Origin of the sequence: Faecalibacterium sp. I3-3-33 (assembly GCF_023347295.1) — a bacterium.
In the GTDB taxonomy this organism is placed as follows: domain Bacteria; phylum Bacillota; class Clostridia; order Oscillospirales; family Ruminococcaceae; genus Faecalibacterium.
The window spans coordinates 1,020,638-1,134,055 of record NZ_CP094469.1 but is presented as its reverse complement, the minus strand read 5'-3'; the positions used below and the strand labels follow the sequence as shown (position 1 = coordinate 1,134,055).

General features: G+C 52.0%; 114 protein-coding genes, 1 tRNA gene and 4 pseudogenes (2 of these 119 only partly in view). 24 read left to right on the top strand and 95 right to left on the bottom strand.

Annotation, left to right across the window (positions count from 1 at the left end):
• On the top strand, positions 1-70 hold the 3' end of the coding sequence (locus MTP39_RS05510) for a sugar phosphate isomerase/epimerase family protein (protein WP_249241757.1). Its footprint begins 779 nt before the window's first position; the window shows 70 of its 849 coding nt (coding positions 780-849); its start codon lies off the left edge, out of view; the stop codon is at positions 68-70.
• Positions 71-362: 292 nt separating this feature from the next.
• On the opposite strand, the gene MTP39_RS05505 is transcribed toward MTP39_RS05510, so the two are convergent.
• From MTP39_RS05505 to MTP39_RS05485, 5 genes are all read right to left on the bottom strand, one after another.
• Positions 363-3,806, bottom strand: coding sequence for a leucine-rich repeat domain-containing protein (locus tag MTP39_RS05505; RefSeq protein ID WP_249241756.1), 3,444 nt, complete (start codon positions 3,804-3,806; stop codon positions 363-365).
• A gap of 45 nt (positions 3,807-3,851) precedes the next feature.
• The gene (locus MTP39_RS05500) at positions 3,852-4,784 is read right to left on the bottom strand and encodes an InlB B-repeat-containing protein (protein ID WP_249241755.1); all 933 of its coding nucleotides are present in this window, start codon (positions 4,782-4,784) and stop codon (positions 3,852-3,854) included.
• A 128-nt stretch (positions 4,785-4,912) separates the two neighbouring features.
• On the bottom strand, positions 4,913-5,158 hold the full coding sequence (locus MTP39_RS05495; RefSeq protein WP_249241754.1) for a hypothetical protein: 246 nt from the start codon (positions 5,156-5,158) through the stop codon (positions 4,913-4,915).
• Between the two features lie 28 nt (positions 5,159-5,186).
• The gene (locus MTP39_RS05490; RefSeq protein ID WP_249241753.1) at positions 5,187-5,642 is read right to left on the bottom strand and encodes an InlB B-repeat-containing protein; all 456 of its coding nucleotides are present in this window, start codon (positions 5,640-5,642) and stop codon (positions 5,187-5,189) included.
• A 139-nt stretch (positions 5,643-5,781) separates the two neighbouring features.
• The gene (locus tag MTP39_RS05485) at positions 5,782-6,306 is read right to left on the bottom strand and encodes a GNAT family N-acetyltransferase (protein ID WP_249241752.1); all 525 of its coding nucleotides are present in this window, start codon (positions 6,304-6,306) and stop codon (positions 5,782-5,784) included.
• Between the two features lie 129 nt (positions 6,307-6,435).
• Between MTP39_RS05485 and recG the strand changes: the two genes are divergently transcribed.
• On the top strand, positions 6,436-8,496 hold the full coding sequence (recG, locus tag MTP39_RS05480; protein ID WP_249241751.1) for an ATP-dependent DNA helicase RecG: 2,061 nt from the start codon (positions 6,436-6,438) through the stop codon (positions 8,494-8,496).
• Between the two features lie 43 nt (positions 8,497-8,539).
• Here recG and MTP39_RS05475 read toward each other — a convergent pair whose 3' ends face one another.
• Genes MTP39_RS05475 through MTP39_RS05465 form a run of 3 tightly spaced genes read right to left on the bottom strand, consistent with a single transcriptional unit; the run spans position 8,540 to position 11,390 of the window.
• Positions 8,540-9,652 carry an acyltransferase gene (locus tag MTP39_RS05475; protein WP_249241750.1) on the bottom strand — a complete coding sequence of 371 codons (1,113 nt, stop codon included), beginning with the start codon at positions 9,650-9,652 and terminating at the stop codon, positions 8,540-8,542.
• 11 nt (positions 9,653-9,663) lie between these two features.
• Entirely contained in the window at positions 9,664-10,689 is a 1,026-nt protein-coding gene (locus tag MTP39_RS05470) for a glycosyltransferase (RefSeq protein ID WP_249241748.1), read from the bottom strand.
• A gap of 8 nt (positions 10,690-10,697) precedes the next feature.
• Positions 10,698-11,390, bottom strand: a complete 693-nt coding sequence (locus MTP39_RS05465; protein ID WP_249241747.1) for a metallophosphoesterase — start codon at positions 11,388-11,390, stop codon at positions 10,698-10,700.
• Between the two features lie 180 nt (positions 11,391-11,570).
• Here MTP39_RS05465 and MTP39_RS05460 point away from each other — a divergent pair, with 180 nt between their 5' ends.
• A complete protein-coding gene (locus MTP39_RS05460) occupies positions 11,571-12,914 on the top strand; it encodes a D-alanyl-D-alanine carboxypeptidase family protein (RefSeq protein ID WP_249241746.1) in 1,344 nt (447 codons plus the stop codon).
• Positions 12,915-12,967: 53 nt separating this feature from the next.
• Here the strand turns inward: MTP39_RS05460 and MTP39_RS05455 are convergent, their stop codons facing one another.
• Entirely contained in the window at positions 12,968-14,005 is a 1,038-nt protein-coding gene (locus tag MTP39_RS05455) for a DmpA family aminopeptidase (RefSeq protein WP_249241745.1), read from the bottom strand.
• A 112-nt stretch (positions 14,006-14,117) separates the two neighbouring features.
• Entirely contained in the window at positions 14,118-15,461 is a 1,344-nt protein-coding gene (locus MTP39_RS05450) for an MATE family efflux transporter (protein ID WP_249241744.1), read from the bottom strand.
• Between the two features lie 241 nt (positions 15,462-15,702).
• On the opposite strand from MTP39_RS05450, the gene MTP39_RS05445 reads away from it, so the two are divergent.
• From MTP39_RS05445 to MTP39_RS05435, 3 genes are all read left to right on the top strand, one after another.
• Entirely contained in the window at positions 15,703-16,824 is a 1,122-nt protein-coding gene (locus MTP39_RS05445; protein WP_249241743.1) for an AI-2E family transporter, read from the top strand.
• 312 nt (positions 16,825-17,136) lie between these two features.
• Positions 17,137-18,921, top strand: a complete 1,785-nt coding sequence (locus MTP39_RS05440) for an extracellular solute-binding protein (protein ID WP_249241742.1) — start codon at positions 17,137-17,139, stop codon at positions 18,919-18,921.
• Positions 18,922-18,946: 25 nt separating this feature from the next.
• On the top strand, positions 18,947-21,214 hold the full coding sequence (locus tag MTP39_RS05435; protein WP_249241741.1) for a hybrid sensor histidine kinase/response regulator: 2,268 nt from the start codon (positions 18,947-18,949) through the stop codon (positions 21,212-21,214).
• 128 nt (positions 21,215-21,342) lie between these two features.
• Here the strand turns inward: MTP39_RS05435 and MTP39_RS05430 are convergent, their stop codons facing one another.
• From MTP39_RS05430 to MTP39_RS05365, 14 genes are all read right to left on the bottom strand, one after another.
• Positions 21,343-21,816, bottom strand: coding sequence for a hypothetical protein (locus MTP39_RS05430; protein WP_249241740.1), 474 nt, complete (start codon positions 21,814-21,816; stop codon positions 21,343-21,345).
• Between the two features lie 180 nt (positions 21,817-21,996).
• Positions 21,997-23,313 carry a M18 family aminopeptidase gene (locus MTP39_RS05425; RefSeq protein ID WP_249241739.1) on the bottom strand — a complete coding sequence of 439 codons (1,317 nt, stop codon included), beginning with the start codon at positions 23,311-23,313 and terminating at the stop codon, positions 21,997-21,999.
• Positions 23,314-23,386: 73 nt separating this feature from the next.
• The gene (locus MTP39_RS05420; protein WP_249241738.1) at positions 23,387-24,829 is read right to left on the bottom strand and encodes an APC family permease; all 1,443 of its coding nucleotides are present in this window, start codon (positions 24,827-24,829) and stop codon (positions 23,387-23,389) included.
• A 204-nt stretch (positions 24,830-25,033) separates the two neighbouring features.
• On the bottom strand, positions 25,034-25,711 hold the full coding sequence (locus MTP39_RS05415) for a GntR family transcriptional regulator (protein WP_249241737.1): 678 nt from the start codon (positions 25,709-25,711) through the stop codon (positions 25,034-25,036).
• Between the two features lie 263 nt (positions 25,712-25,974).
• Positions 25,975-26,439 (bottom strand): Hsp20/alpha crystallin family protein, encoded by a 465-nt coding sequence (locus tag MTP39_RS05410; protein WP_117948382.1) that lies wholly within the window; start codon positions 26,437-26,439, stop codon positions 25,975-25,977.
• 237 nt (positions 26,440-26,676) lie between these two features.
• Positions 26,677-26,967 (bottom strand): hypothetical protein, encoded by a 291-nt coding sequence (locus MTP39_RS05405; protein WP_249241736.1) that lies wholly within the window; start codon positions 26,965-26,967, stop codon positions 26,677-26,679.
• Positions 26,968-26,972: 5 nt separating this feature from the next.
• Entirely contained in the window at positions 26,973-27,338 is a 366-nt protein-coding gene (locus tag MTP39_RS05400; RefSeq protein ID WP_249241735.1) for a DUF2500 domain-containing protein, read from the bottom strand.
• Position 27,339: 1 nt separating this feature from the next.
• Complete coding sequence (locus MTP39_RS05395; RefSeq protein WP_249241734.1) at positions 27,340-27,687, bottom strand: DUF6054 family protein; 348 nt, start codon at positions 27,685-27,687, stop codon at positions 27,340-27,342.
• Positions 27,688-27,895: 208 nt separating this feature from the next.
• A complete protein-coding gene (locus MTP39_RS05390; RefSeq protein WP_249241733.1) occupies positions 27,896-28,315 on the bottom strand; it encodes an MmcQ/YjbR family DNA-binding protein in 420 nt (139 codons plus the stop codon).
• The gene (locus MTP39_RS05385) at positions 28,281-29,060 is read right to left on the bottom strand and encodes an HAD hydrolase family protein (protein ID WP_249241732.1); all 780 of its coding nucleotides are present in this window, start codon (positions 29,058-29,060) and stop codon (positions 28,281-28,283) included. The genes MTP39_RS05390 and MTP39_RS05385 overlap by 35 nt, the downstream gene beginning before the upstream one ends.
• Positions 29,061-29,155: 95 nt before the next feature.
• Entirely contained in the window at positions 29,156-30,013 is an 858-nt protein-coding gene (locus MTP39_RS05380) for a YitT family protein (RefSeq protein ID WP_249241731.1), read from the bottom strand.
• A 125-nt stretch (positions 30,014-30,138) separates the two neighbouring features.
• Entirely contained in the window at positions 30,139-30,957 is an 819-nt protein-coding gene (locus MTP39_RS05375) for a sensor histidine kinase (protein ID WP_249241730.1), read from the bottom strand.
• 98 nt (positions 30,958-31,055) lie between these two features.
• Positions 31,056-31,784, bottom strand: coding sequence for a sporulation initiation factor Spo0A C-terminal domain-containing protein (locus tag MTP39_RS05370; protein ID WP_249241729.1), 729 nt, complete (start codon positions 31,782-31,784; stop codon positions 31,056-31,058).
• Positions 31,774-32,079, bottom strand: a complete 306-nt coding sequence (locus MTP39_RS05365) for a hypothetical protein (protein WP_015537747.1) — start codon at positions 32,077-32,079, stop codon at positions 31,774-31,776. Before MTP39_RS05365 ends, MTP39_RS05370 begins: the two co-directional genes overlap by 11 nt.
• A gap of 406 nt (positions 32,080-32,485) precedes the next feature.
• Here MTP39_RS05365 and MTP39_RS05360 point away from each other — a divergent pair, with 406 nt between their 5' ends.
• The 5 genes from MTP39_RS05360 to MTP39_RS05340 all read left to right on the top strand — a co-directional run bounded on the left by MTP39_RS05360 (position 32,486) and on the right by MTP39_RS05340 (position 39,955).
• Positions 32,486-35,689, top strand: coding sequence for an ATP-binding cassette domain-containing protein (locus MTP39_RS05360; protein ID WP_249241728.1), 3,204 nt, complete (start codon positions 32,486-32,488; stop codon positions 35,687-35,689).
• Positions 35,690-35,798: 109 nt separating this feature from the next.
• Positions 35,799-36,626 (top strand): TrmH family RNA methyltransferase, encoded by an 828-nt coding sequence (locus MTP39_RS05355; protein WP_249241727.1) that lies wholly within the window; start codon positions 35,799-35,801, stop codon positions 36,624-36,626.
• Positions 36,627-36,908: 282 nt separating this feature from the next.
• A tRNA-Ala gene (locus MTP39_RS05350) sits at positions 36,909-36,984 on the top strand.
• Between the two features lie 428 nt (positions 36,985-37,412).
• Positions 37,413-37,757 carry a hypothetical protein gene (locus MTP39_RS05345; protein ID WP_242852757.1) on the top strand — a complete coding sequence of 115 codons (345 nt, stop codon included), beginning with the start codon at positions 37,413-37,415 and terminating at the stop codon, positions 37,755-37,757.
• 488 nt (positions 37,758-38,245) lie between these two features.
• A complete protein-coding gene (locus MTP39_RS05340) occupies positions 38,246-39,955 on the top strand; it encodes a recombinase family protein (RefSeq protein WP_249241726.1) in 1,710 nt (569 codons plus the stop codon).
• Here the strand turns inward: MTP39_RS05340 and MTP39_RS05335 are convergent.
• The 9 genes from MTP39_RS05335 to MTP39_RS05290 form a co-directional block, all read right to left on the bottom strand.
• Positions 39,902-40,873 (bottom strand): recombinase zinc beta ribbon domain-containing protein, encoded by a 972-nt coding sequence (locus MTP39_RS05335; protein ID WP_249241725.1) that lies wholly within the window; start codon positions 40,871-40,873, stop codon positions 39,902-39,904. The two genes, MTP39_RS05340 and MTP39_RS05335, sit on opposite strands and share 54 nt — an antisense overlap.
• Entirely contained in the window at positions 40,800-41,309 is a 510-nt protein-coding gene (locus MTP39_RS14020) for a recombinase family protein (RefSeq protein WP_256468834.1), read from the bottom strand. The genes MTP39_RS05335 and MTP39_RS14020 overlap by 74 nt, the downstream gene beginning before the upstream one ends.
• A 323-nt stretch (positions 41,310-41,632) precedes the next feature.
• Positions 41,633-41,794, bottom strand: coding sequence for a hypothetical protein (locus MTP39_RS05320; RefSeq protein ID WP_158577575.1), 162 nt, complete (start codon positions 41,792-41,794; stop codon positions 41,633-41,635).
• The gene (locus MTP39_RS05315) at positions 41,766-42,176 is read right to left on the bottom strand and encodes a type II toxin-antitoxin system PemK/MazF family toxin (protein WP_097793465.1); all 411 of its coding nucleotides are present in this window, start codon (positions 42,174-42,176) and stop codon (positions 41,766-41,768) included. The genes MTP39_RS05320 and MTP39_RS05315 overlap by 29 nt, the downstream gene beginning before the upstream one ends.
• A gap of 5 nt (positions 42,177-42,181) precedes the next feature.
• Complete coding sequence (locus MTP39_RS05310; RefSeq protein ID WP_097781979.1) at positions 42,182-42,979, bottom strand: DUF6551 family protein; 798 nt, start codon at positions 42,977-42,979, stop codon at positions 42,182-42,184.
• Complete coding sequence (locus tag MTP39_RS05305; RefSeq protein ID WP_249241724.1) at positions 42,976-43,965, bottom strand: hypothetical protein; 990 nt, start codon at positions 43,963-43,965, stop codon at positions 42,976-42,978. Before MTP39_RS05305 ends, MTP39_RS05310 begins: the two co-directional genes overlap by 4 nt.
• Complete coding sequence (locus MTP39_RS05300; RefSeq protein WP_097783479.1) at positions 43,943-44,188, bottom strand: hypothetical protein; 246 nt, start codon at positions 44,186-44,188, stop codon at positions 43,943-43,945. Before MTP39_RS05300 ends, MTP39_RS05305 begins: the two co-directional genes overlap by 23 nt.
• A gap of 415 nt (positions 44,189-44,603) precedes the next feature.
• Entirely contained in the window at positions 44,604-44,930 is a 327-nt protein-coding gene (locus MTP39_RS05295; protein WP_165852872.1) for a helix-turn-helix domain-containing protein, read from the bottom strand.
• Positions 44,920-45,144, bottom strand: a complete 225-nt coding sequence (locus MTP39_RS05290; RefSeq protein ID WP_249241723.1) for a hypothetical protein — start codon at positions 45,142-45,144, stop codon at positions 44,920-44,922. Before MTP39_RS05290 ends, MTP39_RS05295 begins: the two co-directional genes overlap by 11 nt.
• Before the next feature lie 423 nt (positions 45,145-45,567).
• Here MTP39_RS05290 and MTP39_RS05285 point away from each other — a divergent pair, with 423 nt between their 5' ends.
• Positions 45,568-45,927 (top strand): helix-turn-helix domain-containing protein, encoded by a 360-nt coding sequence (locus tag MTP39_RS05285; protein ID WP_394803416.1) that lies wholly within the window; start codon positions 45,568-45,570, stop codon positions 45,925-45,927.
• Positions 45,928-46,014: 87 nt separating this feature from the next.
• Here MTP39_RS05285 and MTP39_RS05280 read toward each other — a convergent pair whose 3' ends face one another.
• From MTP39_RS05280 to MTP39_RS05125, 32 genes and pseudogenes are all read right to left on the bottom strand, one after another.
• Positions 46,015-46,233 carry a hypothetical protein gene (locus tag MTP39_RS05280; protein ID WP_117948370.1) on the bottom strand — a complete coding sequence of 73 codons (219 nt, stop codon included), beginning with the start codon at positions 46,231-46,233 and terminating at the stop codon, positions 46,015-46,017.
• A 138-nt stretch (positions 46,234-46,371) separates the two neighbouring features.
• Positions 46,372-46,803 (bottom strand): winged helix-turn-helix domain-containing protein, encoded by a 432-nt coding sequence (locus tag MTP39_RS05275; protein WP_117948369.1) that lies wholly within the window; start codon positions 46,801-46,803, stop codon positions 46,372-46,374.
• A 104-nt stretch (positions 46,804-46,907) separates the two neighbouring features.
• Positions 46,908-47,081 (bottom strand): hypothetical protein, encoded by a 174-nt coding sequence (locus tag MTP39_RS05270; RefSeq protein ID WP_242699649.1) that lies wholly within the window; start codon positions 47,079-47,081, stop codon positions 46,908-46,910.
• Between the two features lie 88 nt (positions 47,082-47,169).
• Entirely contained in the window at positions 47,170-49,584 is a 2,415-nt protein-coding gene (locus MTP39_RS05265) for an ABC transporter permease (protein ID WP_249241722.1), read from the bottom strand.
• Between the two features lie 14 nt (positions 49,585-49,598).
• Positions 49,599-50,264, bottom strand: a complete 666-nt coding sequence (locus tag MTP39_RS05260) for an ABC transporter ATP-binding protein (protein WP_249241721.1) — start codon at positions 50,262-50,264, stop codon at positions 49,599-49,601.
• A gap of 197 nt (positions 50,265-50,461) precedes the next feature.
• Entirely contained in the window at positions 50,462-51,784 is a 1,323-nt protein-coding gene (locus tag MTP39_RS14085; RefSeq protein WP_442899418.1) for an ABC transporter permease, read from the bottom strand.
• A 3-nt stretch (positions 51,785-51,787) separates the two neighbouring features.
• Positions 51,788-52,840 carry an ABC transporter permease gene (locus MTP39_RS14080; protein WP_442899417.1) on the bottom strand — a complete coding sequence of 351 codons (1,053 nt, stop codon included), beginning with the start codon at positions 52,838-52,840 and terminating at the stop codon, positions 51,788-51,790.
• A gap of 14 nt (positions 52,841-52,854) precedes the next feature.
• On the bottom strand, positions 52,855-53,520 hold the full coding sequence (locus MTP39_RS05250; protein WP_249241720.1) for an ABC transporter ATP-binding protein: 666 nt from the start codon (positions 53,518-53,520) through the stop codon (positions 52,855-52,857).
• Between the two features lie 5 nt (positions 53,521-53,525).
• Positions 53,526-53,786 carry a hypothetical protein gene (locus MTP39_RS05245; RefSeq protein WP_249241719.1) on the bottom strand — a complete coding sequence of 87 codons (261 nt, stop codon included), beginning with the start codon at positions 53,784-53,786 and terminating at the stop codon, positions 53,526-53,528.
• Positions 53,787-53,954: 168 nt separating this feature from the next.
• The gene (locus MTP39_RS05240) at positions 53,955-54,986 is read right to left on the bottom strand and encodes a sensor histidine kinase (protein WP_249241718.1); all 1,032 of its coding nucleotides are present in this window, start codon (positions 54,984-54,986) and stop codon (positions 53,955-53,957) included.
• The gene (locus MTP39_RS05235; RefSeq protein WP_249241716.1) at positions 54,983-55,675 is read right to left on the bottom strand and encodes a response regulator transcription factor; all 693 of its coding nucleotides are present in this window, start codon (positions 55,673-55,675) and stop codon (positions 54,983-54,985) included. The genes MTP39_RS05240 and MTP39_RS05235 overlap by 4 nt, the downstream gene beginning before the upstream one ends.
• Before the next feature lie 208 nt (positions 55,676-55,883).
• Positions 55,884-56,009: a helix-turn-helix transcriptional regulator gene (locus MTP39_RS05230; protein WP_249241715.1), complete on the bottom strand. Its 126-nt coding sequence runs from the start codon at positions 56,007-56,009 to the stop codon at positions 55,884-55,886.
• On the bottom strand, positions 55,996-57,087 hold the full coding sequence (locus MTP39_RS05225) for an acyltransferase family protein (protein ID WP_249241713.1): 1,092 nt from the start codon (positions 57,085-57,087) through the stop codon (positions 55,996-55,998). Before MTP39_RS05225 ends, MTP39_RS05230 begins: the two co-directional genes overlap by 14 nt.
• A 352-nt stretch (positions 57,088-57,439) precedes the next feature.
• The gene (locus MTP39_RS05220; RefSeq protein ID WP_249242036.1) at positions 57,440-58,825 is read right to left on the bottom strand and encodes a relaxase/mobilization nuclease domain-containing protein; all 1,386 of its coding nucleotides are present in this window, start codon (positions 58,823-58,825) and stop codon (positions 57,440-57,442) included.
• Positions 58,826-59,256: 431 nt separating this feature from the next.
• Positions 59,257-59,589: a plasmid mobilization protein gene (locus MTP39_RS05210; RefSeq protein WP_249241711.1), complete on the bottom strand. Its 333-nt coding sequence runs from the start codon at positions 59,587-59,589 to the stop codon at positions 59,257-59,259.
• A complete protein-coding gene (locus MTP39_RS05205; protein ID WP_249241710.1) occupies positions 59,586-61,199 on the bottom strand; it encodes a helicase C-terminal domain-containing protein in 1,614 nt (537 codons plus the stop codon). Before MTP39_RS05205 ends, MTP39_RS05210 begins: the two co-directional genes overlap by 4 nt.
• 79 nt (positions 61,200-61,278) lie before the next feature.
• Positions 61,279-61,467: a transposon-encoded TnpW family protein gene (locus MTP39_RS05200; protein ID WP_249241569.1), complete on the bottom strand. Its 189-nt coding sequence runs from the start codon at positions 61,465-61,467 to the stop codon at positions 61,279-61,281.
• A 106-nt stretch (positions 61,468-61,573) separates the two neighbouring features.
• The gene (locus MTP39_RS05195; RefSeq protein ID WP_249241709.1) at positions 61,574-63,439 is read right to left on the bottom strand and encodes an AAA family ATPase; all 1,866 of its coding nucleotides are present in this window, start codon (positions 63,437-63,439) and stop codon (positions 61,574-61,576) included.
• Positions 63,440-63,451: 12 nt separating this feature from the next.
• A complete protein-coding gene (gene mobQ, locus MTP39_RS05190; RefSeq protein ID WP_442899422.1) occupies positions 63,452-65,023 on the bottom strand; it encodes a MobQ family relaxase in 1,572 nt (523 codons plus the stop codon).
• Positions 65,024-65,293: 270 nt separating this feature from the next.
• Positions 65,294-65,611 carry a DUF3847 domain-containing protein gene (locus MTP39_RS05185; RefSeq protein WP_249241706.1) on the bottom strand — a complete coding sequence of 106 codons (318 nt, stop codon included), beginning with the start codon at positions 65,609-65,611 and terminating at the stop codon, positions 65,294-65,296.
• Positions 65,612-65,706: 95 nt separating this feature from the next.
• Positions 65,707-66,171: a DUF4411 family protein gene (locus MTP39_RS05180; RefSeq protein WP_249241705.1), complete on the bottom strand. Its 465-nt coding sequence runs from the start codon at positions 66,169-66,171 to the stop codon at positions 65,707-65,709.
• Positions 66,171-67,343, bottom strand: a complete 1,173-nt coding sequence (locus tag MTP39_RS05175; RefSeq protein ID WP_249241704.1) for an XRE family transcriptional regulator — start codon at positions 67,341-67,343, stop codon at positions 66,171-66,173. The genes MTP39_RS05180 and MTP39_RS05175 overlap by 1 nt, the downstream gene beginning before the upstream one ends.
• 50 nt (positions 67,344-67,393) lie before the next feature.
• A complete protein-coding gene (gene dcm / locus MTP39_RS05170) occupies positions 67,394-68,674 on the bottom strand; it encodes a DNA (cytosine-5-)-methyltransferase (protein WP_249241703.1) in 1,281 nt (426 codons plus the stop codon).
• Positions 68,671-69,723 carry a hypothetical protein gene (locus MTP39_RS05165; protein ID WP_249241702.1) on the bottom strand — a complete coding sequence of 351 codons (1,053 nt, stop codon included), beginning with the start codon at positions 69,721-69,723 and terminating at the stop codon, positions 68,671-68,673. The genes dcm and MTP39_RS05165 overlap by 4 nt, the downstream gene beginning before the upstream one ends.
• Entirely contained in the window at positions 69,716-69,958 is a 243-nt protein-coding gene (locus MTP39_RS05160) for a helix-turn-helix domain-containing protein (RefSeq protein WP_158394915.1), read from the bottom strand. The genes MTP39_RS05165 and MTP39_RS05160 overlap by 8 nt, the downstream gene beginning before the upstream one ends.
• A gap of 187 nt (positions 69,959-70,145) precedes the next feature.
• Positions 70,146-70,355 carry a hypothetical protein gene (locus tag MTP39_RS05155; RefSeq protein WP_249241701.1) on the bottom strand — a complete coding sequence of 70 codons (210 nt, stop codon included), beginning with the start codon at positions 70,353-70,355 and terminating at the stop codon, positions 70,146-70,148.
• Positions 70,330-70,653, bottom strand: coding sequence for a hypothetical protein (locus tag MTP39_RS05150; protein ID WP_249241700.1), 324 nt, complete (start codon positions 70,651-70,653; stop codon positions 70,330-70,332). The genes MTP39_RS05155 and MTP39_RS05150 overlap by 26 nt, the downstream gene beginning before the upstream one ends.
• Before the next feature lie 92 nt (positions 70,654-70,745).
• The gene (locus tag MTP39_RS05145; RefSeq protein WP_249241699.1) at positions 70,746-71,045 is read right to left on the bottom strand and encodes a hypothetical protein; all 300 of its coding nucleotides are present in this window, start codon (positions 71,043-71,045) and stop codon (positions 70,746-70,748) included.
• 13 nt (positions 71,046-71,058) lie between these two features.
• Positions 71,059-71,448, bottom strand: a complete 390-nt coding sequence (locus tag MTP39_RS05140; protein WP_249241698.1) for a TnpV protein — start codon at positions 71,446-71,448, stop codon at positions 71,059-71,061.
• Positions 71,445-73,541: a recombinase family protein gene (locus tag MTP39_RS05135; protein ID WP_249241697.1), complete on the bottom strand. Its 2,097-nt coding sequence runs from the start codon at positions 73,539-73,541 to the stop codon at positions 71,445-71,447. Before MTP39_RS05135 ends, MTP39_RS05140 begins: the two co-directional genes overlap by 4 nt.
• Positions 73,542-73,611: 70 nt before the next feature.
• Positions 73,612-77,634: pseudogene (locus tag MTP39_RS05130) on the bottom strand (DEAD/DEAH box helicase family protein); the annotation flags it as partial.
• A 776-nt stretch (positions 77,635-78,410) separates the two neighbouring features.
• A complete protein-coding gene (locus MTP39_RS05125; protein ID WP_249241696.1) occupies positions 78,411-78,764 on the bottom strand; it encodes a TnpV protein in 354 nt (117 codons plus the stop codon).
• Between the two features lie 370 nt (positions 78,765-79,134).
• Here MTP39_RS05125 and MTP39_RS05120 point away from each other — a divergent pair, with 370 nt between their 5' ends.
• Positions 79,135-79,608 (top strand): hypothetical protein, encoded by a 474-nt coding sequence (locus MTP39_RS05120; RefSeq protein WP_181967346.1) that lies wholly within the window; start codon positions 79,135-79,137, stop codon positions 79,606-79,608.
• Between the two features lie 340 nt (positions 79,609-79,948).
• Here the strand turns inward: MTP39_RS05120 and MTP39_RS05115 are convergent, their stop codons facing one another.
• The 16 genes and pseudogenes from MTP39_RS05115 to MTP39_RS05040 all read right to left on the bottom strand — a co-directional run bounded on the left by MTP39_RS05115 (position 79,949) and on the right by MTP39_RS05040 (position 92,716).
• A complete protein-coding gene (locus tag MTP39_RS05115; RefSeq protein WP_249241695.1) occupies positions 79,949-80,884 on the bottom strand; it encodes a hypothetical protein in 936 nt (311 codons plus the stop codon).
• A gap of 21 nt (positions 80,885-80,905) precedes the next feature.
• Entirely contained in the window at positions 80,906-81,628 is a 723-nt protein-coding gene (locus tag MTP39_RS05110; RefSeq protein ID WP_117527450.1) for an AAA family ATPase, read from the bottom strand.
• 34 nt (positions 81,629-81,662) lie between these two features.
• A complete protein-coding gene (locus MTP39_RS05105) occupies positions 81,663-82,022 on the bottom strand; it encodes a DUF2500 domain-containing protein (protein ID WP_207699190.1) in 360 nt (119 codons plus the stop codon).
• 1 nt (position 82,023) lies between these two features.
• Positions 82,024-82,371 carry a DUF6054 family protein gene (locus MTP39_RS05100; protein WP_120121504.1) on the bottom strand — a complete coding sequence of 116 codons (348 nt, stop codon included), beginning with the start codon at positions 82,369-82,371 and terminating at the stop codon, positions 82,024-82,026.
• Between the two features lie 86 nt (positions 82,372-82,457).
• Positions 82,458-83,207 (bottom strand): SDR family NAD(P)-dependent oxidoreductase, encoded by a 750-nt coding sequence (locus MTP39_RS05095; protein WP_249241694.1) that lies wholly within the window; start codon positions 83,205-83,207, stop codon positions 82,458-82,460.
• A 110-nt stretch (positions 83,208-83,317) separates the two neighbouring features.
• On the bottom strand, positions 83,318-83,521 hold the full coding sequence (locus MTP39_RS05090; RefSeq protein ID WP_249241692.1) for a transposon-transfer assisting family protein: 204 nt from the start codon (positions 83,519-83,521) through the stop codon (positions 83,318-83,320).
• On the bottom strand, positions 83,511-84,026 hold the full coding sequence (locus MTP39_RS05085) for a YodL domain-containing protein (RefSeq protein ID WP_249241691.1): 516 nt from the start codon (positions 84,024-84,026) through the stop codon (positions 83,511-83,513). The genes MTP39_RS05090 and MTP39_RS05085 overlap by 11 nt, the downstream gene beginning before the upstream one ends.
• Positions 84,027-84,034: 8 nt before the next feature.
• On the bottom strand, positions 84,035-84,922 hold the full coding sequence (locus MTP39_RS05080; RefSeq protein ID WP_249241690.1) for an LPD16 domain-containing protein: 888 nt from the start codon (positions 84,920-84,922) through the stop codon (positions 84,035-84,037).
• Positions 84,922-85,578: pseudogene (locus MTP39_RS05075) on the bottom strand (DNA topoisomerase); the annotation flags it as partial. The gene MTP39_RS05080 and the pseudogene MTP39_RS05075, both read right to left, overlap by 1 nt.
• A 40-nt stretch (positions 85,579-85,618) precedes the next feature.
• The gene (locus tag MTP39_RS05070) at positions 85,619-85,795 is read right to left on the bottom strand and encodes a transposon-encoded TnpW family protein (protein WP_117505380.1); all 177 of its coding nucleotides are present in this window, start codon (positions 85,793-85,795) and stop codon (positions 85,619-85,621) included.
• A gap of 106 nt (positions 85,796-85,901) precedes the next feature.
• The gene (locus MTP39_RS05065) at positions 85,902-87,767 is read right to left on the bottom strand and encodes an AAA family ATPase (RefSeq protein WP_249241688.1); all 1,866 of its coding nucleotides are present in this window, start codon (positions 87,765-87,767) and stop codon (positions 85,902-85,904) included.
• Between the two features lie 135 nt (positions 87,768-87,902).
• Entirely contained in the window at positions 87,903-89,357 is a 1,455-nt protein-coding gene (gene mobQ / locus MTP39_RS05060; protein WP_249241687.1) for a MobQ family relaxase, read from the bottom strand.
• A gap of 262 nt (positions 89,358-89,619) precedes the next feature.
• Complete coding sequence (locus MTP39_RS05055) at positions 89,620-89,937, bottom strand: DUF3847 domain-containing protein (RefSeq protein ID WP_249241686.1); 318 nt, start codon at positions 89,935-89,937, stop codon at positions 89,620-89,622.
• A 99-nt stretch (positions 89,938-90,036) separates the two neighbouring features.
• Positions 90,037-90,522 carry a hypothetical protein gene (locus tag MTP39_RS05050; protein WP_147322128.1) on the bottom strand — a complete coding sequence of 162 codons (486 nt, stop codon included), beginning with the start codon at positions 90,520-90,522 and terminating at the stop codon, positions 90,037-90,039.
• 119 nt (positions 90,523-90,641) lie between these two features.
• Positions 90,642-91,964, bottom strand: a complete 1,323-nt coding sequence (locus MTP39_RS05045; RefSeq protein ID WP_249241685.1) for a sensor histidine kinase — start codon at positions 91,962-91,964, stop codon at positions 90,642-90,644.
• Complete coding sequence (locus tag MTP39_RS05040; protein ID WP_249241684.1) at positions 91,952-92,716, bottom strand: LytR/AlgR family response regulator transcription factor; 765 nt, start codon at positions 92,714-92,716, stop codon at positions 91,952-91,954. The genes MTP39_RS05045 and MTP39_RS05040 overlap by 13 nt, the downstream gene beginning before the upstream one ends.
• Before the next feature lie 520 nt (positions 92,717-93,236).
• Here MTP39_RS05040 and MTP39_RS05035 point away from each other — a divergent pair.
• Complete coding sequence (locus tag MTP39_RS05035; RefSeq protein ID WP_249241682.1) at positions 93,237-93,968, top strand: hypothetical protein; 732 nt, start codon at positions 93,237-93,239, stop codon at positions 93,966-93,968.
• 186 nt (positions 93,969-94,154) lie between these two features.
• On the opposite strand, the pseudogene MTP39_RS05030 reads toward MTP39_RS05035, so the two are convergent.
• Positions 94,155-94,331 (bottom strand): annotated as a pseudogene (locus MTP39_RS05030) (DUF6061 family protein); the annotation flags it as partial.
• 141 nt (positions 94,332-94,472) lie between these two features.
• Here MTP39_RS05030 and MTP39_RS05025 point away from each other — a divergent pair.
• From MTP39_RS05025 to MTP39_RS04995, 7 genes are all read left to right on the top strand, one after another.
• On the top strand, positions 94,473-96,968 hold the full coding sequence (locus tag MTP39_RS05025; protein ID WP_249241680.1) for an FtsX-like permease family protein: 2,496 nt from the start codon (positions 94,473-94,475) through the stop codon (positions 96,966-96,968).
• The gene (locus MTP39_RS05020) at positions 96,965-97,642 is read left to right on the top strand and encodes an ABC transporter ATP-binding protein (RefSeq protein ID WP_249241679.1); all 678 of its coding nucleotides are present in this window, start codon (positions 96,965-96,967) and stop codon (positions 97,640-97,642) included. Before MTP39_RS05025 ends, MTP39_RS05020 begins: the two co-directional genes overlap by 4 nt.
• Positions 97,643-97,797: 155 nt before the next feature.
• Positions 97,798-98,910, top strand: coding sequence for an ABC transporter permease (locus MTP39_RS05015; protein ID WP_249241678.1), 1,113 nt, complete (start codon positions 97,798-97,800; stop codon positions 98,908-98,910).
• Entirely contained in the window at positions 98,907-100,082 is a 1,176-nt protein-coding gene (locus MTP39_RS05010) for an ABC transporter permease (protein WP_015537024.1), read from the top strand. Before MTP39_RS05015 ends, MTP39_RS05010 begins: the two co-directional genes overlap by 4 nt.
• A 17-nt stretch (positions 100,083-100,099) precedes the next feature.
• Positions 100,100-100,810, top strand: coding sequence for an ABC transporter ATP-binding protein (locus tag MTP39_RS05005; protein ID WP_015537023.1), 711 nt, complete (start codon positions 100,100-100,102; stop codon positions 100,808-100,810).
• Positions 100,811-100,859: 49 nt separating this feature from the next.
• On the top strand, positions 100,860-101,276 hold the full coding sequence (locus MTP39_RS05000; RefSeq protein WP_015537022.1) for an IS630 transposase-related protein: 417 nt from the start codon (positions 100,860-100,862) through the stop codon (positions 101,274-101,276).
• On the top strand, positions 101,224-101,787 hold the full coding sequence (locus MTP39_RS04995; RefSeq protein ID WP_177714407.1) for an IS630 family transposase: 564 nt from the start codon (positions 101,224-101,226) through the stop codon (positions 101,785-101,787). The genes MTP39_RS05000 and MTP39_RS04995 overlap by 53 nt, the downstream gene beginning before the upstream one ends.
• A 1-nt stretch (position 101,788) precedes the next feature.
• Here MTP39_RS04995 and MTP39_RS04990 read toward each other — a convergent pair whose 3' ends face one another.
• From MTP39_RS04990 to MTP39_RS04930, 13 genes and pseudogenes are all read right to left on the bottom strand, one after another.
• Positions 101,789-102,094, bottom strand: a complete 306-nt coding sequence (locus tag MTP39_RS04990) for a DUF6061 family protein (RefSeq protein WP_015537021.1) — start codon at positions 102,092-102,094, stop codon at positions 101,789-101,791.
• A 122-nt stretch (positions 102,095-102,216) separates the two neighbouring features.
• The gene (locus MTP39_RS04985) at positions 102,217-102,534 is read right to left on the bottom strand and encodes a hypothetical protein (protein WP_249241677.1); all 318 of its coding nucleotides are present in this window, start codon (positions 102,532-102,534) and stop codon (positions 102,217-102,219) included.
• Positions 102,535-102,626: 92 nt separating this feature from the next.
• The gene (locus MTP39_RS04980) at positions 102,627-102,926 is read right to left on the bottom strand and encodes a hypothetical protein (RefSeq protein ID WP_249241675.1); all 300 of its coding nucleotides are present in this window, start codon (positions 102,924-102,926) and stop codon (positions 102,627-102,629) included.
• Positions 102,927-102,939: 13 nt separating this feature from the next.
• Positions 102,940-103,326: a TnpV protein gene (locus MTP39_RS04975; protein ID WP_249241674.1), complete on the bottom strand. Its 387-nt coding sequence runs from the start codon at positions 103,324-103,326 to the stop codon at positions 102,940-102,942.
• Positions 103,323-105,845 carry a recombinase family protein gene (locus MTP39_RS04970; protein ID WP_249241673.1) on the bottom strand — a complete coding sequence of 841 codons (2,523 nt, stop codon included), beginning with the start codon at positions 105,843-105,845 and terminating at the stop codon, positions 103,323-103,325. The genes MTP39_RS04975 and MTP39_RS04970 overlap by 4 nt, the downstream gene beginning before the upstream one ends.
• Before the next feature lie 90 nt (positions 105,846-105,935).
• Positions 105,936-106,463 (bottom strand): annotated as a pseudogene (locus MTP39_RS04965) (type IV secretory system conjugative DNA transfer family protein); the annotation flags it as partial.
• Entirely contained in the window at positions 106,460-106,924 is a 465-nt protein-coding gene (locus MTP39_RS04960; RefSeq protein WP_249241671.1) for a PcfB family protein, read from the bottom strand. The gene MTP39_RS04960 and the pseudogene MTP39_RS04965, both read right to left, overlap by 4 nt.
• Before the next feature lie 24 nt (positions 106,925-106,948).
• Complete coding sequence (locus MTP39_RS04955) at positions 106,949-107,386, bottom strand: DUF3846 domain-containing protein (RefSeq protein ID WP_249241670.1); 438 nt, start codon at positions 107,384-107,386, stop codon at positions 106,949-106,951.
• Positions 107,387-107,393: 7 nt separating this feature from the next.
• Positions 107,394-107,843, bottom strand: coding sequence for a hypothetical protein (locus MTP39_RS04950; RefSeq protein ID WP_249241669.1), 450 nt, complete (start codon positions 107,841-107,843; stop codon positions 107,394-107,396).
• Positions 107,844-107,902: 59 nt separating this feature from the next.
• Positions 107,903-108,835, bottom strand: a complete 933-nt coding sequence (locus MTP39_RS04945; RefSeq protein WP_249241668.1) for a ParB/RepB/Spo0J family partition protein — start codon at positions 108,833-108,835, stop codon at positions 107,903-107,905.
• Positions 108,792-109,619 (bottom strand): ParA family protein, encoded by an 828-nt coding sequence (locus MTP39_RS04940; protein WP_249242034.1) that lies wholly within the window; start codon positions 109,617-109,619, stop codon positions 108,792-108,794. Before MTP39_RS04940 ends, MTP39_RS04945 begins: the two co-directional genes overlap by 44 nt.
• A 4-nt stretch (positions 109,620-109,623) precedes the next feature.
• A complete protein-coding gene (locus MTP39_RS04935) occupies positions 109,624-110,490 on the bottom strand; it encodes a DUF6017 domain-containing protein (RefSeq protein WP_249241667.1) in 867 nt (288 codons plus the stop codon).
• Between the two features lie 4 nt (positions 110,491-110,494).
• Positions 110,495-110,749: a hypothetical protein gene (locus MTP39_RS04930; protein ID WP_097793444.1), complete on the bottom strand. Its 255-nt coding sequence runs from the start codon at positions 110,747-110,749 to the stop codon at positions 110,495-110,497.
• A gap of 133 nt (positions 110,750-110,882) precedes the next feature.
• Between MTP39_RS04930 and MTP39_RS04925 the strand changes: the two genes are divergently transcribed.
• The 3 genes in view from MTP39_RS04925 to MTP39_RS04915 are tightly spaced (at most 49 nt apart) and all read left to right on the top strand, a layout consistent with a single transcriptional unit that may run on beyond the window.
• Positions 110,883-111,083 carry a helix-turn-helix transcriptional regulator gene (locus MTP39_RS04925; RefSeq protein ID WP_223383572.1) on the top strand — a complete coding sequence of 67 codons (201 nt, stop codon included), beginning with the start codon at positions 110,883-110,885 and terminating at the stop codon, positions 111,081-111,083.
• Between the two features lie 49 nt (positions 111,084-111,132).
• The gene (locus MTP39_RS04920) at positions 111,133-112,158 is read left to right on the top strand and encodes an AAA family ATPase (protein ID WP_223383571.1); all 1,026 of its coding nucleotides are present in this window, start codon (positions 111,133-111,135) and stop codon (positions 112,156-112,158) included.
• Positions 112,140-113,418, top strand: partial view of a S8 family peptidase gene (locus MTP39_RS04915; RefSeq protein ID WP_249241666.1) — the 5' portion only. Its footprint extends 1,271 nt past the window's final position; the window shows 1,279 of its 2,550 coding nt (coding positions 1-1,279); it begins with the start codon at positions 112,140-112,142; its stop codon lies off the right edge, out of view. Before MTP39_RS04920 ends, MTP39_RS04915 begins: the two co-directional genes overlap by 19 nt.

The following is a 113,418-nucleotide window of genomic DNA, read 5'->3' as shown; positions in this document are numbered from 1 at the left end:
GGAGAACACTACCCCGGAAAACGCCGTCCAGTGCCTACAATACCTGCAAAAGCAGTACGATGAGTGCTGACAACAAACTGAACCGCAGGCTGCTGGCCGCAGCCGTCTGTGGTTTTATGGTATGAAAAAAGTCTGAACCGGTGGCTGATGCCTCAGTTCAGACTTTTTTGTTATTCTATGCTTTTATCTGCCAGCGGCAAAGGCTCATGCCTTTACATTTCCATTATTTTGGCTATTTATTAAAAAAAAGTTTTTGTTGCAGTTTCAGCTCATGACAAAAAAAGAGATAGACCGCCCTTTCCGGGAAGTCTATCTCTTTTTGTTGGGGCTGTTTTCTGCTTTCCCTTATCGCTGAGAAATGTTTATGCTGCGGTGCGCTCCACGCCGTTGATGATTGTTTTGCCGTAGTCGGTGTTGCCACTGCCTACTGTACGCACACAACTTTCCATGCCCTTGCCGTTGGCCGTAATGGTACCATAGTTGGTGCAGTCGCTCACATCTGCCTGGAAACCATGCAATGCACCGACTTCGCATTCGTAAGTGCCTTCTCCGCGTGTATAGGTGATATCCGCCTTATTCGTGCAGTTCTGCACATAGGTGCGGCAATTCTGCTGGCCTCGACCTGAAATGCCGCCGATCCATGTGCGGAAGCCGCCTTGTACGTTGATTCTGCCGCTGACAGAGCAATTCTGGATATAGATATCGTTACTAGAGGCATTGTTCAAGCCAACGATTGCACCAACATTGAGCACTGTCTCACTTTCATCAGTGCCGGTAATATCAATGTTCACATCTTTCAGGTTCAGGTTACTCACCCGGCTCTGGAACGTACCGGCATAATAGTTGTCATAGTACGAATACAATGCGCCGAACATGCCAATGTTGGCTTCGCCGCTCACATCCGTTTTGATGATAGTCAGATTGGAAACCGTGTGTCCCTGTCCATCAAAATTGATGTAACCGCTATACGGCACCCACTCAATGCCGGAAAGGTCGATATCATTGACCAGCACATAGTATGTAGCGGTCGGCCAGTCATGGATGGCATCTAATTGCTCTGCCGTGGCAATCTGGTACGGGTCATTTTTCGTACCGCTGCCGCCTGCCATCGGAAGGTTGGTATCGCCATCTGTGCAGTGCTTGACAGCGTTTTTGAATGCAGCATTTGTATAAGATCCTTTTGAACTGTCGACCACAACACCTACTGTGCGCCACTGCTTCCGGGTGCCTGCATAATAGATTTCGGTTGGAGTTTCATTGTAAGCGTTGAAATAGCCAAACCCACGATCTCCAATGGTTTTCAAGCTTTCCGGCAGATATACTTCTGTAAGGGCGTCAGCATACATAAATGCATGATTGCCAATCTTTGTCACACCTTCGCGGATGATCAGCTTTTTGATTTTGCTGTTGTCCCACGGCCAAGGGATGCCATGGTTTGCGGTATCAAAACTGGGCATAGCACCTTCGCCGCTGATGATGAGCGTGCCGGTCTTTTCGTTGAAGGTGTAGGTGATATGGCCGGTATCGCTGGAGCCGTCATCCACACGGCCGCTGTTGAGCAGGTCGTCCAGACTGATCTCTGGGTGCTTTGTCAGGGTGACTTCCAGCGCCTTATCCAGCGTGAACTCCTCGTCCGTGGCAAACACCACGCCGTCCACCACCGAGTACAGGCGGTAAGCTTCGCCGTGTTCCAGATAGAACTTGGTCGGGTTGACGTAGGTGCACTCACCGATGAGTTCCGGGGTGTTGCCGTCCTTTTGCAGGTACAGCGGCAGGGCGGTGGTGTTGTTTACCCCTTCCAGCGTTGCCGTGACACGGTACTCCGTGTGGGGGCACTTGGTAAAGGCAAACTCCTTGCGGAAGGGCGACCAGTAGGCATCGCCATCAAAGAGTTCTGCGTTCTTCCACAGGGTAAAGGGATCGAACATAATTCCGTCTTTTCCAGGGACAAGCTGCATTCCGATCTGCAAGTTGCCGGAACAGGTAATGTGCAGATTGAACGCAAAGCACACTGGGGCGCAGCCATCGCGGGATTCCGGCACATCCTCCGAGTCCGCTCCCCGGAAAATAGCATGGGCTGTAAGGGTATTTTCAAAGCTCAGGTTGAAGTACAGCTGCACCAGATTGTAGGCTGCACCTATATACGGACTCAGGTGCAGGGTCGCCTTTACCACCACATTGGCATCTGCCGTCATCTGGTAATAGGGGTTGCTGCTCAGGTTGCGGAAGCCATAGCCCAGCTGGTAGGAAGCGCCAATGGTTGCGGTGGTCAGCAGCGTAACATTTGCCGAAGCGTTCAGTTCCACATCAATGCTTGCCGCAACACCAAAGGAGATGCCCGTCATGACATCGGTGGCATCGTACTTGCCCAGATCTACGGTCGCTTTTAAATCGGCTTCCACGCCGTAAACGCCCTTTATGCTCAGTGCGGCCGAGCCTGCCACATACACACGGTCCCATGCGATATAGTAGGCAAAGTTTGCGTTCACTGCAACACTGGAATCAATATGCAGCTTGACGGAGTATTCCAGATCATCCGTATACTTCTTCTTGTACTCCTTGTCCATCAGGACCTTCAAAGTCTTTTCCTTTGATTGGTTGTCCTTTTTGGGCTCAAATATGTTGCCGATATCTTCCGTCAGATCATCCACAAAGCCGTTGTCCGCCTCTGCATCGTCCGCAGCCGCATGGATGGCGTCGGCGCCCTCGCCGGTATACTCCAGCGCCTCAGGCGAGAAATCCACTATCGCAGACTCCTGCACGGTCACGTTGCTGGTCACACTGCCATCCGCGCCGCTCTCTGCACTGCCCTCCACATAGTGGAATTCGCTGCTGTCCTGATCGCTGTCGATCTTCAGCAGGTCGAACACATCCCGGATGTCCAGTTCCTCGTCACCAGTAATGACAAGTTTGCCGCCTTCCTCCCGAATGTCCTGCACACGGGCCACCAGCAGTCCCTCCGGGCTGTGGTAAACAAAGGTATCGCCTTCCTGCAGGTTCCGGAACTCTTCGGTGGGGTTTTCAACGGTATACACATAGCTGTCGGCGTCCTGCGTGATGACGTTTTCGTCGGGTGCCACCGCGTCATTGTCCAGCAGTGCAACATCGGCTTTCACCACACCAAAGTTCGTGTCGTCCCGCTCGTCCAGATTGACCACCAATTCCGGGTCAAAGTCGCTGGCCTTGGCCTCCTTCAGGTCGGACATTTCCTCGGTGAACAAGGTGCTGACATAAGTATCGCTCAGGGCGCTGTGCTCTTCCGTGTCCAGCAGAAATACCTTGAGCACAAAATACTGGGGCAGCGTGCCGGTGAGCGGGATCTCCGCCATGGTCTCCTCCGTCTGCTCCACCTGTATGGTGCCGCTGGCCAGCAGCTGCTTGCTGTCGGTGCTGTAAATGCCCACCACAAGGTCTGCCGTACCGGCGGCAAAATAGCGCACTGTGGCGGTCTGCCCCGTTACGCCTGCATCGATCACCCGGTAGTTCTGGGCATCGCTGCCGCCGTTTTCTGCGTCCGGGTCTGCGTCCGGCATTCCCGCCAGCAGCAGGGCGCTCAGACTGTCGGTGGCGGTCATGCTCAGCTGGTCGCTGGTCGTGGACTGAGAAAGCTTGCCGGTCTGCTGCTGCGCCATTGCAGCAGCGTAGGGGCGGGTATCCAGTCCGACAGGCGGAAGCGCTGTGGTTTGCAGCTGCTGTACCGCCGGGCCGGTCTGGGGCAGCTGCTCCGGGGCTGCTGCCAGCGCTGTGAATGAAAAGGTGCTCAAAAGCATAACGACCGCAAGGATCGCCGCAACAAATCGCTTCATAGGGCAGGATTCCTTTCTATCTTACTGTAAAGCTGTGAGACGGCCTTAAAGGGTCACGGTCAATCCCTTGACCGGGGCCTTGATCTGGATCGTCTTATGCACAAGCTGACCGTTTGCATCCGTATAAACAGCAGTCAGTTCGTAATTTCCGCGCTTGACCTTCAGTTCAAAGCTGCCCTCGGCGTTGGCAGTCGTCTGCGCCACCACCTTGCCGTCTTGCAGCAGCGAGATGCGTGCGTTGGCCGGTACGGTATGATCTGCCAGCTCTACCCTGCCCCGCACAGCCACCGGTGCCACAGTAGTCACTACACCGACTGCCACCGCCACAGCGGCCGCACCTGCGGCCAACGCAATGATCGCACCGCCGCCGTCTCCATCGCCGCCGGGGGCGGGGGTGGGGGAGTCCTTCGTGTCGTAGCACGCCGTCACCTCAACATCCAGACTGCCCATTACAAAGGTGGTCTGGCGGGCGGTCTCCTCGGCCAGCGTGATGTCACCGGCTTCCACCTTCCAGCGGGCAAAGGGCTTTCCGTCCTGCTCTGCCGGTGCAGTAATGGTGACCACTGCGCCCGCAGCAGCCTGTTCAAGGTCGGCCGTGCCGCCGTTTACCCGGACGGTGCGGCTTTCCGGTATTTTGCCGGGTCGGCAGGCCACGGCGTACCGGATATCTTCTGCCGCCGCACGGAAAGGCACGGTGAGCGTGCCGGTGTCCGTAGAAGCAGTCTCGGTCAGGTAGACCAGATTCTCTGCCGCCAGCGGCTGCTCTGCCGAGCGGCTGACGATGACGATGTAATCCGCCTCTGTCTCCAGATCATTGAAGCTGACATACCACTGGGTACCTTCCTTTGTGTACGCACCCTCCGCAATGGTGTTGGTGGTCTCCGGTGCTGCGGGAGCCGCAAACGCCCCCATTGGCAGCAGGCTGACCGCCATGGCCGCAGCCGTGATCCACGCGGAAAGTCTGAACGCTTTTTTCATCTTGTTTTCCTCCTCAGGATCGCAAACCTGTTCTATGGCAGCCGGTTCTGGCTGCCGGGCAAAAGATATATTTTCAGCACACCCGTGTTGGTAGCAACACCGGTGCCGTACTTCGCAAGTGCAGCCTGTCAGAAATTTTTCTGGATATAACTATTCAGATCCTGCAGGGTGTTATAGGCTGTGATAAAATTGTTGAGCATGGCGCTGGTGGAAGAGAAAAAGCGCGCCATATAGTTGAATACTTTACTGATCTTGCTGATATTGTTCAGCACATCGGCAAAACCCGCGCCGCCCGCCACGGCAGCCTGTTCCTCGGGTGCCAGCAGAGCATACTGTGCCGGAAGCCGGATCGTCTGGGCAGAATACTTCATCATAAGATACCTCTTTTCTGAACGAAACGTCTCAGCGCAGATACAGCACGGCCATGGTCAGCAGGATCGTACCTGCCACCAGCATCGTGCCAACATGCGCCTTCCACGCAAAGCCGTCTGTCGATGCAGTGCCCGGCTTTGTGACCGCCGGGGTCTTGTCGGAGGCATTGGGCACCCAATGCGCATAGATCGTGGTGTCCGCGCCGAACTCTGTGTTCACAGTGATCTTGTCCCCTTCCAACTGATCGGTATACCAGCCTTCGAAGGTATAGCCGGACATGGTGGGGGTGGGCAGAGAGTTCAGCCTGCCCGTAGAGGTAGTGCTGGCGATCACCGGGATCCCCACACCGCCGCCGGTCTCAAAATAGATGGTGTAGATGCCGTTTTGCTGCACGGTAGTCTCGGGAGCCGCTGCCGCTGCCGGCAGAGCCAACAACATCCACAGCAGCAACATCACCAAGGGCACAAGTCTTGTGGACTGTTTCATACAGATGCCTCCTATTGTTTTGTCTCCCTTTTATTATACCCCCTGCTTTGCCCCTGTCAACAAAATTCGACGCTGCAACAGGCTCTTCCGCGCCGCAAAAAATAATGAAAAACGCACGCTCCGGCACAAGCGCTCTCCCTCACACCATGCGGCAAAACTCCGTGGGCAGGGTGTTCCCGTATGAGATGCGCAGCCGCATCTGGTACCACACCACCCCGCCGTGGGTGGAAGCGGAAACGCCCTCGTTCACAAAGCCGAATTTTGCGTAATAGTGCAAAAGCTTCTCCTTGCAGGTCAGCACCAGTCCCTTGCGCCCCTGCGCGCGGGCATCTGCAATGGCTCTTTGCAGCAGCAGCCCGGCATAGCCCCGGCGGCGGCAGCGCGGGAGGGTGTTCACCCCAAAGATCATCTGCCATGCGCCGTTTTCATCATGCAGGGCGGCGTCCGCGTACATCGCATCGGTCAGGTCGGGCGTGTCGGTGCAAAAGCCGTCCACAAAGGCTACCAGTTCCCCCTGCTCAAACAGCAGCCAGAAATGATCGGCATAGTGTGCCAGCCGCCCGGCAAATTCTTCTGCCGTGGCAGCCTCCGCTGCCGGAAAACAGGCCGCCTCCACGGCGGCAATGGCGTGTAGATCGTCCATGGTCGCATTGCGTATTTCCATACGATTCTCTCCTCTCTTTTTTCTGTGCTGCCAGTGTACCACAGCTTCCGCACAAAGGCAAAGTGTTTGCATCTGTTCCCCGTCCGTGTTACAATGGCTATACTACGCTTAGAAGGGAGCTGAAACGCCATGCCCACCGAAAACCGCACTACCCTGACCCCGGACACCCCGGTGCGCTACCTGAAAGGGGTGGGGCCCAAGACCGCAGAGCGGTTCGAGAAGCTGGGCATCGTGACGCTGGCAGACCTGCTGTGCCACTACCCCCGGCGGTACATCGACTTTTCCAAGCCCTACTCCATCGCGGAAGCCCCCGCCGACACCGAATGCGTGGTAAAGGCCGAAGTGTTTGCAAAGCCCGGCGGGCGCATTCTGCCGGGCGGGCGGCGGATGGAGCGCATCACTGCCGGAGACGATGTAGCCAGTCTGGAGATCACATGGTTCAATAACCCCTACGCCACCCAGAAATTGCAGCTGGGACAGGAATACTATTTTCAGGGCATCGTCACCGGCGGGATGCTGCGCCGCCAGATGGTCAACCCGCAGGTGCGCACCGCTGAACAGATACAAGCCGCACCCTTTGAGGCCGTTTACCCCCAGACCGAAGGACTGTCCAGCAGCGTCATCTCCCGCTGCATCCGGCAGCTTTTGCCCCATGCGGAGCTGCTGCCCGACCCGCTGCCCCCGGAGATGCTGCAAAAATACCGTCTGCTCCCCAAGGCCGAAGCGGTGCGCGCCATCCACTGCCCTGCCACCGAGGAACAGGCCGCAGCGGCGCGGCGGCGGCTCATCTATGAGGAACTGCTGGTGCTGCAATTGGGCATTGGGCGGATGCGCAGCCGGGGCGCTGCGGCCACCGGGGCCCCCATGCGCCGCGCCGACCCTGCTCCTTTCTGGCAGAGCCTGCCCTTTGCCCCCACCGGGGCGCAACGCCGCGCGGTGGAGGAGATTTTAAACGATATGGCGGGCGATACCGCCATGAACCGCCTGTTGCAGGGCGATGTGGGCAGCGGTAAAACGCTGGTAGCTGCTGCCGCCATCTGGGCGTGCATCCGGGCGGGGTATCAGGCCGCGCTGCTGGCTCCTACCGAGATTCTTGCCGCGCAGCACGCCGAGGGGCTCAATCGGCTGCTTGCCCCTTTCGGGATGCGGGTGGCCCTGCTGACCGGCGGCATGAAGGCCGCCGCCCGTCGCACCACGCTGGCAGCCATCCGCAATGATGAAGCCGACCTTGTGGTGGGCACCCACGCCCTGATGAGCGAAGGGGTGGAGTTTGCCCGGCTGGGTCTTGCTGTCATTGACGAGCAGCACCGCTTCGGGGTGCGCCAGCGCGGCGCACTGGCGGAAAAGGCCGCGAACCCGCACCTGCTGGTCATGAGCGCCACCCCTATCCCCCGCACGCTGGGGCTTTTGATCTACGGCGACTTGGATATCTCCATTCTGGACGAGCTGCCCCCCGGGCGCACCCCGGTCAAGACCCGGTGCATCACCGGCAAGCGGCGGCGGGACCTGTACCGCTTTCTGGACAGCGAGATCGACAAAGGGCGGCAGGTGTATCTGGTCTGCCCCGCCATCGAGGATGTGCCGGACGGCGGGCTGAACGCCGTCAAGACCTACTACGAGGACATCGCCAAGGCGCTGCTGCCCGACCGCCGGGTGGGGCTGATGCACGGCAAGCTGAAGCCCAAGGAAAAAGCCGCCGTCATGGAGGATTTCAAGGCCGGGCGGCTGGACGCACTGGTGTCCACCACCGTCATTGAGGTGGGCGTGGACGTGCCCAACGCCAGCGTGATGGTGATTGAAAACGCCGAGCGCTACGGCCTGAGCGCCCTGCACCAGCTGCGCGGGCGTGTGGGACGCGGCGCTACCGAGAGTTGGTGCTTCCTTGTCAGCGACAACACCAGCGAAGCCGTGCAGAAGCGGCTGAAATTTCTCTGCTCCACCACCGACGGCTTTGCCGTGGCGCAGTACGACTTGGAGACCCGCGGCCCCGGCGACTTTTTCGGCAGCCGCCAGCACGGCCTGCCCACCTTGCAGATCGCCGATTTGATGAACGACACCCGCACCCTGCACGCCGCCCAGAGCGAGGCCGCCGCATTGCTTGCCGCCGACCCGCTGCTGGAAAGCCCTGCCCACGCTTTGCTGGCCGCGCAGGTGCAGCAGATGTTCGACAAGGCCGGGCCGATGAACTAAAAAAGCGCTGTCGCACAAAAAACTCGTGCGATAGCGCTTTTCTTTACACTTCTTTGCTCCCGACAACGCTTTGCAGGATGCGGGCGGTCAGGGCGTCCAGTTTTGTTTCCAGCGCGGGCAGGCGCAGCAGACGGTAGAGCCGCTGATACACGGCAGCCACTGCGTAGCCCGCCACGGTGATCAGCAGCACCACACCGGTCAGGTAAGCCAGCGAGGGCAGCAACGCCCCGCCGAACCGGGGCAGATCTACCCACTGCCACAGCAGTGCCCGGGTAAAACCGCTGTCGTGCAGCAGGTACACCCCGAAGGACAGCGGTGCCAGCAAAAAGACCCAGCGCCGCCAGTAGTCCGAGCGGATGCGGATATTCTGGAACAGCAAAAACAGCGCTGCCGAAGCAATGACCGTAGCCAGTGCCTGATAGCCGCCGACGGTATCCACAAAGCCGTTCAGGTGCAGAGCGTTTTCCACCCGCAGTGCCAGCATCCGGTTGAAAAGCCCCGCCGCCGAAGCCGCCAGATACGCCACTAGGCACAGCCCGCTGGGCACGGTCACCCGGTATTTGCGGAAATAGGCTGCCATAAAATACAGGATATAGAACCAGATAAAGCTGTATCCGTTATTCACAAAGGTCGCATCCGTTGCCCAGTAGAACAGCGTGCCCCACACGCTTTGCAGCAGCAGTGCCACCAGCAGCAGCGTTTTGTACTGCCGCCGGTCAAGGCTTTGCACCACCACGTTCAGCACCGGCACTGAGAGGTACATCAGAAAATAAGCCGAGGCAAACCAGTAGCCGTTGGAGGTAAGGGGTAAAAGTGCCCGGAGCAGTGCAACAGCCGAAAGCGGGACCGCCCCCGCTTTCACCGCAACGCAGAAAGTTAGCATGGAATAAAACCACACCTGTACCCCGATGCGGAACAGCCGCCCGGCATGAACAGGCCCCTTGCGCTCCGACAGATAATAGCCGGAAAGCATTACAAAGCAGTTTGTGGATACACGCGCCAGAATAAACAGCAGCCAGTAGATCCAGAATGCCGCCGACCCCTGTGGTGCCGCCCTGCCCAGCCCGCCGTGCCCGATGCCGTGCATCAGCACGATCATCACCATACTGAGGATGCGCATCGTCTCAAAGCCGCTATGCCGTTTTTGTTCTTCCATACCCCGCTCCCTTATCTCTCCAGCTGCCGCAAAGCCTGCCGCACCTGCTGCTCCGGCCGCAGCCATGCCTGATAATACGCCGCATTGTGCTGTGCCATAGCCAGTATCGCCGCCGGGTCTGCCAGCAGCTGCCGCAGCTTCTCCTCGCACTCTGCCGGGGAGGTATACGTTTTATAGTTTTTGCCTTCTTCAAAGCCGCCCGGCAGGGTATACCGCAGCGGCTCGGTAACGATGGCGCGCCCCGCTGCCACATACTCGCCCAGCTTCCAACCGGTAGAGCCGTGCAGTCCGGTAGACGCCACACAAACTTCCGTGTGCTGCATCCGGTGCAGATACGCCCGCTTTCCGGTCAGCTTGTCCGGCAAAATCAGCTCCGGGCACAGCCGCCGGGCGCAGGCGTTGTCCGACACACCGCCGGTGAACTGCTGCGGGAAGGCGCTTTGCAGCCGGTGCAGCAGCTCGATGCGGTCCGCGTTCACCTGCCGCCACTCTGCCTGCAAGGCCGGGTATTGCTGCACCGCCGGTTCCTCCGGGTCCCACAGACGGGTCAGAAAGAGGATGCGCGGCTTTTTGCGCACCCGGGTCAGCCGGGCTTCAAAGTCCTGCGGGTAGCAGCGGGTGGAAAGCGCCCACTGCTTCAGGCGACTCTTTGCGCTGTGCTCCGCATCCAGCGGCGAGCCCGGGCAGGTAACGTAGTAGTTCAGCCCCAATGGCCGCAGCTTTGCGGGGATATCGCCCGGGAACTGCCGGTTTTTCTCCGCCGAAAAAGAGCGCTTGAACACCACATCTGCCCGGTGGAACAGTGCCTGCACCGCTGCGGGGTCATTATAGAAGTAGCCATCCATCAAATCGAACACCACCGTGCGGCCGTCGATTTCCGTTTCCAGCAGCGCCTCCCGGGCAATGGGGCTGCCCTGCCGCTCGTCCTGCACCCGCAAAGTCAGTTCCCCGCGCTTTGCCAGCAGGATAAAGCCCGCCAGAATGCCGCTGATGTGCGCCGCACCTTCCCGGGTGGCAAGTTTTATTGTAACCTGCATATTCCCTCCTATCGGTGGAACAGCCCGGTGCGCCGCTCACCCATAGGGATGACATCGCAGAACACACACCGGCTCTTGGTGGAAAGCTGCACATCCTTGTGATAGCAGCCAAAAAACCATTTTTCGTAGGTCAGTTTGAGCAGTATTTCGTCCAGAAACAGGTGCAGACGGTTGCTCTCGCCAAGGGCAAGGGCGGTAAAATCCAAAAATCTGCTTGGTGCATCGTGGGTCAGCACATAATCTACCTTGTAGTCTGCTGCCTCTAAGTTGCGGCGGCAGGTGTCGTACTCCTCGTCACTGGGCATCTCCTGTTTCCACCAGTTCACACCCGGCTCCCGGTCGTCCTTATCCTGACTTTCCGCGCCGCCGAAGCAGAGATAGCTTTTGCCCTCCAGCTCCAGCACGCTGCCCCGGCACACATGGTACACATTGCCGCCAAGGCTCTGCACCCTGCCGCCGAACAGCTCCGTCTCCGGGTACTGTGCCAGCAGGTCGTAGTTTTCGTGGCTGCCGTCCAGAAACAGCACCGTGTAGGGGCGCTTGCGCAGCCAGTCCAGCCGCTTGCGCTCTGCGGCGCTGCCGTCCCACACAAAACCAAAATCCCCCAGCACCACCACGGTGTCCTTTTTGCCCAGCCAGCGCAGTTTGCCCTGCTTGAAGCGCTGGATATCGCCGTGGGTGTCCCCTGTTAGATATACCATTCCTGCCCTCCCTGCCGGAGCGAAAGAACGGTGTAAAACACCGCAAGGCTCTTGTAACACCCCGGCAAACCTGTTATTATTATAGAACACAGCACACTTGCTGCAAAATTGATCTTCCGGCGCGCCGCACTGCGCAGCCGTATCTCGTATATTTTATCGCTTTTTAAAGGAATTGTCCACATGAAACGTATTTTTGCACTGGTTCTCTCGCTTGTATTCCTGCTCAGCTGCCTTGTGCTGCCCGCCGGGGCCATGTTCGACCCCAGCCCGGTGTATCAGGTGCAGGCTGCAAGCGCCTATATCGTGAACACGGATACCAACATCATCGTCTATGATAAGGACAGCACAAAGCAGGTATCTGCCGGCGGTCTGACCAAATATATGACCCTTGCCGTGCTGCTGACCAACTACGCCGACCAGCTGGACAGCACCTTCCAGATGCCCTTTGCCATCTCGGACTATGTTTTCAAGACTGACAACGCGGATATGCGCTCCAACGAGACTTTCACCTACCGCGAGGCCATGTACGCCATGCTTACCCGCAACGCAAACGAAGCGGCCATGGGTGTGGCGTACACCCTTTCCGGCGGCGATCTGGACGGCTGGGTGGCGCAGATGAACACCCTGTCCCAGCGCATCGGCACCACCGCCAGCAGCTGGACGGACGCCTGCGGCATCGACAGCGGCAACACCACCTGCGCCGTGGATATGTACCTGATCTTGCGTTACCTGATGAGCTTTGACGCCTTTGTGGAAGTATCCGGTGCGCCCAGCTTTACCATGCCCGCCAAGGAGAAGCACCGCTCCTCCTCGGTGCTGGTCAGCCAGAACGCCGCGCTGAGCAAGGGCAGCGGCGGCGGCTATTACCGCAGCGCCATGCAGGGCGGTATGTGCAGCGTGACCGCCTTTAAAAACGATACCGGCACCCAGAGCTATGTTTCGTGGGGCAACAAGGACGGTGCCACCTATATCTTCTGCGTGATGGAAAGCCCCGACAGCTGCGATACCCTTGGCTACGCCAACCGTCGCCCTGCCCTGTTCGAGACGGTCGAGCTGATGGACTGGGTGTTCGACAGCTTTTCCATTCAGGCTGCGCTGGACACCGACCTGACCATTGCAGAGATCCCGGTAAAGTATTCCTCCGACACCGACACCTTGCAGCTGTACCCCAACGACAGCATGATGACCCTGCTGCCCTCCACCAGCGACGGCACTGTCACCCAGAAATACTTCCACCTGCCGGACTACGTCTGCGCCCCCATCCAGCAGGGCGATGTAGTGGGCACGGTGGAACTGAAGCTGGCGGGCGAGACCATCGGCGTGGTCGATCTGATCGCCGGGCAGGACGTAGCCCGCAACCCGCTGCTGTTCGGGGTGGACAAGGTGAAGGAGTTCTTCACCAGCCTGTACCTGAAGGTGGTGCTGGTGCTCAGCCTGATCGCCGCCCTGATCTACGGGCTGTGGCTGCTGTGCGCCAACTGGAACCGCCGCAAGCCCACCAAAAAGATCCACCGCCGCTATTGAGCAAAGCAAAAGCCCCGCACCGGATGCGGGGCTTTTTTCTGTATTGCAGGGTCTCAGCCTTTTTGTTTCAGGAGCTCCGTCAGGCTGCGGAAAGTACGTCCGTGGTTGCCGGTAACCGTCTCGGCGTGGAGCAGGCTGCTGAGCACGCTCTCCTCCACGCACTCTGCCACCGCCCGGAACAGGGGGTTGATGGCGTCATCGTGGAGCATGGTCATGGGCAGCAGGGCTTTTTCCGAATAATGCGGCATTCGGTTAGCGGTAGTGAAGGCGATGACGATCTCGCCGCTGCCGTTGCCGCAGTAGGACCCGGTGCGGGAAAGCCCCACCAGCGCCCGGCGGCACAGCCGCCGCAGCTGCCGCTCGCTCAGGGGGATATCCGTGGCCAGCACCGTGATGATAGACCCCTTATCCTCGTGGGGCGGGATGCTGTCGCTCAGCAGGGTATGGATAGGCGTGCCCGCCACGATGAGGTCATCGAACAGCGCGTGGTTGGAAAGCACCAGTGCACCCATGGTGTACGGCTTGCCGTCCAGCTCCACCACCCGGGAGGCAGAGCCGATGCCGCCTTTCAACCCATGGCAGCGCATTCCCCGCCCGGCACCTACGGCACCCTCGGCAAAGTCTGCCTTGCAGTCTGCCAGCGCGGCAAAGACGTGCTCTTCGGTCACATGGAGCCCCCGGATGTCGTTCAGGCCGCAGTCGTTGCACTCGCAGACCACCGGGTTCACGCTGCCGGTGGTCTCGCAGATGTCGGGGTTTTTCTCCAGCATATACTTCACCAGCGCGGTCTGTGCCGTGCCCACGCTGAGGGTGTTGGTAAACAGGATGGGCGTTTCCAGCGTGCCCAGCTCGTCGATCTGCACAAGACCGGTGGTCTTGCCAAAGCCGTTGATGACATAGCTGGCCGCCAGCACCTTTTCGTGGAAAACATCCCCTTGGTGCGGCAGCAGCGCCGTTACACCCGTCTGCACCACGCCGTCCGCCAGCGTGCAGTGCCCCACCGTCACCCCCGGCACATCGCTGATCTTATCCCGCGCACCTTTGGGCAGCGTGCCCACCTGAAAACCCCATTCGTTCCCTGCAATGCCCATTGTAGCTCCTCCTTGCCTTTTTTATGGATATCATAGCATTTCCGCTGCCAAAAGTAAACCGCTGTAACAAGCCCGGGCGGGCGTAGAAAAAAGGCTGCCGCGCTGCACAAAATCATTGAGGTGCCGCTGCATTTTCCGTCGGCCACGATCTTCTGAGCGCCGCATAGGAGACCAAAAAGTTTGCAAGCCAGCCTGCCGGGACGGCAAGCCAGACAAAGGCAATGCCATAGCGCGGTGCGCAGAGCAGGGCAACGGACAGGCGAATGGCAAGGTTTACCATATTTGCAATGAGGAACGGGCGCATGATGCCAAGCCCGCGCAGGACGCCATCAGTCGCCATCTTGATGCCCATGAAGATGAAGAAATAACCGAGCCACCGCATATAATCACCGGACACCTGATAGGCCAGCGCCGTTCCGTCCTTGCCCAAAAACAGCGAGGAGATCTGGGTGTGCAGGGTTTCAATGACCGCAAAGGCAATGACCGCAAAGCAGAGATCCAGCACCAGCGCAGCGTGGTAGCCTTTTTTGAGGCGGTCGATCTTCTTTGCGCCAAGATTCTGGGAGATATAGGGCGAGACCGCATTGCCGATGGATACAAAGATTAGCGAGAAAACATTTTCTACCCGCATCGTTGCCGCATACCCCGCAAGCGCCTGTGTGCCGAAGGGGTTTACCACCGCCTGCACGATCATCATGCCGATGGACACGGTGGACTGCTGCAAGACCGAAGGCACCGCAATGCGGAGCATGGAAACCAGCTCCTGCCGGTCAAACTTTTTAAAGGGGCTTTTATATTGCCGCATCCGGTACAGGAAGATCAAAAACGAAAAGACGGCAGAAATGCCCTGTGCGATCAACGTGGCAAGGGCTGCGCCAAATACGCCCAAGCCAAGCCCCGCCACCATCCAGAGATCCATAAAAATATTCAGGACGGAGGAAAAGATCAACAGACCCAGCGGAATTCTGGATTCCCCAATGGAGGTAAACATGGTGGAAAGAATGTTGTACATGAACAAAAACGGGAAGCCTACAAAATAAACGCGCAGATACAGCACCGCATCCTCCAGAATATCGGCAGGGGTCTGCAAGCCGCTCATCATAAAGTGGGAAGAGCAGAAGCCAAAAACGCCAAGGACAACGCTCAAAACCAGAAAGCTGATCAGAGACGTTGACACGATGGTTTTCATTTTGCCATAGTTTTTGGCACCAAAATAGCGGCTTACCAGCACACCGGCACCCACACCGGCACCCAGCGCCACACAGATAAAAACATTGGTCAGCGCAGCACAGGCACCAACAGCCGCCAGTGCCGAGGAGCCGACAAACTGGCCGACTATGATGGAGTCTGCCATATTATAGACCTGCTGAAAAAAGCTGCCAAGGATCATTGGCATTGCAAAAACCGTCAGCGCTTTCAGCGGCGCGTCTGTGATCAGGTATTCATCTTTCGACATGATCTCTTTCCTTCCGAACTGTGTTTCTCTCAATTTTTTAATTTGCTCTGCACAAGTATACCACGCTTTTCCCCTGCTGAAAAGCTTCCGCTAACATTACCGCAAACTGCTTTTATAAAGTTCCGTTTCCCTTTTCCCTCGTCTTGACAAGCCCTTTTCTTCCGATTACAATACCAAAAAGAGCCCGCAGGCGGTCTTTTTGCTGCTTGCGGGCATAACCCTCCGGGAAAGGAACTTTTTCATGGAACCAAAAACAAAACAATCTCTGCTCGTTACCGTTGTAGGGGTAACGCTTTTTGTAGCGCTGCTGCGGCTTTCTGACGTTCTGGCCTTTGCCGCAAAGCTGATAGATCTGGTTTTGCCCATTCTGGCGGGCGGCATTCTGGCGCTTTTTATCAACGTGCCCATGACCGGGCTGGAAAAGCGGCTGAACCGCCTGTTCGGCAAGGCCAAAAAGCAGCCCTCGGCGAAAGCCATCCGCCTTCTCAGCTTTTTCATCACCCTGCTGGGTGTTGTGCTGGTGCTGGTGCTGGCGCTCACCCTGCTGATCCCGGAACTGGTGCAGTCCTTCCACAGCCTGTATGTGCAGATCGAGGCCAATATCCCACGCTGGACCGCCTATCTCAGCGCACAGAACACCGATATGAGCTGGCTGATGAACTGGCTGGAGGGCATCAACTGGGAGCAGCTGCTGCACAAGGTCACCGCAAGCATCGACACGGTGCTGGTCAATGCGGTAGGGGCTGTCTCTGCCACGGTGAATATCGTAGTCACCGCCTCGTTTGCGCTGATCATCTCCGTCTATATGTCCCTTGGGACGGAGAGCCTTGGCCACCAAGCCCGCACACTGGTGTGCGCCTACCTGAAGCCCAGCCACGCCGCCGGGGTGCTGAAATTCTGCCGGCTGTTCCGGCAGTCCTTCGCAAACTTTTTAACGGGACAATGCAGCGAGGCGGTGATCCTTGGCGTTCTCATGGCTCTTGCATTTTCTGTTTTCAAGATCCCCTACGGCAGTCTGGTCGGCGTACTTACCGCCATCTGCGCCATCATCCCCTATGTGGGTGCGCTGATCTCCTGCGTGGTCAGCGTGTTCCTTGTGCTGTTGGTAGACCCTGTGCTGGCGGTGCGCTGCCTGATCGTCTACCTTGCCGTGCAGTTTATTGAAAATCAGTTCATTTACCCCCGGGTGGTGGGCAAGTCCGTGGGGCTTTCGCCGCTGTACACCCTTGTTGCTGCCATGATCGGCGGAGAGCTTTTCGGCATCATCGGCATCATCTTCTTTATCCCCCTGACGGCGGTGGTCATCGAGCTTGTAAAAGAGGATGCCTGTCGGCGTCTGCGCGCAAAAGAGCCGTTGCAATAAAGCAGCGTGCCAGAATACTATCTCCCCTGATCCCGGGCTCTCCGGCATCAGGGGTATTTTTATGCCGCATGCCTGCAAAGCACGCGGTTTTTCGCCCTTTTCCATACAAAATCCTTCAAAAAACAACTTGAAACACTTTTGTTACAATGATACAATAAGAATGTCATTTTATGGGAAAATCGGCGTATGCCCAGTGCGGACAGGCCGCGAGCGTAGGGGTTCCTGTGGGGTGTGTAAAATAGCTATGGCAGCACTGCACCCCATTGGTTCTGTGCAGCACTGCCCTCCGAAATGTGAGGAAGGTATATTTATATGATGAAAAAAATCTCCCGCCGCTCGTTTTTGCAGGTTTGCGGCATTACTGCGGCAACGGCAGCGCTGACCGCCTGCGGCGGCGGTAAGGCTGAAAGCAAAACAGCAGATGCGCACGAAGCCGTCACCTTTATGGCACCTTATAAGGAGATAGAAGCCTTTATTGAGCAGGTACACAGCGTTTACCCGGAAGTGAACATCGAGGTCGTGCCATACAGCGGCGATAACACCACCACCTGTTTGCAGAATATGTTTGCGGCGGGCGACCTGCCGGACGTCTGCACCTTGACCTACTACGATCCCCAGATTGATCTGGTCTCCGACAAACTGCTGGACCTTTCCGGCTACGATTTTACGGATAACTATGTGGAGTCCCGTCTGCAGGACGTGTTCGACAACGGTGCCATCTATCTGCTGCCCTCGGTTTACAACTGCTACGGCATCACCTACAACAAGACCCTGCTGCGGGAACACGGCTGGGAACTGCCCAATTCTTTTGCTGAGCTGGAAGAACTGGCTGCAAAGGCCAAGGAAGCCGGGGTCGATCTCTGCCTGCCGCAGATCCAGTATCCGGGCTACGGTTTCCAGTATCTGTTCAACATTGCAGATGCCGATTTCCTTGGCACACTGGACGGCAAACTGTGGCAGAAGGATTATCTTTCCGGCAAGGCGAACGTCAGCAACACCCCCGGCATGATGCAGGCAATGGCGTATGTCAAAAAGTGGAAGGACATCGGGATGCTGAACGGCTCCGGTGATGCTCTTGACGACAACGTGACCCGGCAGAGGATGGCTGAGGGCAACACCCTGTTTTTGATTGGAAACACCAACGGCATTGTGGAGGCAGACGGCAACGCCGATAAATTCGGGCTGATGCCGTTTCTTTCCGAGGACGGCACCCAGAACGTTTTTGTGCTGAATGTGAACCGCTTCTACGGTCTGAATAAAAAGCTGAAACAGAACCCCCAGAAGTTGGAAGATGCGCTCAAGGTGATGCGCGTCCTTTCCACCGTTGCAGGCACCAGTGCCCTGCAGCCCGCAACGGCGCTGAAAAGCAGCCTGTTGCCCTTCAAGGGTGCAAAGGCAGACGGCACCTACTACGCCGATGTTGCCGATGCCCTGAATGCAGGCAATACCGCGCCTTTTATCTACTCCGGCTGGGAAAACACCATCGTGACCACCGGCCTTAAAATGCTGGACTTCATGGAGGGCAACGCCACCATGGAGGATGTGATCCGTCAGCTGGACGAGGATCAGGACAGTGTGGTGAACAACACCCCGGACGTCATCACTACCGTTACGGAGGAGCTTTCGCAGCAGGACTGCGCCATGCTGGTAGGCCGCTGCTTTGCACAGGCTACCGGCAGCGACCTTGCGCTGGTCTCGCTGAGCACATGGATCCCCGGCAACCCCACCAATCAGAACCACCACGGCGTAGCCGCCAAGCTGTACGCCAAGGGCATTACGGATTACGACCTTTCGGTCATCCTGCCCACCGGCTGGAACCGCACCATCCAGACCGTTGCCCTGACCGGGCAGCAGATCAACGACCTGCTTGCTTCTGGCTACGATGCCTACGGCAACGGCAAGGGCTACCCCTATGTGCTGGTAAGCCCGATGCAGCCGGAAGCGGGCAAGACCTATCAGGTTGCCATCTGCGGTGTGAGCGACAAGTTGGCGGCCGAAGCAACGGTGGCAGACAGCGGTGTGGTGGGCATGGACGCCGCAAAGGCTTTCTTTGGCGCATACACCACCATCAGCCGGGCAGACACCGCATGGAGTTGAATAAAACGGACAGGAGATACTGGATGTGAACAACAAAATCTATAAAAAGCTGTTTGTAGGCTTCGGCTTTGTCATCATCGTGTTGATCCTGACCCTTTTTGTCATGAGCCAGACCTACATCCAGAACCTTGTCTACCACGAGCGGCTGAGCCAGATGGAAGAGGTCACCCACCAGATGTTCCACAGTCTGGAGGATGTCATCGACACCCATTGGAGCGAGGTGAATGTACAATGCAATTATTTGTACTACACTCCGTTAAAGACTGATACTGAATTCTACCGCTATCTGAAAAAGCTGTCGGAGCTTTCCAATTATCAGGAAAGCCAGATCGAGCTGGTTGCCGTAGATTCCAGCGGGCGTTATTATACCGAGTACGGCAGCATGGGTCTGCTGCGGGAGATGACCTATCTGGAAAGTGCACCGGAGCGGGTCAGCTATGTTTCCAACGCGCTGACCGCGGACGACTCCCGGATGGTGTTTCTGGAACAGCTCTCCACCCCTATCACCCTGCAAAGCGAGACCGGCGAGATCACTCTGCGCTACTTTGGTATTTCGCAGAGCATGACCCAGCTGAACGATTATTTCCGCTGTGACGCCTACGAAAACAACAACAGCGTCTATGTGCTGGACAACAACGGCTTCAAGCTGTTCAACGCCAATGACACCGAGCTGCTGAAGGGGCATAACGTATACACCGTGCTCTCCCAGATGTCCTATCTGCACGGTTCTTCCTTTGCAGCAGCAAAGGAGCGGCTTGCCCGCACAGGCTCCTGTTATTCCAACGCCGTGCTGGACGGGACCGAGTATTACTACGCCCTGAAGCAGATGGAAAGCGCCCAGTGGACGCTGGCGTTCCTTGTTCCGGCAGAATATGTGGCCGTGAATACGCAGAAGTTGGTCAATATCGTCATGGTCGTTATTGTAGGCTTTGCAACGGTGTTTTCGATCATGACAGTCATTGCTGGCTGGTTCCTTTTGCGGGAAAAGCAGCAGCGGGAGCTGCAGGCTGAAAAAAAGACGAACCTCCGTCTGGAGCAGTATAACATCCAGCTGACACAGGCCAACGACGAGATGCGGCGGGCGCAGGATGCTGCCGCCGAGGCGCTGCAATCCGCCGAGCGTGCCAGCAAAGCCAAGACGGACTTCCTTTCCAACATGAGCCACGATATCCGCACCCCCATGAACGCCATCATCGGCATTACCACCCTGATGAAAAACGAACTGCACGAGCCGGAAAAGCTTGCCGAGCATCTGGGCAAGTTGGAAGCCTCCGGTCAGCTGCTGCTGGGCATCATCAACAATATTCTGGATATGAGCCGCATCGAGAGCGGCAAGACCACCCTGAATGTGGAAAAGATGAACCTGCCCCAGCAGATCAGCCAGCTGGACAGCATCATCCGGCAGCAGGCAGGTCAGCGCAGTCAGACCTTTACGGTAAGCACCAATCTGCAGCACGAAAACGTGCTGGCCGACCCCAACCGTTTGAATCAGGTGCTGATGAACATCCTCTCCAACGCGGTCAAGTATACGCCCACCGGCGGGCACATCCGGTTCGAGGTGGAAGAGCTGCCCCGGAACGAGCACTACGCCCGGTACCGCTTTGTGGTGCAGGATGACGGCATCGGCATGAGCGCAGACTACCAAAAGACCCTTTTCGACCCCTTTACCCGTGAGGAGCGCTCCGGCACCAACAAGGTGCAGGGCACGGGTCTGGGTATGGCGATTACCAAAAGCGTCATAGACCTGATGGGCGGCTCCATCAGCGTGGAGAGCGCCACTGGCAAGGGCACCCGCTTTGAGGTGGTGCTGGAATTTCCCATTGACACCGAAGCGGACACGGTGCAAAAGGCGCAGGCGCTCCCGGAGGAAGAAGAGACCACTTCTCCCCTGTCCGGCATGAAGTTCCTCTGCGCCGAGGATAATGCCATCAACGCCGAAATTTTGCAGATGCTGCTGGAAGCAAAGGGTGCAAGCTGCACCATCTGCCCCAACGGTCAGGAGATCGTGGATGCCTTTGCCGGCGTAAAGCCCGGCGATTATGACATGATCCTGATGGATATCCAGATGCCGGTGATGGACGGCTTGGAAGCCACCCGCCGCATCCGCAGCGGCGAAAACCCGCTGGGCAGAACGATTCCCATCCTTGCCATGACTGCCAATGCCTTCCTTGAGGATATGCAAAAGAGCAAGGAAGCCGGCATGGACGAACATCTGTCCAAGCCTGTGGACATCAGCGCACTGGAGCAGACAGTGAAGCGCTTCCGTGTTACCCCCCCCCCCGAAAATAAATAGCGGTATACAGCGCTTTTGCCGCAAAACACCGCATAACCTTGCATAAAAAATCTGCTGCCCCTTTGCCCGGACGCTTTGGCATCCGGTACGGGGCAGCAGTTTTTTGCGTTATAGAAGGAGTTTTACCCTCAGATGGGCATGGTCTGGTAGAACCAATCCGAAATGGCTTTGCGGGTGTCGGCAAAGAACTTCTTCACCGGGCAGGCGGCATCCCGGGCTTCCTGTTCCAGATCCGTGCCTGCGGGGAAGTTGCGGATGACGGTGTACGCCACCGACTGCGGCGGCAGCGACATCATCACAGCCGGGTCATGCACCACGCAGATCTGCTCGCCTACCGCAAGGGTGGCGGGGTCGGAGGTAGTTTTTTCGTCATGGTCCTGCCAGACGGTGCTGTCGGTGACGATCATCTGGTAGGTCTCCTGCTCTTCCGCAGTCACCAGAATGGACTCCACCTTGCCCTCCACGGTGCGGCTGACGCCTTCTACTACACCATAATAATAATAGAGCTTCTTGGAAAACAGCGCCGAAGCAGAGGGCAGTGCGCTGACGCTGAGCAGCAGCACCGCAAGCAGGCAAAAGAGCGAGCGATAGGTCTTTTTCATAGAAAACCTCCATTTTTGATGTTGCAGCGGAGCGCCCGGCGCTCCCGGATGCCTTATTTTACCACAACTACTGTCGGATTTCTATATCCGGGCTTAACCGGCCACGGAAAATCAGCTTTTATGCAAAAAGGACTGCCGTGCATAGCAGCGCACAGCAGTCCTTTTTATGCTTTTATCCGTTTACTTGCCGATGGAAAGGGTGCCGAATGCAGTCTCTTCAAAGTGGCTGCTGTACAGCTCCTGCATCAGTTTGATGAGCGAGAGGGTATCCTCTGCGCCGGCGGTCTCGTAGCAGGAGTGCATCGCCAGCTGCGGCAGGCCGATGTCCACACAGTTCATGGACACCTGTGCCATGGCCAGGTTGCCCAGCGTGCTGCCGCCTACCTTATCGGAACGGTTTGCAAAGTATTGCAGCGGCACTCCGGCGCGGGCAGCCAGCTCCCGGGCGGCGGCAACGCTCATGCCGTCGCTGGTGTACTTCTGGCCTGCGTGGGTCTTGATGACCACACCCTTGTTCATGTAGGTGCAGTTATTCACATCGGTGTGCTCCGGGTGGTTGGGATGCACAGCGTGGGCGTTGTCGGCACTGACCATAAAGCTGGAAGCCACCGCACGGTGGAAGTCCTCGTCGTTGCCGCCAAGGCTCTGGGCAATGCGGTGCAGCACATCGTACAGGAAGGTGGAAGCTGCGCCCTGCTTGGTGCCGGAGCCCACCTCCTCGTTATCAAAGAAGGCTGCCACACCGATGGAGCGGGCGTTCTTGGCAGTCAGCAGACCCTTCAGGATGCCGTAGACGCACTGCTGGTCGTCCAGACGGCCGCAGGAGATGAACTCCTCGTTGCAGCCCCAGACGGTGGCCTTTTCCCGCACATAGAGGAATAAATCGCTGCCAAGGATCTGCTCCTCAGACACTTTCAGCTCCTCTGCGATCAGCTTTTTCAGCGCGCCCTCCTCGCAGGCACCGCCCAGCACGGGCAGCATATCCACCTGCTTGTTGAAGGAAGCCTTATCGTTGACCTCGCGGTTCATGTGGATGGCTACGCTGGGGATCATCAACAGGTCGCGGTCTAGTGCCACCAGACGGGAAACGATGGTGCCGTTCTCCTGCACCAGCACACGGCCCGCCACAGACAGCGGACGGTCCATCCATGTGGCGCAGATCATGCCGCCGTAGCCCTCGGTGTTCAGCTTGGTGTAGTTCTGCCCCATGTGGATCTCGGCGTTCTCCTTGATGCGGAAGCAGGGAGAATCCGTATGGGCGGCGGCAACGTTGAAGCTGTAATTTTCCAGCTGGTCGCCCATGCGGAAGGCGATGATGCTGGATCCGTTGCGGCAGACAAAGTAGTCCTTGCCGGGTTCCAGCGCCCACTTGCGGCTTTCCAGCAGCTCGGCAAAGCCTGCCTTCAGCAGGATATCCCGCACAGCGGCGGTGGTGTGGTATGCGGTGGGGTTGCCGTCGATGAAGGACAGCATTTCACGGACTTCGGATGCGATCATAGAAATAAACCTCCTTGGGTGTATCTGAAAAGAGCCGGTCAGTGCTGACCGGCCCTTTTTAAGCATATTCAGGTTACTTTTTAGCAGCAGTCTGCTCGCGCTTTGCAAGGGCGGGCAGAATGAATCCCAGCACAGTCAGCACCACGGGGGTGATGACGTTCAGTGCAAAGGTGAAGGGGTCCTTATCATACATACCCAGCACGCAGCACACGGCGGTAACGGCAAAGCACCAGCCGCCGAAGAACTTAGCCACGGCCTGATTCTTGACAAAGCGGTACTCGGCAGGGATGGTGTCGTAGGCATTGCGCAGGGCGATGTAGGCGGCAAACACCCACAGGTAGCGCATGGGCATACACACAGAGTTCAGCTTGGTCAGCTGACGCAGAACGGCAGCAGCACCGGGCACAAAGGACTGTGCCAGAATGATGGAGCCGGACAGCACAGCCACCATCTTGATGCCGTTGCTGTGCACACCGTGGGCGTTGACCTTGTGCAGAGCCTTCGGGATGAACTGCTTGGTGTGCTCGTTATCCAGCAGCATACGCAGCGGTGCGTCGATGCTCAAAATCAGCACGGCGAGCTGGCTGATGACGTTGCACAGGGCGTAGATGATCATGAACAGATCGCCCACATGGTAGTACTGACCCAGCTTCTGGAAAGCCCAGTAGGAACTGTTGGCGACATAGGCGTTGAAGCTCTCTGCGCTGGCGTTGATGACGGCGGGGTCGAACATACGGCTCATGGCCAGCGTGCCCAGAATGGCGCAGGTGACCACCATGACGGCCAGCGCGATCATGCCGCGGGGGAAGCCCTTGCTGGGGTTCTCGACCTTATTGACGTAGGGAGAGATCTTCTCGCAGCCGCCCACAGCGAACACCAGAATGGACAGAGACGTGAAGTAGGTGACGTTAAAGTTGGGGATGAGGCTGCTGAAGCTCAGGTTGGCGTGGACGTACTCTGCCGTGGGGTTGATGGCCGGGGCAGCGAACATCATCAGGATGTACAGCAGGGACATGACGAAGGTGCAGGTGCCTGCGGCGGTGAGCAGCTTTTTCAGGGGGTTCAGACCCAGACTTGCAATGTAGCAGCCCAGCAGCAGGATGCAGAAGGTGGCAAGCTGGATATAGCGGGTGGGGAAGGAATCGTAGGTCTCCGCGTTGCGGAAAACGGCCCAGCTCAGCGCTTTCAAAAAGCCGCTGCCCTTGCTGGCAATGTAGGTGATGTGGCAGGCCCAGTAGGTCCAACCGGCGTAGTAGGCCAGCTTGGCGTTGGTGGTCTGGTGCAGCCAGGAGCTGACGCCGCCGCCCTCGTTTTTAAAGGCAGAGCCCAGCTCACCCACCATCAAGGCATAGGGGATGAAGTACAGAACAAACATGAAGATCCAGCTGAAGATGACCTGTGGACCGTTAAAGTACACAAAGCCGTTGGTAATGTTGCCGAAGCCCCAGACCGTAGAAAAGGCCATGAAGGCAAGGGTAAGCCACGAGATCTTTGTGGCTTTTTCTTTGTTAGACATGCGGACAATTCCTCTCTTTCTTTTCCACACAGGGCGGAAGTTCCTGTAAGAAGGCCGATGTTCCGCATACATTTCGCAATTTTACCAAAAATACAGCAGTACTCGACCAGTCACTTTGATAGTATATCATAATTGCAGATTGTAGACAATCTGCAATTTCCATAAAATGATTGGTCAAAATTTAGACGGTCAGCCAAATCCCCCTTATTTTGCCGTGCCGTCTGCTGCCTGTCCAGCGCTGTTCGCGCTGCGCATCCGCTCCATAGGCTCCATGTAGTGGGCGTAGACGGCGCGGCAGGCAACCTCGGTGTCGCCGCTTGCCAGCGCCTCGTACAGCTTGGTGTGGATGCCGTTCTGCCGCTGTGCCAGCGTCTCGTGGTTAGAGCCACTGCTCACCCCAACAAGCAGGTTGCCGTAGTTCAGATCGTCCCAGAATTTCAGCAGTCTGGGCAGCCCCGCCCGCTGCACGATGACCGCATGGAAGCGGTTATCGTTCTCCACGATCTGAGAAAGATTCCCCGGCCGGACATTGCGCATCTCTTCTAAGATGCCGCGCAGGGTGCGCAGATCCTCTTCCGTAAATTTGCAGTCAAAATAGCGCAGCGCCGTCATTTCCAGATTTGCCCGCAGCAGATAGATCTCGTAGGCATCCTCCGGCTTTACCCGGCGCACCGAGCAGCCCACGTTGCGCGAATACTCGACCATACCCTCCTGTTCCAGCTGCCGCAGCGCCTCCCGGATGGGTGCCCGGCTGGAGCCGAACTCCTCAGCCAGTTTCTGCTCGGCCAGCTTTACGCCCGGCTGTAATTCCCCGGTAAGGATCTTGCTTCTGATGGCGGAGGTGATACTTTCCCGTAAAGTCTGAAAGGCAAATTCGCCCATGACTTTTATCCCCCTTTTTCCTTCTATACGTTCTTTTTTGTCGCACGCAGTCCGCAGCCGCTGCCAGTGCAGCCGCAGGCCTGTAATGCGTGTGCCTTATAAGGATACCACGAAACGGTGGAAAAATAAAGTTTTCTGGCAAAAACAGGTACTTTCTCCCCTCTCCGTTATCGAAGGCCTGTACACAAAAAATGCCCCCGGAGGGCTTGTTGCTCTCCGGGGGCATCCTATGTATGTTATGCCTTAGCGTACACGGTCGGCATTTACTCGATCTCGATCAGGTTCGGGTTCTCAGGCAAAGCCTTCGTCTGCTGAGGAGCGGGCAGCTGGATGTGCAGGACGCCATCCTCGAACTTTGCGTGGATGTCCTCCTTCTTCACTTCGCCCACATAGAAGCTGCGGGCGCAGCTGCCGGAGAAGGTCTCGCGCCGTACATAGCGGCCCTTGTTGTCCTTTTCATCGTTAGAGTGGCTGCGCACGGCCTGAATGGTCAGGTAGCCGTCGTTCAGATCCATCTGAACGTCCTCTTTCTTGCAGCCCGGCAGATCAACGTCCACTTCGTAGCCGTTGTCCGTCTGCTTGACATCGGTCTTCATCATGTTTGCACCGCGCTTACCAAAGGTGTCGCGGGCTTCGCGGTTCATCGCACGCTCCAGTGCACCCTCGTTCCAGAACGGATCAAAGAGATCATCGAACAGGTTCTCATGAAAAACAGTCGGCATAAACATAAAACATACCTCCAATCCCGGCGTTCGGGTCGGGTATAAATTACATTTTGCAGCTCCTCGCAAGGGGCTTTTCGGAGAGCCTTGCGGCTCTCCTTTTTCCCTTCCTCCTGAGCACGCCACTGTTATAGCACGATTTTTTAGCACTGTCAAGTGCAGAGTGCTAAAATTCATAAAAGAATAATACTTTTGTCACAGTTTCTGCGGTTTTATCAAAAATACGGCGCAGCAGCGCGTTTATTATATTGCAAGCGGAACAAGTGCTCCTTGGATATACCCCGCAAAATACGCAACACCTGTGCTTACAGCAATGCAGACGCCCCACAAGACCCATGCGGCAAGCTTTTTGCCGGTCAGCCTGTAAATGGCGTTCCAATACTCCATATTGCACCATACAAGCGCCGCCGAGAACAAGACCGAGAACCACTGCGCACGGAAGGACAGCTCCATGCTGATAAGCAGGTAGTTCGTCAGTGTATAAAACAGGCTTCTGCCCACGATCTCCGGCACAACTGAATGCTTTTGCTGCATATCGGTCACCCGTTCTTCCGTTCAAACCCCAGATAGCGCGTGCCCTGAAAGCTCAGCCTTCCGGTGTCGCCCTCTACAAGCATTCCATAGTCCGACCCACCTACTTCAAGTTCCATGCGGTCACCGCTTTCTACCTGAAAGGTGGCATAATAGGTAGTGAACGTATGCGACATCGTATTGTCCGTATGATGGCGGGAAACGTTCATCCGCTTGGCCACCACAGTAGCCGGGACGGTAAGGCGCGGGGACGCATTATTTTTGCTCCATGTGCGCAGATTGCCCACTATGGTAAACAGGATCATGCCCAGCACCACCAGAAACACCAGCGGGAACAGGATGCTGAAAAGCGCGTCAAATCCAGTATAAAACATATCACCCCTCCAAAATTTCTTCCAGCAGCTGCTTTACGTCCTCCAAAAAAGCGTCCTCGCCAAGGGTGTTCATTTTAAAGAACACCGCCTGACTGCCGCCCGCTGCAATGACCGACAGCCGGATGGGCTCGTCCCCGTTCTGGAACAGGGTCAGCGTCAGGCTGAGGCGGTTGCCGCCCACCATGCTGTACCGCTCAAACACCCGCACGCTGCACCGGGCGCTGCCCTCCTTGAAATCGCTGCCGGCTTCCAGCTCTGCCGACCAGCTGCTGTCCGGGATGGCGTGTTCCAGCTTGCGGAGCAGGGTATCGAAGTTCTGGTTGCGGATGGTCTTTTCAAAAATAGCCATAGCTGTCTCCTTTTGTAAAATGCAGTCCCTTTATCCTGAATACGAATGAAAACAGGCAACTATTGCAGCGCCCGCCCTTATTTTACCACTTTTTTCTACCGCCGGGAAGGTCTGCCGCACATAGACTTCTATTTGAGGGCAGCTTTTTTCTTCCTGTAAACGAGTAAACCCGGAAGGTCTGGGGACCTTCCGGGTTTACTCTATATAATTATTTTTTGCGCAGCTTGGGTGCAGTTGCGGTGTAGCTCATGTCCAACACCAGACGGAGCTTATCCTCCGGGGCGCTGCCGTCCAGCGCGGCGGTGATCCAGTTTTCCTTGTTCATGTGGTAGGCCGGGTAAAAGCCCGGCTCTGCCCGCAGGGACCCGATGAGGATGGGGTCGCATTTCAGGTTCACGATATCCACCGGCTGCTGCCCGGGCAGCCCCAGTTTGCTTCTGGGCACGGTAGTGACCAGCGCAAACCACTTGCGGTTTGCCGCGTGACGGAACACCGCCGACTCCGGGGTGTCCATCCATGGGTAGTCCGGCTCTACGCTGTAAGTATCAAAAATGAGCTGTTCCAGTCCCTTGCGGTCCGTGGGCTCGCCCCCTTTACGGCTGCTGTGCCAGCAGCTGCGCCAGCACATCCTCCGGGCGGGGGGTGTGGTTTTGGTATTTTGCCCGCAGCGGGGCGGCGGCGTTATCCATAATGTAGGGCACGCCCACCACATCCAGCATGGTCTCGTCGTTGTAGTTGTCGCCAAAGGCCATGACCTGTGCGGGGTCGATGCCAAGGGTGCGGCACACGCACTGCACCCCGATGCCCTTGTTGGCAAAGGTGGTGTCGATCCAGAACGGCCCCGCCACGGCGCAGTTGGCCTGTTTCCACCGGGGCACAAAACGCTCCACATAGTTCTCCACGCCCTCGTGCAGGTACACCGACACCTTGGTGATGTCCTCCGGCACCTCGGCGGGGCTGTGGATGATCTGGTAGTGGTTGCCCACGAACTGCACCCGCTGCAGCATGCCAAGACCGCGCTCCATCAGGTAGGCGGTGTTCTGGCCGGAGAGCATCACCTCGCCCTGTCCCTCGCTGCGGGTCCACATATCGTTGGCGATCTCCTCTGCCAGCGCCCGCGGCATGGGATTTTTGGCGATGCACTGTTCTTCCTGAAAAATCGTGCCGCCGTTTTCACAAATAAACACGCAGCAGTCTGCCACCGGTGCAAAGAGTTTGCGCAGGCTGGTATACTGCCGCCCGGAGGCCGGGCAGAACCAGATCCCCCGCTGATGCAGCGCCCGGATCTGGTCGAAGATCTCGCCCTCCAGTTCTTTTTTGCCGTATTGCAACAGCGTACCGTCAATATCGCTGCAAACCAGTCTGATGTCCATGGCTGTTGTTCCTTTCCGTTTTTTTCTTATTTTACCACGGTTTTCCGCTGCGGAAAAGCCCCGGGCACGGCTTTTGCTTCCCTTCCCTGTGCCGCTCAGCGCTTGGGCTGGTAGTGCATACTGGATACATTATAAATCGTGACAAAGGCCTTGGGGTCCTCGCGGTTGATGAAGTTCATCAGCTTCTGATACTCGTTTTTGTCCACGATGGTAATGATCTCGTTGTGCTTTTCAAAGTTGTATGCACCGATGGCCTCGTACATGGTAGCACCGCTGTGCAGGTCGTTGATGATGAACTGCCGCAGCACCTCCTCCTTCTCGGTAATGATGCACACCCGGCGCTTGATGCTGTTATCGAAGATGAAGTGGTCCAGCACCATGCCGTTAAAATATGTACCGAGGATACTCAGCACCACAGTCTTTTTATCGTAGACAAGGGCAGCAGAGAGTGCCACACACATTCCCGAAAGAGACATGGCCTTGCCCAGCTCCATGTGCAGGTACTTGTTCATGATCTTTGCCACGATATCCAGCCCGCCGGAGGATGCGTTGCGGTTGAACAGGATGCTCAGACCTACGCTGACCACCAGAATGTAGCACAGCACATCCAACTCCTGACTGCCGGTCATGGAGCCAAAATCCGGGAACAGCCGCTCGAAAAGCCTCAGAAACACCGGCAGCATCACGCTGGTATACACGGTTTTTGCGCCAAACTCCCTGCCGCAGGTGAAAAAACCGATGATGAGCAGCACGATATTCAGCACCATGGTAATGGCCGAAAGCGGCAGCGGCACAAAATTAGAAAGCACGATGCCAAGGCCGGAAATACTGCTGACGGATGTGTGGCTGGGCACCAGAAAAAAATAGACCGCCGCCGCAATAATGGCAACGGCCCCGGTCAGGATGGCCGCCTCCTTGGCAATTGCGGGGTAGTTCAGCTTCTTGTTTGTCATTGTTGCTCCTCCAAGCTTTTGTTTTCAGCTTTCAGTATACCATGCTTTGCGCTTGCAGGAAAGCACCGGGCGCAAAATAAGCAAGGCCGCCGCACAAAACACTGTGCAGCGGCCTTGCCACCTTATTAAAACTCTTCTTCCGGGTCGCCGCGCTCCGGCATGGTGCGCATCTCCCGCACCAGCATGGCACGCAGATGATACTTGCGCTGCTCCCGCTCGGTCTCCGAGCTGGTGCGCAGCTCCACCGTGCCGTCAGGGCGGCTTTCGCCCGTGTACAACGGAATGCTCACCACAGCCTGTGTGCCTTTTTCGGGCGCAGGCTCCAGCTGTAAACTCCAGTCCATCCGGCGGCAGCACTCCCGGCAGAGCAGCAGTCCCAGCTGCGCCCCGCCCAGAAAGCTGCGGCGGTTTTCCAGCGCTGCCTGTACATCCTCACCGGGCAGACCGCAGCCATCGTCGGTGACGGTCAGCTGCCAGTCGCTCTCGGTGCGGCGCAGCGCGATACAGACGCTGCCGCCCTCCCGGCTGGCGTGCAATGCATTGGAGAGCAGATGCAGGCACAGCAGCTCCGCATCTCTGCGGTCTGCCATTACGCAGCAGGTGGTGCACCCGCCGTAGTCCAGCCGGATATCCACCCCAAGCTGTGCCCGGATCATATCAGACTGTGCCGCCACCTGCTGCAAAAGCTCGCACAGATCAATGGGGTACAGCTGCGGTTTTGCTTCCTCGTGCAGAAATTCCAGCAGGGTGATTGCCTCGCTGAGGGTGCGGTCCAGCTGCAAGGCGGCGGTGTTGATATCTGCCACCGCCTGCCGGGTAGACGCGTCTGCACCGGTGCGGTCAAAATGCTGCTCCAGATATTCACAGTTGCGCCCGATCAGCGCCAGCGAACGGAAGCAGACCTCCTCGACCCGCTTCTGCTGCTCTGCGGTGATAGACCGCATTTCTGTCCTTTGCTGCTCCATTGCTCTGCCTCCCCGGGCGATGCCATTTTTTCAACGGAACACCACAGTGTTCCAACTGCCGCAGCCGTGCGCAAGCCTTACGGGGACTTTTGCCGCAGCACAACATCCCTGACCGCGTAGATCAGCTTGCCGGTGGTGGGCTTACCGCTGCCCAGCCTTGTATCAGCTTTAAACGCCAGCCACGCAGGGGTCGGCTTTTCCTCCAGCTGATCCACCATCCGGCGGATGCCGCTTTCCACGGCAGCGACCGATGTATCAAACTGCTCGCTCACAGCCTGCAAGATCTCCTTGCGGATCGCCAGCTTCTGGCTGGTGCTGCATGCGATGCTGACCGCGCCGGAAAGGTATCCGGCGTTGACATCCCCCTGCGGGATGCCCCACGCTGCATACAATTGACTGCACCGCTGCTCCAGCTGCCGGTTCTGCCGCTCGGGCATCCGGTAAAGCTGCCACAGCAGCCTTTTCAGCTCGGTGCCCTCTACGCAGTAGCACCCCTCGCGGAGCTTTTGCAACGCCGTGCCGCTGCTGCGGCCATGGCTCTGTACGAGCAGCGTCGGCCGCTCCTTCAACTGGTACAGCTGCCGGATAAATTGCTCTGCGGACAAGTCCGTCAGCTCGCTGCAAAGCACCACGGCATCGTAACGGACACCCTGCCGCAGCTGTGCCAGCAGCTTTTCGCCGCTGCAAAAGCAGGTGCATACGATGGCGGTTCCCTGCTCCTGCAAATAACGCTTCTGGACACGCAGCTCCCTCAGGTCATAGCTTGCAAGGGCGACTTGCAGTTGGGCTGTTCGCTCACTGTTCACGCCATGCGCCGCCTTTCTCGCCTACCAGCCCGGCAGCTGTCAGGTCTGTGACCGCATCCCGCCAGAGCTCCGGCTGAACTCCATTTTCACACAAGTAGCGCAGGAGCCGGTAACAGAACTCCGGCGCTGCCGCAACATGCTGACTGACGATCTGCTGTCGGCTGCCGATCTGGCACAGGGTCAGCCGACAACCTTGTGTGCCCTCTACCTCCATGGCATACACCAGCGTATACGCCTGCTGCAAACCATCAATGGCAGAATACTGCCGGATCATGGGTGAAAATGTACGTTCCATTTCAGTTCCTCCTTACTACAAGGACCAATTTTTTTCTGCCTTGTTTATATGAAGTATATTTTATAAGGTAGGAGAAACCGTTACAATCCTAAAGAAGTGTCTGAACAGAGCATTTTTGGGCGTTTTGCCTCTGGCATGCTCTACGCGCCGCTGTCAGCTTTAGAATAGCACGTTCCGTCTGCAAATTCAACCGGTATCTTTTCCCACTTTTCCTTTTTGCCCCGTCCTTCCCGGCAAGACCGCTGCCCGGACGCAAAAGTGCCGCAGCTTCAGCATTCCTACGGAATAATTTCACGGTTTTTTCACATTTTTTTGCTAAACTTAATAGGATATTGTCTGCAAACATTTCCGAATTTCAAACCACAGGCAGCAGCGCCCGGCGGCGCAGTACCGGAAAGGCACATTTATGCTCAAGCTCAAACAGATCAACAAAGAATATAAGACCGGCGAGCTGGTGCAGCACGCACTGAACAACGTCAGTCTGAACCTGCGGGACAACGAATTCGTGGCCATTCTGGGCCCCAGCGGCTCCGGCAAGACCACCCTGCTGAACATCATCGGCGGTCTGGACCGCTACGACAGCGGTGATCTTGTCATCAACGGCATCTCCACCAAAAAATATACCGACCGCGACTGGGACTCCTACCGGAACCACACCATCGGTTTCGTGTTCCAGAGCTATAACCTGATCCCCCACCAGACTGTGCTGGGCAATGTGGAGCTGGCGCTGACCATCTCGGGCGTTTCCAAAGCCGAGCGCCGCCGCCGTGCCGCCGCTGCGCTGGAGCAGGTGGGGCTGGGCAACCAGCTGCACAAGCACCCCGGCGAGATGTCCGGCGGGCAGATGCAGCGCGTAGCCATTGCCCGCGCACTGGTGAACAACCCCGATATCCTGCTGGCAGACGAGCCCACCGGCGCACTGGACAGCGAGACCAGCATTCAGGTCATGGAGCTGCTCAAGGAAGTAGCGCGGGACCGGCTGGTGGTCATGGTCACCCACAACCCGGAGTTGGCCGAACGCTACGCCACCCGCATCGTAAAGCTGAAGGACGGTGTGATCCGCTCCGACACCATGCCCTACGAGCCCGAGGACGAGGCAGCCGCCGCCCCCGTGCACCGGAACATGGGGCACTCCTCCATGTCCCTGCTCACCTCCCTCTCCCTCAGCTTCAACAATCTGCTCACCAAAAAGGCGCGTACCCTGCTCACCGCCTTTGCCGGTTCTATCGGCATCATCGGCATTGCGCTGATCCTTTCCCTTTCCAACGGTGTGAGCCGCTACATCAGCAACATGGAAAAATCCACGCTGGCGGCCTACCCGCTGCAAATCAGCAGCACCGGCGTGGATCTGACCAGCATGATGGACCCGGACACCTACACCAGCGTTTCGTCCAGCGCTGAGCCTGCGCCGGATGGCATGGTCACGGTGAACCAGCTGCTGGCTCAGCTGAACATCGGTGCCACCAGCAACGATCTGCAGTCACTGAAAGAATATCTGGACAGCGATGCCTGCACCATCCGGGACAACGCCACGGTGGAATACGCCTACGCCGCTTCTCCCCTGATCTACCGTCAGAACCCGGACGGCACCGTGCAGAAGCTGAACCCGGACACCACCTTCTCCGATATTGCCAGTGAGAGCACCTCGGTGACCAGCATCATGACCTCCATGTCCAGCCCCTATGTGTTCTGCGAAATGGCCGAGACTCCCGCCCTGTACGAGGATCAGTATGACATCAAGGCCGGTCGCTGGCCGGAAAAGTACAACGAACTGGTGCTGACCCTGAACGCGGACGGCAGCATTTCGGACTACACGCTGTACGCCATGGGTCTGCGGGATCAGGCCGAGCTGGACAAAATATTACAGCAGTATGCAAAGAACCAGAAGATCGATCTGCCCACGGACTACGGCACCTATACCTATGACGATTTTCTTGGCATGACCTTCAAGCTTGTCAACAAGGCCGATTGCTATGTCTACGACACTGAGCACAAGGTCTGGCTGAGCAAGCTGAACGATGAAGCCTATATGCAGCAGCTGGTGGCTGACAGCGAGGAGCTGACCATTGTCGGCATCGTGCAGCCCAAGGCAGACGCCACCTCCACCATCCTGCACAGCGGCCTGGACTACCTGCACGATCTGACCTATCATGTCATCGATCAGGCAGCCAACAGCGAGATCGTGCGCCAGCAGCTGGCAGACCCGGACATCAACGTGCTGACCGGCGAGCCCTTCGATGCTGCCGGCAACAGCATGCTGGATATCGCCTCCCTGTTCTCGGTGGACACGGACGCCCTAAAGGACGCTTTTCAGTTCGATACCAGCGCCCTGCACTTTGATCTGGACGGCGCATTCGACCTGACTGATGGCTCTTTCGACCTTGCCACTCTCATCGACCCCTCCAGCTTCAAGCTGGATCTCAGCGGGCTGCCGCTGCCGGACATGGAGATGGACATGAGCGAGCTGTTTGACGGCGTAGAGCTGAACATCTCTCAGGACGGCTTGCAGGCGCTGATGAAAAAGATCCTGAACGGCTACAAGCGCTATATCATCAGCAACGGTCTGCTGAATCTGGACAAGATCGGCTTTTCCTCCTATATGAAAACCGAGGCCTTCCAGACGCTGCTGAACGAATCCATGGGCGATTTGCTGGATACCTCCGGGCTGGAGGAGCAGTTTGCCGATACCCTCCAGCAGAATCTGCAGACCGTGATGGAGAGCTACTCCGTCCAGCTGAGCGAGGCGCTGCAGGTCCAGCTCACCGCTGCTCTGCAGGAGCAGATGGGGCCCGCCATCCAGAAGCTGGCGGGGCAGCTGGAACAGAAGATCGCGCAGGCCATCCAGAGCAACATTGCGCAGCTGAGCACGCAGGTGGAAAGCGCGCTCAAGATCGACCCCGCCGCGTTCCAGCAGGCCATTCAGATCAACATGACCGGCTCCGACCTGACCGAGATGATCAAAAACACCCTGCTCTCCTCCGCTTCCAGCTACGAAAAGATTTTGAGCGACATCGGTTATGTGGACTACGCAAAGCCCGATGGCATCTATATCTACCCCAACAGCTTTGACACCAAGGCGCAGGTGGTAAGCGAGCTGGACGCCTACAACGCTGCCATGCGGCAGCAGGGCGAGGAGGACAAGGTGATTCACTATACCGACATGGTGGGTACCTTGATGAACTCGGTCACCGAGATCGTGGGCATGGTCAGCAATGTGCTGGTGGCTTTTGTGGCCATCTCGCTGGTGGTGTCCTCCATCATGATCGGTGTCATCACCTATATCAGCGTGCTGGAGCGCCGCAAGGAGATCGGCATTCTGCGTGCCATCGGTGCTTCCAAGCACAACGTCTCGCAGGTGTTCAATGCCGAGACCTTTATCATCGGCCTGTGCTCCGGCGTGATGGGCGTAGTGCTCTGCCTGCTGCTGCTCATCCCCGGTAATATGCTCATCCACCACATCGCGGGCGATGTGAACGTGGTGGCATCTCTGCCGCCGCAGGCCGCACTGATCCTGATCGTTCTGGCCACCCTGCTTACCATGCTGGGCGGCGTGATCCCCGCCCGCAGCGCCGCAAAGAGCAACCCCGTCAAGGCGCTGCGCTCTGAGTAAACTATTCCGCATTCCAATCCCTGCTGTGCCCTGTGTGCAGCAGGGATTTTTGCATTCTGTCCCGGCTTGTGCTACAATAGAAAAAACTTCATTTCAAAGGAGCGTTCCCATGCCTGTCATTCACGAGATCACCGACCTTACCGCCCCGGAACTGGACATCTACGCCCGGCTCACGCAGGCGCAGCTGCGCAACCGGCTGGAGCCGGAAAAGGGCATTTTTATCGCCGAAAGCCCCAAGGTGATCGCCCGGGCGCTGGACGCCGGGTACCAGCCCCTTTCCCTGCTGATGGAGCGCAAGCAGATCACCGGCCCGGCACAGGAGATTTTGACCCGCTGCGGCGATGTGCCGGTGTACACCGCCGACCGGGAGCTGCTGGCACAGCTCACCGGCTTTGCACTGACCCGGGGCGTGCTGTGCGCCTTCCGCCGCCCTGCGCCCCGCACGGTGGAGCAGGTATGCGCTCACGCCCGCCGGGTGGCTGTGTTGGAAGGCATCGTGGATTCCACCAATGTGGGAGCTATCTTCCGCAGCGCTGCCGCGCTGAACATGGACGCCGTGCTCATTACCCCCTCCTGCTGCGACCCGCTGTGCCGCCGCGCGGTGCGGGTGAGCATGGGCACCGTATTTCAGGTACCATGGGCGCAGATCGGCGCCTGCCCCGCCGACTGGCCGGAAAACGGCAGCGCCCAGCTCCACGCACTGGGCTTCAAGACCGCTGCCATGGCACTGAGCGACCGCTCGGTCAGCATTGACGACCCCGCCCTTGCCGCTGAGCCGAAGCTTGCCATCGTGCTGGGCACTGAGGGTGACGGGCTTGCTAACAGCACCATTGCCGCCTGCGATTACACCGTAAAGATCCCCATGTCCCACGGGGTGGATTCCCTCAACGTAGCCGCCGCCAGCGCCGTGGCCTTCTGGCAGCTCGGCCGCTTGTAAGTCCCCCGCTTGCGCTCTCCGAAATTGCTTGACAAACGACCCAAAACGCGGTACACTATCAGCGTCATCAATATGGGCCTATAGCTCAGCTGGGAGTGCAAGCGTTGCTTTCCCGATCTGGTGTTATAGCTCATTTGCCCCCATTTGAAATTGGGTGCTTTTTCGTGGGCTCGTAGCTCAGTTGGGAGTGCAAGCGTATCGCTTTTGTGCCCCACAGAGTTGTGGGCATTCAAATGGGGAGTATGTCGGTTGGTCGCCCAACCGAGTCACGCCCCTAAATATGGGCCTATAGCTCAGCTGGGAGAGCGTTCGGTTCGCATCCGAGAGGTCAAGGGTTCGAATCCCTCTAGGTCCACCATACAGTTCGTACTCGAACCCAATTCTCTATGAGAAAGGGTTCGGGTACGTTTTTTGTTTGCAGGAGGTTCTGAGAAAGGACTACTCGGAACAGTAAACGAGCAAAGGCAGGGTATCACTATGACGGTGGTATCCTGCCTTTTGTTTTGCGGGATCAAGTTCGCCTTGTGCGAACTTGGTCGCCCCCCTATATGGCTCACTGGGGGCAATCGCTGCATACGTGCGTACCGGGGAGAGCCTGTACACCTCTGACAAGGTGTAACACACTAGACTTTGTGCCAAAGTCTGTGTGCCAAGGGGCCAAGCCCATTAGAATCCCTGCGGAGCGTGTACGCACGTACGCAGAAAAATGGCAAAATTTCACTATATCGGGGTGTTCTTTCATGGAGGAGTGTGGTATACTCGGCTTAACCCAGTAAATTGGAAGTTGTGAACTTAGAATTAGAGGTGTTGAAAATGAAAATAATAATTATATTTATTGATTTACTGATGGCAACTGTTCTCTTTTTTGTTGGAAGATTTTTTATCAAATCAAGGAATACAGAAAGAAGTGTGCTGTTTTTATCAGGAGATTATACTGGATTAAACACAGAGAAAATATGCAGAGTTACTGGAAAACGGATTAAGACATGGGCAATGCTCTTTTGTCTTGGCGGTATAATTGATTTTATCAAGCCGGGCGCAGGAATAATAATAGTTTCCGTTTTTTTTATTATCTTACTTGTATTTCATTTGGTTGATATGACTATAAATCGAGACAAGTACCGGGTATAAATTCGCGTTTGTGGAGCGAAGCAGAACAATGAAAGCCCCAGTGGGGCTTTTAAGCGACAGAACGGTCTTGCGTAGCAAGATGAAGGGACCTCGCCCCGACAACTTCCAGTTTGCCGTACTCATTCCAGCAGGGTTTGGGGCAGGCACGCCCCAACAAGAACACTTCAAAAACGCGGGAGCATTGCAGAAGTGCAGTCCCGAATGGGCACAATATTTTCAAGAATTGAAAATTTGTGGCCACGGGACGATTCTTGCTCTCAGCTAATTCGCTCAAAACAGCTTTTGCGCAATTGTTTCCAAATTGTTAAGACGCATAAAGCAAGCAAAGAACCTTTTTCTTCTGAAGTGGTGGTGTTCACGGTGAGCACCACCACTTTTCTGTTTTGTTTTTCTTGCAAACGGGTGCGAAATATGGTATATAGGTTATACGAAACATTGCTTCGATTGAATAACCTGACATTCAATGATGTGTAAAGAGAGGTGCAGCCATGACCGCCGTAATCTACGCCCGCTATTCATCCGATAGCCAGCGCGAAGCGTCCATTGAGGGACAGCTGCGCGACTGCAAGGACTACGCCGAGAAAAACGGCATCACCGTGGTCGGCACCTACATTGACCGTGCCTACTCTGCCAAGACGGATGACCGCCCGGAGTTCCAGCACATGATAAAGGACAGCGCGAAGAAAATCTTCGATGTGGTTCTGGTCTGGAAGCTCGACCGCTTTGCCCGGAACCGCTACGATGCTGTGAACTACAAGCACCAGCTGGAAAAGAACGGTGTTCATCTGGTGTCTGCCATGGAACCCATTTCGCAAGGGCCTGAAGGCATTATGGTGGAGAGTATGCTTATTGGCATGGCGGAATACTATTCCGCCGAACTGGCCCTGAAAGTGGCGCGCGGTGAGCGCGAAAATGCCCTCCAGTGCAAGTACAACGGCGGTGTGGTGCCGCTGGGCTTCACCATTGGCAAGGAGGACAGGCTGTACCATATCGACCCGGAGACGGCTCCCATCGTGCAGGAAATCTTCAGCCGGTATGCCGACGGCGAACCGGCCGAGAAGATCGCAGCATCCCTGAACGAGCGCGGTCTGCGTACCCGCACCGGGAAGCCGTTCGTGAAGAACAGCTTCTTCCAGATCTTCCGCAACCGCCGCTACATTGGCGAATACCGCTACAAGGACATTGTGACGCCGGGCGGCATTCCGGCTATTGTTGACCAGGACTTGTTCGACCGGGTGCAGCAGCGTTTCGAGCAAAACAAGATCGCCCACGGTCGGCCCGCAAAAGAGGATGTGAGCTATCTGCTGACCACCAAGCTGTTCTGTGGCAAGTGCGGCACCCTGATGGGCGGCGAAAGCGGCACCAGCCACATGGGAAACACCTACTATTACTACAAGTGCGGCAACGCCAAACGCCATGGCAAGGCGCACTGTGACCTGAAAGCCATCCGCAAGGAGCCGCTGGAACGGTTCGTGGTGGACACCGCCATTAAGGTGATTTTTAACGACGAAATCATCGAACGGCTGATAGATTTAGTCATGGAAGCCCAGCAGAAGGAGAACACCCGGCTGCCTGTCCTGAAAGACCAGCTCCGGGATACGGAGAAGCGGCTGGCAAACCTTCTGGAAGCCATTGAACAGGGCATCTTGACCCCGACCACAAAGCAGCGGCTGGACGAGCTGGAAGCCCGGAAAGAAGCCCTGAACACCAGCATTCTGGAAGAAGAACTGAAAAAGCCCGTCCTGACCCGTGAGTGGATTCGGTTCTGGCTTGAGAAATTCCGCAAGGGTGACGTGGGCAGCACGGAACACCAGCGGCAGATCATTGATACCTTTGTCAACTCGGTTTACGTCTTTGATGACCGGGTCGTGCTCAATTTCAACTTCATGGACGATGCCAAGACAGTCACCCGTGAAGAGGTTTTAGGTTCGAGTGCTGTAGACAATGCTCCACCAATTTGCCGCATCGTTTTTATACGATGCGGCGTTTTTTATGTCCAAAAAACTTTGGCAGACCGTGCCGGGCTCCGAACCCTGAAGTCGGATGCGAACCGGGTGGGGTCATCAATGTACTTTTTGAAAATCCATCGGTTTTACGCTTCTTTCTTTACGTTTTGCATGGTGCTGCGGGCAAGAGCATCGCTTTTATGCCCCTTTCTCGGAAATTTCTTCAAAGATTTCCGCGCCATCGTAGGTTGATACAGCCTTGAGCTGCTCCACTTGGTTGAAGCTGGCGTTCAGCGTAATCGAGATCTCATAGTCTTTTCGGACGCGAATCTCCTTGATGAACTGCTGCAAGATGGCACGGCGTTCATCGTGGTTGGCGGTGTCGTAAACATCCGCCCATGTAAACAACTCGTTGCAGATGTAGTTGCTACGCTTTGCTGTTTTGGTGGCTTCTTCGTATTCTTCCTGTGCCTGCACGAGCTGCTTTTCCAGAGTTTCCAGAGCCTCTCTTGCCTCGGCTACCAGTGTGCCCAGCAGTTCTTTGTCCAAGGCACTCACGCCCCGGATGACGAGGATGGTTTCGGCTTTCAGGTCGTCCAGTTCTTTCTGCTTGCTTTCCAAGTCTTTCTGGATTTTCTTGACCTTCTTCTGGATGCGAGCGGCATCGTTGGTCTTGACCGATTCCAGTAGCTTCTTCCGGGAAACTTCCCGGAACTGTGCGAAGATCTGCCGGACAACTTCTTCTACAATGGAATCCAGCTTGGAAACACCATAGCCGGACTGCCCATCGCAGTCACCCGGATGCCGGATCTTATAAAAGCAGCTATACCGGGGCCGGACTTCTTTCACCGTATGCCCATCGGCGTAGGTGTGTGTCCGTCCGCTGCTGGTCAGGCTCAAGCGGTTGCCGCAGTGACCGCAGTAAACCAGCCCGGTCAACAGGGCTTTGGAACTGGTGCCCAGTGAAGTGCCGCCACGCTCACAGGTGCGTGCCTGCCGCAGTTCCTGTGCCTGCTCGAACAGCTCTGGTTCGATGATGCGGAGCTGCGGACACTCCGTCTCCACCGCACCGTTGATGAGGTACCCCGTGTATCCTTTATTCTTGATCATCCGAACGATGCTGGTGTTGGGGATGTTTTTGTTGTTCCGTCCTACGACTTCCCTGTTCATAAAGATAGTGGCTCAACTTCTGTGCGCCGTAGCCCTCGTAAACGTACTTGTGGAAAATCAGCCGGACGATCTCAGCTTCCGCTTCATCAATCACAAGGTCACAGACCTCTTGATTTTTCTTGTTCACCCGACCAAGGCGGACACGCTTGTAGCCAAAAGCCACGGTGCCGCCCGTGTAGTGTCCCTCCCCGGTGAGCTGTTCCAGCCTTGTCCGGGTACGGACGGAGGTTTTCAGACTTTCGCCGGATGCCTGCCAGTAGCGGATGTAGTTCATCAGCTTGTCCACATGGGTGTCAAATCGCTGCTGTCCCTCGTTCACGCTCCAGACTTCGATGCCCTGCTTCGTGAACCATTCCACGATAAAGGGCGTTTCATCATCACGGCGACCGAGACGGTCAAACATGAACACCAGCAGGATGTCAAACTTGCCCTCCATCGCGGCCTGTTGAATTTTCTGGAGTTCGTCACGCTCTTTGGCAGATTTTTGAAGCCGGAAACGCCTTTTTCGGAAAATTCCTTGACGATCTCCCAGCCCTGACTTTCTGCAAAGTTGCGGCAGGCTTCTTTCTGCATGGGGATGTCGTCTTTCTCGACCTGTCCCTTTGTCGAAACACGGTATAAGGTATAGACACGTTTTTTCATTTCAATCTCTCTTTCTTTGAGTGAGAAAGGAAAAATCAAACGTGTTTCGTCCATATTTTGTTTTCAAGGTTCAGTTCGATTTTATCTTATCTCACGCATTCAAGGAGCACAAGGATGTCAGGCAGCGGTGTGCCCTGCCGTGCGCAGGATGGTGGTCTGCAATAGTTTCTGGATGGCATCCAGACAGTCCGTATCCGCAGGCGCATAGGTGATCTTGACTTTGCAGCCTTTGACGGAAAGGGTTTCAGATTTAGCGGTGGTATCGCAGATAGCGTTCATAGGCCTCCTTTCTCCATACCCATTCGTTGAGATCGAGCTGATAGAGCAGCGCATAATTGAGCCGAATGAGTTCCGGGATGCTCAACCGCCCCATCGGGCGGATCAGCCGTCCCTTGCTGATGGTCTGGACAGATTCTGCCAAGATCATAGAGGGCTGCAAAAAAGCCCGATTACTGTCCACAAGAACGTGGGCTTGGTGATCGGGCTTCTTTGCAGTATTGGATGTAACAGGCGCAACAATGAGGTTGGGCGAATAGCAGTTTGCGGTGTTGTTCTGCACCACGACCACAGGGCGGATACCGCCCTGCTCGGAGCCAAGGTGCGGCTCCAGATTGGCGTAGTAAATATCACCGCGCAGAAACTTTCGGTTGACTGGGATCATGCTCATCACCGCTTGCAAGGCAGACTGTGGGCACGGCCAGCACCGTTGTAGATGGACAGGATCTGTTTCATGTGGCGGTCTGCCACATTGCCAGTGTCGTTTTGTGCCAACCGGGTGATGGTCTTGGGATGCACTGTGCGCAGCCGGAGAATCAGCCGCTCCCGGCTGTATTCGCCCTGATACAGAGCCAGAAAACGAGCCATGCCATGCAGGATGCCCGACAGGAACGAATCCGAATCGCCACCCCAAGCGTCTACGAGAACGCTCAGCATTTCACGGTAAAGTGATGCACCGTAGCTCTTGTAGATGTAGTAAGCCGAGCGGATGCAGTAGATTTTCCACGGGGCACGAATCCCATCCAGTGCAAACCGAACGCCTGTGTCCTCCGTTACCGAAACAAAATCGCAGGCGTTTTCTTCGTGTGCCACCAGTTTGGCACGAAGCTGTTCACCAGCGGTCAGTTCGCTGGAAATGCCTGTCTGCACAGCAAACAGCAGAGCTTCATGCTCTTTAGAAAGGCCGTAGAAGACCTTGCAGCGAATCGGGAGGTCACGCCCACCGTTGCACGTTTTCCGTGCCTCAATGGTGTTCTGGCCATCAAAGACGAAGTAGCGGCCATCCCGGTAGCTGACCTTCGGCTCATTGGCGATGTACTCCGAAAAGTTTGCTGCGATTCGTGCAACCTTGCCCATGCGGAGCAGCCGCTGATATTCGGCGCAGGGGTTCAGCAGAACGCTGTCAACGTACCGCACTTCAAAGTTGCACTCCGGCAGGCTGGAAAGGTTCAGGTTAGAAAGCATCATAGCGTTTTCTCCTTTATTTTCAGAAGATACTGTACGGCATCTTCGGTCAAGTCATGAATGATCTTGCGGCAGTCCGAATCTTCAAAAACATCCGGGTATTCTTTGAAAATGCTATTCCAGCGGCGAATGAAGTCCTCTTTTGCACCCTGTACCTCGCACATCATCAGGGAGCCGTTTGCAACGACCCGTTCCTGATAGCGGTTGTCAATGGATGCTTTCAGAAAGGTTCTTTCTTCGGTAGTAAGCTGGCGTTGATGCCCTTGGATGCTTTTGCTGATTTCAGAAAGCGTTTGTTTTGAAGAAGATGTTTCGGCTTTTCGAGGCTGACGTTCCTGCTTTGGCTTCCGCAATTCTGCGAGAGCCGCAGGGATTTCTGCTTTTGGCGTTTTTGCCAAGGCGGTGATTTCTGCATCCGTTGCCTTGATGCGCCCGGTCAGGATTTCTTCTCTTGCACCGGGGACTGCATCTTCCGCAGCGTCTACGCCTTTGGCATACTTCTCTGCTCTCTTTACGGTAGCCGCCCCAACGCCGTTTTGTGCGGCAATGCGCTCACAGGTGGAGAGCTGCTTTGCCCTCAATGGATCATTTTGAACCATTGAGGTGAACCGTCCGTTCTCATCGTGTGCCCGCTCTTTGGAGCCGCCCCGTGCCAGCTTTTCGGATTCATACAGCTTGCCCATCAGAAACTTCTTCCGTTCCGGGTCGAGATTTCTGCGTCCAAGCTGGTTCTGGCAGATCCATGAGAGAGCTGCGTAGCGGTTGGCCAGTTCGATCTCCTGTATCTGGTAGACAATGAACGGATGCTTCCGCAGGATGCGGTAGCGGGTATGCCCGTCCAGAATAAAGCCATTCCAGATGATAATGGGATTCAGCAGCCGCCCTTCGTGGAGAATGTTCTGCTCAAGCTGTTGTTCTTCTTCAAAATTCAGGGGCGGGATCTTGCCCTGAAATTCCGGGTCGATTTTAAGCGCATTCAGATTCATCATCGAAATGGCCTCGCTTCACATACTGCCCAGCGTTCTTATCGGGCTGTACATAATAATCGAAACCATAGCGAATCTGGCAGTAGGTGCAGACATCCTTGATCTTCTGCTTAGGGTCTGCGCGCCGGACGCGAACGCCCTTTGCCCCCTGAAAGGAATCCAGACAAATCGGGCAGAGGGTAGTCAAGCTGGCTTCGTCTACGCAGTTGTTATAAAATCGACTCATATAGATTTCCTCCATATCGGTATTTTGATGGGAAATGTAAAACCACCAGCCGAGAAATCCTCAACTGGTGGTTTGAAAAATACTGTTTTTCTCCTATTTGTCCTCGACACCCCGGAGGTGGGAACTTTTCGGCGGCGGATTTGCACCGCTCCATTGGCATCTCAGCCACCCCGTCTGCTTTCTGACCGGGCCGCGAATTACGGAAGTATCATTGTCTGGAAGTACCGAAAAGCTGCTTCTTCAATTTTCAAGGTACACGGTACAGTTTCGGGTTTGTCGTCCCCTGTCAGGGGGGCTGCCCTTGCTGTGACCATAGTGTACTTGAAAACTGAAGTTCTCGTTAGGAACCAGTAGTTCCGGTTTTGCCATTTTCACCGGAACCAATCGTTCCGGTTTACAACAGTAAAGCGTTTAATCAAGCGGATTCGCCCAGAATTTCCAGCATAACAAGAATCCGCCGCTGCATTTCTTTCAGTTCTTTGCGGAGCATTTGCAGCTGATCTTGCAGTTCCTGCTCCCGCTGGGACGCAGACACACCTAAGACGATGTAGTCCAGCGAGGAGCCAAATCGCTCCCGCAGCTCCACAAAGAGGTCGACAGACGGAACTTTCTCACCCTTCTCCAGATTTCTCATATAGCGGTCGCTGATGTTCAGGTCAATGGCAAGCTGTTCTTGTGTCACTTCACGGTCTTTTCGGAGGTTTTGGATTCGTTCACCCGTTGCAGCAGGATCATAATACATCACTCCCTCCGTTTCTTCCGCCGAGAGTGGGCGGAGCTTCATCTCCCATGCCGGATACGGCCAGCACATGATTTTTCACCAACATGAAAATACGGTCGGCATCAGCGCCATGGTTTTTGGTGCGCTTTTTGACGTTGGAAACTTCCAGCAATCGAGACAGTCGGAAGTACCATGTGGTCATCTTGAACCACGGAAGCAAATAGGTCGATTTCATTATCAATAATCCTCCAGTTATTTTACGGAATGTGAGCATTCGGACAAAAAGGATCGTGGTGGCCCACGACACCTTGCCCTTAAAAGCGCAAAAGCGCCAGCCTCCCATGGCGGGAAGCTGGCGCAGCATTGCACATCGGCATGATTATAGGCGGTGAAACGGAACGATTGTGCCGGTTTGTTGACATTCTGGTCTACGGCAGCAGACAGGCTTTTTTTGATGCGTTACCCCAATAAAAAATCACAGTACCCTCCATAGACGGTAACTGTGATCTTGTGGCGCAAGGAATCGCCCGGACGAGTTACCGTTTTTTTATAACTCGACCGGGAAATGCAGAAATCGGCATTATACTTCCTGCTCGCAGGAAATACAAGGTTATACCGCGTCATTCACCAGAACGATACAATACTATTGAGGTGAACGATGATGCCGAATTCTGACTTGAAAGTACTTGGAGAAAAGGTTCGCAAGGAGCGCAAGCTGGCAGGTTTAACCCAAGAACAGCTTGCTGAACGCTGCCATGTTTCAACGAAGCATATCGCCAACATTGAAAAAGGCAGCATGAATCCGTCTTACGAAATTCTTTTGGCGATTGCTCGTGTTCTGCCGATTTCGCTTGATGCGCTGATCACTCCGGGGATGGACAAGACGGAAATAGAATTAAAAGAGTTCAATCTAATCTATCTTTCCTGTCCAGAAGCAGTGCGGGAAACCTTAATGGACTCGACCCGCACACTGGCAAAGCATCTGACAGAGTTTTACAGTAAGATTGAAAATCCCTGAAAATGTTTTGCTTGTGGTACAGTATAGCACATTTTTCAAAGTCACTATACCAAAACGAACCCAAAAGCAAACCAATTTTATACCAATTCAGTCGATTCCCAAGCTGACCTGAATCTCTGTTTCCAAATCATTTTCCAATGCCGTATATAGTTCTTGTGGTGTACGGCAAAGAATTGCATTGAAATTGATAGGGTCGCCCTCATTAAAAAGCCTTACATATCCCCAGCGGCATGGAACAACGTCCAAATAGGTCGCAGACTCTAAAAAGCTATGGAAGTGGGTCAATACTTCTTCAAATGTTCGCATGGTCTGACCTCCTGAATTAAGTCATCTCTATTTTAGAATATTCATGGTCATCTATGCAAGGATGCCGATTTCGTACAGCGTAGAAAACGCAAAAGCCATACCGAAAGATCCTGCTGGGATCTCACGGTATGGCTTTTATTACAGATTGCGATTCGATTGCACCAATTCCGATGATGGGACAAATTGATATCCAATGTTGGAAACCGTTTTAATATAACGGGGGTGATCTTTGTCATCCTCTATTTTCTGACGGATTCGACCGATCGTGCTGGTGACGGCTCTCAAATAGCTATCGCTATCCTTATGCCAAACTGCTTCAAAAATCTGCTCCTTTGTAAACAGTTTGCCCGGATGCTGTGCCATCAAACTCAAAACACCGTATTCATAACGGCTCATATACACCTCCGTTCCGTGTTTGAAAACACGGTGGTGTTCCAAGTTGATCTCCAGACCGGGACTTCTCAGAACGTCTGTGGGATTCCGCATCAGATCGACCCATTCAAAAATCGTCTGCTCTTGCGGTGGGCAGTGATCCTTCGTGATGCGAACAACAACTTCGATTTTTTGCATACAATAGATAATCCTCCCCCAAAGCCAAATCTATATCACCCGATATGGAAAATCGGGTATAGCTCGCATATCCGCATTGACCGTGCACTACGATGCAGTGTGCTTTAGCCGCCGTCGTTTTTGGAATCCCGAAAGTTCAGAGCCGCCAGCAGGCATCCAAACGCGCCTGCCCAGAGAAGGTCGGTATAGAGCCATACTTGGAGAATGGCAAAAATCACCCCTGCGATCAGCAGCAGGATGCCAGCCGTTAACAGCAGACGTGCCGATAACTGCTCCATCTTAGGTATCCCTTTCTGTGCGAAGATAGTGCTGCACCCGGTGGACGTCCCCGGAACGAACTGCAATGTACCACAAGGATACAAAAGATCATTCCTCCCTAATGGCAGACAAGATGCTTGTTTTCTTCAACTCAGATTTTGCGTATACAGTGAAAATCAAATATATAATTGCTAAAACAACGACTAACGCCAGTAGAAACAGCCACGGCAATACCAACGTAATGCAATGGTTCACCGCATCCAATCGTCTACAAACAATTACACTTAAAATGCTTCCAAATACAAGAGCTATTACCAACGAACCTCCGAGGTAAATTCCTATCTCCCTATCCAGCATTGCTTTCAACTGTTGCCGTGTTGTTCCAACAGCTTCAAGCAAACCGAATTCACGCTTTCTATTCTGAAAATCAACCATAAGCATATTCACAAGACTGATACTTCCAAAGACGAACAGAATAGCAGAAGTCATATATAGAGCATTTATAGATGCACTGTATCGATGCTGAATATTTTTAATCGTTTGTTCAATCGTATTTACTTCTATTTTTTCATTTTTATCCGCAATCTTCTGAACTGCGGTCAAAACTTCATCAAAACGTCCCTCTGAATTTTTAACCGCCAGAATCCCCGTCTGTTCCGTTATCCCTGTCAGTTTCTTTGCTGTGTCATAAGTCATAATGAAGTAGGGGCTTCCTGGAACAACCGGGCTATCCTCCATTAAATCAGACCTATTGTATGTGCCTACAACAACGGCTTCAACATCAAAGGTTCTACCATCAAAAGCTCTGCCCTCAATCTTCAAAGCATCGCCAACTTGTGCTATATCTTCTGCAACCAATATTCCATTTTTCTCAACCATATCGTCGTAATCTGCTGTTCCAGAGGATAACACCGCCTGCTTTTCTTCTGTCTGTTCCCGATTTATGGTTGGAAAGAAGTCTGAAATGCTCGTGATAGAACCACTTTCGCCCGAAAAAGTAGCTGTCATATAAACGCTGTCAAATGCGGTAATCTTTTCTATCCCATCTACCTTTTCTAATTCCTGCATCAATGCCTGATCTTCAAGTGGATTTTCTTCCAGTTGCAATTTTGCACTTCCGTATGGCTCCGCTTCGTTATCGAAAGAGCTGCCAACTGTATTTCTTATTTGTATAAGAATGTTACCGGCAGGATAATATTTGAAACTTGCCTGTTTTGCCGGATCAATAGAACCAGCAACCGTAGAAGTAACCAGTAAAAGAGCTCCGCTTACTCCAAGCATTAAAAGCGTCAGAACTGCTTTTTGTTTGTTTCTTTGTATATTTATTTTCGCCAGATTAAACGGCGTAAGTTTCCGATGCAGTTTTGAGCTGCTTTTTGCCTTTCCAGCATACGCAAGGTATTTAGCACCCTCTACCGGGGAAGTATTCATTGCTACTCGGACAGGCTTAAAAATGGCAATATTCACTGTTACAAAGGCTACCGCGGCAATCAGTACAGCATAAATAACTGTTGTTTTTAGCCGGAATCCATCAGGACAGCCAATAAATCCAATCAGTACACCAATGACAAGCCCCAAAGGAATACCAGATAAGGCATATAAACGTCCCTCTTTACTTGCCATCCGTTTAATCTGTCTTTTTGTCATGCCAACTGTCCGCAGTTGCCCAAACATCTGAACATTTTTTACAATCTTTGTGTAAAAAACACCATAGACAATCGTTGCCGCCAAAATAGCCGTCAACGCCGCCAGTAGTGGTACTGGAATCGGAATACCCGATGTTATCACACCCGACATAACAGCAGAATACTCTGTAAGCATTACCTGTTCCTCGACAATGCCTGTATTTTGTATTGCTTTGCCGGCAAAATTAAGAATAGCCGTGGAACTTATGGCGTCTGTATTCAACCGCGTATATGCTGTAACCTGAAAAGAATCTTTTGCCAAATCTTGGGCAAGCTCTTTACTAACATAAATAAAATATCCGTTGCTTTCTTTCGTATTATTCAAAACACCTGAAAGTGTATATTCTGCTTTCTGTCCTGTTCCAGTCAGGTCAATAGAAATTGTATCGCCAGTCTGATAGGATTTTCCTAAAAAATCAAGGTAGTTCTGGGGGAGCATAATCTCATCCGCTTTCTGCGGCACACTTCCCTGAAAAGTTTTTTCTTCCTGATGTAAAAAATAATCTTCATTTCCATAAGCAACAGTGATTGTTTTATTTTCAACATAAAACACACCTATAGCGGAATATTCGCCAACCCATGTAATATTTTCGTTTTGATGCAGCTGAGCCGTTTGTTCGTCTGTAACTCCCAAAATGCCAATCTGCGCTTTATTCCTCTGTGTGTTCTTGAATTTCTCTTGTGTACCTGTTGATATTAGGAGAATCGAAAAAACCATACAGACAGAGATGGCGATTGTCAAAAGCAGAAATGCCTTGTTTCTCTTATCCGCTTGCATACTCCTACCTGCCAATTTTTTTACAATGGCACTTGTATCATTTTCAAAAGGCCATGTCATAGTCTGCCACCTCCTTACTCCACAATCTTGCCATCCTCAATGCGGACAATCCGATCTGCAAGGCGGGCTATGTCGTTATTGTGGGTAATCATCACAACAGTCTGCCGGAACTCCGCACTTGTGCGCTTGATAAGCCCCAGCACCTCGGCGCTGGTCTTGCTGTCAAGGTTGCCGGTCGGCTCGTCGGCCAGCACAATAGCCGGTTTGGTAATCAGGGCGCGGGCAATCGCCACACGCTGCTGCTGGCCGCCGGAAAGATTGTTCGGCATATTTTTCAGTTTATCTTCCAGCCCCAGCAGGTGAACGATTTCGTCCAAAAACTTCTGATCCACCGTGTCCCCGTCCAGTTCCACCGGCAGGACGATGTTCTCATACACATTCAGGATGGGAACAAGGTTATAGTTCTGGAAGATAAAACCGATGTTGCGGCGGCGGAAGATGGTGAGCTGTTCGTCGTTCATTTTCGACAGCTCTTTGTCCCGGACAATCACGGTTCCGCTGGTGGGAGTGTCCAGCCCGCCCATCATGTGAAGCAGGGTGGACTTGCCGCTGCCGGAGGTTCCCACAACGGCCACAAACTCACCGTCATTTACGGAGAAGTTCACGCCGTCAAGGGCGCGGGTGACATTCGGCTTTGTGCCGTAATACTTTTTCAGGTCGATAGTCTGTAAAATGCTCATACTCAAAACTCCTTTCAAGGCTTTCTGCCTGCTGATAAGGGTATTGTAAAACCCAAATGTCCGCGAAATGTTACAGCGGCCCAAAAATTTCATTGAAAATCGGGGTGAAATGTTACAGCGCTCGGACATTTCAAAAATTTTTTGAGAAATGGCGAAAAAAGCGGGGCAGCACACGCCGCCCCGCCGATCCCATACGGTTATTCCATCGCCCGCATTTGTTCAATCAGGGATTGCTTTTTCTGTCTGCGGATTGTCCATACAGACAAGATCAGTTCCATTCCGAACAATACCAGAATGAACAGTCCCATTTCCAAAACCGGGAATTTGTAAGGCACTACATTTCCGGCAAAAGCTCCTATACTCATTTTTCTGCAAGCAAAGATGGAAGCCGGAAGCCCAACGATCAGCGTCGCCAATGTTGCAAAGAGCGCATAGCACAGCCCCTCACAGATGTTCATTTTACATAGCTGTTTTTGTGTTAGGCCGATAGAACGCAGAATACTGTTTTCCTGCTTTCGGGCTATCTGGTTAGAGAGTGTCGTATTGATAAGGTTGATAACGCCAAAGAGAAATACCAACCATGAAAGTATCTCCATACTGCCAAACGCAAAAGAATTTGTCATTTCTTCATATTCAATCACTGTATTGATTTCATCTAAGGCAATATTACTATGGCTGGCAACAATATTTTTCAATTCAGCTCCCACATAGTCCGTTTTTTTAGGGTCATTTACAATGCTCCATGAATAGTCAAAAGAGGTGATTTCCGGGTGCAGTTCGTGGAACAACGCTTCTGGTGCAAAAAGAGTTGCCCCATCTAAGGGCATCCTGCCATGTCCTGAATATACCTTTGCAGGAGCGTATAACCCCGATATGGTAACAGAAACGGATGGCTGTTCTTCTCCCAAAGAAATCTCAACCGTTGAACCAACACCCATATCCTCATTCTGCTTTAGCACATTATAGTCAATTACAATACTACGGGAATCTGTTGGCATGGTTCCCTCTGTCAGAGCCGCTTCAACTGCCGCATAATTCTGGTCGGTCAGCATATCGCACATACCACCAGCTTGATGAATCTCTGTTTTATAAGTTGCATGGAGAGATTGCCTGCTTGGAATTATATCTGTAACGCCATCAATAGATAAGATTTCCTGCTTTAATTCCTCATTCAATGGATTTCCCGCTGCCATAACCTTTTCTTCTGTCATTTCAGAATCCAAATAAATTTTATAGTCGCCGTCTGGGAAAAACTGTCTTGCAAGTGCCTCTGGTGAGCGCAGCAAAACAATGGAGGATACCACAAGCAGGATAATTCCGCCCAAACTCAATGAGGCTACAATAGCAACGGTCTTTTTTCGGTCACGCTTGAAATTCGCAATTCCCATTGAAACAGGATTGAGCTTGATGTTCTTTTTCCGGCTGCGGATGTCCTTTTGTGCCGGGGTAAAACGAACGGCATCAATCGGGGAAATCCCTGCCGCAATTTTTACCGGCTTACGGATGGAAACAGATACCATGATTCAACTACTTATAAGTGTCAAAATAACCGTTGCCACATAGGAAACAGCGTTAAATCCCTTGGGAAATAGAAGAAAACCGCCGCATACACCCAGCACTGTACCAATCAAAATTCCGATACTGCCGAGTTTGCGTCCCTCGTTCTTTACAATCCGCTTGATTTGCTTTGGTGTCGCACCAATCGTCCGAAGCTGCCCGTAGCTTTGGATTTTGTCATTGATGGAGATACGGAAGATACTCTGGATCACAATATAGCCGCCAATCAGAACAAGGGCAATCACACCTGCCATCAGTGCAAAATCAAAGGATTTAGAAGCATAGGCAAAATACTTACTGTTCATTTTGGGCATAGGAAGCTGATATTCCTCCGCAATCTCCCTGCAATAAGAGGTCATCAGTTCTTCGCCCAACTGGTCGCTGTTTTTGAAATGGACATAGGCGCGATAGCCAGCCGGGTCAAACCCGTTCCATTCTGTCAGGGCAGCGTTGGAAAGAATGATAGCGCAGGTATTCGCTTCTTTTTCATTTACGCTGTCCGTAATGCCGGTAACGACATAATCACCATGAAAACTCTCTGTATCCAAGGTCACAGTGTCCCCGATCTTGGCATTGTTTCCATAGGTGGAAAGAAAGTATTCGCTTACAACAACTTCATTTGCTTTTTCAGGAACCCGGCCCTCTAACAACTCCATCTGCGCCTTGGCAATCTCCATCATTTGCGCGTCACAATACACATAGGACGCATGATAGCCCTGTTCTGAAAGTTCCTCACCCAGCATATAGTAGCCGCCTACGCGCTCAAACTCTGGAACTCCTTTTAGGGTTTCAATGTCGTTTTCCTCTACGCCCATCCAGACCGCCTCATAAGTATCGACAACCTGATTGCGCTGCATTTGTGTCAGGGAGGTAGATACAATTCCCGTAAAGCAGATCAGAAATGCCGCCAGCGCAACGGCGATTACCACCATCAGATTCCGGCGCTTCTCGCTTTGCAAACTTTTATTTGCCAGCTTCTTTGTAATGGCGCTGGTATCATTTTCAAAAGGCCATGTCATAGCCTGCCACCTCCTTACTCCACGATCTTACCGTCCTCAATGCGGACAATCCGATCTGCAAGGCGGGCAATGTCGTTGTTGTGGGTAATCATCACAACAGTTTGCCGGAACTCCGCACTGGTACGCTTGATAAGCCCCAGCACCTCGGCGCTGGTCTTGCTGTCAAGGTTGCCGGTCGGCTCGTCGGCCAGCACAATAGCCGGTTTGGTAATCAGGGCGCGTGCGATAGCCACACGCTGCTGCTGTCCGCCGGAAAGATTGTTGGGCATATTTTTCAGTTTATCTTCCAACCCCAGCAGGTGAACGATCTCGTCCAAAAACTTCTGATCCACCGTGTCCCCGTCCAGCTCCACCGGCAGTACAATATTCTCATACACATTCAGGATGGGAACAAGGTTATAGTTCTGGAAGATAAAGCCGATGTTGCGGCGGCGGAAGATGGTAAGCTGTTCGTCGTTCATTTTTGACAAGTCTTTGTCCCGGACAATCACATTGCCGGAAGTAGGGGTGTCCAGCCCGCCCATCATGTGAAGCAGGGTGGATTTGCCGCTGCCGGAGGTTCCCACAACAGCCACAAACTCGCCGTCCTCCACGGAGAAGTTCACGCCGTCAAGGGCGCGGGTAATGTTCGTCTCTGTGCCGTAATACTTTTTCAGGTCGATAGTCTGTAAAATACTCATAAAATTCAATCCTTTCTTTGTTTGTTGTAAATGCGGAACGCTGCCGCGCCGGTGGCCGCCAACTGTACCAGAATCAGCACAGCGAACAGCCCGAAGCTCTCATAGTAGAACAGTTCATCCCAAAACAGGAGAACATCACAGAGAGCAGTAAAGGCAACCGTCCAGCGGATGTGCCGGGCCAGCCATTGCCGGAACACCAGCACAAGGACAGCGGGTGGGACGATCAGCAGCGCCAGATTCAAAATCAAGGTCGGGGTCAGTTCCATTGCGTCGCCTCCTTGCTTTTGTTGATAAGGGTATTGTAAAACCCAAATGTCCGCGAAATGTTACAGCGGCCAAAAAATTTCATTGAAAATCGGGGTGAAATGTTACAACGCTCGGACATTTCAAAAAAATTTTACGGCGGGCAGCCGGAAATGGCCGTCCGCCGCGTTCTATTTAGTCGGCAGCATAATAGAAAATTCCGAACCTTTGCCCGGCTCCGAAACCACTTTGATATAGCCGCCCTGCCGCGTTACGATCTCGCGGGCCAGATACAGACCAATGCCCACGCCCTGTTGTTCGTGTACTTCTTCCTCACGATAGAAGCGCCGGAAAATGGCGGCCTGATTGCTTTCGGAAATGCCCTTGCCGGTGTCGGTCACTTTGATCTCCACATACATTTCCCACAGCACCACCGACACAGCGATTTTCCCGCCTGCCGGGGTGTACTTTACCGCATTGTCCAGCAGGTTAAAGAGGGCTTCGGATGTCCACTTGCTGTCATGGGAAACGGCCAAATCCTCCGGGCAGTCCACGGACACGGCAATTTCCTTTTTCTCCGCTGCATACACGATCCCACTCATGGCCTGCGCCACGGTATCAAAGAGGCGGCCCGGCTTCTTATCCAACTGGATCACGCCCGTTTCCAGCCGGGAGGTTTTCACAAGGGCCTGAAAGAGAAAGTCCAGCTTATCCGTCTGGGTGCGGATTCCCCGGATAAAGTCGGTGCGCTCCGCCTCGGTCATAGGCTTTTCCAGCAGCGTGTCCGTCGCCATTTTCAGATTGCTTACCGGCGTTTTCACTTGATGGGAAATATCCGATACAAGGGTCTGTAACTCCTGCCGTTCCTCGTCCACCCGGCGGCGGTTCTCCTGCATGATCTGATAGAGCCTTGCCAGCCGGTGTCCAATTCTGGCAAGCTGGGTTTCGCTGTCCTCTGGCCGCTGGGGTGCTTCATTTCCGGCGATCATGTGGTCTAAAGTCTGGCATAGGTCAGCGGTAAACTGCGACAGCCGCTTTCCAAACGCCTGCGTCAGTACAAAAATCCCCACAAGGGCGCACAGCAGCAGCGCCCCGCCCGTCAGCAGCACCGCCGTCTGTTTTGTCACAAGAAACAGGGCTATGGTGATCCCGGACATGGAAAGGACAAGCCCCATTGCTACCCGGCCAAACAGCCGCTTTACCGAGAGGTTTTGCAACTTCATTTTGCCTCGCCTCCCGTCCATTGATAGCCCATGCCGTAAACAGTTTTGATGTAGGGCGCGCCGCCGTCGGATTCGATCTTACTCCGAATCCGGCTGATGGAGGTTGTCAGGGTGTGTTCGTCCACAAACCTCTCGTCTATATCCCACAGCTTTTCCAAAAGCTGCCCACGGGTCAGCACTTGCCGGGGATTTTTGCGGAACAGGTTCAGCATTTTGTACTCCATCGGGGATAGGGTCAGGGGCTTGCCGTTTAGGGAAGCCGTCTGCTCCGAGAAGTCCAGAAACAGCCGCCCGTCGTCGTAAATGTCCTTGGCCGGTTTGTGGTGTTCCAGCATGGCAAACATGGCTTTGATTTTCCGCTGCAAGGCCCCGATCACAAAGGGCTTTGTGATGTAGTCCACCGCACCCACCTCATAGCCCCGTATCTGGTCGCTCTCCTGATCGTTGGCGGTTAGGAAAATCACGATGGTGTCCGAGTGCTGGGGCTTTATCAGCTTGCACAGCTCAAAACCGTTCCCGTCCGGCAGGTTGATGTCCAGCAGCACTAAATCAAATTCCCGCTGGCGGATGGCGTCGGCGGCGGTTCTGGCATTTAGGGCAGAAGTCACGCCGTAGCCGTCTGCGGTCAGGTTGTAGGCCAACATCTTATTCAAAAAACTGTCGTCCTCGACAATTAAAATCTGCTTCACATCCTCACTTCCTTTTCTTTTTGCAAATAGTATAACAGGCAAATGTCCGAGAAATGTTACAAGGACAAATATATTTATCATTTTACAGCTTTTTTCTGTGTACTGCAATTTAATAAAAGAAAGGACAGCAGTATCAAATTGCTGTCCTTGCGGTTTATTATAGCTGGTAGTGTATAAGCGTGGATTCATCATATTTGGTGTGGTATCTTTAACTATGGGAAACTCCTGTTTCGTACTTGGATAAGGTCTGACGTGTCACGCCAATCTTTTCGGCCAGCTCGTCCTGCGAAAAGCCGTGGAGCTTCCGCAACGAAATCAGATTATCTTGAAACATGGTTTTTCTCCTTTTTAATTCCAAGAACGCACCAGCGCAGAATTGATATCCGGCTGATGAGTTCGTTCAGCAGGAACGCACCCGCAAAGGCACCGATGCCCACGAGCAGATAAACCAGCACTTCCGGCGTGTCCGAGGCGTGTTTGTGCAGTTCATACGAGATCACCGCAATAGGCAGATAATGAAAAATGTAGATGCCCCACGACTTTTTCGCCATCCAACGAGTGAAGCTGTTTGTAGTATCGGCATAGTTTTTCATTGTTGTGAGGATGCCAAGAATGGCAAACCAGCAGTAAACGCAGGCGTGGATATTGTTCAGGACTGGCGCAATGGCGTAATTCTCACCAAAGTAACGCAGGGTGTAGGAGATGCCAAGCACAGCCGCTGCCAAATCGAATAGCCACCACCACTTGCACAGCCGCTCAATCACTTCCTCGTGGGAAAACAGGAAATATCCTGCAAAGAAGCAGAACCCATAGATGCCAAACCGATAAACCGTGACGATGGGAGTGTTCAGCACCTGTGCAGAGCCATAAACGGCAATCGCCAGCAGCACAATGCTCCAGATCGGTGCTTTGGAACAGAAGTCCCAGACCCGGTCTTTTTCCATTTTCCGAATAGCCAACAAAAGCATGGAGAACAGCCAGAGCATCTGGATGTACCACAGCGGCCCCACGCCAGACAACACCGTGATTAGATACAGCACAGGTTTTGGAATCGCAGTCATGTCCACCCCGCCGCTGATTTTTAAGTTGTAAATTCCAAGAATCCAATGGAATGCGAACAGACCAATCGTAGATGGAACCAGCAGCTTGCGCGTTTTGTCCTTCAAAAATTGTTTCGTGGTGTGGCTTTGGAGATAATACCGCGCACTCATGCCCGATACAACAAACAGCAGAGCCATGAACCAAGGGTAAACCAGATATTGAAAGCCATCCTGTATCTGATGTTCCCGGAATGGCCCAATCACGCCAAAGGGCTGCACTCCGTTGAACATATAGACCACATGGTAAATCACAACAAGGACTACGGTCACCCAGCGGATATTATCCAGATACAGTTTTCTTGCAGAGTTCATGTCATTCCCACCTTTGCAATGATTTTTAACACAGTATAACACAAAGCTACTTTCTATGCGACCAACTTTCCTTGGCAGAACCTTTTGAGTTTTGTTAAAAATCGTTGCGGTGCTTTTTATCAGATTCTGTGCAGGACTGCAATCTTAATGTAATGGGTACGCAGTAGGAGCAAGCAGGGCATTCGTCTATACAAATGCTATTTTGCTTTGCAAAATGCTTGTTGGGCTGTGCCCAAACCCCATTTGTTCTGCATCGTGCCGATGCAGGCTGCGCGTTTGTTTTAAACACTTTTATAACAAAAAAGATAGCCTAGGGCTCTTCCACGAGGGAAGAATCCTAGGCTATCTTCATTTATCGGGACTTCGTTTTTTCTGCGCTGCTCTTTTCCTCTGCAAAGAACAGTTCTACATTTCTCTTTGCACGAAGAAGCTCCTGCATTTCTTCTTTCGCTTTTCGATAGTCCGGGTAGCGTGCTTTCTTTTCTGTCAGCAGGTTGGAATATTCCGCGTCTAACTCTTTGACCTTGGGAAGCGTTCTCAAATTGGATTCATCAAATGCTGCCTTCGCCGCTTTGTGCAGCGTGATTTGTTCCCGGTGTTCTTCCAAAAACTTTTTGCTGTACCCAGACTTACGGTAGGCATCATACACAGGTCGTGTCCTAGCGTAGTTGACGATGTGCGTCCGCAGGACAGCAATCTCTGCCATGCGTTGCTCTGCGGCCTTGATGGAATCGCCCAGTTCGTGATAGTGAGCAGTAGCGGCATCCACACGCTCCTGCATTTCTTCGATGCTGCCGATTTTATTTTTCTGCAAAAAAATCAGGGTCTTGGACATCTCTTTCAAATTGTAGCGTTTCGCCCACCGTGCATAGCCTTCGCTTTTGCCCTCGGAGAGCTTTGCCTGAATGTCCACCAACAGGTGGAACGGCTGCTCTTTCGGTGGCTGCTTCTGATGCAGGCGGTGTTCGGCTTCTCCGGCAATGACCGCCTTGATTTCATCTTCACTGTATCCTGCGCCCAGTGTCCGAAAACGGATAAAGCGTTTCTGCCGTGTTCCTTTGACCGAAGTGTACTTTCCCCGTTTGATTTTGTAGCCCTGCTGTTCCAGCTTTTGAAGGAAGCCCTCGAAACTTGCAGGTTTCTCGTTCAGCAGGATGCCGTCGATTACAGAACACAACTTGTCACGATTGCTTTCTTTGGGTGGATAAAGAGTGCGCTTCTGCCGCTCCCGGTACGGCTTGATTTCAATAACAGACAGCTGATGTTCCAGACAAATCAAATCGCTCAATCGCTGTACGGCCAGCCCGGACAATAAAAAATCCCGGAATTTCCGGGTGCTGTCCAGCGCAGTGGAGTTATAAATAATGTGGTTGTGGATATGCTCCCGGTCCGTGTGGGTGGCAACGATAAACGCATACTTGCCTTTTGTGAAACGCATTGCCAGTTCGTAGCCCACCTTGTTGGCTTCCTCGGCGGTGATCTCTCCGGGCTTGAACGACTGCCGAATCTGATAGGCAATCACATCACTTTTCTGCCTGCGACCGGTGGCAAGTTCGTATTGGCGTTTGGAGAGCATAAATTCTTCATCCACGGTCAGGGGACTGCATTCGTAACTGCTGACCAGTTCGCCCTGCTGTGTCTTGTCCGGGTTCTGGGCGTAATCCGTGCGGCTTTTCAGGCAGGCCGCAACGGATTTTCCCTTGTTTTTGTGCAGTGCAATCAATCTTGTTGCAGCCAGTTTGACCACCTCCCGGCAAAAAGAAAATGCCGCACAGTGGCGGCATAAAAATTTTATAATTCTGCAATCCAGCCGCTGAACCATTCCACGGCTTCTACAATGACCGTTCCGGCGGTGAGGAGCAGGAAGCAGCCAAACTCTGCCACCAGCAAAATCAAAAACTGCAGCCACTCCCGGCAGTACAGGGTATACAGACCGCAGCCGAAAATATACAGCATGGGCAGTGTCAGCACAAACGCCGACAGGTTCAGCGTCCATTTCAGCATCAGCACCAGAAATGCACTCAGGAGAACCACAGGAAACAGGAGAGCTTTTGCTACGAATTTCATATTGACACCGCCTTTCTGCTTTCAGTATATGGATAGCGCATGAGCCTGTCAATGGTGTTGCCCCTTATGTATCCCCGCAGTCCTCCAACTGCGGGGAAAATTTTAGAGTTCTGCCAGCCGGGAAAGAATCTGCCGACCAATCTCGATCAGCTCATCCAGCCGCTGCCGCAGGTCCTCCATGTCGGCGGCGTAGACCCGACCGTTTTCATTGGCGGCTTTGGCGTACTGGTTCAGGTTGTTGCTGCACATTTGAAGCAGATACGCCATGCGGCGCAGTTCTTTCAAGTCCAGATGCAAGCAGTAACCATCCAGTGCCATCTTGCGGATATAGGCACTCAGACTGCGGATGCCCATGCCCAGCATCTTTTCATAAATGCGGTTCTTCTCGGCTTTTGTGGTTCTCAGGATGATGATTTCGTCCCGCTTTTCCCTCACCGGGCATCACCGTCCTTGTCCAGATAGCTTTTGAACGGACGGACAGGTTCAGCTTCATCTTTTTTCTCATCCAGAGCCGCCAGCACCGAGGGGCGGCGAGAGACATTCTCCTGTTCTTCCTCGTCCTGTTCCGGCTCATGGCTCTTTTCGTCCACATCCAACTGAGCGTTCAGTTCCGCAAGCCGTGCGGATTTTTCTGCCAGTTCTTCCTCCTGTGGGAAGGGCTTTTCCACCTCGATTTGCGCCGCCGCCTGCTGCTGATGCAGGGTGTCCAGTTCGTTTTCTGCGGCGGTGATGCGCTCCGGGAAGTTGTTCAGGGAGTTATCCAGACGGATAATGTTGCCCAGCGGGTCGGTGCCCAAGGGCACCGTGTACTTCCGCTGCCCTTTCAAAAGTGCCTGATATTCCGTTCGGAAAGCATCGAACCGCAGGGACAGTTCAAAGCCCCGGTAGCTGCCGATCACTTTTTCCTCGGCGTTGGGCAGCTCGGAACAGGCAAGCACCAGCCGCTCACCGGCGGTCTTTTTCTCGCCGTAGGCAACGCCCTTGATGACCATGCCGCAGAACTCCTCCTTGCCCTGCGGATGGGCGGCGGCAAGCTGTGCGTCCGCTTTCAGCCCGGCAATGTGAGCGTTCGTTTCCTGAATGTCAGCCGGAAACTTGGTCAGCAATTTGTCTTGCAGCCGGAATTTCTGGCTCTGGTGGTCAGCTTTCAGCACCTTCAGCTTTGCAACCTGCACATCCAAATCCATCTTCTCCTTGATGAGCGGATTTCCGGCACACAGTGCCTTGATCTCTGCATAAGAAAGTGCCTGTTCGTCCACATCCTCACAGGAGCGCACGGGGGATTTACTGGTCATAATTTGCGAGATAAATCGCTGTTTATTCTCCAAAGTCTGATACAAATACGAGTCAAATGTCCCTTCCGTAACGTAATTGAACACCTTGACTTCCTTATTCATATTGCCCTGCCGGATGATGCGACCATTGCGCTGGGTCATGTCGCTGGGCTTCCAGCCAACATCCAGATGATGCACCGCCACAAGTCGGGACTGGACGTTGGTGCCCGCTCCCATTTTCGCCGTGCTTCCGAGCAAAACTCGCACATCGCCGGAGCGCACTTTGGAGAACAATGCCGCCTTTTTTGCTTCGGTATCTGCGTTGTGGATAAACTCGATTTCGTTTTCCGGCACACCGGCAGCAACCAGCTTTTTGCGAATGTCCTCATAGACGTTGAAATTGCCATCGTTTTTGGGTGTGGAGAGGTCGCAGAACAAAAGCTGGGTCAGCTTCTGGTCCTTGCCCTCCTCCCAGATCTTCAGCACGTTCTGCACACAGACGTTCAATTTGCTGTTGGGGTCGTCCGGCAGCATGGGGTTCATCAGGCGCACATCCAGACCGATCTTTCTACCATCATTGGTGACGCAGAGCATATTGTCCACGGACGCATCCACCGTGCCGGAGTGGATTTCTGCCGCACGTTTGCTCAGTTCCTGCACCATTTCCTTTTGAATTTCGGACGGTTTTGCCACCACCGTTTCAAACTTCGCTTCCGGCACAGGCAAGTGGAGCTGGTCGCTGGTTTTAATGTCCGCAACCTCCTTGAACATGGACATTAACTCCGGGAGGTTGAAAAACTTGGCGAACCGGGTGCGGGCACGGTAGCCGGTACCCTCGGGCTGGACTTCGTCAAGAGGTTTTCGGTAATTTTTCTAAATTCATCAGGTTGTCCGCAAGGAAGGCCCTTGTGACCTCATGTCTGCACATATCCTTGAACATCTTTTCAATCGGCTTTTTGGCGGTTTCGGACTGCTTCACGCACACAATAAAGGTGGTTTTGCCAATCTGCACCGAATAACTCGAATTCTGATTCTCCATTTGATTTCTCCTTTTATCGTCACTTTTTGAATTTGACTGGCAGACTGGCAACTGTGGGTGTACCATGAAGTTCTTGCCAGCCAAAATTTTCTGCCAACCAAATGGCTTATTCCATCCAAAAGACCTTTTTGCGGCCTTCCACAATCTTGCTTTTCAGGGCATCGCCCAGTTCCCGTTTGGCATCCCGGACAGTTCTGCCGGGGATGCCCCTTTCCAGAGCCGCCTTGTCGATGTTCTCGCTGAGCACCTGCTTTCCTCCGGCAAGCAGGGTGCAGATCAGGTCTTTGGCTTGCTGGGTCTTGGTTTCACGCTGCGGCTCGATGCCGGACAGCATTTCGTCAGCGGTGATGTCGTACTCGCCGACCCAGTGGAATCCACTTTCATCGCCCAGCGAGAACGCCAGCGATGCACCCGGCGGGGCAAGCGAACTTTTCTCATGGGTCAGGATTCGCATAGTCGGGTCGTGCTTCAGCTTGCCGATGAACATGACGCTGCGCACAGCGGCGGCAATGTCGATGGAGCCGAGACCACGTTGCAGGCTCTGCATCCCGGCTGCTTTGTTCAGGTGCCCAATCAGCAAAATAGCGCAGCCTGTTCGCTGCGCTACCTGTCCCAGCCGCATGAAGATGGGCCGGACTTCGTTCGCCCGGTTCATGTCCACATCGGCACCGAGATACGCCTGGATCGGGTCGATGATGACCAATCGGGCGTTGTTCTCGATGATGGCTTTTTCAATTCGTTCGTCCGAAAGCGTCAACTGCACATCGCTGTCGTCAATGACAAGCACACGGTCAAGGTCTGCACCCGCTTCGATCAGGCGGGGCTTGACCGTATCGCCCAGACCGTCCTCGGCGGTCTGATAGATCACGTTGAACGGTTCCAGACGTTCCATGTTGGGCATCAGCTTTCCGTTGGTGCAGGCGGCGGCAAGGTGCATAGCAAAATAGGTCTTGCCCTCACCGGGATTTCCTTGCAGCACACTCAGCTTTCCAAAGGGAAGATACGGCTTCCAGAGCCAGTCCACCGGGGTTAGTTCCACATCGCTCATGCGGATGATCTTGACAGAATCCTTTTTCGGCGGCTCTTTCAGAACGGTGCTTTTGAAATAATCCCGGTTTGGAATCTCTGCCCGGTGGACAAGAACTTCGTTCCAGTCCTTTCTGGTGGGCTGAATGCGGGTCACGCTCACGGTGTCCGGCAGCAGAGCAGCCAGCCGCTTGCAGGCATCCTCTCCGGCTTTATCGGCATCCAGACAGAGGAACGCACGTTCCATGTCCGGGCGTTCAGAAAGAAACTGCTGCAATGCCTTTGCAGACACACCGCCCAGTGACAGATAATTGTGCTGCTGCCAGTTTTTCGGAAACAGCTCAATGAAAGACAGCAGGTCGATGGGGGCTTCAAAGACCAGCAACTGCTTGTCGGTGCCACGATGGGCAAAGCCAAATGCCTTTTCTGCGCCGGCTGCATCCTGCCGGAACTTCTCCCGAATCCCACGGCTGCTTGCATAGCGTGGATGCCCGTCTGCATCCCGCCCCACAAAGACCACGTTGTGGTGAGCAGCATCCTCGTAAATATCTCCGGCGGCAATGAAGAAGTTCACCAGCGAGGGACTGAGTTTCCGTTCCTGCGTCAGATAGTTCAGGATGTTGGCATTGGTGACGTTCCGCAGCGGCAAGCGAAACGCCGGAGAGGGGGCGGGGTCAGTCTCCGGCTGGGCTTCACCTGGCTCTCCGGTCAGCATCTGCACCGCTTCAGGGAAGGACTTGCCGTAAAACTCCATCACAAAATCGACCGGATAGCCGCCCTTGCTCTGGCTGTGCCGGAACCATTTGTTTCCGCACACGGTCAGACTGTCGTGAGCTTTCCAGCGATACTCTTTTCCGCTGTGCACCAGCGTTTCGCCCTGCGCACGGAGAAAATCTTCCAGATTGGCGGCGTTTGCACGGTCAATTTTGGCTTGCGTGTAGGTCATATTCCTTCCTCCTTAAAGTTCCGGTGTGTTCTTCTGCTGCTCCGGTCTCTTCGGGGCGGCGGTGGCTTTGGCTTCATGCAGCTTCTTCAGCACAGATTCTTTCTCCGGGGTCTTGCCGTCCGATGCGGAAAGCTGCTGCTTATTCAGCACCATGTCGATATACTTGCGGATATTTTTCAGCGCGGTCAGGTCGGGTTGCAGGGCTTCAAGCTGGCTGCGCAGCTCGGCGCTGCCCGATTGCAGCACCGAAAATTCGGCATCCAATGCCGAAAAATCCACAGTTGTGCTGCCGTTCAGTTTCATCAGGGTGCGGACAGCTTTGTTAAAGGCGTCCAATTCCTCTTTGTGCTGGGCGGCATAAGCGTCCTTGATCAGCTTGAAGTTCTTCTTGATAAAGGTATCATGGATGGGCTTCAGCTTGTCATGGACGGCGGCAGCGTCCTTGATTTGAGCAATTGAACGCATCCGGTTCTCGTTCTGCTTCAACTGTCTGCGGAGAGGGGCGGCAGTCTGGTTCAGGTCTTTGATTGCAGCGTTCAAGTCCTCGACCGTGTTCAGCGAGTGGGCTTTCAGATAGTCAACAGCCTGCATGACTTCGGAAAGGTCACGGGCTGTGCATTTTATCTGCGCCTTACTCGACCACCCGCTGCGCTGCTCATTGCGGAGGTTGAAGTAGTCCACCAGCAGATTGGACAGCGTGGGTTCCTTTGCTTGTTCCAGTGCATCCAAAAGAATCTGCTTCTTTTCGGCCAGGTCTGCGATCCAGCGTTGCAGCCCACGGATGGTGCTGCGGATGGACTGCATCAGGCTGTTGGCAGTGCGAATATCCCGATTGAGATTTCCGAGAAAGGTTTCGATTCCTCGCTTCTCCATCTGGTGAGCAGCGGGGCCGAGATGGACGGTCGGAATCTGCTGCACTCCCTGCCGCTCGAATGAGCGGAGGTCAACACGTTCCGGTCTGCCAGCGGCTTCCAGATAGCGGTTGGTGATAGTCTCCCAGCTATGCCGCCAGACCTCGGCGTACTTCTGGTCGTTCCAGTCCACCGTATTTTCTTTGTGGCATTTCCAGTTGCCGGATGGGAGTTGGATGCGCTCGCCGTTCTCGTCAAGGTCGTAAACCTTGCGGGCTTTCGGGAGCCACTTGCCATGTTCGTCCATTGCCCGAATCGTCAGCAGAATGTGGGCGTGTGGGTTTCCATCGCCTTTGTCGTGGATGGCAAAGTCGGCTATCATGCCTTTGGAAACAAACTGCTCCTGACAAAATTCCTTTATCATGGAGAGATACTGTTCCTTCGGCACCTCCACCGGAAATGCCAGCACGATGCGCCGGGCAAGCTGGGAGTTCCACTGGTTCTCCACAGCTTCCACGGCGTTCCAGAGGGTTGCCCGGTCTGCAAATCCGGGCGGCGCATGGGACGGCAGCATGATTTCGGCGTGGACAAGCTCTTTCTTCTTGTTGTAGAATTTCGTTTTCTGGTCGTACTCGCTGAACAGCCGTTCACCGCTCTGATAAGCGGCCCCGGCAACAGCGGACTGTCCTTGGCTACGCTTGACGATGGTGATTTTGAAATGCGGACACGGAATAGGCATCACCCCCAAACAAAAAGACCGCCCAGCAAGATTGCTCTTGATGAACGGTCTGGAATCATATTCGGTTGTGCTCGCCGCCTTGGGAACGGAGTGCCGTGCGCTTCGGTCTTAGGCGGGAGCCGCAAAAGGATAGCTGCGGAGCAGCGCAAGGAAAATGCAGTTTTCCTTGTGATGGAATCGGGCTGGCGCACAAACGCCAGCTTCGATTTCATCGAGCCGTCTGCAAGACCGCAATTTCACCGGAACGGTGTATAATTGCGCCCTTTATTCTAAAGGGTTTTGGACGTTGCTGCGTTCGTGAACATCATGCACCATCTTTGCAAGTGCCAGCACGACTTCAGGCTGGCGGAACGAGATTTTCAGCAGTTCCATCACCTGATCATCGGTCAATTCTCCCGGACAGACCAGAAAACTTTCCAGCATTCCAGCACGAGTGCAAAGACGATGCACGCGCTCTTTTCGGTTCAGCTCTGACATCTGGCGTTCAAGAATCTTCTCTCGGTGCTGGCAAGAGCGCAGCTTCTGCTCTGCTTTGGCTTTTTCGTTGTGGAGGTAGGCTAGGTCTGTTTTCGGTTGGGTCATGGCATCACACTCCTCTTTTATGATTGGTATATGTAAGGAATACAAAAAGCAGGAAGCATCTACTCCTACGAAAGTTGCTTCCTGCTATATTGCTATTAAAAAGTCAGTTTCATCTCACGGGTAAACTCAACAAAGTTGATACATGTAACCCCATAGGCATCACAGATATTGGGGATTTTGGGAGCATTAAGACTATTAGAGCGAACTTCTTCTGTAACCAATGCGCAGTGCTGTTCTTGCGCAAGAGCTATTACAAAAGGATCTGCGTTGTTTTGTTTCTTTCCGCCCTCAACAAGCCCACGATGCTCTGATAAAATTTTGCGAACCTTTTCTTGAATGGAAATTTCCGATGGTAAAAAATATTCTTTCCTACTTTTCGCCCATTCGGATAACGAATCGTCACTTCTTGTTAGCTCATCATAAACTTCACGGCTCGATATTATCGTTCCACTCGCCATGAGTTCATCAATTTTATTCCATACAGAAGGATAAACATCTCTTGGCTGCCTCTGATGTAGATTGATAAATATGTTAGCATCAAATACATATTTGTCTCCCACTAGAAGCACCACCTTTCCAGTTTCCCGAAATTTTTAGCTTTGAGATTTAGTAAATAACTTGACGTATCTCTTGCCGTTATCTTCTCTGCGTAGTAAGCATTGAGTACTGTCCTTGCATATAGTTTTCCAACTTGTGACACAGTATCAGTGACTGGCGGAAGAAAACCTTTTTTGGGTTTTTGAGCTTTATACGCTTTATACTCATCCGAATACCGATTAAGCGTTTCATAATAAAACGGCTGAGAGATAATGTTGAGTTCCCAAAGGCAGTGAAGAATAACTTGCTTACTTACCGCAAAGTCTTTTGCTATTTTGCCGACACGTCCATCATCAAAGCCATAGATTTGAATCTCTTTTATAATTGGGTGCTTGGCAATACTCGATTTCGGAACCAACACCATTCCTGCAATTTGATTGCATCGTAATTCCAATTCATTATTAGAAGTGGAATTTTCAGATACATCTGTGCAAATTCCAGATGTACGGGTGACAATATGAACAAGTTCATGACAGAGGGTAAATAATCTTGCCGAAGGTTCGTCTTTTCGATTCAGAACGATTATCGGCATTTGCTCATACGCAACAGATAATCCTCGCATTTCACTCGTTTCTATTTTTGCAGCTTGAAATACAAGTACATCTTTTTTTTCCAGGGCTTCTACACAATGGGATAATGCTTTTTCGGGATAGCGAAACTTCTTTTGGGTAGTCATATTCAGATTTAGCAGTTCTCGAATAACCTTTGCGATTTCCTCGTTGCTGCTTTTCACATCAACTTTAATCGGGAAATCCAACGTTTTCTTGCCGATTTCCTCGTACAAATCCAACATGGAGTCTCGGCGATCCTCAATGTCCCTTAAGAGCCATCTTAATTCACGAGATTCTGTACTCTGAACACCCATGTTTCCAAAAGCACGATAGTCCACTTTGCTAAGTCGCTTCTTCTTTTGAGGCGTATCCGGAAGATAGAAGTAAACAAACGGAACCCTATACTGCCTAGCCAGTTCTTTTGCCTGAGTCAATGTCGGGTAAGATATTCCATCTTCCCATTCTTCAATTTTTTGAGGTGGGATTTTCATTTTAGATGCAATTTCATCAACAGAAATGGCATCCAATTCTCTCGCCCAAACAAGAACCTCTGGCGTTACCAAAGCGGGAATCGATTTTGCCATAACATCCAACCTCCTTTCTGAAACTCAACCCACAAAAATATTAAATTACGTTATTTCCAGTTCAGCACGTCTTTGTTCTGCTCAATAAAATCATTTACAACAGCTTCGATCACTGGAACGGAAACGGAGTTTCCAAACTGCTTGTATGCAAAAGCATCTGTGGGATTTACAATAAAACTATCTGGAAAACCTTGAAGTCTTGCACACTCCCTCGGTGTAATTCGCCTCGGTCGATTATTTTGAACAACGCCAAGACGATTGGAATCGGACGAGGTTAGCGTAATAGAAATGCTATTAGGGTCAAGAAACTTAAAGACCTCAAAAGACATATTTCCACATACAGGGTTAAATCTTCCATTATCTTCTTTCAGGTAGCCCTTTTGCTTCAAAGACTCTATTACATCCAGAATATCTTTATCAGTGTAAAAGGTCTGTATTTGCTCTAGGCTAAGCTTCTTTCCGTCCTGCTGTTTCCCAAAAATCGGTTTTCGACGATTCTGAATAAGGAGGTTCATAAACTTGATTTCTTGGGGAGTACAATGTCCCTTTGTTCCGAGTTCCCATGAGTGCAAAGATTGACCGCCACGATAGTCAATGAGTCGGCAACCATTTAATCTTGACAAATCATCGCCAACAACAGACCGCAACTGATTTTCAAAGGTTTTAGAGCAGTAATATTTTTCGTCAACAGTTTCTTCAATTATATCCCTGACCATCCGTTTGGACTGAGAATTGCCAAGCTCAAAGAAATTTGTTTGTTCATACTTTCGCTTAAAGTCATGAGAATCTGTCGCGCCCAGATTAGTTCTTAGTGACATTTTGGGCGTAGCGTTTTTAATCCCGAGAATATATAAACGCACACGATTTTGGGGCACTCCAAAGTTGGAACTATTAAGCAACATATCATAAGTTCCATATCCTAAATCGTGGAGTTTTGACATGATAGTATCAAAAGTACGCCCTTCATCATGCGTATATAAACCTCTTACATTTTCGAGAAGAAAAGCTTTTGGCTGGTACTTTTGAAGGATACGCTCAATTTCAAAAAACAACGTACCTCTAGTGTCACCAAATCCTTTTCGCTTGCCTGCATACGAAAACGGTTGACACGGAAAACCACCAAGCAAAAAGTCAAACGGTTCAATCTCAGTGATTTCATGGATGTCACCACAAGGATGTTCGCCGAAGTTCAGCTGGTATGTCTCACAGGCTTTTTCATTGATTTCGCTGGACAAAACACATTTAGAATCAATACCATGTTTTTTTAGTGCTGCCTCAGCACCCAGACGGATACCACCAACACCAGCGAACAAATCAATTGTTCTTATCATCCAATTCTCTCCTTAATAAACTCCGTCAGCAACTGGAACTCTTCCGGAGTATATGCAACAGTACAATGGCTGTTTTCACAAAGTACCCTTACAGCGGCTCTTCTTGCAAAATTACCAGCACCATCTATAATATAAGCAATGTAGTTTCGGCTATTAGCGATTTTCTCGAATCTGTCACGAGCCTGACCGCCTTTACGTTCAATCGTACTATTTGTGGTTTCTTGGAAAGTTACTTCAATGGCAACATACTTCTTGTGACGGCTATGGTCATCTACACGGTCTACTACAACATCAAAGTTTGTTAACGTATCGCCGTCATTTTGAGTGACACCCGGAATTGTACCGTTGCTTTTCACGCAATAATTCTCGCCTAAAGTAGTAGTTAAATATTCCACCACATACTGTTGAGCTACATTGCCGAGATCAGAAGCAGTCTTACCGCTAATGATTCTACTTACGCGAATGTAATTTTGCCGGACGAAAGTTTCAACCTCAGTATCATCTCCAAGGTATTCATAGGGTGTACACTTAAAGAAAATAGCACGGTTACTTGCTTCAACTGCTGCACCACCAAAAGTCAATAACATAATCAAATCTTTGCACAGATTTACATCTGCACGAGTAGAAGCCAAGTTTTCCAAGGTGTCGATTTTCATGCGTTTATTGGTCAGAACACCAGAAACAGGCAATGCGGAGAATGTATATTCACAAGGGCCATTTCCAATGTCGAACACAAATTTTCCATCAGGAAATAGCTCTCGAAAATCTTTGTTGACTCGTTGAAGCGGTTCGCTGCCAAAGTCAACCAAAACAACAAGATGCTTCAAAAAGAGGTTGTATGAAAAACCGGCGGCATCGATTAGATTAAACAGGCTTGAGGGAACTGCTTTGTTTGCAAGTTTCAATATAGCGATAAATTTATCTTGCGAATCCAACAATGCTTGTAAAATGCTAATTTTTTGAGCTTCTTCACGAACCTCTTTCGGCCACCATTTGCAGGCATGGGTTTCAAGCTCATCTATGGTGCGCTCATATTTATCTTCATTCATCTTTTACATCTCCTTTTGATTGGTCATCACTGCCATCTGACGTAAACTCCAAGATGTCATCAACTTGGCAGTCTAACACGGAACATATTTTTTCAATTGAGTCCAATGCGATATACTGATTTCTTTTCATACGGGTGAAAATATTAGCACTAACACCTGCTTTTGAAATAAGCTCAGTGTTGGAAATGTTTCGGTCAATCATCAGGTGAAATAATCGTTTGTATGTTACTGCCACTATATATCACCACCTTTGTCATTCATTATTATGAAAGTATATCACACAAATGGGATTTTTTCAATTTTTCGTTAATGACAGGCAGAATATAAGCAGATTCAACATAAATGATTGCTCAAATTTGGTGATTGTTACATTTTATGTACGAAGATGCCGGAAACAACTTCGGCATCTTCGAGAAGAATACTCAGATATAAATTTTCACTTCTGAATTTAACCGATACTGTTGGCCTGCCATGCCACTACTTTTTTGATTCCAGCACATCTTCGGATGCTGAACAGCAAGGTCGGCAAGCTGCTTCTGTAAGTCGGAATTCAGCGTGAACACGCTGTAAGTTCCGTCTCCGATAGCGTAAATCATGGTTTCCAGCTTACACGGCATCAGTGTATTCGTCATCTTCGTCCTCCTCAAACATCTCAGGCCCCCAATCCTCATCACGTTCGATGTCCTGCGCCAGCTTCTCCATCCCGGCATAGCACTCCATCTCGGAACGGACGAAGTAGAACATCTGGTCATACCAGCGTTCCAGATGCAGCGTTTCGTCCTCCAGCTTCCGGTAGAAGTCATACACCAGCTTGTTCTGATTGGGGTCAACCGTCAGCCCGGCAATCTCGTACAGCCGCTTGCGGGTCAACTCCAGATTGGCGCAGCCATAGGTGTAGAGCAGCTTCTTTTCTTCAAACGTCAGTTTCATAGGCTTGTACCTCCGTATTAAAAAATGGTCTGCCTTGTGCAGACCCGATGTAACAAAAAGACCGCCGTGCATTGCGCAGGACGGTCTTGAACTCAGGATTGGAGAAAATCCCGGAGTTCCTCAGCGAAAAAGGAGATTTTTGCGATAGCAGCTATCGCTATGTAAGGCAGGACGAAAACCACAAATGCGGTAATCAGCATTTTCAGGACTTCGCCGCCGTCTGCCAGCTTCATGACCCAGCTTGCAAGCGCCACGAAAAAGAACAGTCCCGCCAGCAGATTCGTCAGGATCGTGGAGAAGGTCGTGAGGAAGATGCCCACCCACTGCGCCAGAATCAGCAGCAAAAGCAGCGGAAAAAGGGCAAGTTTCAGCATCCATTTCAGCACAGCCATCGTGGGCACCTCCTTATACAAAAATCAGCTCAGACTTGATGATTTCCTCGGCACGGTTGCGGATGCTGTTCATCCGGCGCACCCACTCCAGTTGATTGGCAGCTTTCAGGGCTTCGGTCACGCCCTCGGCTTCCTGCATCTGCCGGACGGTCAATGCAAGCTGCTCTTCGGACTGTTTGTCCAGCTTGGCAATGTAGCTACCCAGTTCCCCGGACAGGAGCAGTTGATTGTACCGGATGGGATGATGTTCTTTCAGATACCTTTTATGTAAGCGGCCCCACCGCCCGGTGGGGTGCTGTTCTGTCGGGGCTGCTGCGGTCAGGTTCGGCAGATAGTGGTCATTGACAAGGGTGTAGTCCAGACCGTTGGCGTTGTCATGGATGGAATTTTTCATGGTAGTCATGCTGCATTATCCTCCTTTGGTTTCGGCGTTGGGACTGCTTCTGGGTCAGGTTTTGGATTTTCTTTTTTCTTGTGATAGAATTCCAAGGTTTTCCTGTTGTGGTTAATTCTCCTGCACTCATCGGAACAAAATTCCTGCTGGCTGTGTGTAGGCCAGTAGGAATGACCGCACACGGCGCAGATACGTTGCCGGTAGTAATGATTTCCTCTTTCGGCTTCTCTATCGGCTTTCTTTTGCTCCTGTCTTGCCTGATTCCAGCAGTCTCTTGAACAGAAAAGTTGTCGGTTGCTCGTAGGTGTAAACTCCTTCCCGCAGTGCGGACACGTTTTGGTTTTAATGATCTCGCCACCGTTTTCAGCGATTTTCTTTGCCTTTCGTTTTTCTCGGTAGGCTTTTTCACGTTTGCGTTGCTTTTCCATGCGCTGCTGTTCTTCCTGCTCCTTCTGTGCTTTCAATTCGGCAAGTTCTTCCTCGGTATAAGCAATATCGACTTGACCTACATAGTTAAAATAAATGTCAACCTTTTGTGTGCGGGCGTTGCCTGTACCCTCGGCTTCATAAACAACGATCTTATCGACAAGTTCGTTAAACATTGAATCGGAGATTTCTGTTGGATTTTTGCACTTGCGAATCAGCGAAATAAAATTCTGAATATCAGCAGAACTTGATTTATCTTCGGCAATTTCGGATTTCATCGTTTCCATTTTCGTTTCCAATTCTGCCTGCTCGCTATCATACTGTGCCATCAGCTGCTTGTACTGTCGTTCGGGCAACAGTCCAGACATAAGATTTTCGTACAGGCTACGAATAAGGGCAGAAAGCTCATCATAGCGTTTTTGGCAACGTTTCAATTCTGATTGATTCTGCTTCGGCTTTTCTTCACGTTTCTCTTTCCAAAGGGATTGCAGTTCCAAAGCGAAGGTTTCTTCATCTTTTAGAACAAATCTCGAAAAGCGTTTGACCGATGCCAATATCAGGGCTTCAACATTATCGGCACTGATTGAATGGGCAGTGCAGCTATTCACCCGACTTGCATATCCACCACAACGATAAGAATATTGAGTAGACCCATCCTTTTTACTGTAGTGTGTTTGCAAGGTCAATCTTCTGCCGCAATCGGCACAATACAGATACCCGCTTAAACGGTTGGTGTGCGTTCCCCAAGCAGAAGCACGATTCACTCGGCATCTGCGTTTCTGAACACTATCCCAAAGTTCTTGCGGTATAATCGGTTCATGCGTGTTCTGGAAAACATACTGTTCATCTTCGTCTGTTTCTTTTCTCTTGTGAAGTTTGAAATTTGTGCTTACAGATTTTCGTAAAACAGTGTGTCCCAGATATTCCTGCCGACCTAAAATTGTTCTTACGGAGGAGGTGCCCCACAGGTACGGATTGGAGAACTTTGTCCCATTGTACTGCTCCGGGTGATATTTCTTTGCGTATGCAGCAGGAATCAGGACTTTTTCCTCTGTCAACAGTTCTGCGATTGTCCGTGGGCTTTTTCCTTCGTTCGCAAGAAGAAAAATGCGCTTTACGACTTCGGATGCCACCGGATCAACAACAAGTGTCTGCTTGTCGTTCGGCAAACGGTTATATCCATACGGAATAGAGCCGCTGCAACGTTTTCCATCTTTCATCCGGGCATCGAACACAGCCTTGATTTTATTGCTCGTGTCTTTGGCATACCATTCGTTCATAATATTCAAAAACGGAGCAAAATCATTGTCTGAAGCATTGTTGCTGTCGATGCTGTTGTTGATTGCAAGGAATCGGACGTTTTTCTGTGGGAACAGAACTTCCGTATAAAAACCGACTTGCAGATAATTTCGTCCTAAGCGGCTCATGTCCTTAACAATCAGCGTTTCAACATTTCCTGCTTCTACTTCTTTTATCAGCGATTGAAAGCCGGGACGATTGAAATTCACACCTGAAAAGCCATCATCTGTAAAATGGCAGATGTTCTTGAAGCCGTTCTTTTTGGCGTAATCTTCCAGATATTTCTTTTGGTTGGTGATGGAATTGGATTCGCCAGCAAGATCATCATCTCTTGACAAACGCTCATAGAGTGCGGTGATTTTTTGTATTTTCGGCATTTGCTCTACCTCCTTTCTTATGGAATCTTTCAATTTAGGACAATCAAATTTATTGTCCTGATTAAGTATAGCCTTCCGGGGCAAGCTCAATGGCCGTGGTCGTCTCACCAAAGGTGGATGCCCAGCAGTCGAAGTGGGTCAGCTTTTTCTGCTGCAAGGTGCTGTATTGCAAGTACCGCATGACCGTGTACAACTCGGTCATGGAGTTGCTCACGGGGGTGCCGGTAGCGAACACCACGCCCCGCCCGCCGGTAATCTCGTCCAGATAGCGGCACTTGCCAAACATATCGCTGGATTTTTGCGCTTCACTAGTGGATAATCCTGCGACATTCCGCATTTTTGTGGTCAAAAAGAGGTTCTTGTAAAAATGGCTTTCGTCCACAAAAAGCCTGTCAACGCCCAGTTGCTCAAAGGTGATCACATCATCCTTTCGCTCATCGGAGCGCAGTTTTTCCAGCTTGGTTTCCAGCGTTTTCCGGGTCTTTTCCATCTGCTTGATGGAGAAATTCTCGCCTGCGTGGACTTTCAGCTCATTGATGGCGGCAAGCGTTTCATAAATTTGCTCCTGAATGATGCGCTCCTGCCGCTCAAAGGACAGCGGAATACGCTCAAACTGGCTATGCCCGATAATGACGGCATCGTAGTCGCCGGTGGCGATGCGGGCGCAGAACTTTTTGCGATTGGCAGTTTCAAAGTCCTTGCGCCGTGCCACTAAAAGTTTGGCGTTGGGGTAGAGGTTCAGAAACTCCGAAGCCCACTGCTCTGTCAGGTGATTGGGCACCACGAACAGCGATTTTTGGCACAAACCAAGGCGTTTTGCTTCCATAGCAGACGCCGCCATTTCGTAGGTTTTGCCCGCACCAACTTCGTGCGCAAGCAGCGTATTACCGCCATAAAGCACATGAGCGATGGCGTTGCGCTGGTGCTCCCGGAGGGTGATCTCCGGGTTCATGCCCACGAATTTGATGTGGGAGCCATCGTATTCACGGGGGCGGGTAGAGTTGAACAGCTCGTTGTATTGTTTCACCAGCGCAATGCGCCGCTGGGGGTCCTGCCAGATCCAGTTGGCGAAAGCGTCCTTGATGACCTGCTGTTTCTGCTGCGCCAGCATGGTCTCCCGTTTGTTCAGCACACGCTTGGGCTTGCCCTCGGCATCCTCGATGGTGTCGTAGATGCGGACATCTTTCAGGTTCAGGGTTTCTTCCAGAATCTTGTAGGCGTTGGCGCGGGATGTACCGTAGGTTTCGGAAGAGATAATATCGCCACGTCCCGTGGCCGTTTTGCCCTCCACACGCCACTCGGCAGTATAGGGAGAATATCTCACTTTGACTGCATGGCGTAGATAGTAGGGAATCTGGAAAGTCTCGGTCATAAACTTCTGGATAATGTCCGGGTCCAACCAAGTAGCACCCAGCCGCACATCAATTTCAGATGCCTCCAGATCTTTGGGCTGCGCTTTGGTCAGCGCATCCACATTGACGGCAAATTCCGGGTTGGTCTCTGCCGCAAACTGCGCCATCCGCAGCTTTGCCCGGACATCGCCGGACAGGTACTCGTCTGCCATCTGCCAGCCTGCTTCCGGGTCGGTAGGGTCGGCGGCAGGGTCCTTGAAGATCACGCCGGAAAGTTCGGCGGTAATGCGCCCATAGTCACCGGGGGTGCCCAGCAGTTCTGCCATATAGGGTAAATCCACCTTGCCGCGTTCTCCGATGGACACCGCCAACGCTTCGCTAGGGGTATCCACACTGGTGACGTTGCGCTCCGGGCGAATGGTACGCTTGGTGAACATCGCTGCCTTGGATTTAAGCTGACCCTGCTCGTCCAGATTTTCCAGCGAACAGAGCAGATAGTCGGAGGAATCCTGCTCAAATAGCCGCCCGTTTTTGCGGTCGTTCAGCAGACCGTACTTTGCGGTAAAGGCATCGTAGGCGATGTTCAAACGCTCCTGCGTTGCCTTAATGTCGGCATCGGGATAGTCCTCCAACTGCTGCTGAATCAGGTCATTGACGATCTGCCGCAGTTCCACCATGCCGGTGACACGTCCCTTGGCAGTGTCGGACAGTTCCACCTGCGTCATCACGGAGTTTTCCCGGTAGAACACCTCGCCGTCCACCACCGTGTAGGAAAAGTTCTTCACGTCCGGGTCGGCAGGCAGGGTGCGCCGGGCGGCTTCTTCCTCGGCAATGTCGGGAGTGTCCACCTCGGCGGCGGCATACTGTCCCTCGATGTGCTGCACCGCCTCGGCAAGCTGCTCTGCAAGACTGGTGCCCTCGATGGGCGCAACGGTCAGGCCGTGACCGTACTGGGTGCTTTCCATCGTCAGTTCGCCCAGAACCATCTCCGGGTGGTCTACGAAATACTGGTTGATGGCAAAGCCGTCCTCGGTCTTGCCAAGCTGCACCCATGCAGGCTCAATGTCCGCAGGGCGGTCACGCTTCTGCAAAAAGATAATATCGCTGACGACCTCTGTGCCTGCATTCGCCTTGAACGCATTGTTGGGCAGACGGATCGCACCCAGCAGGTCGGCTCGCTCTGCCATGTGTTTGCGAGCGGTGCTGTCCTTGCTGTCCATGGTGTAGCGAGATGTGACAAAGGCAACGATGCCGCCCGGACGCACTTGGTCGATGGCTTTTGCAAAGAAATAATTGTGGATGCTAAAACCAAGTTTGTTGTACGCCTTGTCGTTGGCTCTGTATTGACCAAAGGGCACGTTGCCGACAGCGAGGTCATAAAAATCACGGCGGTCGGTGGTCTCAAAGCCAGCCACAGTAATGTCAGCCTGCGGGTACAGTTTTTTCGCAATGCGCCCGGTGATGGAATCCAACTCCACGCCGTATAAGCGGCTGTCTGCCATGCTGTCCGGCAGCATTCCAAAGAAGTTGCCCACGCCCATACTAGGTTCCAGAATGTTACCGCTGCGGAAACCCATGCGCTCCACCGCATCGTAAATACTACGGATCACGGTGGGGCTGGTGTAGTGGGCGTTCAGGGTGCTGGAACGGGCGGCGGCGTATTCGTCCTCGGAAAGCAGCCCTTTCAGTTCGGCACACTCTTTTGCCCAGCCGTCCTTATTGGGGTCAAAGGCATCTGCCAGACCGCCCCAGCCCACATATTGCGAAAGTACCTGCTGTTCCTCGGCGGTGGCACCCCGATGCTCTTCTTCCAGCTTGAACAGGGTACGGATGGCTTCGATGTTCCGGGCAAATTTCTGTTTGGGGCCTCCGACACCCAAATCATCATCCGTGATGTGGAAGTTCCCGGCAAGTTCAAGTGTGGATCGTTCCGGTTCAACTGCATCCAGAGCAGGTGATTTTGAGCCAATCGTCTGGATCACAATATCATAAGGCATACGGTTTTCTTCAGCAGGGTATATGGCAACCGTTTTTACAGTATCATCTGGCTGCGTAGTAACCTGTTCATTCTGCCGCAAGCCATCCTCGAATTGTCGTTTGTTGATAACTTCGTTATCCCACGACTGCCCCTGTGCGCTGGTGTCGATGCGAACATCCGTTTCGCCCACATAGCCGATTGTTCCTTCGATGGTTCGGGTAGGAAGGTCAACGATAACACTGTCACCGACCTTATAATCGGGCAGGGGGTGTTCCATCACATCCTGTTCCTGCTCGTACAACTCCCGGACAAGAGCCAGCGGCTCTTCCCGGAAAATAGGCATCCGCATTTCTGCCAGTGCCACATCCTGCAGGGTCACACTGTCCTTGCCGAAATTGACGTTATCCACCCGGAATGCTCGCCCCTCCATGTGGATGGTAGTGCCCAGCGGCAGATAGTCCTCCCGGCGCAGATACTTGGTTTGGTGGTGGGTGCCATCCTCGTTCAGCCCGGCAAGGTAGATGTTCTCGCCGCACTGCCACAGTTGTTTGGCACGGTATGCCCACTGGTCGCGGGGAAAGCCGATGACCGGGACGGTGCCCAGTGCTGTTTCTTTTTCCAGAAGTTTGCCGCCCAGAAGTTCACTGACTTTTTGCGCGTCATCTGCGTAAAACTCAAACTGTCCGTTCTGCTCAAAGCCCACCAGCGCATCCGGGTGCTGCTCCTTCAGGGCATTGTACTCGGTGGCGGCATCCAGCGGCAGCAGTGCCGGGCGTTCCTCCGCCTTGCTGTGATAATGCTCCAGTTCTTCGTCCGTAACGCTGACCAGTTCCGAAAAATCCAGAGCCTCCAACTCGGTTTCGGTCAGATCTTCCAGACTTTCGTACTGCCGCTCATCTATCAATACCTCGCCCAGATACCGCTCCACTCGATACCCCACCAGATCCACGTTGACCTGAATGGGAATGTCCTCGTCGGTGGCGTGGGTGTAGGCAATGCCAATCTTGGATAGGTCGGAAAAGTTCGGCTCAGAGTCGTATTCCTCCTGACAAAATTCCCGAATCAGGTTTTTGGCATGATCTATGGCACCATCCGGCTTTACGCTGACAGGCGCAGGGGGCGTGTAATGCTCCTTCTCCTTGTCCGTCAGGTAGCGGTCGGACTGGATCATCAGGTCGATATACTTTTCCACCTGCGCCCATTTCAGGGTGATTTTCTGGTGGTCAGGGTAATGGTCAAATTCCAGTCCCTTCCAGTCGTGGTTCACAAAACCCCGGCTTCCGTCCAGAAAATCGTGGGAGTGCCCACCAATGCCGTACTCCTTTGCCAGTGCTTTGGCACGGAGTTTGCGGTCAGGCTGGGTCTGGTACAGTGTCATAATGCGCTGCTTGCCACCTGCAAACCCAGAACCATGCTTACGCAGTTCGTTTTCAATTTCAGCCTGCGACAAAACAAAAGCGGAGGGCGTTTTTTCGCTCTCCGCTCGGTCGATTTTTTCGATTTGCTGGGCTTCGGTGGGGAGGACGGCATCCAGAAAACTTAGCTGTAGATCAGCTCCGTCATCACCAGTTCCTCTGCCTGCGCTTTCAGACTGTTCATGTGCTGCACCCACATCAGTTGGTTCTGCGCTTTGTCCGGGGCCGGGTTCTGCTTCAGCAGTTCGGCCATCATCTGCTGCATCCGGCTCTCTGCCGTCTGCTCCACCTCCATCAGGTGCGGGTACAGGCTCCCGTTCAGGAGCATCGTGTTGTACAGTACCGGGCGATGGTTCATCAGATACGTCCGGCACAGCCTGCCGTACTTGCCCAGCGGCTTCCGGGGCTGGTTCAGGGTCAGGTTCGGGAGAAGGTAATCCCCGGTCTGCGTGTAGTTCAGATTGCTGCTCATATTCATGCTGACTCCTTTCATTGTTTCGGCGGCGGATGGTGGTTTTTACGGTGCGCTCGATTTTGCGTAAGACCTCGCGGCTGATGTCGCTGGTAGCGGCACCCAGCGCATAGACTGCATCGGGTGTGGAAAAGGTGTGGATGGCCTGAAAGTCATCCTTGTCAAAGTAGCCTTCCGGTTCAAACCCGCATCGTTCTAATAGAGTGTAGGTGACGCTCATTGTCGCAGCGGCCTTGAACTGAAGTTCCTTTCCACTACTATCATAATCATCAAAGAAAGAGCCGTCAACGATGTTGAGGATGTCGCCGCTGTTGTTGTCCCAATAATCGTTAACCAGCTTCTCCGCAATATTTACGAGCTGCTGGCTGAGCCGTTCATGGCTGATGCCGTATTCTGCGGTCAGCATCTCAGACACCGGCTTGAAAAGGTCGTCATTCATTTCCCATCGTTCCGGGTCGCGAGAATTGCGCCGTACTCCGGTGTCCGACACATCAAACACATAGTGCAGACGCGGGTATCCGCTGGATTCGTCCAACAGGGCGATGCCCTTGGAGCCACGCCGGACATACCGGTTCATGCGGTTGTTCCAGATGTCGTAATCGGCGCAGGCTGTGGCATCGGGTCGCTGAGCGTAGATCATCAACTGGTCTGCAAAACTGTACTTGTACAGCCGGGATGCAGTGGTCAGGTAATCCGTCCAGCTTTCCCAGTACCGAGTCAAGCCGTTCGCCGTGCGCTGGGCAAGGGCAAGGTATTCTTCGGTTTTGCTTGGCATTTTGGCCTCCTTTTTCAGATTTTAGGGTATAAAAATAGCGGGCAACCGTTTTGGGGTTGCCCGCAAGGGATGTAATAAAGATCGATTATTATTCAAACTTTTTATGACACTTTGGGCACTCTTTAGGGATTGGTCTATAACCAACAAGCGAGCAGCCACAATAAGGACATTTCATCATAATGAGATGATATACAATGCCGCCAATAACAACTATTGCACCGATTAACAGGCACAGGTTGATTTTGTACTCCTTTGTTGTCATTGCGCCTATTACCACGAGCAATATTCCTGTTACCAAGATGAGACAAGAAATGAAAGCGTGCTTTTGCGGGCTGTTGTTTTTCATATGGTCACGTTCCTTTGTCAAATTCCGAGTTGTCGAATTGAGCATATTACATAAGCGAACACTCCAACCCTACAGCTCAGTTTCCACCGCAAGCTGCTCCTGCTTTTCTTTTTCGTCAGCGATTTGGACATCAACATCTTCGCGCATCTTTTTCAGAAGTGCAAGGACTCGCTTGATTTGATCCTTGGTGTTTTCCACCCTGCTCTGTGCCTGATTGATGTGATCCAGAACCGCCCAGTCTGCAAAGAGGCCGTCAAAGAAGAAATCTGCAAATTTCAGAAAGCTGTCCACCGTAACCTGAAGGTCTGCGGTGATCTCAACATCGGCAAGCTCAGTTTTGAACCGCCGCAGTTCCACTTGGAGCTGTTCGATTTGTTCCTGTGCATCGTCCAGTTCCTCATACTTGGCAAGATCGGCCATCAAACCGCCGCCCATTACGTCCCATGTGCTCCAGCCCTCGGCATTGTCGAGGGTTTCCAGAACTTCATTGACCGTATGCAGGGCGGTCTTTCCGGCGTTGATAGCTTCCAGCAGCTCCCGTTTTTGGACTTTCAGCGCGGCAATACGGCTTTCGCTTTCCGCAACCTGCTGTGCGGCAGGGTGGGCAGATGCTTTGATGCTTTTGATTTTTTCGGAAAGAGCAGCTTGATACTGCCTTTCGCAATCGGACAGCCGTGCCAGTCTATTTTGAATCTGATCCAAGTCGGCATCAACGGAAGAAAGGTCATGGAGAGCCGCATCGTACTTGACACGGGCTGCATAGGCTTCCTGCCGTTCCTTGTCCAGCTTTTCATCCATTTTTCCGATCACCTGATAGAAAAATGCGGCAAGGCTGTGTTCCTCCAGACGGTCCACATCAGCCTGCTCTGCCAGCTTGGATTTTTCCAGCTTTTTCAGGCGATCAGCAAGCGTATCTCTCTGGGCGGTCAGTTCTTTCTGTTTTGCTTCGCAGCTTTTCTTTTCAGCGACCTGCTGCCAAAGCTCTTTCAACGTAGAATCACTCATATGGAATGTCCTTTCCCGGCATTATGTTTCTTCATTCAGAAGCTGGTTCAAAAAATGCTGCCGATTATTTACAAATGTTTTGGTGATAACGTAGCTGTCCGTATCTTCATACTGACAAGGATGAATCGTGCCATTGTCGAAGCTAAAAATCTCAGCATCAGGCATTCCGAGGAGAATGGGTGAATGTGATACGATAATGAATTGCGCCCCTTCTTGGGCACACCGATAAATGTTGATCAGTAACGTGAGCTGCCGCTGCGGGGATAAAGCGGCTTCCGGCTCGTCAAAAATATAGACTCCATCTGCACCCATGTAGTCCTGCACAATGGCGAGGAAACTTTCACCGTGTGATTTTTGGTGATAGCCTTTGGAGGGATGATCGTCATCGGAATAGTCGATTTCCTTGGTGGCTACATTATAGAAACTCTCTGCTCGGAGAAAATACCCGAACTTTGGTCTGCGATACCCCTTGGAAATCGTCATAGCCTCACATAGTTCCGAATGGGAGTTGTATGTGGAAAATGAATAGTTCTTCGTTCCACCCTCTGCGTTGAAGCCGTAAGCAACAGCGATTGCTTCCAGAAGCGTAGATTTTCCGCTTCCATTTTCGCCAACAAAGAACGTAATGGGCTTATGGAATGTAAAAGTGTCGATTCCGCTGATGGCAGGAATCTGACGAACATAATTGTATGGGCGAACTCTGTTCCAGTCGATGGTCAGCCCTTGGATAAACAGATCATTCATACAGCACTCCATACTATATAATGTGGGAGAACGCTTAGTTCCGCTCAAACCCAAGATAGCGGGTGCCCTGAAAACTCAGCTTTCCAATGTCGCCCTCCACAAGCATTCCGTAGTCCGAACCACTTACGGTAAGCTCCATGCGGTCGCCGCTCTCTACCTGAAAGGTCACATAATAGGTCGTGAACGTATGCGCCATCGTATCGTCTGTATGGTGGCGAGAAACTTCCGTTCGCTTTGCCACAACCGTTGCCGGAACAGTCAGCCGCGGCGAATGGTTGTTTTTATTCCATGTGCTGATATTTCCGATGATGGTGTATAGGATCATACCCAAAACCACAAGGAACAGGATGGGAAACAGAATGCTGAACAGCATATCAAATCCAGCGTAAAACATCTTATTCCTCCAAAATTTCTTCCAGCAGGCACTTCACATCGTCCAGAAAAGATTCTTCTCCGAGGGTGTTCACCTTGAAGAACACCGCTTGACTGCCTCCTGCGGTGATGGCAGACAGCCGGATGGGGCTGTCCCCATTCTGGAACATGGTCAACGTCAGGCTCAGGCGGTTGCCGCCCATCATGCTGTACCGCTCAAATACACGGACACTGCACCGGGCATCGCCCTCTTTGAAATCACTGCCTGCCTCTAAATCTGCCGACCAACTGCTGTCCGGAATTTCCTGTTCCAGCTTCCGAAGCAGTTTGTCAAAATTCTTGTTTCGGATGGTCTTTTCAAAGATTGCCATAATGGTTCCTCCGTTATGCCAACGAAATTCGGTTCCTTTATCTGGAATACGAGCGAAGCTGCCGAAAAATTGCAGAGAAGCTCCTCTCAATAACCGAACGCCAGTGCGCCGCCATCCACGGCAAAATCCTGTCCGGTGATATAAGCGGCACCATCGCCCACCAGGAACTCGGCCATCTTACCCAAGTCGCGGGTGTCACCGTAGGCGTGCAGCGGCATCCGGTTCAGAATTTTCTGCTCCCGGGCTGCGTCCACTACCTGCTCGTTCATTTTGCTGCGGAACCACCCCGGCGCAATGCTGTTGACGGTGATGTTGTCCTGCGCCCACTCCACGGCCAGAGCGCGGGTCATCGCCAGCACAGCGCCCTTGCTGGCACAGTACGGCACCACCTCGCTGAAGCCCAGATGGGCGCTCATGCTGGTGATGTTGATGATGCGGCCCTTGTCCACACTTTTCTTCAGATAGGGGTAGCAAATCACACTCATCTGGAACAGATATTTGACATTCACATTCATGATATTATCAAACTGCTCCATGGGAAAGTCCTCGGCCCGGCATTTATAGCTGACGCCTGCGTTGTTTACCAGAAAATCCAGACAGCCGTTATGCTTTGCGGCCAGCTCCGCCACCAGTGTTTTCATAGCTTCTGCATTGCCGATGTCACCCCGCAGATGGACAACGCCCGGTGCACTTTCGCCTACACCCTCTTTGGGCTTTCCGGTGCGGCTGATGACATAAACTGTCGCGCCGGCCTGAGCCAGCACATTTGCGATCTGGAAACCGATCCCGCTGCTGCCGCCGGTCACGATACCGGTCTTTCCCTTCAAACCTGCCATAAAAAGCACCTCTCATCTTTTATCTGCGACCTGAAAGCTGTCAGCTTCAGTATATCATACCTTTGCAGGATGCGAAAGCTCTTATGTACGCCGCCCGTAGGCGGCAAAAATCAGTCCGGTGGAAATTCCAGTTCGGCAAACTCCGCATCAGTCAGCAGTTTCAGCTTTTCGATAACACCCTCCGACAGTTCCCGCAGGGCGGTTTCATCGGGCATCAGGTAGCACTGCATGAGCCGCAGTTCGTGGACAAGCCCCAGCCGGGTGCCGGTGTTGTAGAGTATCATCAGCATCAGTTCCTCATGGTTAAAGTTCATGTTCAGCCCTCACTTTCCGGCATACCGTGGGATTGCACTCCGGGGCATCGCACTTTTCCTTGAGATTCATCAGCACCGAAGGGCGTTCCGGCTGCTTGTCCAGAAACCCCGGCAGTTCCTTGAAGCCGATGCTGTCCACATAATGCACAGATATCTCGCCATTGCGTTTGAGTGCGATCACATCGCTGACGGACAGGCTGTGCCCCTCAAAATCCTGCGGACGGGAGAGGTTGAACATCTGAAACAGTTCTTCCAGAACCTCGTTGTCCGGCACATCCTGCCACATGGCGGGCAAATCAGCATAGTAGGTGACCTCATAATGCTCCGGGTCTGGCGTTTTGCCCCGACGATGCAGTTCCCGCATAGAAGCAAATCTTTCATCGAGGATTTTTTCGTCATGCCGCAGCTGCATCACCATATAAACATCGCACCCTGCGTTCAGAAACTTCTGCGGGATGTCCGTCATGGGTTCACCGTCAAAATTCTGATCCCATTTTTGCTGCATCGTCCACCTCACAGTTCCGGTGCAGAACGTGCAGAGGATTTTGGCGCAGACGTATCACTTGCCAGTTCTGCCAGCTTTTCCAGTGTGGAAGGGCGATGGTCTGCACTCAGTTCCTCGGCTTCCGCAACTTTATCCATGACGGCATCGTAGTCCTGCAACAGCCGCCGCCCCTTTTCCATGTGGTGTGCTTCCAGAATCTGCTCACGGGCTTCCTGAATGGTCAGTTCCGGGGCATCCAACTGCCCGCCGTCCATCACAGAATAATCGCTGTGGTAGAGGGTGTAGTCCCAGCCATCCTCACAGGACTGGACTGCAAGATAGCCCTTGCCGCCCAGTTCCCATGCAGCCTGCTCGTCCTGTGTCTGGATCTCCGGGTAGAAGTCGGCATGGTTCCGCTCCATGACCTCGGAAAACTGGCAGATGTGGAACACATTGCCCAGACCGCCCATGTCAAAGTGGTAATCATCCAGATGTTCCAGCCGTGCCGTAAAGCTGCGCCCATCCGGGTAATCCACCTGTACAACTCCGCCATCGGGAATGCGGTAGAGGTCGTCATAGTGGCTGTTGATGAGACGAATATCCTTCGGCAGCGTTTCCGGCTCCCAGATGCGCCGTCTGCCGATGCCCGCCTGCGGGATGTTTTCGAGGATCTTTACGCTTTCCTGTTGGATGACCTTGCGGTCATCGTCCGAAAGTTCAAACAGATACCAGTTCCGGGCGGCAGGGATGGCATTCCGTCCATCCGGTGGCAGATTCTTTTCGGAGATCTGCCCGCTTTCCAGTGGCTCGCCGGTCACCTTGTTGTAGGTGGCAAAGCCGACTCCTGCACCGTTTTCCCGGAGATGGAGATAGCGTTCATCGTTGATAAGGTAGACCGCTTCTTTTATCTGCTCCATCAGCACCCACCTTCAAATTCCAGCGAAAACTTGCTGCGGCCATCGGGTTCAGTGCCCAGCAGCACGGTAGCGTTGTAGGTCTTGCCCTTGGCACTCTTGCAGTCCTTCAGGCGGACCCGGCCATCCCGCAGCAACTTGTCCGCCACATGAGCGTCCAGCCGCTTGCCCAGACGCTTAAAGAACGCATTGTCCTTCCACAGCACGAAACGGCAAGGGTTGGATTCGCAGAACCAGCCTTTTTCACGCTCCACAACATTTGCACCACAGTTCGGGCAGACACCAATGATTTTGTTTTTCATAAGCGCATTCGCTCCTTTCGCAGCCTCAGTGGTTTTTACCAGCGAGGAGATCATCGTATTGATTTCGATCATAAATTCATTCGGCTCCATTTCGCCGCGTTCGATTTGTAGCAATTTCGTTTCCCAATCGGCGGTCATTTCCGGGGATTGGATTTCTTCGGGAATCACAGTGATGAGGGCTTTGCCTTTGTCGGTGGGCAGCAGCACCTTGGTTTTCTTGGTGCCCTTGCGTTCCAGAAAGCCCTTCTGCACCAGTTTTTCAATGGTGGCAGCTCTGGTTGCCGGGGTGCCGATGCCCTGACGCTCCACGCCCTCTGGCATACTGTCTGTACCCGCCGCCTGCATAGCTGACAGGAGGGTATCTTCTGATTAGAGTTGTCAAGGTGGGAAGTGGATTTTAACCACATTTCTTTTTCAGGTCGGTAATGATAAGCCGCTTCACCTTGCTTTCAGCGGTTTCTGTGCTGTCGTGATTAAAAAACACGCTCACCAGATAGGTGGTACGGCCATCCTTCGTCTTAAAAGACCCGTCAGGGGTGAGGTTCTTGTTTTCGGGCACTTTCACATTCTCCATTCAATTCCTCCTTAAATCGTCATTTTCCCAATTTGGCTGGCAGACTGGCAACTGTGGGTGTACCATGATTTTCTTGCCAGCCAAATTTTTCTGCCAGTCAAATGGCTCATTCCATCCAAAAGACCTTTTTGCGGCCTTCCACGATCTTGCTTTTCAGGGCATCGCCCAGTTCCCGCTTGGCATCCCGGACAGTTCGGCCGGGGATGCCCCTTTCCAGCGCCGCCTTGTCGATGTCCTCGCTGAACACCTGCTTTCCTCCGGCAAGCAGGGTGCAAATCAGGTCTTTAGCCTGCTGCGTTTTGGTTTCCCGCTGCGGCTCGATGCCGGACAGCATTTCGTCTGCGGTAATGTCGTACTCGCCGACCCAGCGGAAGCCACCCTCGTCCCCAAGAGAGAACGCCAGCGACACGCCCGGCGGGGCAAGGGAGCTTTTCTCGTGGGTGAGGATGCGCATGGTCGGGTCGTGCTTAAGTTTGCCGATGAACAGGACGCTGCGCACGGCGGCGGCGATGTCGATGGAGCCGAGACCCCTCTGCAGGCTCTGCATTCCGGCGGCTTTGTTCAGGTGTCCAATCAGCAAAATAGCGCAGCCTGTTCGCTGCGCTACCTGTCCCAGCCGCATGAAGATAGGGCGCACTTCGTTTGCCCGGTTCATGTCCACGTCGGCACCGAGATACGCCTGGATCGGGTCGATGATGACCAGTCGGGCGTTGTTCTCGATAATGGCTTTTTCAATTCGTTCATCCGAAAGAGTAAGCTGCACCTCACTGTCGTCAATGACCAGCACCCGGTCAAGGTCTGCACCCGCTTCGATCAGGCGGGGCTTGACCGTATCGCCCAGACCGTCCTCTGCTGTCTGGTAGATCACGTTGAAGGGTTCCATACGCTCCATGTTGGGCAGCAGTTTTCCGTTGGTGCAGGCGGCGGCAAGGTGCATGGCAAAATAGGTTTTTCCCTCACCGGGATTTCCTTGCAGCACACTTAGCTTTCCAAAGGGAAGATACGGTTTCCAGAGCCAGTCCACCGGGGTCAGCTCCACGTCGCTCATGCGAATGATCTTGACAGAATCCTTTTTCGGCGGCTCTTTCAGAACGGTGCTTTTGAAATAATCCCGGTTCAGGATTTCTGCCCGATGCACCAAAACATCGTTCCAATCCTTCATGCAGGGCTGGATGCGGGTCACGCTCACGGTGTCCGGCAGCAGAGCCGTCAGCCGCTTGCAGGCATCCTCTCCGGCTTTGTCGGCATCCAGACAGAGGAACACACGCTCCACGTCCGGACGTTCAGAAAGAAACTGCTGCAATGCCTTTGCAGACACGCCGCCCAGTGCCAGATAACTGTGCTGCTGCCAGTTTTTCGGAAACAGCTCAATGAAGGACAGCAGGTCGATGGGGGCTTCAAAGACCAGCAACTGCTTGTCGGTGCCACGATGGGCAAAGCCAAATGCCTTTTCTGCGCCGGCTGCATCCTGCCGGAACTTCTCATAAATGCCACGGCTGCTTGCATAGCGTGGGTGTTCGTCTGCATCCCGTCCCACAAAGACCACATTGTGGTGGGCGGCATCCTCATAGATGTCACCGGTAGAAACAAAGAAGTTCACCAGTGACGGGCTGAGTTTACGTTCCTGTGTCAGATAGTTCAGGATGTTGGCATTGGTGACGTTCCGCAGCGGCAAGCGAAATGCCGGAGAGGGGGTGGGGTCAACCTCCGGCTGGACTCCACCCAGCTCTCCGGTCAGCATCTGCACCGCTTCAGGGAAGGACTTGCCGTAAAACTCCATCACAAAATCGACCGGATAGCCGCCCTTGCTCTGGCTGTGCCGGAACCATTTGTTTCCGCACACGGTCAGACTGTCGTGAGCTTTCCAGCGATATTCTTTTCCGCTGCGCACCAGCGTTTCGCCCTGCGCACGGAGAAAATCTTCCAGATTGGCGGCGTTTGCACGGTCAATTTGGGCTTGCGTGTAGGTCATATTCCTTCCTCCTTAAAGTTCCGGTGTGTTCTTCTGCTGCTCCGGTCTCTTCGGGGCGGCGGTGGCTTTGGCTTCATGCAGCTTCTTCAGCACAGATTCTTTCTCCGAGGTCTTGTCGCCCGGTACGGAAAGTTGCTACTTATTCAGCACCATGTCGATATACTTGCGGATATTTTTCAGTGCGGAGATGTCCGGCTGCAAGGTTTCCAGTTGGCTGCGCAGCTCTGCGCTGCCGGATTGCAGCGCAGAAAATTCGGCATCCAATGCCGAAAAATCCACCGCTGTGCTGCCGTTCAGCTTCATCAGGGTGCGGACAGCTTTATTAAAGGTGTCCAGCTCCTCCTTGTGCTGGGCAGCATAAGCGTCCTTGGTCAGCTTGAAGTTCTTTTTGATGAAGGTATCGTGGATGGGCTTCAACTTGGCATGGACGGCGGCAGCATCCTTGATCTGGGCGATTGCCCACATCCGGTTCTCGTTCTGCTTCAACTGTCTGCGGAGAGGGGCGGCAGTCTGGTTCAAGTTAGAAATTGCGGTGTCCAAATCCTCGATGGTGTTCAAGGAATGGGCTTTCAGGTAGTCCACCGCCCGTTTGACTTCCTCAAAGTCCCGGACAGTGCATTTCAGTTTTGCCTTGCCAGACCAATCGCTGCGCTGTTCGTTGCGGAGATTGAAATAGTCCACCAGCAGATCGGACAGCGTTGTCTCCTTGGCTTGTTCCAGTGCATCCAAAAGAATCTGCTTCTTTTCGGTCAGGTCTGCAATCCAGTGTTGCAGACCACGAATGGTGCTGCGGATGGACTGCATCAAGCTGTTGGCTGCACGAATATCCCGGTTGAGATTTCCGAGAAAGGTTTCGATTCCCCGCTTTTCCATCTGGTGAGCAGCGGGGCCGAGATGCACGGTCGGAATCTGCTGCACTCCCTGACGCTCGAATGAGCGGAGATCAACACGCTCTGGGCGGTCAGCAGCTTCCAGATAGCGGTTGGTGATGGTTTCCCAACCATGCCGCCAGACCTCGGCGTACTTCTGGTCGTTCCAGTCCACGGTGTTTTCCTTGTGGCACTTCCAGTTGCCGGAGGGGAGCTGGATGCGCTCGCCGTTCTCGTCAAGGTCGTAAACCTTTCGGGCTTTCGGCAACCATTTACCGTGTTCGTCCATTGCCCGGAGCGTCAGCAGAATGTGGGCGTGTGGGTTTCCATCTCCCTTGTCGTGAATGGCAAAGTCGGCAATCATGCCCTTGGAAACAAACTGCTCCTGACAGAATTCCTTTATCATGGACAGATACCGCTCTTTCGGGACTTCCACCGGAAACGCCAGCACGATGCGCCGGGCAAGCTGGGAGTTCCACTGGTTCTCCACGGCTTCCACGGCGTTCCAAAGCGTTGCCCGGTCTGCATATCCGGGTGGCGCATGGGACGGCAGCATGATCTCGGCGTGGACAAGTTCTTTCTTCTTGTTGTAGAATTTCGTTTTCTGGTCGTACTCACTGAATAGCCGTTCGCCGCTTTGGTAAGCGGCCCCGGCAACAGCGGACTGCCCTTGGCTGCGCTTGACGATGGTGATTTTGAAATGCGGACACGGAATAGGCATCACCCCCAAACAAAAAGACCGCCCAACAAGATTGCTCTTGTGAACGGTCTGGAATCGTATTCGGTTGTGCTCGCCACCTTGGAACGGAGTGCTGTGCGCTTCGGTTTCAGGCGGGAGCCGCAAAAGGATAGCTGCAAAGCAGCGCAAGGAAAATGCAGTTTTCCTTGGGATGGAATCGGGCTGGCGCACAAACGCCAGCTTCGATTTCATCGAGCCGTCTGCAAGACCGCAATTTCACCGGAATGGTGTATAATTGCGCCCTTTATTCTAAAGGGTTTCGGACGTTGCTGCGTTCGTGAACGTCATGCACCATCTTTGCAAGTGCCAGCACGACTTCCGGTTGACGGAACGAGATCTTCAGCAGTTCCATCACCTGATCATCGGTCAGTTCTCCCGGACAGACCAGAAAGCTTTCCAGCATTCCAGCACGGGTACAAAGACGGTGCACACGCTCTCTCCGGTTCAGCTCCGACATCTGGCGTTCAAGGATTTTCTCCCGGTGCTGACAAGCGCGCAGCTTCTGTTCTGCTTTGGCTTTTTCGTTGCGGAGATAGGCAAGGTCGGATTTGGGTTCGGTCATGGCATCACGCTCCTTTGCAAAATAAAGAGCCAAACAATCAGACCTGCTTTGCAACTGATTGTTTGGCGAGGAAAAGCGTATATGGTTTTGGTGGTTTAATCAAACAGTGATAACGTGAACAGCGCGTTCGTAATCGGCTTTGCGAACATATATTGTGTAGAGCATTTGATAATTGACCTTTTGAAATGCCGTTCCGGCTCTTTCACGGGTTCCCATTGAAAACAGAGACGGTGATGATAAATCGCGTACTTTTGTTCTATATCCGATTCCTTCTTTTTCTAAAAGAGATGTGTATTTTTGGTATTGAGATTGATTCGAGCAAACAACCAGCTCTTTTTGATTGAAAAATGGCAACATAGAAACTCCTAAGAATCTCACTTCTTGTCGAAAAATTTCAGCAGAAGTCCGATTATCAATGCACCGCCACAGACTAATATAACCAGAATGGTTTGTGATGACAAGACGAAAAGCGGTTGAGGAAGCAGTCCCAGCATTCCACCAATAATAAATAAAAGCAATATTAGAATCACAATTGCAAATAGGATCGGTTTCAATTTTTTCATGCTGACACACTCCCTTCTTCAAGAAACAAACCACTATATGCGAATTCTTATAGATGCGTTGAAATCATCTGCATCTTATTGTTACTATACATATAATAGAAGATTTCGTCCATGCTTTTGTACTAACATGGAGAAAATCTGTCACGAAATCGGAGTGAACGGTATATCAGCGGTGAACTGGAACCACCCATTTTCATAGAACATCGTATACTCTCCACTGTATTTTTCAAGAATCAGTCGGATGTTCGCAAGTCCAAAACCATGCAGCTGTGGTTCTGGTTTTGTAGTTGGAATGGAGCCATTTATAATTACAACAGGTTCCGATGTGTTTCGGACAGAGATAAAAAAGTCTTGCTGCGCAACGGCCATGACATGAATCGATTTGTCACCCTTATCATACTGCTGACACGCTTCAATGGCATTATCCAAAAGGTTTGATAGAAGCACTACCATATCAGAGGCATCAAATGGAAGCTTGGATAGATCATTCACTTCAAAATCAATATTGATTTTTTTCTGAGTTGCTTCGGCGGCTTTTGTATTGAAAAGTGCGTCCAAGATGGGATGATGTGTGTTGACAAGAAAAAGTCGATCTGTTTGCTGTTCGGTGATTTTTTCAAGATATTCTTCAGCGGCAGAATATTCTTGATTCTTCATCAATTGATTTAGGATATTTAGGTGCGCCCGAAAATCGTGAACTTTTTTTCTTTGGGCAGAATAAAGTTCGCTTGCCGAAGTCATGTTTTTCGATTGCAGCTGAATCTGCTGGTTAAGCATCAATAACTGTTCTCTTTCCGATGCGGTATACTCCATTCGCTCCAATAAAAAGAGAATTGCAATGTTTGAAATAAAAATAAGAATACAGCAACCTGCAGAAACAAACTCTTCTATATTATGACCGCTTGTAACGTAAAGTAGGATCACAAGCATTACAAACGATGCGCATGGAAATAGAAAGTAGAGTATCAGCTGCGAATGTTGAGCATCGCTTCTGGGTCTGTTGTCCATACGCTGAAGCATCATTTTACGAAATAGCGCAATAATAAATAATTCAGCAGAATAATAAGAGATTCCATAGATTAGAGATAATGTTTTGTCGGCTTGAAACGTCTGAGCATCCATCCCACAAACTGTAGTTGCAAGCATTCCGACTGCAAAAGATAAGCTGTAAGTCAAGAGATATTCTATAACGATAAGAAATAATAAAAATTTTCCTGAGATATTCTCATATAGAGTTCTGGCAACCATAAAGCAGGATAGTAGAATCAAAAGAATTTTGACGATTTTGTTTCGATTTAAGGCAATAACACTGAATTCAATGGACGCATACGTTAAAATGGTCTGAACTATTACACCAATAAGGAATCTATGATCCCTCCAACGACGCGAAGCAAAGGCATCTAAAAATAGACATACGCAGACGGAATCTACGATTGTGTAAACCAAACTGATCAAAGCATCCATCTACTTTTACCTCGCCAATGTAAATATTTCTGTTTTAGCTCACTATAATTCTTTTCGCTTGGAGCCAGACAAAGACCACCGCGCAATTGGACTTTATTGTATTGAAAGATTTCGACATAGTGCATATTGACAAGATAGCTTTTTTGAATACGAAGGAAACCGAGTGGCTCGATTTTTTCGGATAGTTCCGTTATGTTGCCGTAAAATTGGTATGCTGGGCTTTTTTCGTCCAACAAGTGCATAACAATGATTCTTCGATGAGATTCTAAATACAGAATGTCATTTACAGGTACATCGATAATTTCAGAGTTGATTGAAATTGTGACAAGCTGTTTCCGCCGAAGTACTTCTTGGACAGCTGAATCAAAGTAGGAATCAAGTTTAGCAGAGAGATCTGCTTTTAGTAAGTAGCGAAAGGCTTGAACTTCAAATCCCTCTGGAGCATACTGAATAAAATTTGTAATAAAGATAATCACAATGTTTTCATTTTCTGCTCGTAACTTTCTGGCAAGCTCAATCCCATTTGTTTCGCCCATATCAATATCCAGAAGCGCAATATCATAAGGACGAGAGAAGTCTATTTGACCTGGCTGCGAAACTCCATAAAATTTTGATGACACCTGTGTTTCTTCGGTTTTCTTTTCAAGTGTTTCAATGATAGAATCAACGATCTGCCGTTCATCGTCACAAACCAAGACATTCATTTTGAAATCCCTCCATTGCACATGGGAATGCTTTTTATCACACAACATACAGCCCTGCTCCTCACAAGTATAATACGATTATGCCAAAACTTCAAATAGTCAAAAGCCTTTGGTTGACGATTGACTTGTAATATGGCGAAAGGTAGCTTTGGTGTGCTCCCCTAATGCTGGATGTCCACTGTTAGGGAGCATACTATCTGTACGCACACCGATTTCGTTACAAGTTTTCTCTATTTTGATACAAAATCGTGGACTTTGACGGGTTCTTGTGCTTTGATATCATTGATAATAGCTAGAGTGGAATTTGAGATGAAAGGGAGATTCCGATGCAGAACTTAACGCATTAACCAATTTCGCGCATGTACATTCAGATGGTGAAGTTCAAAAGATTTGATTGTTCTGAAAGAATCACACACACCTTTGTAACGGCATTTGCTGTCGTAAACGTAAATAGCATCTAAAAACTTTACAGCATCAGCTGGACGTCCCCGAATCAATCGTCTAGAATCGAATTCAATTCGGGTTCCATATTTCATCTTACTATGAATCGGTTGAATAGGAGTGTCTTATGAAGAAAAGTTTAACATTCTCCTTTGCTATGTTACTGGGGGTAGTAGTTCTTCTAAGTCCGGTCTCAAATGCACTTGAAGCAGATATGAGCAGTTCAATTACGTATAGGCCGGAGGATACACAGATTTGCTATGTCTCTGAAATAGATGAGGTTATAAGCAATACGGAAATTGACAAATCGGTTCGACAAACCGTGAAGGAACGAGCCCGCACCGGAGCAACTTTCTACTCTATAACACCAGAATCGCAGGAGCAGATCGAGCAGCTGTTCGGCGTTCATTTTGTGGAAAACGCTTTGCTGGATACCATGGAGCATAGCATTGCCCAAAAAGATCAAATGAATGTCTTTTTCAATTCCTCCACCAAAGTCATGGAGACGGAATATACAAGATACTGGCTGGACGGAAATGTAAGTATTTCACTTTGCGCCAACACATTTTATGATGTGGATGGAATGTGTGGTTCTCAGAAAATGTATACGAAAACATTCCCTGAACAGAATTACAGCATTTCCAAAAAGCTTTACACATCGAAGTCAGGAAAGTGCTTTGAAATCTATACAGTACAGGATCGTGCTGGCTGTACAACTGCACAGTATACCATGTTCCAACACCATGCAACAGACTATGCCCTTTATGTCCGCAATGAAAATGCTCAAAAAAGTGAGACGGCTGGTATTCCAAACGATTATCTGCTGACCTTACTGGATAGTTTCTCCTTTGAAAACTGATCGTTTTAAGAAGCTTGGTTGCACGCTATTTGTTGTTACACATAACTCAGATATTATGCAAAGAGAACTGCCGGTCATTCAGATTTGAAGAGAATCGGTTCTGAAGCAAAAGAACAATAATGTACAACAGCCCTCTATTTGCAACGACTGCAAGTAGAGGGCTGTTGGGAATATTTTAATTAAAGGTTAGTCTTCTAGTCTGCCATGGTCACAGCTAAGTGAGAGATAATGCTCAATCTCACCACCCAGCACAAGCTGGGCATACTCCAAGGGATTGTTGTATAGCAGCCAGTCCAGCTCTGCCCGCTGTGCCGGAGTGTTGCCGTATTCATCCTCAATAGCGATGCAGATAAACAAAACTGTGATTATGCAACAATTTTTCCATGAATTTATGTGCAGTCATACGATGTTTTAAAACAAGTGTAACAAACTTCCTCTAAAAGCGTTATTGTAATAGAAAAATTCATTTTCTAGGTGCGTGTAAGACATAGGGGAGGACGGCGTATGAAAATCAAAGAAAGTCCATCGATCATTCTGGCGTTTCATGGGATGCTTGGCCGCAAGAAGCAGACCAGCCTATTGCTGCTTTTGCTGACACTGGTTTTCTCGTTCCTGACGGCGGCGGTGATCTACTCCGTCAGCTCTGCACAGGTATTGCAGGACACCCGCTGCGAACTATACGGCGCGTGGCAGTACCTGCGTTTGTCGGATACTGCTGCGGACGCTGCACAGGCACAAAACACCTTGCCCGCATCCGCACAGGTCAGCACAGTGATCCAGAATGGAATCGTTCTCGGCGCAGACGATGGCGTGGCGGGCGGGATCGGAACGGTAGACGATACCTTTACACAGCTGGGACGTATCGTGCCGATCAGCGGTGATTTTCCCATGCAGCCCGATGAGATCGCCATGACAACGACACTGTTGGATGCGCTGGGCTGCTCCTATGACGTAGGGCAGACGGTCACGCTGAAGGTCGCTGCCAATGATTACGACCCGCTGGCAGGCTCCGGCACAGTGATGGAAAAGGCCTATACCCTGTGCGGTGTTCTTCCTGCCTATGATGTTTATTGGAATCTGAACGGCAATCTCACCGTCAGCGGCATTGTAGCAGAGCCGCTTGCCTTGGACGGGCAAAAGTTCCAGACGTTTTATTATCTGAATGCAACCGCACCCGTGACCGCTTCGACCGACCCTGCTTTAGTGGCAAACGAGTATGCCTACCCGCAGGAGGATACCGTTTCGTCCTCCCTGCGCTTTTTGCTGGTCGCAGCGATTCTGGTCAGCTTTTTTGCAGTGGCGCAGTATTTCCTGATCGTTCTGCACAAGCGTGTACATACCATCAATACCTTCCTGACGCTGGGGGCTAAGAATCGGGATCTCCGTCTCATGTGCCTGTGGGAGGCGCTTTTTGCCGGGCTTGCAGCAGTTGCTGCTGGGTTTGCACTGGGCTGCGGTGCTGCGGCAGTCGGTCTGGGGTTGCAGAAGCACCTTTCGTTCTTAGTGGTCCCCGCTGCATCTCTTGTGCCACTGGCGGTGCTGTTTCTGCTCTCCGTACTGCTGGGCGCACTTTTGCCTGCGGTGCTGGTTCGCCCGCAGACCGCAAAACCCCAAGAGAAGCCTGCAAAAAAATTCCGCTTGGCACAGCTGCCGCTTGCACCGCAGATCGGTGTCGGCTGCGCGGTATTGCTGATTGCCGTCAGTTGTCTGTATGTCGGCTGGCGTGTCATGCTGCCGTATGATCTGGATGCACCGTATGCCTGTCTGTCCATCAAGATGAACGGAACCTCCGGGATGCCGTTTTCTTTAAAGGATGACCTCGCTGCATTGCCCGGCGTGGAAGAGGTTTCCGCCGCAATTGATCTGACCGATATCTATACCGTGACGTCCGACAAAATCCAGTCCAGCCAGATGCTTGCCGATATCTGGGTCAAGGGCAACGGTTTCTATACGGACATTTCGAACTTGATGCAAAATGCAGAAAAAGGAACGCTGAATACGGCCGTCTGCGCCTTGCCGGATGATGAACTGCGCCGCATTGCCGCAGATGCCGGCGTTTCGGACGAGGAAATAGAGACGCTGCTGGCAGGGGATTCTGTTTTGACCCTGTGGAGAGATTGCTATTATGACCCCGCTGCGGATGAGTATTATCAGGGCTTCCAACCGGATGGCAGTACGTTGGTTGAACCGGTTTTTGCGGCCGGAGACAAGTTGAGCATCCAATACCGGCGTTATACCGGGCAGGATGAAGCCGGGAATGAGGTCTACCGGACGTACACCGCCCAGCTGCCCATTGCCGGTGTCGTAAAGTCTGCAAGCAATTACACACTGCTGACAACAGACCGGATCATTTTCAGCGGCACGATTTTTGTCAGTACGGCTCTTTATCATAAAATGTTTGAGAGCGCAGGAAGCTACCATATGGAAAAAGAAGGATACAGCAGCCTGAATGTAAAGCTGGCTGCCGACAATAACTTCTCGCTGCGGCGTTCCATTGCATCCATTGCCACACGCAGAAATGGGATTCTGAGCGCAGACAACTACGATCTGCTCAGCCAGAGCTACACCGAGGGCACACAGAGCGCTTTCCTTGTCGGCATCCTTGCTGTATTCGGGGTCCTTCTGGGGTGTGCGCTGCTGGTGGTTTTGAATCTTTCGGCTTATGAAGTCCAGCAGCAGCGGCTGTCGCTTCTCCTGACGCTGGGCGTTTCCCCGAAAAAACTGGTGCTGTCCTATGCAAAGCTGCTGCTCCCGGTCATCGTTGGGACAACGCTGCTTGTGAATATCGTTGTCTATGCGGCGGTCTCGCGCATCGTTCCGATCCAGAGCATTCTAGACCTGATCCGTATCCATACAAGCGGACGGGTGTTTGAATTCCATAAACCCGTGGGAAGTCAGATCATGGTCAGCATTCTGCTGATGGTGTTTTGGTTGTCCGCAGCGTTGCTGCCGATCTTCTCTTTTATTCGTAAAAAAGCATCCAAGGGGGACATTTTATGAAAGATAAAATTCTGGAAGCTGTACAGATCTCCAAAACCTACGGGGAAGGAGAAAGCGCTGTTCACGCCCTCAGAAATAGCGACCTGACCCTTGAAAACGGTACATTTGCGTCCATCATCGGTTCCAGCGGCAGCGGAAAATCCACGCTCCTGAAAATTCTGGGAGGACTTCTGCCGCCCACCACCGGAAAAGTTCTGCTGGATGGGCAGGACATTTATGCGATGAATGCGGAGCAGCTGGCACAGGTGCGGCGGCAAAAGATCGGATTTATTTTTCAGGACTTCCGCCTGTTCCCGGAGTACACGGTGCGGGATAATATTCTGATTCCGTTCTATCTGGATCATAGAGCACCGGATGAACAGATGCTCCATAAGCTGACCGAGATCTTGGGTATTGCTGGCAAACTGCATTCCCGCCCAGCGCAGCTCTCCGGTGGACAGCAGCAGCGTGTGGCGATTGCTCGTGCGCTCATCGCAAAACCGCGTATCGTTTTTGCCGATGAACCAACCGGAAATCTGGATACACGGACGGGTGAGGATACGATGCGGCTGCTAATGGAATGTGCTGCGGAGTTCGGGCAAACGCTTATCGTTGTCACGCATAACCCGGAAATTGCGCAGAAGGCGCAGCAGATCATTCGGATCGAGGATGGACAAATTCTGAGCAACATTTGATCGATTTGATTGTATGTTGAAACCTTAATAGAATTTGAAGAATTATCTCCGGAATCTTATCTTGTACGTACTGAAGATGGATTTTGGGTATCTGATGCTACACAAGGCACTCTCTATCATATAAAACGCTCAAATTCTCCCTCTGAGGTATCTTGATGAAAATGAATAGTTTTTCTTATTACATTTGGCTTTCAACCGTGCAATTTTGTCATGAATTTAAAATCAATGTGATTTTGATTGTTTCTATGGCATTAGGGCTACTGTTCCCTATTTTTTGTCTTGGCAACATTAATGTATTCGTACAGAACGTCGAGACTATGCGTATTCAGGGGGGAGCAGATACAACCGTGCTTACTTTATATGGCGTGGATGTCGCATTTCAGGATGTTCAAAGAGCTATACAAAACGTAGGAATAAAGTCGGCAGATTTTGCCCTCATTGCGTATTGCAATAGTACTGTAGACTGGAACGATGAGCGTCACAGTGAGGTGGTCTATTATACAACTGAAAACATCACAGACTTTGAAATGTTTGTACCTGTAGCAGGAGAATCCGTATTTTCTAAAAATCAAAATACATGCATTATAGAAAAAGCGGATTTGGAGCAATATGGTGAGTTGTCTATAGGCGATACTGTCACGGTTGACGGTCAAGCATACAAGCTGGCGGGTGTTTATTCTTCTGTGCGCAACAACGGCAAAATTTTCCTTCCGCTTGCGCCGCAGACCAGTAAAGGCGCTTTACAGTACAGTCGAATCTATTTTCGCAATACGCAACAAAGTGATTTAGAGCGTTTGTGCACTGCGCTCGAAACCATTGGACTGAAAGTTCGTAGCGTTCGCAATGGTGAGCAGGACTTTCAAAAGCTTCTCAGTCAGTGCATCCAACAGTCAGTTCTCATATTCAGTGCGGGGGCTGTCAGCCTGCTGTTTGCAGGTCTTAACATTGGGCTCGTGCTTACCGGAAAAATCCTACACAATAAGCGGCTCATTGGCATACATATGGCGCTGGGCTCTTCTTACAGCACGGAACTTTTCTCCGCATTGGTAGAAAACCTGTTGTGTTTCGCTGCTGCGTTTATCCTTGATTTGGCGCTTGTGCAACTTTTGCGGCCAACGGTTCCCCAAACCTTTGCTCTTGCCCTTACTGCTGGTGTATACATCGGAGCGTTTGTCTTCGGAGCAGGAATGGTATTGCTTGTCACGTGGGCCACCATGCGAAATTTGAAAAGAAGAAAGCTTGTAGAATTGATGGAGAGGGTGTCATGATGTTATATCCGCTCTACCGTGCGGTGCAAAAGCTGTGGCTGAACCGTAAAACCTATCTTTTTCTGCTTATAGAGTTTGTGCTTGGCACGACAGTTGTACTTTGTGGATATTTGTCCGGCAGAGCCGCCACATACCGTTTGGAAGCCTACGAAATGCAGAGCAGAAAAAACAGTATATCCATTCAGTATTATGGCGGCGATGGTCTCAATGCTGCCGTAACACCTGAAGATTATGCCAAATTATGCGAAATATATGGCTCGGAGTATAGCTTTTCATATCTGTTGTTTGAACGAACAATCTATACATTTGAGCTACAAGAGGATAAGGTACAAGATGTCATATTATCTTCTATGGATGAGAACACTTTTGAATTCTTCTTCGGCGTACAGCCAGAACCGGATACTGTTTATTTCGGTGCGCAAATAGAAAAGGACTTGCCCAACAGATTGTTTTTTGGGCGTGATTGGTTTTTGCTTGATGAACAAGGCGCAACGATAAACGGACAGCTACTGCACACAGCAACCTTACCCGACAATTCTGATTTCTTACTATTGAGCGCTATGGAAAGTGAAAATGTGGATACCGCGCAGCTTATCGTTTTGCCGTTTTCGCAGCTAAATATGTTGACTGCCAATGCTGACGCCCCCATGGCCTATTTGAGCGTATTTTTACAAAGCGGACAGGGTATTGACGATGTACAGAGAATTGCCGATTGGCTACAAAGCCGTCATCCGTCCTACAGTTATACGGTGTCTGACCAACGCGCGGAACTCAAAAAATCCATCCGCGATATAACGCAATGGATGGAGCTGTTTGTATGGGTAGCAAAATGTTCGCTTGTCATTACAACGGTGGGCATCATTGGAGTTTTACTTATCTATGTAGAACAGCGCAGACGAGAATTCGTTATTGCGTTGACTTTGGGGGCAACACACGGTACGCTTATTTTTGAACTGTTTTGCGAAGTGTTGCTTTTTTCACTTTTGGGAGGTGTAATAAGTTTGCTGTTAACAATATTTATTGCACCGCAGCTTTCCACTGTGACATTCACAGTGCGTTTTTCCTGGACATGCGCGATACTTGCAATAGGCATAGCATTTGGAATCACGCTTATATGTTGTGTATGTACGATCCTCGGCACGCGTAGTCGCTACCCAACGAAGATTTTATAGCGTTAAAAGGAGCAAAAATGAAACCGATTCTAAAGCTGCAAGATGCAAGTAAAATTTATCGGCAGGGTGGTGTGAAAACTGTAGGGATCGAGGCGGTAAACCTTGAAATCTATCCTCACGATTTTGTCGCTATTACAGGTCGTTCAGGCTGCGGCAAATCGACTCTGCTAAACATTTTAGGCTGTATGGATGAACTGACAAGCGGCAGTTATTTCTTTGACGGCGAGGACATTACACGACTGAAAAGTAGAGCCGGCGCGGCATTACGTAACGAGAAAATTGGCTATGTATTCCAAGCATTCAACTTGGTTAATGAAATTAGCGCGCTTGAAAACGTCTGTATGCCGCTTGGTTATGCGGGTGTGTCCAAACGGGAAAGAGATGCGGTTGCACATGAACTGCTCGCACGCGTTGGCATGGCCGAAAAAGCCAACAAGCGACCAGTAAATCTTTCTGGCGGTGAACAACAGCGCGTTGCCATTGCAAGAGCGCTGGCTCGTTCGCCGCGTGTGTTACTGGCCGATGAACCTACCGGCAACTTAGACAAAGCTAACAGCCTCGCCATTATGGAACTGTTTTCAAGTTTCAATCGCAGTGGCATGACGATTGTTATGGTAACGCACTCTCCAGATGTGGCAGCGTACGCAAGTAGGCAAATACATATCTGTGATGGAAAAATCATTGAATCCTTTTTGGGAGGAACATATTATAGCAGTCCAATCAAATAAAGTTACAGCTTGACAAAAGGTGTAAAATTGAGTCAAAGAGGCGATTGAAATGTTGCACAATGAAGCAAGAAAACTTCTGATTCAGGCATTGGAGAAAACACACAATGCAAGAGAAGTCGCTGAAAACTTCTCTGTCAATCGAGGCACGGTATATCGCCTGAAAAGACAGCTGGAAGAAACTGGTTCCATCGAAACCAGAACCTATCCTCGCGGACGTAAATCAGCTTTGAGCCGGGAAGGTATCCGCAACATTGAACAGTTGCTGAAAGAGAAGCCCGACATCACGATTGCAGAAATCATAGATACACTTCAACTCAAAGCCTGTAATGAAACAGTTCGTAAAGCAGTGCTCAAACTTGGATATCGTCGTAAAAAGAAATCTCTTCACGCCAGCGAACAGGAGCGTCCCCGATGTGAAGGAAAAACGCAAAGCATGGAAAGAGAATATGTCCGGGTACGCCCCTGAAAAGCTTGTTTTTCTGGATGAAAGTGGAATCAATGTCAATATGACGAGATTTTATGCCCGTTCCAAGGGTGGTTCTCGCGCAGTTGATGCTGTACCTCTGTGGAAACCTCAAAATATGACTGTCCTATCTTCGATTCAACTGAACGGCGAAACTGCCTATACAACATATTCAGGAGGAACAACTTCAGAAAGATTTGTTGATTATCTGAGAAACATTCTTATTCCGACACTTTCTCCCGACTCGGTCGTTGTGATGGACAATATGCGTTCTCACCATACACAGGCAGTAAAGGATTTATTGGAGCAGGCTGGCGTTCAATACCTCTATCTGCCACCGTACAGCCCTGATTTGAATCCTATTGAGAAGATGTGGTCTAACCTCAAGGCTTTTCTGAGAAAGGCAAAAGTTCGTTTGTTGGAGAAGCTGCCGGATGCCGTTCGTGCTGCTTTCAAAACGATTTCTTCACATGACTGTTCTGGATGGTTTCGCGTTTGTGGCTATTCACGCTAATTTATTGGATTGCTATAATTAAAAGCCAATCTTCCAATCTGCCATGGTCACAGCCGAGCGAAAGATAATGCTCAATCTCACCACCCAGCACAAGCTGGGCATACTCCAAGGGCTTGTTGTAGAGCAGCCGATCCAGCTCTGCTCGCTGCGCAGGGGTGTTGCCGTATTCATCCTCAATAGCGATGCAGTCGATGGCAAGGGTAGTGCCATCTTCAAACCGGGCTTCCACCCGGTTGGTGTCCATGTTGTAGCGACAGGAAAGCACTTTTTGAGAGTGATTATGGTCGAAATTCTGATTTTGTTTCATTTGAATAGCTCCCTTAATGATTTTGAAATTTGATTTTCAACGAGATGAGGTCTCTTTTTTCTTTCTCTTGAGTCACCCAACCGCACTATCCTGCATCGCTGGCGTAGATCATGGTCTCCAGCTTAAACATCGTCAATCAGTTCTCCCTCCTCAGATTCGTCAAAGATGGTCGGTCCCCAGTCCTCGTCCTCCTCGATGTCCCGTGACATTTTCTGCATCATGGTATAATGCTCCATCTCGGAACGGACAAAGTAGAACATCTGGTCGTACCAGTCTGCCAGTGTTTCGTCTTCCAACTTCCGGCAGAAGTCAAGCACCAGCTTGTTCTGGTCGGGGTCAACCGTCAGCCCGGCAACTCCGCACAGCCGCTTGCGGGTCAGTTCCAGATCGGGGTTACCGTAGGCGTAGAGCAACTTCTTTTCGTCAAAAGTCAGTTTCATAGGCTTGTACCTCCGTATTAAAAAAGGGCCTGCCCTGTGCAGACCCGATGTAACAAAAAGACCGCCGTGCATTGCGCAGGGCGGTCTTGAACTCAGGATTGGAGAAAATCCCGGAGTTCCTCAGCGAAAAAGGAGATTTTTGCGATAGCAGCTATCGCTATGTAAGGCAGGACGAAAACCACAAATGCGGTAATCAGCATTTTCAGGACTTCGCCGCCGTCTGCCAGCTTCATGATCCAGCTTGCCAGAGCCACGAAGAAGAACAGTCCCGCCAGCAGATTCGTCAGGACAATGGAGAAGGTCGTGAGGAAGATGCCCACCCACTGCGCCAGAATCAGCAGCAGAAGCAGCGGGAGAAGGGCAAGTTTCAGCATCGGTTTCAGCACAGCCATCGTGGGCACCTCCTTATACAAAAATCAGCTCAGACTTGATGATTTCCTCAGCACGGTTGCGGATGCTGTTCATCCGGCGCACCCATTCCAGTTGATCGGCAGCTTTCAGGGCTTCGGTCACACCCTCGGCTTCCTGCATCTGCCGGATGGTCAATGCAAGCTGTTCTTCGGCCTGCTTGTCCAGCTTGGCAAGGTAGCTGCCCAGCACACCGGACAGGAGCAGTTGGTTGTACCGGATGGGGTGCTGCTCCTTCAGATACGTCTTATGTAAGCGGCCCCACCGCCCGGTGGGGTGCTCTGCCGGGGCTGCTGCGGTCAGATTCGGCAGATAGTGGTCATTGACAAGAGTGTAGTCCAGACCGTTGGCATTGTCATGGATGGATTTTTTCATGGTAGTCATGCTGCATTGTCCTCCTGTACGTTGTTTTTTCGTTTTTCGAGATACTTATTGGTTGCTTTCCGTTGCTTCGACCTCCGTTCTTCCAGCTTTTTTGCAGCCTCCGGATCGGTCTTTGCCTGTTCCTTCAGATGGTTGTAGGCTGCTTTTGCACTCTCATTCTGTTTCTGACGCTTTTGCGCCAGCTTTTCTGCGGCGGCAGAGTCTGTCTTGGCTCTCTCCACAAGATTCTGATAGCACTCTACCGTTTTCCGGCTTTGGTAAGCCCGTATCTCTGCCAATTTTCTGGCGGCTTCCGGGTCGGTTTCCGCACGTTTGATAAGGTCGGCATAGTCCGCTTTCCGCTTGTCTGCGTGGGCTTTGTTATACGCCCGCTGCCGTTGGCGGATTTTTTCGGCATACTCCGGGTCATTTGCCATGCGCTCTGCATAACGCTTTTTCTTGCGCTTGCGGGCTTCGGCGTCCTTCGCTAGCATTGCATCTCGTTCGGCGATTGCTTCCGGGTCACCGGCTTCTGCAAGGGCTTTCAATTCCTTGCGGGTGCGCTTTGCCTTATTCTTCTGTTTTTCTGCCTTCCAGCGTTCGGCTTCCTGCATCTTTTCCAGCCGGATGCGCTCTTTTTCCTCCATCGTGCGGAGATACTCAGGGTCGGCTTCTCGTATCGCTTTCAGTTCTGCCCGCCGCTTTGCACCCTGCAGTCTTTTTCGTTCCCGCTCAGATTCCAGCTTTGCAATGGCCTCCGGGTCTCCGGCTTGTGCAGCAGCTTTCAGCTCGTTCTGCCGTTCCCGATACCGTTGCACTGACTTCTGCCGCTTTTCGTTTTTCTTCGCTTCTGCCTGCTCGTCGATTTTCCGAACACGCTCTTCCTCGCTGATTTCTTCGGCAGGGGGATGATACTCCCCGATGAAGTTGAAATAGATGTCGATGCGCTGCTGCCGGTATCGTGTCCGGCCTCCGGTCGGCGCATGGACTTCCACCTTCTCGATAAACGCATACAGCATATCATCGGTCAGGACTTCGCAATCCTGATATTTACGAACCAGCGCAACAAAACGTTTCGGGTCAACCTTGGATGTCATAGAATCTCCGGCTTTTGCTTCTAACTCCTTGATGCGGTTTTCGCATTGCTCCTGTTCCTCGTCATACTGCGCCATCAGGCGCTGAAACTGACGGTCAGGCAGCTTGCCGGACAGATTGCTTTCGTACAGACCACGGATCAGGTTGTCCAGCTCATCCATCCGCTTTTTGGCATTGGCAAGGTCTTTTTTGTTCTCAGCGGATAATCCCTGCTTCTGGCTCTGCCATTGCGCCTGCAATTCTTCAATAAATGCGTCCTCATCTTCCAGAACATAATCCGACACCGCCTGAATGCTTTTCAGGATGGCTTCTTCCAGAACGGACACCTTAATGGAATGAGATGTGCAGCCATCGTATCGGTTTCGATACCGGACACATTGGAAGCCTGAATCGGAATCGAAGTGTCTGTTGTCCGGGCGGCGAACGGAATCCGGACTTTTGTACGACATTCGGTGTCCGCAGTCTGCACAGAAAATCAGACCGGACAGCCGATGCGAGTAGGTGCCGTTCTGGAGTTTTCTCGGAGAACGCTTCCGCAGCTTCTGCGCTGCATCCCAGACCTCCTGCGTGATGATGGGTTCATGGGTATTTCGAAAAATGATCAGCTCGTCCTCGGATGCCTTGCGGCGTTTCTTGATTTTGAAATTCTCGCTGATCGTCTTGCCAAGGATCGTGTGTCCCAGATATTCCTGACGGTCAAGAATATAGCTTACGGTCGTATTGTTCCAGCAGTATGGGTCGTGAAAGGATGTGTTGCGGTTATTCTGCGGTTGATACTTCTGGCTGTATGCAGACGGAATCAGCACCTTGTCACAGGTCAGGGTGTCGGAGATCTCCGTCAGTCCGGCTCCATGTGCAGCCATATCGAAGATCTTGCGGACAACGGCGGCGGCTTCTTCGTCTACATATAAGGTCTGCTTATCGTCCGGTTTGCGGTAGTAGCCATAGGGAATGGAACCGCTGACACGGTTTCCTTCCTTCATCCGGTTGCGGAACACAGTCTTGATCTTATTGCTGGTGTCCTTGGCGTACCACTCGTTCATGATGTTCAAAAACGGAGTAAAGTCGCTGGATGTGGGGTTTGCGCTGTCTACGCCGTTGTTGACGGCAATAAACCGGACACCCTTGTTGGGGAATAACAGCTCGGTATAGTTGCCGACCAGAAGATAGTTCCGTCCAAAGCGGCTCATATCCTTCACGATGACGGTGGCGATATTTCCGGCTTCCACTTCTTCCAGCATGGCCTGAAATCCGGGGCGATTGAAATTTGTTCCGGTATAGCCATCGTCTGTGAAGTGCCGGATGTGGGAAAAACCCATCTGTCGGGCGTAGTCCTCTAGATACTTTTTCTGGTTCAAAATGGAGTTGGATTCGCCTTGCAGCTCATCATCACGGGAAAGCCGCTCATACAGAGCCGTATAGCGTTTTTTCTCTTTGTCAGGCACTTTTTTCACCTCCCTTTCCGTTTTCATGTAAAGACCTTTCGGTCTTTCAGAAGGTTTTGTTCCTTCTATATTCTATTGTACTCAGTTTTTCCCATTGGGGTCTGTTACCACATAGGAACTGTGACATTGTAAAAGGTTGGGCTTGAGCCAAAACCGGGTCTTTCCGCTGCCGGAGCCGCCCACCACCAGCACGTTTTTGTTCCGGGCATTCTTGGGGTCAGGCGGACGATTGGACATCATCAACCTTTCCGTTTTGGTCAGGATGATGTTGTCTGCAAACTTGGGAGCCATGAACGGCTCAATGTCCTTGGCGGTGCCCCACCGGGCAGAGCCGTATTCCATACCATGCCGGTACTTTTTTGCGTTTTTTCCACGCAGATAGACCGCCAGCCGCAGCCCTGCGCCGCAGCACAAACCCACCAGAATATCAAGCGGATGCAGGCTGGGCAGAGGGTTTGCAAACGCCAGCGGAACGGTGCCCATCATGGACATGATCTTATCGCCAAGTTCTTTGCCCTCGGCAAGCCGCCATGCTTCACCAAAGTTGGTTGCCACCAGCCCCAGCAAAATATAGGGCAAATACAGCGCCAGCAGTTTTGTCAGCTTTTTCGTGGTCACAGCCCACGCTCCTGTTCCTTATGCCGGACTTTGCCGGGGAGTTCTGCCGCCGCCTGCACCAGTTCATGCAGTTTTGCCAGCACCGAGGGGCGTTTGTCTTTGTTCAGTAGAGATGCCGAATACTCTTTGAACGCCGAGTTGAAGGCTTCTGCGTCCGGGGCTTTGAAAAAGACCAGATACCGGGGCGGCACTTCAGAGCTGTCCTTGCGGATAGCGTAGTCGATGCCGTACTTTTTGGCATAGCGTTCCAGCCCACGGATGCCGGTCTTGCTGATCTCTACGCTGGACACACCCCGGTTTTGCCGCAGAAGGGTGCGGACGCTTTGCTTACCTTGGGATGCTTTGGACTGGTACAGCCGAAACGCCGCCTTTACCGCCCGGAGGACAGTCCGGGCGGACAGCTTTGTGGTGGAGATCATAATGTTGAATGACTTCTGTTCGATTTCTTCCTGCACTGCCATCACCTCCCGTGCCGCAGGGTGATTTTAGCGGTCATGCTCTGCCGAGGGCTTGGTGCGGGGCTTTTCTGCGGGAGGTTCATCCGGCACCGGCAGCACCAGCAGACGGTTGCCCAACTTCAGAAAGGCTTCCGGCTGATGAAAAAGCTGCTCGTACTTCTGCACCAGTTCCGGGGTCAGGGATGCAAAATCCTCCTCGCCCAGCCCCACAACCAAAAAGGTTCCGGCAACGGCATCGTACATCTGCCCGTCCTCATCCCGCAGGGCACGGTTCAGGGGCAGTCCCATGAGCTTGCCCTCGTCATTGCAGATGATGGCCACCGGGTCTGCAAAGGGGTAAACAGCATCAATCGAGCCACCCACAGCCTGCTGCAAGGCTTTCAGGTCGTTGTCAATCTCGACCTGCTGCGGATGCTGTCCCGGTGCAATTTTCAGCACGGACAGGGTGTTTTCATTCTGTTCCATTCACACCTCAGTCGATGCAGATGCAGGTCAGCTTCTGCCCATCTGCCATCAGGGTGGTGCTGTGACTTTCCAGATAGGTCTGAAAGCGATAAATGTCCTCCACTGTCAGGGACACGATGGTACTGTGCCCATTGGTGCGGTAGAAGATGACCGGACCTGTCAGGTACCGCTTGCCTGCCAGCTTGAGAACCTGCGCCGGATTGTAGCTGATAAACAGCGGCGCACCCTTCACGGAAATCAGGGCATCGTCCTCGTCAAAACAAGGCAGAACGGAAGGGGCATCCTCCTCCATGATAATGGTCAGCTCCATATCGGGACCGATGGCGGCAAGGTACACATCCTTGCCTGCTGCCTTGGTCAAACAGGATGCCGCCTGCTTCAGCATGGTCAGGATGTTCACATCCACCGTGATCTGCGGGGCGTGAGTTGCGGAGTGAAAAGGAATCGTATTGTTCATAGGCGTTACCTCCAAATTCTTGCAAACAAAAAAGACCCCATCGGGTCTTACGTTACGGGTCAGCGCTCGTTGCGGCGCTGCTGCTTTTTCTGCCACGCATCCAGAAGCTGGATGATCTTCTCCTCCATCTGTTTGGGCGTGTAGCTGCGGGGGAAATACTTCCGTAGGGTCTCGTTTTTGATGGTCACGGTGTCTTTCTCGCTCTTTTTCTCCTGTCCCATCACATCAAAGGCTTTTTCGTAGCTGAACTCTCCTTGCTGTGCCATCTTTTTCAGTTGCTGCGCCTGCGATAAAGACGGCGCATTCTGGGTGTCCTCCATGGCTTCTAAAAAATCCCGCTGTTGGCTTTCGTCCAGATAGGACAATTCCACAGCGGGATTAAAAGCGATTTTCTTTTCGTCTACCATGTCCAGCAGTTCCGGGATAAGGTTGGTCAGGCGGATAAAACGCTGGATTTGGTTGCGACTTTCACCAAGTTCTTCGGCCATGATTTGGTCGGAACGTTTTTGTGTCCCAATTTGGGACACATTTTCTTTTGACGGTCTACCGCTAGTTCTTCGCATGGCATCCAGTTTCATCTTGTACGCCAAGGCGCGTTCACTGGGTAAAATGTGTTCACGCTGAAGGTTGCTGTCCACCATCAATATCACAGCAGCATCGTCCGACATCTGCCGCACAATGACCGGCAGGGTATCCAGCCCGGCAAGTTTAGCTGCATACTGGCGGCGGTGCCCGGAGATGATCTCGTAGCCGTCACCGTCCGGGCGAGGTCGGGCAATCAGCGGAGCCAGTACGCCGTACTGTGCGATGCTCTCCACCGTCCGGGTCATGGCTTCATCGTCCAGCACCTTGAAAGGGTGGTTGGTGAAGGGGTGCAGCGCATCAATGGGAATCTGCTGTACCTGCTCCCGTTGTTCCTCCTGTCGGTTTTCTTCGGTGGAGAACAGGTCATCTAGCCCTTTCAGAGCTAAGTTTCCGCTGTCGATCGGCATCCGCCAGCACCTCCTTCGCAAGAGATTTGTAGGCTTCTGCCACCTTGCCTTTGGGGTCATGCTGGAAAATGCTTTTGCCTGCCGCACTGGTTTCAGCCGCTCGGACAGACCGTGGGATGGTCTGCTCAAACACCTTCAGGTGCTTTCCGTATGCCTGCCGGATCAGATTGCTGATCTGCTTTCCATAATTGGTGCGGCTGTCGGTCATGGTGAGCAGAATACCCTCGATTTTCAGCTTTGGGTTGATCTGTCGCCGCACTTTCTGCACGGTCTGGAGCAGCTGCTCCAAGCCCTTTGCCGAAAGATACTGTGCCTGCACAGGAATCAGGGCAGCATCTGCCGCCGCCAGTGCGTTGATGGTGAGCATCCCCAGCGAGGGCATACAGTCCAGCAGAATAAAATCGTACTCCCGTTTGGCACCTTCCAGCACCTGTTTCAGTATCTTTTCCCGATTCATGCTGTTCACCAGAGCCACTTCCAGCCCTGCCAGTTCGATGTTTGCCGGAATCAGGTCAACGCCCTCCGCGTGGTGCAGAATGCCCTCACCGGGCTGGATGGGCTGGTCGTTCATGGCTTTTGCCATCAGGGTGGAAAGAGTGGTGGGCAGTTCATCGGGTTGCTGCCAGCCCATGCTGATGGTCAAACTGCCCTGTGGGTCAGTGTCCACCAGCAGAACTTTCTTGCCCTCCATCGCCAGCCCGATGCCCAGATTTTCACAGGTGGTGCTTTTCCCCACACCACCTTTTTGATTGGTGACTGCGATAATCGTAGCTTTCTTTGCGATAACATCACCCCGCTTTCGATGAACCGCGCGCAAAGTCGTGGTTCGTCTTGTTCTGATAGTAGAGGTTCATGGTGGTGGGCGCATTGTAGAGCATCGCCAGCAGATACTGCTTCATGTTCCGCACCGGGGCGGTGTTCTCTGCCAGAGATTCCAGCACGAAGCGGATGTGGTCGGCGTTCAGTTTCATAAACCAGCTGCGTACCACCTCGGCAGGCTTGTCATCTCCGGCAATCCGCAACATCTTGCGTTTGGTAGAACAGGTGTCCACAAGTAAGTCCACGATCTGGTAGATGGTGTCCTCCTCGTCCGGGCAGAGCCGGAGCAGAAGTTCTACCTCTAACGCCTGATAAAAATAATCCTCAAGCTGCTCCCGGATTCCCACGGAATAGATAGGGTCAGGATCGTTCCACTCTGTCTTATTCTTATCAGTCTTATTTGCTTGCGGTTTTGACTGCTCCAGAATTGCGCTTTCGACAGCACCAGAATTGCTATTTGGGCAATTCTGTACTTGCGCTTTTTGCAGTCCAGACGAAAAGTCCTTGACGTAGATCAGGCTGGGTCTGCCCAGACCACGGCGTTTGCGCTCAATGAGGTCCATCTCCTCCAGTTCCCGGAACAGCTTGACCGCCTTGTGTTCGGCGCAGCAGAGGGATTCCTGTACTTCCCGGACGGTGTAGATGATATACACCCGCCCCTGCTCGTCCAGCCAGCCGTTCTTGACCGACAGGCTCATGCGGTCCAGCAGGATGCCGTACAGCGTCCGGGCATCGGTGGAGAGCTGCCGGAAGCGGCAGTCCTGAAAGAGTGCTTTCGGAATACGGAAGTAGGAAAACAGTTCGCCCGACTGCCCGTAGAAGTAGTCGTAACTCATGGCATTAACGGATCATCAGCTCACGATCTGCGGCACCTTTCATATACATAGCTTCTGCGATGTCACATTCTGCCAGTATGACTGCGGATTCCAAATCAAGGTACTTGCGTTTCTGTTCATCGTTCAGCATCCGAAAGAACTCCCGTTCGATTGCGTCACGCTTACTTGCTGCCGGTTGGTAGCGCGGTGTTTTCAGCAGTTCCTCCCATTCAGGCTGTACGGCTTTGTTAAAATAGTTCAGCATAAAGTCTTTATCCATTGGCATCCCCCTTTTTTATAAATCATCAATAGGCCCTAAAAGTTTATATTATCTCTATTGTAAAGAAGTATAGCACATGCTATACTATAACAGTAGATATAATATAGCACATGCTATATCTGGAGGACCGATTGTGACATTTTCTGAATTTGTTATTTCTGTACGTAAGAATCTCAACTTGAGTCAAAAACAATTAGCTGCCGCGATTAACGTAAGCTACTCGACAATTAACCGTTGGGAAAATGGTCACGTTATACCAAGTAATCTGGCAACCAAAAGTTTTCTTGATTTTTGTGAGAATAATTTCATTGATATTCCTAATGGCCTGCTGTAATGCCGCTTGCCAATTATGAATTATTGGAAATTTTAGGAGGTATTCAATTATGGCAAGAGCAGATTTGCTATGTGAATTGGTGAAATATGGATTAATTAATGATCCCACGAGTTTTAGAAAAGCAGCAGAAGCTTTATGCGCTGAGGAACGTGCGAAACAGCATACAGTTCTTGCAACAAAGATTGATGAGCTATTAAAAAACTCTCGCAGACCAATCGCAAGGGAAAGTACAAGCGCACCCTCTATTGTTCGCGGAAATATAAATGAACAACTGCTTTTTTCTGAAAAAATCCCGCGAAAAAGAATGGAGCATCTGATTCTGCCAGAATATGTTAAAACGGCTTGCCGAGATTTAATTAACGAGCAAAATCGTTCTGATTTATTGCAATCCTATGGTATTGAGCCGCGAAACAAGTTATTACTAATTGGCCCTCCCGGAAATGGAAAGACTTCACTAGCCGAGGCAATAGCTGAATCTCTAATGGTTCCATTGCTTACAGTTAGATATGAAGGAATTATTGGTTCTTACCTCGGAGAAACCGCATCAAGGCTTTCTAAATTATTTGAATATGCTAAAACAAGAGAATGCGTTCTGTTCTTTGATGAATTTGAAACACTTGGAAAAGAACGTGGCGATGTCCATGAAACAGGTGAAATTAAGCGTGTTGTAAGCTCTTTACTAATGCAAATCGATGCGCTTCCAAGCTATGTTGTCGTGGTTGCTGCTACAAACCATGATACTCTACTTGATAAAGCGGCTTGGCGAAGATTTCAGATTCGTTTAGAAATTCCGAAGCCAACTCGAAGTAATTTGGATGAATATTATCGTTTCTTTGAAAAGGAGAAAGATTTTCGATTTGGTTTGCAATCAAGCACACTAGCAAAAAAAACACTAGGAGTAAGTTATGCAGAAGCCGAAGAATTTGCACTATCAATTTACAGACAATATATTTTAAGTTTGCCAAATGGGAATGCAAAAGAAATCACGGAGAAATCCATTCGTAGTTGGCAGTCACAAGTAATTACTGCACACAAAAATCAGGAAGGAGTAGAAACATGCCAGACAGACCTTTAATATTGTTTCCGTCTCCGGAACGCGCAGATCGCGAACGCAAAGCCCCGTCATTTCCAAGAATTATGAAGCCTTCTTTCAGTAGACAATTTGCTCGATTGCAACCGTCTTTTAATGTTCTCCAAGCTGCTTTTGAACAGAAAAATCTAAAAATCCAGCAATCACCAACAGGGATAAATCCCGAATTTGCTCTTGTTTTTGAAATAATTGGAACAGTCGATAATTTTTATACTGCAGTAAAAAACACAGATGGTCTCGAATGGATGTTTGATATTGAAACAGACTCTTTTTTACCAGATGATGATTTTTACTCGATTTCGAGAAATGGCCAAAGAGATGAAGGTCTTTTAAATGGCAAACTATATTGCATAATGTCTAACCAACAGGCGATGTCTCAGCTGTTGTCACTGTGGCAAAGGTATCAGGATGGTGAAACCGATGTATTTAAACGTGGTTTTGCAGGACTTCGTGATGTCTTTACCCATATAAAAAATATAAGAAGGTGGAATGCGCAGGACAGGATTGCAGAAACGCATGCTATAGATTATTGGCGTGAATCATTGGAATTTGACGGAAATTCTCCAGTCCCTTTTGAAATCGAATTATTCTTTAGATCTGATTTTCAAAAAAGGCATATAGCAGTGGATACAATTTCTCGTGAAATACAATCTTTAGGGGGACGTATAATTCAGGAGTGTGTAATAAGTGATATATTTTATCATGGTATGTTGGTTGAACTTCCTAGGATAGCTATTGAAGAATTGGTTAATAACTATGAAGAAATTGAGTTGTCAAAGGTTGACGACATTATGTTTTTTCGGCCTGTTTGCCAGTCTGCATTTATCTCCGAAAACGATTCAGAAGTATGTACACTAACAAAGGAATCGCCGCTGCCAGTGGGCGACGCTGTTGTCGCTGTTTTCGATGGAATGCCTATGCAAAATCATCGATTGCTTCGGAACCGTGTTATTATTGATGATCCAGATGATTATGCCACAGACTATGAGAGTAAATATCGCATTCATGGTACTTCTATGGTATCGCTTGCTATTTACGGGGATCTTAATAGAAATGATACGCCTATTAGCAGTCCTGTATATGTGCGTCCGATTTTACGCCCGAAGCCTTGCTTTGAGGGAATGGAAGAAGGCATCCCTGATGATCATATGCTCATTGATACTCTTCACCGAGCAATAAAGCGAATGATGGAAGGAGATGGAGAATCACCAGCTACCGCACCAAATACTAAAGTAATCAATTTGT

What these genes read in the sequence shown, in the direction of transcription:
- MTP39_RS05070 (WP_117505380.1), bottom strand. Translation starts at nt 85,795, where the DNA reads ATGGAGAATGTGAAAGTGCCCGAAAACAAGAACCTCACCCCTGACGGG.
- MTP39_RS05100 (WP_120121504.1), bottom strand. Translation starts at nt 82,371, where the DNA reads ATGGCAATCTTTGAAAAGACCATCCGAAACAAGAATTTTGACAAACTG.
- MTP39_RS05115 (WP_249241695.1), bottom strand. Translation starts at nt 80,884, where the DNA reads ATGAGTGATTCTACGTTGAAAGAGCTTTGGCAGCAGGTCGCTGAAAAG.
- MTP39_RS05035 (WP_249241682.1), top strand. Translation starts at nt 93,237, where the DNA reads ATGAAGAAAAGTTTAACATTCTCCTTTGCTATGTTACTGGGGGTAGTA.
- dcm (WP_249241703.1), bottom strand. Translation starts at nt 68,674, where the DNA reads ATGATAAGAACAATTGATTTGTTCGCTGGTGTTGGTGGTATCCGTCTG.
- MTP39_RS05450 (WP_249241744.1), bottom strand. Translation starts at nt 15,461, where the DNA reads ATGTCGAAAGATGAATACCTGATCACAGACGCGCCGCTGAAAGCGCTG.
- MTP39_RS05495 (WP_249241754.1), bottom strand. Translation starts at nt 5,158, where the DNA reads ATGATGAAGTATTCTGCCCAGACGATCCGGCTTCCGGCACAGTATGCT.
- MTP39_RS05420 (WP_249241738.1), bottom strand. Translation starts at nt 24,829, where the DNA reads ATGTCTAACAAAGAAAAAGCCACAAAGATCTCGTGGCTTACCCTTGCC.
- MTP39_RS05025 (WP_249241680.1), top strand. Translation starts at nt 94,473, where the DNA reads ATGAAAATCAAAGAAAGTCCATCGATCATTCTGGCGTTTCATGGGATG.
- MTP39_RS05085 (WP_249241691.1), bottom strand. Translation starts at nt 84,026, where the DNA reads ATGCAGCAAAAATGGGATCAGAATTTTGACGGTGAACCCATGACGGAC.
- MTP39_RS05485 (WP_249241752.1), bottom strand. Translation starts at nt 6,306, where the DNA reads ATGGAAATACGCAATGCGACCATGGACGATCTACACGCCATTGCCGCC.
- MTP39_RS05340 (WP_249241726.1), top strand. Translation starts at nt 38,246, where the DNA reads ATGACCGCCGTAATCTACGCCCGCTATTCATCCGATAGCCAGCGCGAA.
- MTP39_RS05020 (WP_249241679.1), top strand. Translation starts at nt 96,965, where the DNA reads ATGAAAGATAAAATTCTGGAAGCTGTACAGATCTCCAAAACCTACGGG.
- MTP39_RS14080 (WP_442899417.1), bottom strand. Translation starts at nt 52,840, where the DNA reads ATGACATGGCCTTTTGAAAATGATACCAGCGCCATTACAAAGAAGCTG.
- MTP39_RS05465 (WP_249241747.1), bottom strand. Translation starts at nt 11,390, where the DNA reads ATGGTATATCTAACAGGGGACACCCACGGCGATATCCAGCGCTTCAAG.
- MTP39_RS05475 (WP_249241750.1), bottom strand. Translation starts at nt 9,652, where the DNA reads ATGGAAGAACAAAAACGGCATAGCGGCTTTGAGACGATGCGCATCCTC.
- MTP39_RS05055 (WP_249241686.1), bottom strand. Translation starts at nt 89,937, where the DNA reads ATGACCGAACCCAAATCCGACCTTGCCTATCTCCGCAACGAAAAAGCC.
- MTP39_RS05095 (WP_249241694.1), bottom strand. Translation starts at nt 83,207, where the DNA reads ATGGCAGGTTTGAAGGGAAAGACCGGTATCGTGACCGGCGGCAGCAGC.
- MTP39_RS04985 (WP_249241677.1), bottom strand. Translation starts at nt 102,534, where the DNA reads ATGAAACTGACTTTTGACGAAAAGAAGTTGCTCTACGCCTACGGTAAC.
- MTP39_RS04975 (WP_249241674.1), bottom strand. Translation starts at nt 103,326, where the DNA reads ATGACTACCATGAAAAAATCCATCCATGACAATGCCAACGGTCTGGAC.
- MTP39_RS05125 (WP_249241696.1), bottom strand. Translation starts at nt 78,764, where the DNA reads ATGAATATGAGCAGCAATCTGAACTACACGCAGACCGGGGATTACCTT.
- MTP39_RS05490 (WP_249241753.1), bottom strand. Translation starts at nt 5,642, where the DNA reads ATGAAACAGTCCACAAGACTTGTGCCCTTGGTGATGTTGCTGCTGTGG.
- MTP39_RS05230 (WP_249241715.1), bottom strand. Translation starts at nt 56,009, where the DNA reads ATGTTTCAAGATAATCTGATTTCGTTGCGGAAGCTCCACGGCTTTTCG.
- MTP39_RS05385 (WP_249241732.1), bottom strand. Translation starts at nt 29,060, where the DNA reads ATGGACATCAGACTGGTTTGCAGCGATATTGACGGTACGCTGTTGCAA.
- MTP39_RS05005 (WP_015537023.1), top strand. Translation starts at nt 100,100, where the DNA reads ATGAAACCGATTCTAAAGCTGCAAGATGCAAGTAAAATTTATCGGCAG.
- MTP39_RS05405 (WP_249241736.1), bottom strand. Translation starts at nt 26,967, where the DNA reads ATGCAGCAAAAGCATTCAGTTGTGCCGGAGATCGTGGGCAGAAGCCTG.
- MTP39_RS14085 (WP_442899418.1), bottom strand. Translation starts at nt 51,784, where the DNA reads ATGGTATCTGTTTCCATCCGTAAGCCGGTAAAAATTGCGGCAGGGATT.
- MTP39_RS05015 (WP_249241678.1), top strand. Translation starts at nt 97,798, where the DNA reads ATGAAAATGAATAGTTTTTCTTATTACATTTGGCTTTCAACCGTGCAA.
- MTP39_RS05150 (WP_249241700.1), bottom strand. Translation starts at nt 70,653, where the DNA reads ATGAAACTGACGTTTGAAGAAAAGAAGCTGCTCTACACCTATGGCTGC.
- MTP39_RS05275 (WP_117948369.1), bottom strand. Translation starts at nt 46,803, where the DNA reads ATGCAAAAAATCGAAGTTGTTGTTCGCATCACGAAGGATCACTGCCCA.
- MTP39_RS04955 (WP_249241670.1), bottom strand. Translation starts at nt 107,386, where the DNA reads ATGGAACAGAATGAAAACACCCTGTCCGTGCTGAAAATTGCACCGGGA.
- MTP39_RS05110 (WP_117527450.1), bottom strand. Translation starts at nt 81,628, where the DNA reads ATGAATGATCTGTTTATCCAAGGGCTGACCATCGACTGGAACAGAGTT.
- MTP39_RS04950 (WP_249241669.1), bottom strand. Translation starts at nt 107,843, where the DNA reads ATGAACAATACGATTCCTTTTCACTCCGCAACTCACGCCCCGCAGATC.
- MTP39_RS05250 (WP_249241720.1), bottom strand. Translation starts at nt 53,520, where the DNA reads ATGAGTATTTTACAGACTATCGACCTGAAAAAGTATTACGGCACAGAG.
- MTP39_RS05360 (WP_249241728.1), top strand. Translation starts at nt 32,486, where the DNA reads ATGCTCAAGCTCAAACAGATCAACAAAGAATATAAGACCGGCGAGCTG.
- MTP39_RS05145 (WP_249241699.1), bottom strand. Translation starts at nt 71,045, where the DNA reads ATGGCTGTGCTGAAATGGATGCTGAAACTTGCCCTTTTTCCGCTGCTT.
- MTP39_RS04920 (WP_223383571.1), top strand. Translation starts at nt 111,133, where the DNA reads ATGGCAAGAGCAGATTTGCTATGTGAATTGGTGAAATATGGATTAATT.
- MTP39_RS05205 (WP_249241710.1), bottom strand. Translation starts at nt 61,199, where the DNA reads ATGTTCAAGGAGGTTGCGGACATTAAAACCAGCGACCAGCTCCACTTG.
- MTP39_RS05065 (WP_249241688.1), bottom strand. Translation starts at nt 87,767, where the DNA reads ATGACCTACACGCAAGCCCAAATTGACCGTGCAAACGCCGCCAATCTG.
- mobQ (WP_249241687.1), bottom strand. Translation starts at nt 89,357, where the DNA reads ATGCCTATTCCGTGTCCGCATTTCAAAATCACCATCGTCAAGCGCAGC.
- MTP39_RS05225 (WP_249241713.1), bottom strand. Translation starts at nt 57,087, where the DNA reads ATGAACTCTGCAAGAAAACTGTATCTGGATAATATCCGCTGGGTGACC.
- MTP39_RS05280 (WP_117948370.1), bottom strand. Translation starts at nt 46,233, where the DNA reads ATGCGAACATTTGAAGAAGTATTGACCCACTTCCATAGCTTTTTAGAG.
- MTP39_RS05460 (WP_249241746.1), top strand. Translation starts at nt 11,571, where the DNA reads ATGAAACGTATTTTTGCACTGGTTCTCTCGCTTGTATTCCTGCTCAGC.
- MTP39_RS05090 (WP_249241692.1), bottom strand. Translation starts at nt 83,521, where the DNA reads ATGAACTTTAACCATGAGGAACTGATGCTGATGATACTCTACAACACC.
- MTP39_RS05045 (WP_249241685.1), bottom strand. Translation starts at nt 91,964, where the DNA reads ATGGATGCTTTGATCAGTTTGGTTTACACAATCGTAGATTCCGTCTGC.
- MTP39_RS04945 (WP_249241668.1), bottom strand. Translation starts at nt 108,835, where the DNA reads ATGCCGATCGACAGCGGAAACTTAGCTCTGAAAGGGCTAGATGACCTG.
- MTP39_RS05500 (WP_249241755.1), bottom strand. Translation starts at nt 4,784, where the DNA reads ATGAAAAAAGCGTTCAGACTTTCCGCGTGGATCACGGCTGCGGCCATG.
- MTP39_RS05105 (WP_207699190.1), bottom strand. Translation starts at nt 82,022, where the DNA reads ATGTTTTACGCTGGATTTGATATGCTGTTCAGCATTCTGTTTCCCATC.
- MTP39_RS04935 (WP_249241667.1), bottom strand. Translation starts at nt 110,490, where the DNA reads ATGAGTTACGACTACTTCTACGGGCAGTCGGGCGAACTGTTTTCCTAC.
- MTP39_RS05120 (WP_181967346.1), top strand. Translation starts at nt 79,135, where the DNA reads ATGGCTGATGCCGTATTCTGCGGTCAGCATCTCAGACACCGGCTTGAA.
- MTP39_RS05135 (WP_249241697.1), bottom strand. Translation starts at nt 73,541, where the DNA reads ATGCCGAAAATACAAAAAATCACCGCACTCTATGAGCGTTTGTCAAGA.
- MTP39_RS05320 (WP_158577575.1), bottom strand. Translation starts at nt 41,794, where the DNA reads ATGAACGCTATCTGCGATACCACCGCTAAATCTGAAACCCTTTCCGTC.
- MTP39_RS04990 (WP_015537021.1), bottom strand. Translation starts at nt 102,094, where the DNA reads ATGAAACAAAATCAGAATTTCGACCATAATCACTCTCAAAAAGTGCTT.
- MTP39_RS05335 (WP_249241725.1), bottom strand. Translation starts at nt 40,873, where the DNA reads ATGAACAGGGAAGTCGTAGGACGGAACAACAAAAACATCCCCAACACC.
- MTP39_RS05175 (WP_249241704.1), bottom strand. Translation starts at nt 67,343, where the DNA reads ATGGCAAAATCGATTCCCGCTTTGGTAACGCCAGAGGTTCTTGTTTGG.
- MTP39_RS05270 (WP_242699649.1), bottom strand. Translation starts at nt 47,081, where the DNA reads ATGGAGCAGTTATCGGCACGTCTGCTGTTAACGGCTGGCATCCTGCTG.
- MTP39_RS05040 (WP_249241684.1), bottom strand. Translation starts at nt 92,716, where the DNA reads ATGTTGTGTGATAAAAAGCATTCCCATGTGCAATGGAGGGATTTCAAA.
- MTP39_RS04960 (WP_249241671.1), bottom strand. Translation starts at nt 106,924, where the DNA reads ATGGCAGTGCAGGAAGAAATCGAACAGAAGTCATTCAACATTATGATC.
- MTP39_RS05240 (WP_249241718.1), bottom strand. Translation starts at nt 54,986, where the DNA reads ATGAAGTTGCAAAACCTCTCGGTAAAGCGGCTGTTTGGCCGGGTAGCA.
- MTP39_RS05440 (WP_249241742.1), top strand. Translation starts at nt 17,137, where the DNA reads ATGATGAAAAAAATCTCCCGCCGCTCGTTTTTGCAGGTTTGCGGCATT.
- MTP39_RS05000 (WP_015537022.1), top strand. Translation starts at nt 100,860, where the DNA reads ATGTTGCACAATGAAGCAAGAAAACTTCTGATTCAGGCATTGGAGAAA.
- MTP39_RS05410 (WP_117948382.1), bottom strand. Translation starts at nt 26,439, where the DNA reads ATGTTTATGCCGACTGTTTTTCATGAGAACCTGTTCGATGATCTCTTT.
- MTP39_RS05300 (WP_097783479.1), bottom strand. Translation starts at nt 44,188, where the DNA reads ATGAGTCGATTTTATAACAACTGCGTAGACGAAGCCAGCTTGACTACC.
- MTP39_RS05295 (WP_165852872.1), bottom strand. Translation starts at nt 44,930, where the DNA reads ATGTATTATGATCCTGCTGCAACGGGTGAACGAATCCAAAACCTCCGA.
- MTP39_RS05290 (WP_249241723.1), bottom strand. Translation starts at nt 45,144, where the DNA reads ATGAAATCGACCTATTTGCTTCCGTGGTTCAAGATGACCACATGGTAC.
- MTP39_RS05310 (WP_097781979.1), bottom strand. Translation starts at nt 42,979, where the DNA reads ATGATGCTTTCTAACCTGAACCTTTCCAGCCTGCCGGAGTGCAACTTT.
- MTP39_RS05375 (WP_249241730.1), bottom strand. Translation starts at nt 30,957, where the DNA reads ATGCGGTCTATCACCGCAGAGCAGCAGAAGCGGGTCGAGGAGGTCTGC.
- MTP39_RS05315 (WP_097793465.1), bottom strand. Translation starts at nt 42,176, where the DNA reads ATGATCCCAGTCAACCGAAAGTTTCTGCGCGGTGATATTTACTACGCC.
- MTP39_RS05390 (WP_249241733.1), bottom strand. Translation starts at nt 28,315, where the DNA reads ATGTGCTGGCGCAGCTGCTGGCACAGCAGCCGTAAAGGGGGCGAGCCC.
- MTP39_RS05395 (WP_249241734.1), bottom strand. Translation starts at nt 27,687, where the DNA reads ATGGCTATTTTTGAAAAGACCATCCGCAACCAGAACTTCGATACCCTG.
- MTP39_RS05195 (WP_249241709.1), bottom strand. Translation starts at nt 63,439, where the DNA reads ATGACCTACACGCAAGCCAAAATTGACCGTGCAAACGCCGCCAATCTG.
- MTP39_RS05445 (WP_249241743.1), top strand. Translation starts at nt 15,703, where the DNA reads ATGGAACCAAAAACAAAACAATCTCTGCTCGTTACCGTTGTAGGGGTA.
- MTP39_RS05010 (WP_015537024.1), top strand. Translation starts at nt 98,907, where the DNA reads ATGATGTTATATCCGCTCTACCGTGCGGTGCAAAAGCTGTGGCTGAAC.
- MTP39_RS05355 (WP_249241727.1), top strand. Translation starts at nt 35,799, where the DNA reads ATGCCTGTCATTCACGAGATCACCGACCTTACCGCCCCGGAACTGGAC.
- MTP39_RS05425 (WP_249241739.1), bottom strand. Translation starts at nt 23,313, where the DNA reads ATGATCGCATCCGAAGTCCGTGAAATGCTGTCCTTCATCGACGGCAAC.
- MTP39_RS05185 (WP_249241706.1), bottom strand. Translation starts at nt 65,611, where the DNA reads ATGACCCAACCGAAAACAGACCTAGCCTACCTCCACAACGAAAAAGCC.
- MTP39_RS05400 (WP_249241735.1), bottom strand. Translation starts at nt 27,338, where the DNA reads ATGTTTTATACTGGATTTGACGCGCTTTTCAGCATCCTGTTCCCGCTG.
- MTP39_RS05430 (WP_249241740.1), bottom strand. Translation starts at nt 21,816, where the DNA reads ATGAAAAAGACCTATCGCTCGCTCTTTTGCCTGCTTGCGGTGCTGCTG.
- MTP39_RS14020 (WP_256468834.1), bottom strand. Translation starts at nt 41,309, where the DNA reads ATGGAGGGCAAGTTTGACATCCTGCTGGTGTTCATGTTTGACCGTCTC.
- MTP39_RS04980 (WP_249241675.1), bottom strand. Translation starts at nt 102,926, where the DNA reads ATGGCTGTGCTGAAACCGATGCTGAAACTTGCCCTTCTCCCGCTGCTT.
- MTP39_RS05285 (WP_394803416.1), top strand. Translation starts at nt 45,568, where the DNA reads ATGATGCCGAATTCTGACTTGAAAGTACTTGGAGAAAAGGTTCGCAAG.
- MTP39_RS05305 (WP_249241724.1), bottom strand. Translation starts at nt 43,965, where the DNA reads ATGATGAATCTGAATGCGCTTAAAATCGACCCGGAATTTCAGGGCAAG.
- MTP39_RS05260 (WP_249241721.1), bottom strand. Translation starts at nt 50,264, where the DNA reads ATGAGCATTTTACAGACTATCGACCTGAAAAAGTATTACGGCACAAAG.
- MTP39_RS05265 (WP_249241722.1), bottom strand. Translation starts at nt 49,584, where the DNA reads ATGACATGGCCTTTTGAAAATGATACAAGTGCCATTGTAAAAAAATTG.
- MTP39_RS04930 (WP_097793444.1), bottom strand. Translation starts at nt 110,749, where the DNA reads ATGGATAAAGACTTTATGCTGAACTATTTTAACAAAGCCGTACAGCCT.
- MTP39_RS05245 (WP_249241719.1), bottom strand. Translation starts at nt 53,786, where the DNA reads ATGGAACTGACCCCGACCTTGATTTTGAATCTGGCGCTGCTGATCGTC.
- MTP39_RS05380 (WP_249241731.1), bottom strand. Translation starts at nt 30,013, where the DNA reads ATGACAAACAAGAAGCTGAACTACCCCGCAATTGCCAAGGAGGCGGCC.
- MTP39_RS05505 (WP_249241756.1), bottom strand. Translation starts at nt 3,806, where the DNA reads ATGAAGCGATTTGTTGCGGCGATCCTTGCGGTCGTTATGCTTTTGAGC.
- recG (WP_249241751.1), top strand. Translation starts at nt 6,436, where the DNA reads ATGCCCACCGAAAACCGCACTACCCTGACCCCGGACACCCCGGTGCGC.
- MTP39_RS05415 (WP_249241737.1), bottom strand. Translation starts at nt 25,711, where the DNA reads ATGGGCGAATTTGCCTTTCAGACTTTACGGGAAAGTATCACCTCCGCC.
- MTP39_RS05455 (WP_249241745.1), bottom strand. Translation starts at nt 14,005, where the DNA reads ATGGGCATTGCAGGGAACGAATGGGGTTTTCAGGTGGGCACGCTGCCC.
- MTP39_RS05165 (WP_249241702.1), bottom strand. Translation starts at nt 69,723, where the DNA reads ATGAATGAAGATAAATATGAGCGCACCATAGATGAGCTTGAAACCCAT.
- MTP39_RS05470 (WP_249241748.1), bottom strand. Translation starts at nt 10,689, where the DNA reads ATGCAGGTTACAATAAAACTTGCCACCCGGGAAGGTGCGGCGCACATC.
- MTP39_RS05365 (WP_015537747.1), bottom strand. Translation starts at nt 32,079, where the DNA reads ATGGAACGTACATTTTCACCCATGATCCGGCAGTATTCTGCCATTGAT.
- MTP39_RS05200 (WP_249241569.1), bottom strand. Translation starts at nt 61,467, where the DNA reads ATGGAGAATCAGAATTCGAGTTATTCGGTGCAGATTGGCAAAACCACC.
- MTP39_RS05140 (WP_249241698.1), bottom strand. Translation starts at nt 71,448, where the DNA reads ATGACTACCATGAAAAATTCCATCCATGACAACGCCAACGGTCTGGAC.
- MTP39_RS05080 (WP_249241690.1), bottom strand. Translation starts at nt 84,922, where the DNA reads ATGGAGCAGATAAAAGAAGCGGTCTACCTTATCAACGATGAACGCTAT.
- MTP39_RS05155 (WP_249241701.1), bottom strand. Translation starts at nt 70,355, where the DNA reads ATGACGAATACACTGATGCCGTGTAAGCTGGAAACCATGATTTACGCT.